At 54.7% G+C, this 113,704-nt stretch carries 110 protein-coding genes, 1 tRNA gene and 1 pseudogene (2 of these 112 running past the window's edge); 59 read left to right on the forward strand and 53 right to left on the reverse strand.

Going from position 1 to position 113,704, the window contains the following annotated elements; all coding sequences use genetic code 11:
* The 5 genes in view from fimI to sfmF are tightly spaced (at most 34 nt apart) and all read left to right on the forward strand, a layout consistent with a single transcriptional unit that may run on beyond the window.
* A protein-coding gene (fimI, locus tag ACJ9Y9_RS05750; protein ID WP_028018407.1) for a type 1 fimbrial protein subunit FimI crosses the window boundary here: on the forward strand, positions 1–442 show its 3' portion. The gene continues 104 nt to the left of window position 1, outside the view; 442 of the gene's 546 nt are visible here — the last part of the coding sequence; its start codon lies beyond the left edge, outside the window; its stop codon occupies positions 440–442.
* 34 nt (positions 443–476) lie between these two features.
* Positions 477–1,169 (forward strand): type 1 fimbria chaperone FimC, encoded by a 693-nt coding sequence (fimC, locus tag ACJ9Y9_RS05755; protein ID WP_028018408.1) that lies wholly within the window; start codon positions 477–479, stop codon positions 1,167–1,169.
* Between the two features lie 14 nt (positions 1,170–1,183).
* The gene (locus ACJ9Y9_RS05760) at positions 1,184–3,745 is read left to right on the forward strand and encodes a fimbrial biogenesis usher protein (protein ID WP_028018409.1); all 2,562 of its coding nucleotides are present in this window, start codon (positions 1,184–1,186) and stop codon (positions 3,743–3,745) included.
* Positions 3,738–4,745 carry a type 1 fimbria D-mannose specific adhesin FimH gene (fimH, locus tag ACJ9Y9_RS05765; protein ID WP_032666906.1) on the forward strand — a complete coding sequence of 336 codons (1,008 nt, stop codon included), beginning with the start codon at positions 3,738–3,740 and terminating at the stop codon, positions 4,743–4,745. The genes ACJ9Y9_RS05760 and fimH overlap by 8 nt, the downstream gene beginning before the upstream one ends.
* Before the next feature lie 9 nt (positions 4,746–4,754).
* A complete protein-coding gene (gene sfmF / locus ACJ9Y9_RS05770) occupies positions 4,755–5,276 on the forward strand; it encodes a fimbria assembly protein (protein WP_028018411.1) in 522 nt (173 codons plus the stop codon).
* Between the two features lie 51 nt (positions 5,277–5,327).
* Here sfmF and fimZ read toward each other — a convergent pair whose 3' ends face one another.
* From fimZ to ACJ9Y9_RS05785, 3 genes are all read right to left on the reverse strand, one after another.
* Positions 5,328–5,960 (reverse strand): fimbria biosynthesis transcriptional regulator FimZ, encoded by a 633-nt coding sequence (gene fimZ / locus ACJ9Y9_RS05775; RefSeq protein ID WP_028018412.1) that lies wholly within the window; start codon positions 5,958–5,960, stop codon positions 5,328–5,330.
* An 800-nt stretch (positions 5,961–6,760) separates the two neighbouring features.
* A complete protein-coding gene (locus ACJ9Y9_RS05780; protein ID WP_028018414.1) occupies positions 6,761–7,489 on the reverse strand; it encodes a response regulator transcription factor in 729 nt (242 codons plus the stop codon).
* A gap of 24 nt (positions 7,490–7,513) precedes the next feature.
* Entirely contained in the window at positions 7,514–8,212 is a 699-nt protein-coding gene (locus ACJ9Y9_RS05785; protein ID WP_028018415.1) for an EAL domain-containing protein, read from the reverse strand.
* 278 nt (positions 8,213–8,490) lie between these two features.
* Here ACJ9Y9_RS05785 and ACJ9Y9_RS05790 point away from each other — a divergent pair.
* The 8 genes from ACJ9Y9_RS05790 to pheP all read left to right on the forward strand — a co-directional run bounded on the left by ACJ9Y9_RS05790 (position 8,491) and on the right by pheP (position 15,798).
* Positions 8,491–8,567, forward strand: a tRNA-Arg gene (locus ACJ9Y9_RS05790).
* A 99-nt stretch (positions 8,568–8,666) separates the two neighbouring features.
* Positions 8,667–9,491 carry a hypothetical protein gene (locus ACJ9Y9_RS05795; protein WP_407226073.1) on the forward strand — a complete coding sequence of 275 codons (825 nt, stop codon included), beginning with the start codon at positions 8,667–8,669 and terminating at the stop codon, positions 9,489–9,491.
* 10 nt (positions 9,492–9,501) lie between these two features.
* On the forward strand, positions 9,502–9,888 hold the full coding sequence (locus tag ACJ9Y9_RS05800) for a cytochrome P450 (protein WP_229255544.1): 387 nt from the start codon (positions 9,502–9,504) through the stop codon (positions 9,886–9,888).
* A 330-nt stretch (positions 9,889–10,218) separates the two neighbouring features.
* Positions 10,219–11,235, forward strand: a complete 1,017-nt coding sequence (locus ACJ9Y9_RS05805) for an iron ABC transporter substrate-binding protein (protein WP_028018455.1) — start codon at positions 10,219–10,221, stop codon at positions 11,233–11,235.
* Positions 11,236–11,259: 24 nt separating this feature from the next.
* The gene (locus tag ACJ9Y9_RS05810; protein ID WP_028018454.1) at positions 11,260–12,834 is read left to right on the forward strand and encodes an iron ABC transporter permease; all 1,575 of its coding nucleotides are present in this window, start codon (positions 11,260–11,262) and stop codon (positions 12,832–12,834) included.
* 1 nt (position 12,835) lies between these two features.
* Positions 12,836–13,867: an ABC transporter ATP-binding protein gene (locus ACJ9Y9_RS05815; protein ID WP_028018453.1), complete on the forward strand. Its 1,032-nt coding sequence runs from the start codon at positions 12,836–12,838 to the stop codon at positions 13,865–13,867.
* Positions 13,868–14,016: 149 nt separating this feature from the next.
* Entirely contained in the window at positions 14,017–14,292 is a 276-nt protein-coding gene (gene yahO, locus ACJ9Y9_RS05820) for a DUF1471 family periplasmic protein YahO (protein ID WP_028018452.1), read from the forward strand.
* A gap of 117 nt (positions 14,293–14,409) precedes the next feature.
* Complete coding sequence (pheP, locus tag ACJ9Y9_RS05825) at positions 14,410–15,798, forward strand: phenylalanine transporter (protein WP_028018451.1); 1,389 nt, start codon at positions 14,410–14,412, stop codon at positions 15,796–15,798.
* A gap of 44 nt (positions 15,799–15,842) precedes the next feature.
* On the opposite strand, the gene ACJ9Y9_RS05830 is transcribed toward pheP, so the two are convergent.
* Complete coding sequence (locus ACJ9Y9_RS05830) at positions 15,843–17,087, reverse strand: mechanosensitive ion channel family protein (RefSeq protein ID WP_028018450.1); 1,245 nt, start codon at positions 17,085–17,087, stop codon at positions 15,843–15,845.
* Between the two features lie 66 nt (positions 17,088–17,153).
* Positions 17,154–18,590, reverse strand: coding sequence for an MFS transporter (locus tag ACJ9Y9_RS05835; protein WP_028018449.1), 1,437 nt, complete (start codon positions 18,588–18,590; stop codon positions 17,154–17,156).
* 107 nt (positions 18,591–18,697) lie between these two features.
* Here ACJ9Y9_RS05835 and ACJ9Y9_RS05840 point away from each other — a divergent pair, with 107 nt between their 5' ends.
* The gene (locus tag ACJ9Y9_RS05840; protein ID WP_028018448.1) at positions 18,698–19,567 is read left to right on the forward strand and encodes a helix-turn-helix transcriptional regulator; all 870 of its coding nucleotides are present in this window, start codon (positions 18,698–18,700) and stop codon (positions 19,565–19,567) included.
* The gene (locus tag ACJ9Y9_RS05845) at positions 19,564–20,592 is read left to right on the forward strand and encodes a hypothetical protein (protein ID WP_028018447.1); all 1,029 of its coding nucleotides are present in this window, start codon (positions 19,564–19,566) and stop codon (positions 20,590–20,592) included. Before ACJ9Y9_RS05840 ends, ACJ9Y9_RS05845 begins: the two co-directional genes overlap by 4 nt.
* A 34-nt stretch (positions 20,593–20,626) precedes the next feature.
* Here the strand turns inward: ACJ9Y9_RS05845 and nfsB are convergent, their stop codons facing one another.
* From nfsB to ACJ9Y9_RS05860, 3 genes are all read right to left on the reverse strand, one after another.
* Positions 20,627–21,280 (reverse strand): oxygen-insensitive NAD(P)H nitroreductase, encoded by a 654-nt coding sequence (nfsB, locus tag ACJ9Y9_RS05850; protein WP_028018446.1) that lies wholly within the window; start codon positions 21,278–21,280, stop codon positions 20,627–20,629.
* Positions 21,281–21,400: 120 nt separating this feature from the next.
* The gene (locus ACJ9Y9_RS05855; protein ID WP_028018445.1) at positions 21,401–21,769 is read right to left on the reverse strand and encodes an MmcQ/YjbR family DNA-binding protein; all 369 of its coding nucleotides are present in this window, start codon (positions 21,767–21,769) and stop codon (positions 21,401–21,403) included.
* Entirely contained in the window at positions 21,759–22,349 is a 591-nt protein-coding gene (locus ACJ9Y9_RS05860) for a TetR/AcrR family transcriptional regulator (RefSeq protein ID WP_407226074.1), read from the reverse strand. Before ACJ9Y9_RS05860 ends, ACJ9Y9_RS05855 begins: the two co-directional genes overlap by 11 nt.
* A 190-nt stretch (positions 22,350–22,539) precedes the next feature.
* Between ACJ9Y9_RS05860 and ACJ9Y9_RS05865 the strand changes: the two genes are divergently transcribed.
* Both ACJ9Y9_RS05865 and ACJ9Y9_RS05870 read left to right on the forward strand, forming a co-directional pair.
* Positions 22,540–23,643, forward strand: a complete 1,104-nt coding sequence (locus ACJ9Y9_RS05865; protein ID WP_028018443.1) for an MBL fold metallo-hydrolase — start codon at positions 22,540–22,542, stop codon at positions 23,641–23,643.
* Between the two features lie 32 nt (positions 23,644–23,675).
* Entirely contained in the window at positions 23,676–24,017 is a 342-nt protein-coding gene (locus ACJ9Y9_RS05870) for a RamA family antibiotic efflux transcriptional regulator (protein ID WP_028018442.1), read from the forward strand.
* A 55-nt stretch (positions 24,018–24,072) separates the two neighbouring features.
* Here the strand turns inward: ACJ9Y9_RS05870 and ACJ9Y9_RS05875 are convergent, their stop codons facing one another.
* The gene (locus ACJ9Y9_RS05875; RefSeq protein WP_028018441.1) at positions 24,073–24,321 is read right to left on the reverse strand and encodes a DUF1158 domain-containing protein; all 249 of its coding nucleotides are present in this window, start codon (positions 24,319–24,321) and stop codon (positions 24,073–24,075) included.
* Positions 24,322–24,809: 488 nt separating this feature from the next.
* On the opposite strand from ACJ9Y9_RS05875, the gene ACJ9Y9_RS05880 reads away from it, so the two are divergent.
* The gene (locus tag ACJ9Y9_RS05880; protein ID WP_028021397.1) at positions 24,810–27,518 is read left to right on the forward strand and encodes a cation-transporting P-type ATPase; all 2,709 of its coding nucleotides are present in this window, start codon (positions 24,810–24,812) and stop codon (positions 27,516–27,518) included.
* A 31-nt stretch (positions 27,519–27,549) separates the two neighbouring features.
* On the opposite strand, the gene ACJ9Y9_RS05885 is transcribed toward ACJ9Y9_RS05880, so the two are convergent.
* Positions 27,550–28,671, reverse strand: a complete 1,122-nt coding sequence (locus ACJ9Y9_RS05885) for a YbdK family carboxylate-amine ligase (RefSeq protein WP_028018439.1) — start codon at positions 28,669–28,671, stop codon at positions 27,550–27,552.
* A 105-nt stretch (positions 28,672–28,776) separates the two neighbouring features.
* Here ACJ9Y9_RS05885 and ACJ9Y9_RS05890 point away from each other — a divergent pair, with 105 nt between their 5' ends.
* Complete coding sequence (locus ACJ9Y9_RS05890; RefSeq protein WP_028018438.1) at positions 28,777–29,667, forward strand: oxidoreductase; 891 nt, start codon at positions 28,777–28,779, stop codon at positions 29,665–29,667.
* 98 nt (positions 29,668–29,765) lie between these two features.
* On the opposite strand, the gene catA is transcribed toward ACJ9Y9_RS05890, so the two are convergent.
* Together catA and ACJ9Y9_RS05900 are read right to left on the reverse strand one after the other, a co-directional pair.
* Positions 29,766–30,425: a type A chloramphenicol O-acetyltransferase gene (gene catA, locus ACJ9Y9_RS05895; protein WP_028018437.1), complete on the reverse strand. Its 660-nt coding sequence runs from the start codon at positions 30,423–30,425 to the stop codon at positions 29,766–29,768.
* 117 nt (positions 30,426–30,542) lie between these two features.
* Positions 30,543–30,842, reverse strand: a pseudogene (locus tag ACJ9Y9_RS05900) (hypothetical protein); the annotation flags it as partial.
* A 202-nt stretch (positions 30,843–31,044) separates the two neighbouring features.
* Here ACJ9Y9_RS05900 and ACJ9Y9_RS05905 point away from each other — a divergent pair.
* The 4 genes from ACJ9Y9_RS05905 to ACJ9Y9_RS05920 all read left to right on the forward strand — a co-directional run bounded on the left by ACJ9Y9_RS05905 (position 31,045) and on the right by ACJ9Y9_RS05920 (position 37,038).
* Positions 31,045–31,482 carry a DcrB-related protein gene (locus ACJ9Y9_RS05905; RefSeq protein ID WP_028018436.1) on the forward strand — a complete coding sequence of 146 codons (438 nt, stop codon included), beginning with the start codon at positions 31,045–31,047 and terminating at the stop codon, positions 31,480–31,482.
* Between the two features lie 17 nt (positions 31,483–31,499).
* Positions 31,500–35,738 (forward strand): RHS repeat-associated core domain-containing protein, encoded by a 4,239-nt coding sequence (locus tag ACJ9Y9_RS05910; RefSeq protein ID WP_407226075.1) that lies wholly within the window; start codon positions 31,500–31,502, stop codon positions 35,736–35,738.
* Positions 35,732–36,298: a hypothetical protein gene (locus ACJ9Y9_RS05915; RefSeq protein ID WP_032666918.1), complete on the forward strand. Its 567-nt coding sequence runs from the start codon at positions 35,732–35,734 to the stop codon at positions 36,296–36,298. Before ACJ9Y9_RS05910 ends, ACJ9Y9_RS05915 begins: the two co-directional genes overlap by 7 nt.
* A gap of 155 nt (positions 36,299–36,453) precedes the next feature.
* Positions 36,454–37,038, forward strand: coding sequence for a hypothetical protein (locus tag ACJ9Y9_RS05920; RefSeq protein ID WP_050482930.1), 585 nt, complete (start codon positions 36,454–36,456; stop codon positions 37,036–37,038).
* A gap of 455 nt (positions 37,039–37,493) precedes the next feature.
* Here ACJ9Y9_RS05920 and ACJ9Y9_RS05925 read toward each other — a convergent pair whose 3' ends face one another.
* Positions 37,494–37,754 (reverse strand): hypothetical protein, encoded by a 261-nt coding sequence (locus ACJ9Y9_RS05925; RefSeq protein WP_028018433.1) that lies wholly within the window; start codon positions 37,752–37,754, stop codon positions 37,494–37,496.
* 326 nt (positions 37,755–38,080) lie between these two features.
* Between ACJ9Y9_RS05925 and ACJ9Y9_RS05930 the strand changes: the two genes are divergently transcribed.
* Positions 38,081–38,824, forward strand: a complete 744-nt coding sequence (locus tag ACJ9Y9_RS05930) for an SDR family oxidoreductase (RefSeq protein ID WP_028021396.1) — start codon at positions 38,081–38,083, stop codon at positions 38,822–38,824.
* 212 nt (positions 38,825–39,036) lie between these two features.
* Here ACJ9Y9_RS05930 and ACJ9Y9_RS05935 read toward each other — a convergent pair whose 3' ends face one another.
* From ACJ9Y9_RS05935 to ACJ9Y9_RS05945, 3 genes are all read right to left on the reverse strand, one after another.
* A complete protein-coding gene (locus ACJ9Y9_RS05935) occupies positions 39,037–39,396 on the reverse strand; it encodes a hypothetical protein (RefSeq protein WP_028019542.1) in 360 nt (119 codons plus the stop codon).
* A 505-nt stretch (positions 39,397–39,901) separates the two neighbouring features.
* Positions 39,902–40,357, reverse strand: a complete 456-nt coding sequence (locus ACJ9Y9_RS05940; RefSeq protein WP_028019541.1) for a hypothetical protein — start codon at positions 40,355–40,357, stop codon at positions 39,902–39,904.
* Positions 40,358–40,652: 295 nt separating this feature from the next.
* Complete coding sequence (locus ACJ9Y9_RS05945; protein WP_028019540.1) at positions 40,653–41,537, reverse strand: LysR family transcriptional regulator; 885 nt, start codon at positions 41,535–41,537, stop codon at positions 40,653–40,655.
* Between the two features lie 119 nt (positions 41,538–41,656).
* Between ACJ9Y9_RS05945 and gstA the strand changes: the two genes are divergently transcribed.
* The gene (gene gstA, locus ACJ9Y9_RS05950) at positions 41,657–42,262 is read left to right on the forward strand and encodes a glutathione transferase GstA (protein WP_028019539.1); all 606 of its coding nucleotides are present in this window, start codon (positions 41,657–41,659) and stop codon (positions 42,260–42,262) included.
* A gap of 81 nt (positions 42,263–42,343) precedes the next feature.
* Here gstA and ACJ9Y9_RS05955 read toward each other — a convergent pair whose 3' ends face one another.
* Both ACJ9Y9_RS05955 and ACJ9Y9_RS05960 read right to left on the reverse strand, forming a co-directional pair.
* The gene (locus ACJ9Y9_RS05955; RefSeq protein WP_072032745.1) at positions 42,344–42,619 is read right to left on the reverse strand and encodes a hypothetical protein; all 276 of its coding nucleotides are present in this window, start codon (positions 42,617–42,619) and stop codon (positions 42,344–42,346) included.
* Between the two features lie 38 nt (positions 42,620–42,657).
* Positions 42,658–43,248 (reverse strand): hypothetical protein, encoded by a 591-nt coding sequence (locus ACJ9Y9_RS05960; protein ID WP_028019538.1) that lies wholly within the window; start codon positions 43,246–43,248, stop codon positions 42,658–42,660.
* A 205-nt stretch (positions 43,249–43,453) separates the two neighbouring features.
* Between ACJ9Y9_RS05960 and ACJ9Y9_RS05965 the strand changes: the two genes are divergently transcribed.
* Positions 43,454–44,272, forward strand: a complete 819-nt coding sequence (locus tag ACJ9Y9_RS05965; RefSeq protein ID WP_028019537.1) for an AraC family transcriptional regulator — start codon at positions 43,454–43,456, stop codon at positions 44,270–44,272.
* Positions 44,273–44,347: 75 nt separating this feature from the next.
* Positions 44,348–44,710 carry a cupin domain-containing protein gene (locus ACJ9Y9_RS05970; RefSeq protein WP_028019536.1) on the forward strand — a complete coding sequence of 121 codons (363 nt, stop codon included), beginning with the start codon at positions 44,348–44,350 and terminating at the stop codon, positions 44,708–44,710.
* A 72-nt stretch (positions 44,711–44,782) separates the two neighbouring features.
* On the opposite strand, the gene ACJ9Y9_RS05975 is transcribed toward ACJ9Y9_RS05970, so the two are convergent.
* Positions 44,783–45,664 (reverse strand): LysR family transcriptional regulator, encoded by an 882-nt coding sequence (locus tag ACJ9Y9_RS05975; protein WP_028019535.1) that lies wholly within the window; start codon positions 45,662–45,664, stop codon positions 44,783–44,785.
* Positions 45,665–45,769: 105 nt separating this feature from the next.
* On the opposite strand from ACJ9Y9_RS05975, the gene budA reads away from it, so the two are divergent.
* The 5 genes from budA (at position 45,770) to ACJ9Y9_RS06000 (ending at position 50,445) form a co-directional block, all read left to right on the forward strand.
* Positions 45,770–46,549, forward strand: a complete 780-nt coding sequence (gene budA / locus ACJ9Y9_RS05980; protein ID WP_028019534.1) for an acetolactate decarboxylase — start codon at positions 45,770–45,772, stop codon at positions 46,547–46,549.
* Positions 46,521–48,242 (forward strand): acetolactate synthase AlsS, encoded by a 1,722-nt coding sequence (gene alsS / locus ACJ9Y9_RS05985; RefSeq protein WP_255659618.1) that lies wholly within the window; start codon positions 46,521–46,523, stop codon positions 48,240–48,242. Before budA ends, alsS begins: the two co-directional genes overlap by 29 nt.
* 20 nt (positions 48,243–48,262) lie before the next feature.
* The gene (locus ACJ9Y9_RS05990) at positions 48,263–49,033 is read left to right on the forward strand and encodes a (S)-acetoin forming diacetyl reductase (RefSeq protein ID WP_028019532.1); all 771 of its coding nucleotides are present in this window, start codon (positions 48,263–48,265) and stop codon (positions 49,031–49,033) included.
* A 131-nt stretch (positions 49,034–49,164) separates the two neighbouring features.
* Positions 49,165–49,638, forward strand: coding sequence for a cold-shock protein (locus ACJ9Y9_RS05995; RefSeq protein WP_028019531.1), 474 nt, complete (start codon positions 49,165–49,167; stop codon positions 49,636–49,638).
* A gap of 108 nt (positions 49,639–49,746) precedes the next feature.
* The gene (locus tag ACJ9Y9_RS06000; protein WP_028019530.1) at positions 49,747–50,445 is read left to right on the forward strand and encodes a GNAT family N-acetyltransferase; all 699 of its coding nucleotides are present in this window, start codon (positions 49,747–49,749) and stop codon (positions 50,443–50,445) included.
* Positions 50,446–50,478: 33 nt separating this feature from the next.
* Here the strand turns inward: ACJ9Y9_RS06000 and ACJ9Y9_RS06005 are convergent, their stop codons facing one another.
* The 5 genes from ACJ9Y9_RS06005 to betI form a co-directional block, all read right to left on the reverse strand.
* Positions 50,479–52,173, reverse strand: coding sequence for a thiamine pyrophosphate-binding protein (locus ACJ9Y9_RS06005; protein ID WP_028019529.1), 1,695 nt, complete (start codon positions 52,171–52,173; stop codon positions 50,479–50,481).
* A gap of 33 nt (positions 52,174–52,206) precedes the next feature.
* A complete protein-coding gene (locus ACJ9Y9_RS06010; protein ID WP_028019528.1) occupies positions 52,207–52,947 on the reverse strand; it encodes an SDR family oxidoreductase in 741 nt (246 codons plus the stop codon).
* Between the two features lie 273 nt (positions 52,948–53,220).
* Positions 53,221–54,900 (reverse strand): choline dehydrogenase, encoded by a 1,680-nt coding sequence (gene betA, locus ACJ9Y9_RS06015; RefSeq protein WP_028019527.1) that lies wholly within the window; start codon positions 54,898–54,900, stop codon positions 53,221–53,223.
* A gap of 13 nt (positions 54,901–54,913) precedes the next feature.
* Entirely contained in the window at positions 54,914–56,386 is a 1,473-nt protein-coding gene (gene betB, locus ACJ9Y9_RS06020; protein ID WP_028019526.1) for a betaine-aldehyde dehydrogenase, read from the reverse strand.
* A gap of 13 nt (positions 56,387–56,399) precedes the next feature.
* On the reverse strand, positions 56,400–56,987 hold the full coding sequence (betI, locus tag ACJ9Y9_RS06025; protein WP_028019525.1) for a transcriptional regulator BetI: 588 nt from the start codon (positions 56,985–56,987) through the stop codon (positions 56,400–56,402).
* A 128-nt stretch (positions 56,988–57,115) separates the two neighbouring features.
* Here betI and betT point away from each other — a divergent pair, with 128 nt between their 5' ends.
* Entirely contained in the window at positions 57,116–59,149 is a 2,034-nt protein-coding gene (gene betT / locus ACJ9Y9_RS06030) for a choline BCCT transporter BetT (RefSeq protein WP_028019524.1), read from the forward strand.
* Positions 59,150–59,263: 114 nt separating this feature from the next.
* Here the strand turns inward: betT and entD are convergent, their stop codons facing one another.
* Together entD and ACJ9Y9_RS06040 are read right to left on the reverse strand one after the other, a co-directional pair.
* Positions 59,264–59,920, reverse strand: a complete 657-nt coding sequence (entD, locus tag ACJ9Y9_RS06035) for an enterobactin synthase subunit EntD (protein WP_028019523.1) — start codon at positions 59,918–59,920, stop codon at positions 59,264–59,266.
* 85 nt (positions 59,921–60,005) lie between these two features.
* A complete protein-coding gene (locus tag ACJ9Y9_RS06040; protein ID WP_028019522.1) occupies positions 60,006–62,255 on the reverse strand; it encodes a TonB-dependent siderophore receptor in 2,250 nt (749 codons plus the stop codon).
* A gap of 27 nt (positions 62,256–62,282) precedes the next feature.
* Here ACJ9Y9_RS06040 and ACJ9Y9_RS06045 point away from each other — a divergent pair, with 27 nt between their 5' ends.
* Positions 62,283–62,549 (forward strand): hypothetical protein, encoded by a 267-nt coding sequence (locus tag ACJ9Y9_RS06045; RefSeq protein ID WP_407226076.1) that lies wholly within the window; start codon positions 62,283–62,285, stop codon positions 62,547–62,549.
* Between the two features lie 181 nt (positions 62,550–62,730).
* On the opposite strand, the gene ACJ9Y9_RS06050 is transcribed toward ACJ9Y9_RS06045, so the two are convergent.
* Positions 62,731–63,735 (reverse strand): IS110-like element IS5075 family transposase, encoded by a 1,005-nt coding sequence (locus ACJ9Y9_RS06050; RefSeq protein WP_000427614.1) that lies wholly within the window; start codon positions 63,733–63,735, stop codon positions 62,731–62,733.
* Positions 63,736–63,798: 63 nt separating this feature from the next.
* On the opposite strand from ACJ9Y9_RS06050, the gene fes reads away from it, so the two are divergent.
* The 3 genes from fes to entF are packed head-to-tail and all read left to right on the forward strand — an operon-like array spanning position 63,799 to position 69,003.
* Positions 63,799–64,926: an enterochelin esterase gene (fes, locus tag ACJ9Y9_RS06055; RefSeq protein ID WP_407226229.1), complete on the forward strand. Its 1,128-nt coding sequence runs from the start codon at positions 63,799–63,801 to the stop codon at positions 64,924–64,926.
* A gap of 10 nt (positions 64,927–64,936) precedes the next feature.
* Positions 64,937–65,149: an MbtH family protein gene (locus ACJ9Y9_RS06060; RefSeq protein ID WP_028019520.1), complete on the forward strand. Its 213-nt coding sequence runs from the start codon at positions 64,937–64,939 to the stop codon at positions 65,147–65,149.
* Positions 65,146–69,003 (forward strand): enterobactin non-ribosomal peptide synthetase EntF, encoded by a 3,858-nt coding sequence (gene entF / locus ACJ9Y9_RS06065; RefSeq protein WP_028019519.1) that lies wholly within the window; start codon positions 65,146–65,148, stop codon positions 69,001–69,003. Before ACJ9Y9_RS06060 ends, entF begins: the two co-directional genes overlap by 4 nt.
* An 89-nt stretch (positions 69,004–69,092) precedes the next feature.
* Here the strand turns inward: entF and fepC are convergent, their stop codons facing one another.
* From fepC to fepD, 3 genes are read right to left on the reverse strand one after another with little or no spacing between them, the layout of a single operon-like run.
* Entirely contained in the window at positions 69,093–69,893 is an 801-nt protein-coding gene (gene fepC, locus ACJ9Y9_RS06070) for an iron-enterobactin ABC transporter ATP-binding protein (protein WP_028019518.1), read from the reverse strand.
* Positions 69,890–70,879: an iron-enterobactin ABC transporter permease gene (fepG, locus tag ACJ9Y9_RS06075; RefSeq protein ID WP_375294209.1), complete on the reverse strand. Its 990-nt coding sequence runs from the start codon at positions 70,877–70,879 to the stop codon at positions 69,890–69,892. Before fepG ends, fepC begins: the two co-directional genes overlap by 4 nt.
* Complete coding sequence (fepD, locus tag ACJ9Y9_RS06080; RefSeq protein ID WP_032667028.1) at positions 70,879–71,883, reverse strand: Fe(3+)-siderophore ABC transporter permease; 1,005 nt, start codon at positions 71,881–71,883, stop codon at positions 70,879–70,881. The genes fepG and fepD overlap by 1 nt, the downstream gene beginning before the upstream one ends.
* A gap of 108 nt (positions 71,884–71,991) precedes the next feature.
* Between fepD and entS the strand changes: the two genes are divergently transcribed.
* Positions 71,992–73,239, forward strand: coding sequence for an enterobactin transporter EntS (gene entS / locus ACJ9Y9_RS06085; RefSeq protein WP_028019515.1), 1,248 nt, complete (start codon positions 71,992–71,994; stop codon positions 73,237–73,239).
* A gap of 46 nt (positions 73,240–73,285) precedes the next feature.
* On the opposite strand, the gene fepB is transcribed toward entS, so the two are convergent.
* Positions 73,286–74,245 carry a Fe2+-enterobactin ABC transporter substrate-binding protein gene (gene fepB / locus ACJ9Y9_RS06090; RefSeq protein ID WP_028019514.1) on the reverse strand — a complete coding sequence of 320 codons (960 nt, stop codon included), beginning with the start codon at positions 74,243–74,245 and terminating at the stop codon, positions 73,286–73,288.
* Between the two features lie 186 nt (positions 74,246–74,431).
* Between fepB and entC the strand changes: the two genes are divergently transcribed.
* The 7 genes from entC (at position 74,432) to ACJ9Y9_RS06125 (ending at position 81,773) form a co-directional block, all read left to right on the forward strand.
* Complete coding sequence (gene entC / locus ACJ9Y9_RS06095) at positions 74,432–75,607, forward strand: isochorismate synthase EntC (RefSeq protein ID WP_028019513.1); 1,176 nt, start codon at positions 74,432–74,434, stop codon at positions 75,605–75,607.
* A 12-nt stretch (positions 75,608–75,619) separates the two neighbouring features.
* Entirely contained in the window at positions 75,620–77,227 is a 1,608-nt protein-coding gene (entE, locus tag ACJ9Y9_RS06100; RefSeq protein WP_028019512.1) for a (2,3-dihydroxybenzoyl)adenylate synthase EntE, read from the forward strand.
* 10 nt (positions 77,228–77,237) lie between these two features.
* On the forward strand, positions 77,238–78,092 hold the full coding sequence (locus tag ACJ9Y9_RS06105; protein ID WP_028019511.1) for an isochorismatase: 855 nt from the start codon (positions 77,238–77,240) through the stop codon (positions 78,090–78,092).
* Positions 78,092–78,847 (forward strand): 2,3-dihydro-2,3-dihydroxybenzoate dehydrogenase EntA, encoded by a 756-nt coding sequence (entA, locus tag ACJ9Y9_RS06110; RefSeq protein ID WP_028019510.1) that lies wholly within the window; start codon positions 78,092–78,094, stop codon positions 78,845–78,847. Before ACJ9Y9_RS06105 ends, entA begins: the two co-directional genes overlap by 1 nt.
* Positions 78,847–79,260 (forward strand): proofreading thioesterase EntH, encoded by a 414-nt coding sequence (gene entH / locus ACJ9Y9_RS06115; protein WP_028019509.1) that lies wholly within the window; start codon positions 78,847–78,849, stop codon positions 79,258–79,260. Before entA ends, entH begins: the two co-directional genes overlap by 1 nt.
* 149 nt (positions 79,261–79,409) lie before the next feature.
* Positions 79,410–81,515 carry a pyruvate/proton symporter CstA gene (gene cstA, locus ACJ9Y9_RS06120; RefSeq protein WP_028019508.1) on the forward strand — a complete coding sequence of 702 codons (2,106 nt, stop codon included), beginning with the start codon at positions 79,410–79,412 and terminating at the stop codon, positions 81,513–81,515.
* Between the two features lie 60 nt (positions 81,516–81,575).
* Positions 81,576–81,773 carry a YbdD/YjiX family protein gene (locus tag ACJ9Y9_RS06125; protein WP_006177086.1) on the forward strand — a complete coding sequence of 66 codons (198 nt, stop codon included), beginning with the start codon at positions 81,576–81,578 and terminating at the stop codon, positions 81,771–81,773.
* Here ACJ9Y9_RS06125 and ACJ9Y9_RS06130 read toward each other — a convergent pair.
* The 4 genes from ACJ9Y9_RS06130 to ACJ9Y9_RS06145 all read right to left on the reverse strand — a co-directional run bounded on the left by ACJ9Y9_RS06130 (position 81,770) and on the right by ACJ9Y9_RS06145 (position 84,524).
* Entirely contained in the window at positions 81,770–82,174 is a 405-nt protein-coding gene (locus ACJ9Y9_RS06130; RefSeq protein WP_028019507.1) for a helix-turn-helix transcriptional regulator, read from the reverse strand. The genes ACJ9Y9_RS06125 and ACJ9Y9_RS06130 overlap by 4 nt on opposite strands.
* Positions 82,149–82,451 carry a type II toxin-antitoxin system RelE/ParE family toxin gene (locus tag ACJ9Y9_RS06135; protein WP_028019506.1) on the reverse strand — a complete coding sequence of 101 codons (303 nt, stop codon included), beginning with the start codon at positions 82,449–82,451 and terminating at the stop codon, positions 82,149–82,151. Before ACJ9Y9_RS06135 ends, ACJ9Y9_RS06130 begins: the two co-directional genes overlap by 26 nt.
* A 183-nt stretch (positions 82,452–82,634) precedes the next feature.
* Complete coding sequence (locus ACJ9Y9_RS06140) at positions 82,635–83,378, reverse strand: SDR family NAD(P)-dependent oxidoreductase (RefSeq protein ID WP_028019505.1); 744 nt, start codon at positions 83,376–83,378, stop codon at positions 82,635–82,637.
* A 57-nt stretch (positions 83,379–83,435) separates the two neighbouring features.
* Positions 83,436–84,524, reverse strand: coding sequence for an oxidoreductase (locus tag ACJ9Y9_RS06145; protein WP_028019504.1), 1,089 nt, complete (start codon positions 84,522–84,524; stop codon positions 83,436–83,438).
* A 162-nt stretch (positions 84,525–84,686) separates the two neighbouring features.
* On the opposite strand from ACJ9Y9_RS06145, the gene ACJ9Y9_RS06150 reads away from it, so the two are divergent.
* The 4 genes from ACJ9Y9_RS06150 (at position 84,687) to ACJ9Y9_RS06165 (ending at position 89,607) form a co-directional block, all read left to right on the forward strand.
* Complete coding sequence (locus ACJ9Y9_RS06150) at positions 84,687–86,189, forward strand: sugar ABC transporter ATP-binding protein (protein ID WP_028019503.1); 1,503 nt, start codon at positions 84,687–84,689, stop codon at positions 86,187–86,189.
* Entirely contained in the window at positions 86,186–87,181 is a 996-nt protein-coding gene (locus ACJ9Y9_RS06155; RefSeq protein ID WP_028019502.1) for an ABC transporter permease, read from the forward strand. The genes ACJ9Y9_RS06150 and ACJ9Y9_RS06155 overlap by 4 nt, the downstream gene beginning before the upstream one ends.
* 30 nt (positions 87,182–87,211) lie before the next feature.
* Entirely contained in the window at positions 87,212–88,276 is a 1,065-nt protein-coding gene (locus tag ACJ9Y9_RS06160) for a sugar ABC transporter substrate-binding protein (RefSeq protein ID WP_028019501.1), read from the forward strand.
* 89 nt (positions 88,277–88,365) lie between these two features.
* On the forward strand, positions 88,366–89,607 hold the full coding sequence (locus ACJ9Y9_RS06165; protein ID WP_028019500.1) for an LVIVD repeat-containing protein: 1,242 nt from the start codon (positions 88,366–88,368) through the stop codon (positions 89,605–89,607).
* Between the two features lie 34 nt (positions 89,608–89,641).
* Here ACJ9Y9_RS06165 and mtnK read toward each other — a convergent pair whose 3' ends face one another.
* On the reverse strand, positions 89,642–90,841 hold the full coding sequence (mtnK, locus tag ACJ9Y9_RS06170) for an S-methyl-5-thioribose kinase (RefSeq protein ID WP_028019499.1): 1,200 nt from the start codon (positions 90,839–90,841) through the stop codon (positions 89,642–89,644).
* Between the two features lie 103 nt (positions 90,842–90,944).
* On the opposite strand from mtnK, the gene mtnA reads away from it, so the two are divergent.
* Together mtnA and ACJ9Y9_RS06180 are read left to right on the forward strand one after the other, a co-directional pair.
* The gene (gene mtnA / locus ACJ9Y9_RS06175; protein WP_028019498.1) at positions 90,945–91,961 is read left to right on the forward strand and encodes an S-methyl-5-thioribose-1-phosphate isomerase; all 1,017 of its coding nucleotides are present in this window, start codon (positions 90,945–90,947) and stop codon (positions 91,959–91,961) included.
* Positions 91,962–92,003: 42 nt separating this feature from the next.
* On the forward strand, positions 92,004–92,474 hold the full coding sequence (locus ACJ9Y9_RS06180) for an SRPBCC family protein (RefSeq protein WP_028019497.1): 471 nt from the start codon (positions 92,004–92,006) through the stop codon (positions 92,472–92,474).
* A gap of 59 nt (positions 92,475–92,533) precedes the next feature.
* Here ACJ9Y9_RS06180 and ACJ9Y9_RS06185 read toward each other — a convergent pair whose 3' ends face one another.
* From ACJ9Y9_RS06185 to ACJ9Y9_RS06195, 3 genes are read right to left on the reverse strand one after another with little or no spacing between them, the layout of a single operon-like run.
* Positions 92,534–93,076: an acireductone dioxygenase gene (locus tag ACJ9Y9_RS06185; RefSeq protein ID WP_028019496.1), complete on the reverse strand. Its 543-nt coding sequence runs from the start codon at positions 93,074–93,076 to the stop codon at positions 92,534–92,536.
* On the reverse strand, positions 93,073–93,762 hold the full coding sequence (gene mtnC, locus ACJ9Y9_RS06190; protein ID WP_028019495.1) for an acireductone synthase: 690 nt from the start codon (positions 93,760–93,762) through the stop codon (positions 93,073–93,075). The genes ACJ9Y9_RS06185 and mtnC overlap by 4 nt, the downstream gene beginning before the upstream one ends.
* Positions 93,759–94,373 carry a methylthioribulose 1-phosphate dehydratase gene (locus ACJ9Y9_RS06195; RefSeq protein WP_028021395.1) on the reverse strand — a complete coding sequence of 205 codons (615 nt, stop codon included), beginning with the start codon at positions 94,371–94,373 and terminating at the stop codon, positions 93,759–93,761. The genes mtnC and ACJ9Y9_RS06195 overlap by 4 nt, the downstream gene beginning before the upstream one ends.
* A 123-nt stretch (positions 94,374–94,496) precedes the next feature.
* Here ACJ9Y9_RS06195 and ACJ9Y9_RS06200 point away from each other — a divergent pair, with 123 nt between their 5' ends.
* On the forward strand, positions 94,497–95,657 hold the full coding sequence (locus ACJ9Y9_RS06200) for a pyridoxal phosphate-dependent aminotransferase (protein WP_028019493.1): 1,161 nt from the start codon (positions 94,497–94,499) through the stop codon (positions 95,655–95,657).
* Here the strand turns inward: ACJ9Y9_RS06200 and ACJ9Y9_RS06205 are convergent, their stop codons facing one another.
* The 3 genes from ACJ9Y9_RS06205 to citR form a co-directional block, all read right to left on the reverse strand.
* Positions 95,658–96,284: a ParB/RepB/Spo0J family partition protein gene (locus ACJ9Y9_RS06205; protein ID WP_028019492.1), complete on the reverse strand. Its 627-nt coding sequence runs from the start codon at positions 96,282–96,284 to the stop codon at positions 95,658–95,660.
* Positions 96,269–97,492, reverse strand: a complete 1,224-nt coding sequence (locus ACJ9Y9_RS06210; protein WP_028019491.1) for a phosphoadenosine phosphosulfate reductase — start codon at positions 97,490–97,492, stop codon at positions 96,269–96,271. Before ACJ9Y9_RS06210 ends, ACJ9Y9_RS06205 begins: the two co-directional genes overlap by 16 nt.
* Positions 97,493–97,666: 174 nt before the next feature.
* On the reverse strand, positions 97,667–98,566 hold the full coding sequence (gene citR / locus ACJ9Y9_RS06215; RefSeq protein ID WP_028019490.1) for a DNA-binding transcriptional repressor CitR: 900 nt from the start codon (positions 98,564–98,566) through the stop codon (positions 97,667–97,669).
* 623 nt (positions 98,567–99,189) lie between these two features.
* Here citR and ahpC point away from each other — a divergent pair.
* Together ahpC and ahpF are read left to right on the forward strand one after the other, a co-directional pair.
* On the forward strand, positions 99,190–99,753 hold the full coding sequence (gene ahpC / locus ACJ9Y9_RS06220) for an alkyl hydroperoxide reductase subunit C (RefSeq protein WP_008501015.1): 564 nt from the start codon (positions 99,190–99,192) through the stop codon (positions 99,751–99,753).
* A 120-nt stretch (positions 99,754–99,873) separates the two neighbouring features.
* Positions 99,874–101,439: an alkyl hydroperoxide reductase subunit F gene (gene ahpF / locus ACJ9Y9_RS06225; RefSeq protein WP_028019489.1), complete on the forward strand. Its 1,566-nt coding sequence runs from the start codon at positions 99,874–99,876 to the stop codon at positions 101,437–101,439.
* A 60-nt stretch (positions 101,440–101,499) separates the two neighbouring features.
* On the opposite strand, the gene uspG is transcribed toward ahpF, so the two are convergent.
* The 3 genes from uspG to rnk all read right to left on the reverse strand — a co-directional run bounded on the left by uspG (position 101,500) and on the right by rnk (position 102,694).
* Positions 101,500–101,928, reverse strand: a complete 429-nt coding sequence (uspG, locus tag ACJ9Y9_RS06230; protein ID WP_028019488.1) for a universal stress protein UspG — start codon at positions 101,926–101,928, stop codon at positions 101,500–101,502.
* Positions 101,929–102,055: 127 nt separating this feature from the next.
* On the reverse strand, positions 102,056–102,145 hold the full coding sequence (gene yldA / locus ACJ9Y9_RS06235) for a small membrane protein YldA (protein ID WP_272910382.1): 90 nt from the start codon (positions 102,143–102,145) through the stop codon (positions 102,056–102,058).
* Between the two features lie 138 nt (positions 102,146–102,283).
* The gene (gene rnk, locus ACJ9Y9_RS06240) at positions 102,284–102,694 is read right to left on the reverse strand and encodes a nucleoside diphosphate kinase regulator (protein WP_028019487.1); all 411 of its coding nucleotides are present in this window, start codon (positions 102,692–102,694) and stop codon (positions 102,284–102,286) included.
* A 246-nt stretch (positions 102,695–102,940) separates the two neighbouring features.
* Between rnk and ACJ9Y9_RS06245 the strand changes: the two genes are divergently transcribed.
* Positions 102,941–103,558 (forward strand): flavin reductase family protein, encoded by a 618-nt coding sequence (locus ACJ9Y9_RS06245; RefSeq protein ID WP_028019486.1) that lies wholly within the window; start codon positions 102,941–102,943, stop codon positions 103,556–103,558.
* Here the strand turns inward: ACJ9Y9_RS06245 and rna are convergent.
* Both rna and dcuC read right to left on the reverse strand, forming a co-directional pair.
* Positions 103,552–104,325, reverse strand: a complete 774-nt coding sequence (gene rna, locus ACJ9Y9_RS06250; RefSeq protein ID WP_407226230.1) for a ribonuclease I — start codon at positions 104,323–104,325, stop codon at positions 103,552–103,554. The two genes, ACJ9Y9_RS06245 and rna, sit on opposite strands and share 7 nt — an antisense overlap.
* Positions 104,326–104,455: 130 nt before the next feature.
* Complete coding sequence (gene dcuC, locus ACJ9Y9_RS06255; RefSeq protein ID WP_028019484.1) at positions 104,456–105,823, reverse strand: anaerobic C4-dicarboxylate transporter DcuC; 1,368 nt, start codon at positions 105,821–105,823, stop codon at positions 104,456–104,458.
* 391 nt (positions 105,824–106,214) lie between these two features.
* Between dcuC and pagP the strand changes: the two genes are divergently transcribed.
* A complete protein-coding gene (gene pagP, locus ACJ9Y9_RS06260) occupies positions 106,215–106,832 on the forward strand; it encodes a lipid IV(A) palmitoyltransferase PagP (RefSeq protein WP_255659631.1) in 618 nt (205 codons plus the stop codon).
* Positions 106,833–107,022: 190 nt separating this feature from the next.
* Positions 107,023–107,232 carry a transcription antiterminator/RNA stability regulator CspE gene (cspE, locus tag ACJ9Y9_RS06265; RefSeq protein ID WP_002439184.1) on the forward strand — a complete coding sequence of 70 codons (210 nt, stop codon included), beginning with the start codon at positions 107,023–107,025 and terminating at the stop codon, positions 107,230–107,232.
* Between the two features lie 219 nt (positions 107,233–107,451).
* Here the strand turns inward: cspE and crcB are convergent, their stop codons facing one another.
* Positions 107,452–107,835 (reverse strand): fluoride efflux transporter CrcB, encoded by a 384-nt coding sequence (crcB, locus tag ACJ9Y9_RS06270; protein WP_028019482.1) that lies wholly within the window; start codon positions 107,833–107,835, stop codon positions 107,452–107,454.
* A gap of 67 nt (positions 107,836–107,902) precedes the next feature.
* Between crcB and ACJ9Y9_RS06275 the strand changes: the two genes are divergently transcribed.
* Together ACJ9Y9_RS06275 and tatE are read left to right on the forward strand one after the other, a co-directional pair.
* Positions 107,903–108,691: a deaminated glutathione amidase gene (locus ACJ9Y9_RS06275; RefSeq protein ID WP_028019481.1), complete on the forward strand. Its 789-nt coding sequence runs from the start codon at positions 107,903–107,905 to the stop codon at positions 108,689–108,691.
* Positions 108,692–108,816: 125 nt separating this feature from the next.
* Positions 108,817–109,020: a twin-arginine translocase subunit TatE gene (tatE, locus tag ACJ9Y9_RS06280; RefSeq protein WP_023310742.1), complete on the forward strand. Its 204-nt coding sequence runs from the start codon at positions 108,817–108,819 to the stop codon at positions 109,018–109,020.
* Between the two features lie 81 nt (positions 109,021–109,101).
* Here the strand turns inward: tatE and lipA are convergent, their stop codons facing one another.
* The 5 genes from lipA to dacA form a co-directional block, all read right to left on the reverse strand.
* On the reverse strand, positions 109,102–110,067 hold the full coding sequence (gene lipA / locus ACJ9Y9_RS06285) for a lipoyl synthase (RefSeq protein WP_028019480.1): 966 nt from the start codon (positions 110,065–110,067) through the stop codon (positions 109,102–109,104).
* A 207-nt stretch (positions 110,068–110,274) separates the two neighbouring features.
* Positions 110,275–111,228 (reverse strand): YbeF family transcriptional regulator, encoded by a 954-nt coding sequence (locus tag ACJ9Y9_RS06290; protein ID WP_032667026.1) that lies wholly within the window; start codon positions 111,226–111,228, stop codon positions 110,275–110,277.
* A 291-nt stretch (positions 111,229–111,519) separates the two neighbouring features.
* The gene (gene lipB, locus ACJ9Y9_RS06295) at positions 111,520–112,161 is read right to left on the reverse strand and encodes a lipoyl(octanoyl) transferase LipB (protein ID WP_028019478.1); all 642 of its coding nucleotides are present in this window, start codon (positions 112,159–112,161) and stop codon (positions 111,520–111,522) included.
* A 94-nt stretch (positions 112,162–112,255) separates the two neighbouring features.
* The gene (gene ybeD / locus ACJ9Y9_RS06300) at positions 112,256–112,519 is read right to left on the reverse strand and encodes a DUF493 family protein YbeD (protein WP_003858718.1); all 264 of its coding nucleotides are present in this window, start codon (positions 112,517–112,519) and stop codon (positions 112,256–112,258) included.
* Between the two features lie 105 nt (positions 112,520–112,624).
* Positions 112,625–113,704, reverse strand: the 3' portion of a protein-coding gene (dacA, locus tag ACJ9Y9_RS06305; protein WP_028019477.1) for a D-alanyl-D-alanine carboxypeptidase DacA. It continues 132 nt past the right edge of the window; only the last 1,080 of its 1,212 coding nucleotides appear in the window; the start codon falls outside the window, past its right edge; the stop codon is at positions 112,625–112,627.

Below are 113,704 nucleotides of genomic sequence, written 5' to 3' on the forward strand. Positions count from 1 at the left end.
GCTGGTGAACGGCGGCTGCGCCGTGGCGCCCGACAGCCAGAATATGCGCATCGACATGGGACAGTATCGAACCAATTCATTTGCCGGGGTGGGCAGTTTTTCCACGGTGAATGTGCCCTTCACCGTGCGGCTACTGGATTGCAGAGTTGATGTCTCGCGCACCGTGGGGATCCAGTTTCAGGGCGTCACACCCGCAGAAGATCCGCAGGTTTTTCTGGCGACATCGCGGCCAGGTGAAACACCTGTCAGCAGCGGTGTGGGGCTGGCGCTCTTTGACGAACAACAACGTCAGATTATCCCAAATGCCACTGCCGTCAGCTGGTTGCCGGTAAATACCAGTGAACTCGCGTTTCATTTTAGCGCCCGCTATCGGGCTATTTCCGAACATCTCATGCCAGGCAATATTCAGTCGGATGTCTGGTTTACGTTGATTTATCCATAACACCTGCGAACACATTATTAAAGGTACGGTTGTGATGAATACCCGAATTAAACCAGGACTTTTTTTATCGTTTATTTTGATGATGGTTTCTGCTTGCGCGAATGCTTCCGGCGGTATTGCGCTGGGGGCCACGCGCGTTATTTATCCGGCAGATGCGAAGCAAACGTCGCTGGCGATCACTAACAGCAACAAACAAGAACGCTATTTAATCAACGCGTGGATCGAAAATGCGAACGGGCAAAAAGAAAAAACCTTTGCCGTCACACCGCCCCTGTTTGTGAGTGAGCCAAACAGCGAAAACACGCTGCGTATTATTTACGCCGGACCGACGCTGCCCGCCGACCGCGAATCGCTCTTTTACATGAACGTGAAAGCGATCCCGTCAGTGAACAAGGAGAAAACGGAAAACAATAACGTGCTGCAGCTGGCGATCCTTTCGCGTATCAAACTGTTTGTACGCCCGAACAATCTGGCGATGCAGCCGGAAGAGGCGCTCTCCCAGCTGCGTTTTGAGCGTACTGGCAACCACCTCAAAGTCAGCAACGCGTCTCCGTATTACATCACCCTGGTCAACATGAAGCTGGGTGGTAAGACGCTGGATAACCTGATGGTTGCGCCTAAAAACTCGGCACAGCAGGTACTGCCAGCCGGTGCGAGCGGCACGCTCTCTTGGCAGAGCGTGAATGACTACGGTGCCATTACACCGGCGCGTAGCGTCAACCTGTGAGCAGAGTCAGGGCGATGAAAAATCATCTGGGACGTTACTGCCCGGTTGCACTGGCGCTGATGGCCGCGCTCTGGCCGCAGGCTGGCTGGAGCGAAAGCTACTTCAACCCGGCCTTCTTGTCCGACGATACCGCCAGCGTGGCGGATTTGTCGCGTTTTGAACAAGGTCACCAGCAGGCACCCGGCGTTTATCGTGTGGATATCTGGCGTAACGATGAGTTTATCGGCACCCAGGACGTGCGTTTTGAGCAAGCCGAAAACACCCCGCCAGTGGCGGGCGGTTTATCGCCGTGCATAACGCGCGCGATGCTCGATCGCTTTGGTGTCAATGTTGCGGCATTTCCTGAACTGGCAAATGTACAGGGCGATACCTGCGTTCCGCTGACCACGGCCATTCCTGGTAGTGAGACGACATTTAACTTTGCCTCTCAGCGTCTGAACGTCAGCCTGCCGCAGGTGGCGTTGCAGAACAGCGCCCGTGGCTACATTCCGCCTGAACAATGGGATGAAGGCATTCCCGCCGCACTGTTGAACTACAGTTTCACCGGTAACCGGGGCAGCGAAGACGACAGTTATTACCTGAACCTGCAGAGCGGGTTGAACTATGGTGCCTGGCGTTTACGTAACAATGGCGCATGGCGTTACACGCAGAATAACGGGCAGCGACACAGCGAGTGGCAGAATATCGGTACCTGGGCGCAACGCACCGTTATTCCGCTTAAAAGTGAACTGGTGCTGGGTGACAGTAATACCGGTAATGATGTCTTCGACAGCGTCGGTTTTCGCGGCGGACGGCTCTTTTCATCTGACAGCATGTACCCTGACAGCCTGCAGGGCTATGCCCCAACCGTACGCGGAATTGCCAGGACGCCAGCTAAAGTTGTGGTGCGTCAGAACGGCTATGTCATTTATCAAAGCTATGTCCAGCCCGGCGCGTTCGCCATTACCGATCTCAACCCGACCTCCTCAAGCGGTGACCTGGAAGTGACGGTCGAAGAGAAAGACGGTACCCAGCAGCGCTATACCGTGCCGTACTCCACCGTACCGCTCCTGCAGCGTGAAGGGCGCTGGAAGTACGATCTTGTTGCCGGGGATTACCGCAGCGGTAACAGCGATCAGGATACGCCATTCTTTACTCAGGGAACCCTGATTACCGGTCTTGCCAATGGTTATACGCTGTACGGTGGTACTCAGCTGGCATCTCGTTATACCGCGGTGGCTATCGGGGCCGGAAAAAACCTCGGTGACTGGGGCGCGGTCTCGCTCGATATTACCCACGCCCGCAGCCAGCTCGCGGACGACAGCAAACATGAAGGACAGTCTCTGCGCTTCCTCTATGCGAAATCACTCAACGGCTTCGGCACCAACTTCCAACTGCTGGGTTACCGCTACTCCACAAAAGGGTTTTACACCCTGGACGATGTGGCCTGGCGCTCAATGGAAGGTTATCAGTATGCGGATAACCAGGATGATAACAGTGTCCCGGACGTGCAGAGTTATCACAACCTGACGTGGAATAAAAAAGGGCGCTTCCAGCTCAATGTGTCTCAGTCGCTGGGGGATTATGGATCGGTATATATCTCCGGCAGCGAGCAGAGCTACTGGGGAACCGACGAGACAAACCTCTGGTATCAACTGGGGTATGCGGGGGGCGTGAAGGGGATCAACTACTCCGTTTCCTGGTCGTGGAACAAATCCGTCGGGATAGAAGGTACCGACCGGATCGCGTCGTTTAACGTCTCCGTGCCGTTTAGCCTCTTTACCCGTCAGGGATATCGCCGTGACAGCGCGATTGACCGCGCCTATGCCACGGCATCCGCCAGCCGAAACAGCGATGGCGATACGAGCTGGCAAACCGGCGTCAGCGGTACGCTGCTGGAGGATCGCAACCTGAACTACAGCGTGACCCAGGGACACACCAGCAATAATGGCTCAAGCGGTAGCGCCAGTGCCAACTGGCAGGCGACTTACGGCACGTTGGCCGCGGGTTATAACTACTCACGCGATCAGCACGATCTCAACTGGCAGCTCTCCGGGGGCGTTGTCGGTCATGCCGACGGGGTGACCTTCAGTCAGCCACTGGGCGACACCAACGTACTGATCAAAGCGCCGGGAGCATCGGGCGTCAGTGTGGAAAACCAGACCGGCGTGAAAACCGACTGGCGAGGCTATGCGGTTATGCCGTATGCCACCGTCTATCGCTACAACCGCGTGGCGCTGGATACCAACACCATGAGCAACAACACCGATATCGAAAACAACGTGAGCAGCGTGGTGCCAACCAAAGGCGCGCTGGTTCGCGCCAGCTTTGATACGCGTATTGGTGTGCGAGCCCTGCTGACGGTGACACGCGGTAACCAGCCCGTGCCGTTCGGTGCCGTGGTGCGCGAAACCCAGAGTGGCGTCACCAGCATGGTGGGGGATGACGGGCAGATATACCTGAGTGGGTTGCCGCTGGAAGGGGAACTGCTTATCCAGTGGGGCAACGGGGCGCAGTCCCAGTGCCGTGCACCTTACAGCTTGCCTGAACAGAGCCTGCAACAAGCGATCACACTTAAGGGGATCAGCTGTGATTAAAACCCAAATCTTTGCCCTGTCGCTTCTGGCGTTACTGCCCGCGACAAACGCATTAGCGACCGTGTGCGTCAATGAAAAAGGTGTACCGACGGAAGTGCATTACGACCTGACGGATAAATTTAATAGTTCGAATAACCAGATCGGGCAGGTCGTGACGCTCAGCGAGAAATCGCAGTGGGTAGGGGTGAATGCCGTCTGCCCAAAGGGCACAACCGGTAATACCACCAAACGCAGCTATGTGACAGATTACCCGATCACCGGGACCAGCGATGGTTACCAGTATCTGAAGCTTAATGACTATCTTGACGGGGCGATGAAAATCACGGACAGCTTTGCTGGCGCGTTTTATCCACCCAAAAACTATATCCAGATGGGGAGTCATCCGAACGTTTCAAAAAACAAACCGTTTGGTGTGCAGGATTCCAGCCTTATTTTCCGCCTTAAAGTGACGCGACGCTTTATCAATATGGTGGTGATCCCACGTGCCACCATGTTCCGTGTTTACGTCACCACCACGTCCTCCGATCCGTTAACCACGCCGGTCTACACCATCAGCTACAGCGGAACTATTCAGGTGCCGCAGAGCTGCGCCATCAATGCCGGTAATGTGGTTGAGTTTGATTTCGGCGACATTGGCGCCTCTTTGTTCAGCAAAACGGGCGTGGGTAACAAGCCGGAGGGCGTCTCATCGCAAAGCAAAACCATCGCGATTAAATGCACCAACGTGGAGGCGAACGCCATGCTGACGATGCGAGTCGAGGCTGAAAAGGTCTCCGATAATGTACTGGTGTCCGATAACCCGGATGTAGGCTTCATCATTGCCAACGAGAGCGGTACGCCGCTCACGCCCAACAACCTGACGAGTAAAATTCCGTTCCGTCTCGACGACAGTGCGCAGGCGCAGGTGGGGATCCGGGTCTGGCCGGTGAGCGTGACGGGCAACAAGCCAGCGGAAGGGCGCTTTACCTCGCGCGGATATTTGCGTGTGGATTACGACTAAGGAGCCGATATGCGAAACGGGATCCGTTTTATCACCGTGGCGCTCTTTGCGCTTTGCACACAAGCTCGGGCGGAAACCGCGTTGGGCGAAATTAACATTCGACTCTACGGCAATATTGTCGATTTCACCTGTGTAGCAGAGGGGAGCGATAGCGACAAAACCGTCACGTTAGGCACCTGGCCGACTAAACAGCTGAGCTCCACCGGGAGCCGCACGCAGCCCATGCCGTTTACGCTGAAGCTGACTGGCTGTCCGCCGGGCGCTGCGTCGATCACGTTTTCAGGCAAAGCTGACGGAAGTAATAACGGGTTGCTGGCGTTGAATGACGCCAGTACAGCAAGTCATGTCGCCGTTGAGATCAGGGATGCGGATAAAACGCGCCTGCCGCTTCAACAGGCCAGCCAGCCAGTCACGGTTGATGCGCAGGGGAATGCAATTCTGTCGTTTTATGCCAATTATATTGCCACTGCCGATAACCCTCAGCCCGGACAGGCTGACGCTGATGCCACTTTCATGATTAACTATAATTAGCACTGACCGCACTCCCTGCAGCTCAGATAAGCTGCAGGGAGTGAATTCAGGTTATAGCAGTTCGTGCGCTTTGGCGTAATCAATTAATTCCACGATACTTTGCACGCCCAGCTTGGAATAAATGTTGGATTTGTGCGCACTAATGGTTTTGTTACTCAATAGTAGCTGTTCAGCTATTTCCTTATTGGATAATCCATTCGCCAGATAACGTAATACCGTGACTTCACGATTCGATAATGGCATATCCACTGCGATCCCTTTCCCTGAACCCTGGTGATTTATAAAATTCAGCGTTTCCGACGGGAAAAAAGAATAGCCCATCAGGATCATCTCTACGGCATTGTAGATCTCACCCAGGTCTTTTCGTTTACTGACAAAGCCATTTGCCCCGGCTCGAATGGCACGGCCTGAGTAAAACAACTCTGATTTCGACGAGAGGAACAGAATCTTAATGTTTTTATTTAAGTTTCTGATTCTCTTTAGTAAAGCGAAAGCATCTGTACTGGTGAGTTCGATGTCAAGGATCACCATATCAATAGGGTGATTACGGATACAGTCAAGGACTTCATGGCTGTCGCCAGACTTGAGCTTGACGGTGATGTTTTTATTTTTCTGTAGCAGGACTTCTATCGACATTCTGACAATAGGGTGTTCGTCCATAATGATAACGGATGCCGGTTTCATTTTTAATGCCTCAGATTGTTAAAAGCGTTATGTAGAGTTTTGTAAAACTCACGAAATGCCGGAAGGATATAATGTGCAGATCCCTATACCGAAGTATTTCCCTGGAAAGAGCGAAAGCATCCTTGTTTACGTAATGAAAAGAACTATGCCTCAGCGCGGTCATCTCATTTGGCTGGTGTTGGCAAAAAGGTTTTTCTTATTCAGATTTGGTACGCATCTTATTATACAGGGTAAGTTTTTTCCGAAAACCCTGTAAATTAATATCCGCGTGTTGGTTTGTATTATCTTCTGGATCTGAATAGCTAATTTTTTAAAATTAGCGGAAATGTCCTGGTATCTCATTTACCGCATATTTTCGTCTTTATGTAATAACAAAAAATAACAGATATCTCTGTATGTTGATTAATTGTTAACAAAATTACGCCTTTTTTAAAGGGGCGAACCCGCTGTGGAGAGGTTAAAAATTACCCTCACAGGCCGTCAGACCTTCATCTGAAAGTTCTTACGTTGACCTGGATAACGGTGTCTGCTGTACAGGAGAACATGCTGACCGCTTCGCTTTTTACTCCTGGAAGGTGTCACCAAGCTGCTTGTTTTTACATCATTATCATCTTATTAACGCCTTCTGCATTCACTTAACGGATGGAGGAAAGTTCTGCTGTTTCGTCAATTTGTGGTATTTCACAAGGTTCACGCCCATAAATTAGGAATAGTTATAATTTCGATTTTATTGTTAAGAATTAACATTTTTGCAACGTAAGTGGTAAGTAAATTCCTAAACCGCTTTAGGAAATAAGGGGTTAGGATGTGAGTGAAAACGTGCAGTCTGAGAGGTTATTAAGAAGATGCAGCAATTCCTGGCGATGGCTTAGCCCGAGTTTCAGCAGGATGCAGCTAAGACGATAGATAATGCGGCTATAGGGACGATTCTGCATATGGGCAATCTGACGTAATGTCTTGCCCCGGGAAAGCTCCTGCAGGATGGGCCATTCATTGCGCGAGAACCAGTCTTTCCCGGTACCCTGCGGGGGGCGGGTATCCAGCAGGCTGTGATGGAGCGCAGCGGCGTTCAGCTGACGTTCGAGCACATGAAAGGGACCTGCCGCTTTGCAGAAGAGGCGGGTGTCGTAATTATCGGCCCGGACCAACAGCCAGGGCGTAAGGAAAGGAGGAAACAGGCTATGCCGTCTCAACTGATCCAGTTTCTCCAGAAGCCCCGTGGAGCGGCTTTCAATATCCACGACCAGACGGGCTGATGGCCACTGCGTCTGAGCGACAAGGGCGTCGTCCAGCGTGGCGTAGTCGCAGCAACTGCTCAGGGGAAACTGCCCGTTGAGAAAACCGGTGCGCAGGAAGTGATCCTCCGTCACCAGAAGGATAAACGGGGCGTCTGTTTTGCGGGGCTGGCTGATGGACTGGCTCAAAAATTCGAGTCGGTCGAAAAAGGGGGGAGCAAAAGGCGAGTGCGTAAATCCCAATGCATCACTTCCTGTACGCCGCCGCCTGTAACGGCGCACTGTCATTCGCATGGTCTCCCTCCTGGAAATGGCTTTTTAATCCTCCGGCCATGTCCAGGACGGCCAGTAATACCCCTGGCCGAGATCTGCGCCCGCCTGCAGTGCCCAGGTGTGATCGCGCTCAGTTTCAATCCCTTCGATAAGAACTTTCCCGGCAAGCTGAAAGCAAAGTGAAACCAGTTGCCTCAGCGCAGGGGTGGCGCGTAAGCGCCAGAAAGCTTCTTTATCAATCTTGATGCCGCTTAACGGTAGGCGACAGGATATAAACGACGATATTAATACTTCATCAATATCATCCAGCCAGATGCTGTGCCCCTGCCTTCTGAGTTGCTGCAGGTTCTGAATGACGCTCTGTTTCTGTGCAACAGACAGCGCCAAAAAAGCCGCGAGATCGACGATCTCAATATTCAGCGGAGCCCCACTCAGCCGGATAAGTCGCTGAAAAGATTCTGACTCTGTCAGGACGGTTATCGGCAGATTAATAAAAAGGTTATGACAGTGCGGTGTATTTTTTAACGCGACAAGCTGCGCTTCAAGCAGGGTTATCGACTCTTCTGCGGACTGACGGTGGAAAAACGCCTCACTGTGCCGCGTTTCGGACATGATGCTAAGCACCTCAGCGCCAATCTGACGCAAAGAGGTGAGGGCGACAATGGGCTCAAGTTTAATGCCGACGATGTCCTGAGAAAGGGTCTGTAGCTGGGGGGGCGTATAGATCAGGTTTTGCGCTGTCACTCCATTGTCCTGTTGTCTGTCAGCTTCCGGGCGGCCGGGATACCTCTTACTAGTGTGACGAGGTGACGTTCAGGAAAACAGCAGGCGTTACTTAAATGCCACTAAGCCTTTTCGCAGCGCATAATTTTACGGTGAATTTGATGATAATGTTGAAAAAACAGCCGTATTTACAACCGACTAGTCGTTATTGGGCCTGAAAACGGAAAAGGCATTGACTCACCTGACATTGACCGTATAATTCTTCGCGTTTCACCACCGCGAAGTTCACTCTTCTCAGTGCGCCCTTAGCTCAGTTGGATAGAGCAACGGCCTTCTAAGCCGTAGGTCGTAGGTTCGAATCCTACAGGGCGTGCCATTTGATCCCCTTAATCCCCCAGACTCCATCGCCATACTTGAACTGAAACATATCCCTGCTTAACTCAATGGTGATTAATCCTGTGATGAGGACTCACCCATGGCATATGTCGACAAAGCGCTTCGGTTTAATCCTGCCTCTCCTGTCTTTCAGGAGAATCTTCACGACGTCTATCACCATATGCGAAACCATCAGCCGGTGACGCGAATCGGGAAAACATGGGTGCTTACCCGTTATCAGGACGTGTATCAGGCAATGAAGGAACGTGCATTCGTCTCTTCAGGTATCCCTGAAGACGTGCATGCTGTACTGGAAAAAGAGTGTTTTAACCTTCCGCCCCGGCTGCGGGATCTTCTCTACGGCATTGTCCTTTTTGAGGAGGGAAGTGTTCATCGCGCTCACCGTCAGGCTCTGCAGGCTCTGTTTACCGGCGAATCCTGGAGGGCATTAACCCATCTCATCTCACACGAATCACATTCAGTGGTAGCCGCTTTACCCACAGCTCGCCCGTTTGACGGAGTTCGGCAGATTGCAGCGCCGCTATTGGGGAAGCTTTTCACCGTATGGTTTAACCTGCCGCAGGCGCAACAGGAGGTGGTGGAGCAAGAGAAAAGTGCCATCAGGCTATTGCTGGATCCCAGCGCCATTGACCGTGAGGGGCTTCAGAGGCTGATAAAAGCGCTCTCCCGTCTGGATGATAGCTTTCTCCAGCTCGCACAGTCGCACAGAGAAGGTTATGACTCGCTGTTTTATCGCAGCCTGCTGAAAGGATATGGCGGAGATGGGAATGCGCTTTATGAGCGGTTTAGCACTGACTGCATCACGATGCTTATTGGCGGCAGTGAAACCAGCGAAGCGCTAACCGGAAACCTGCTCTATATGCTGGCATTGCATCCGGAATTGCAGGAGGGGGGTCAGAAATAACACGCTGCGGATGAAAGAGATAGTAAGCGAAACGATGCGCTTTGAATCCCCGCTTCAGATGGGCAGGCGGAAGGTTGCGGCTCCTGTGTATTTTCTGGGGTGTGAACTGAAGGCTGGCGATAACGTGTTACTGTGCCTTGGCTCCGCTAACCGGGATGAACGCGTTTTTGAAGAGGCGTCGCGCTTTATTCCGGGCAGAAAGAATGCACAGCGACAGCTAGGGTTTGGAGCAGGTGTGCACCAGTGCATCGGGCAGTTGCTGGCGCAGTTTCAGGCTGAAAATCTGGCGACGGCCCTGAGCAAGCGAGGGATTACCGCTTTGGACGGTGAGGCGAAATGGTCGAATCGAAGTCTGATCCTGAGAACGCTGGAGACACTTCCGCTTAAGATCGACTAATGCGATAACAGGACAATGACATGAAGGGAGTCATTTTTTTCTAATGCCCTGTGGTCGAATTTTTATTCTTTTCTTTTCGGTTAAATAACGGCTTAATAAATAGAGTGCTAATTATCTTTTATTAGGGCAGTCCTTAAGGATTTCTTAATCTTTATTTTTCTCCATTCTTAAATCTGGATTTTTATCACTTTAAACACCTCTATAATGAAATTTTACACTTTTACGCTAAAACTGGATTGATACTAATTATCATTAGCGTTTTTGTATGCTTTAATCCTGTCCCACAAAGCTATGCGTTGTTAATCACGTTGGTCAATTAAGGATATGTTCATGAATTCTCGTCTGCTGTCATGTTTCTCCCTTGCCTTGTTGTCTTCATCACTTTTACTTTCTACACAATCAGTTGCGGCCGATAACAACGAGGGTATCGTTGTCTACAACGCGCAGCACGAAAACCTGGTTAAGTCGTGGGTTGACGGTTTTACTAAAGAAACCGGTATTAAAGTGACTCTGCGTAACGGTGATGACAGCGAGCTGGGTAACCAACTGGTTCAGGAAGGCAGCGCATCGCCAGCAGACGTATTCCTGACGGAAAACTCGCCGTCCATGGTTCTGGTGGATAATGCCAACCTGTTCGCGCCGCTGAATGCAGATACCCTGAAGCAGGTACCAGCAGAATATCGTCCGGCACACGGTCGCTGGATCGGGATTGCTGCCCGCAGCACGGTGTTCGTGTATAACCCGGAAAAACTGACCGAACAGCAGCTGCCAAAATCGCTGATGGATCTGGCGAAACCTGAGTGGAAAGGCCGTTGGGCGGCATCACCGTCAGGCGCAGATTTCCAGGCCATCGTGAGCGCAATGCTGGCCCTGAAAGGCGAGAAGGCGACTCTGGAATGGCTTAAAGCGATGAAAACCAACTTTGTTGCCTACAAAGGTAACAGCACCGTCATGAAGGCCGTCAATGCCGGTCAGATTGATGGCGGCGTGATTTATCACTACTACCGTTTTGTCGACCAGTCCAAAACGGGTGAAAACAGCAAAAACACCCAGCTCTACTACTTCAAACACCAGGATCCGGGCGCGTTTGTGAGCCTCTCCGGCGGTGGTGTACTGGCATCCAGCAAACACAAAGAGCAAGCACAGGCGTTCATCAAATACATCACGGGTAAAGAAGGCCAGGAAAGCCTGCGTACCAACAATGCCTTTGAATATGCTGTGGGTGTAAATGCTGCCTCTAACCCGAAACTCGTTCCGCTGAAAGATCTCGATGCGCCGAAAGTTGAACCTTCAACGCTCAACAGTAAAAAAGTTATCGAGCTGATGACACAAGCCGGTCTGCTGTGATCCTGAGAGTAAAGTGAACGTCTTATGTCTGGTCTAAGTCTCGACATCGGCAAAAACAGAGTGCAGGAGCCTGCTCGCAGGCGTCCTGCACTGCCGATGGTTGCGTTAGCTGTCCTGTTTTCATTAATGGCGCTTCTGCCTTTAGGTTTTATCATTGCCATTGGCATTGAGACGGGCTGGGAGACGATTAAGGCGCTGGTGTTCCGCCCGCGTGTTGCTGAGTTGCTCAGCAACACGCTGTGGCTGACGGCGTTAGCGGTTCCGCTTTGTATTGTGACAGGTGTAGCAATCGCCTGGCTCACAGAGCGCACGCAGCTTGCCGGACGAGGGATCTGGTCTGCGCTGGCGGTGGCTCCGCTGGCTATCCCCGCGTTTGTACAAAGTTATGCGTGGGTAAGTGTTGTTCCGTCGATGCATGGACTTTCTGCAGGCGTGTTCCTCTCCGTGCTTGCCTACTATCCCTTTATCTATATGCCGGTAGCGGCGGTGCTGCGCCGCCTTGACCCGACGCTGGAAGATGTGGCCGCTTCGCTCGGCACGCCGCCGTGGCGGGTCTTTTTCCGCGTGGTGCTGCCACAACTCAAGCTGGCTATCTGCGGCGGCGCGCTGCTGGTGGCTCTGCACCTGCTGGCGGAATATGGCCTGTACGTGATGATCCGTTTTGATACCTTCACCACGGCGATTTATGACCAGTTTCAGTCTACCTTCAGCGGTCCTGCCGCAAACATGCTGGCGGGTGTACTGGCCTTGTGCTGTCTGGCTATCTTAGTGCTGGAAGGCGTGACGCGCGGAAAAGCACGCTACGCGCGCATTGGTGCTGGTGCCGCACGTGAACAGAAGCGCTGGCCGCTGAAACCCGCTGCGGCTGCGCTGGGTCAGCTGTTTTTCATCGTGCTGATTGTTCTGGCACTGGGCGTGCCATTAATTGTTCTGTGTCGCTGGATTTGGCTCGGCGGTGTGCAAAACTGGATGAGCGCCGATCTCTGGCACTCACTGCGCCAGACGCTGATGCTTGGTGTGGGTGGTGCTCTGTTGACGACAGCGTGTGTGATCCCCATCGCCTGGCTCGGAATTCGCTACCCCCACCGCGTTTTTCGTATGCTGGAAGGCTGCATCTACATCACCAGTTCGCTGCCGGGGATTGTCACCGCGCTTGCGCTGGTCACTGTCACCATTCATTACGCCCGTCCCATTTACCAGACGGAAATTACCCTGTTCCTTGCCTATCTGCTGATGTTTATGCCCCGCGCGCTCATTAACCTGCGTGCCGGGATAGCACAGGCACCGGTGGAACTGGAAAACGTGGCGCGCAGTCTTGGCAGTACGCCGGCGAAGGCACTATGGAGCGTCACGATGCGGCTGGCTGCGCCAGGTGCGGCAGCGGGGGCGGCACTTGTTTTCCTTGGTGTCAGCAACGAGCTGACTGCGACTCTGCTGCTCTCTCCGCTGGGCACGCGCACGCTCTCCACCGGGTTCTGGGCGCTGACCAGTGAAATTGACTATGTGGCCGCAGCGCCTTACGCAATGCTGATGATCCTGATTTCACTCCCGCTGACCGCCATTCTCTATATGCAGTCGAAAAAAATTGCAGGGCTTTGACATGCTTGAATTAACCTCCATTTCTAAAACATTCTCTGATGTGCAGGTGCTCGACAGCTTAAACCTGAGCGTTGCCCCCGGGAGCCGGACGGCAATTGTCGGGCCATCCGGATCAGGTAAAACCACGCTGCTGCGAATTCTTGCCGGGTTTGAAACACCGGACACCGGGCGTATTGTCATGCAGGGGCGAACGCTGTTCGATGAGAACAGTTTTGTCCCCGCCCACCTGCGCGGGATCGGTTTTGTTCCTCAGGAGGGCGCATTGTTCCCGCATCTTAATGTGGCAGATAACATTGCCTGGGGGCTGAACGGTACACGTCATGAGAAGCGTCAGCGTATTGAAGCGCTGATGGATATGGTTTCGCTGGACAGGCAGCTAGCGACACACTGGCCGCATGAGATTTCCGGTGGGCAGCAGCAGCGCGTGGCGCTGGCCCGTGCGCTGGCCCAACGTCCTTCATTGATGCTGCTGGATGAACCTTTCTCGGCTCTGGATACGGGCCTGCGCGCGATGACGCGCAAAGCAACGGCCGATCTGCTGGCCGAAGCAGGCGTTGCCTCCATTCTGGTCACCCACGATCAGAACGAAGCGTTGTCGTTTGCCACCCAGGTTGCCGTCATGCGTGCCGGACGTTTTACCCAGGTTGGTACGCCTTATGAAGTCTACACGCAGCCTGTTGACGAAGAAACGGCGCTGTTTCTTGGAGATGCGGTGATCCTGCCAGCTCAGCTCAATGCCGGGAGTGCCCTGTGCGCGCTGGGTGAGGTGCCGACGGACAACGCGCATGCGACAGGAGAGGGCAGGGTAATGATGCGCCCCGAACAGCTGCGCGTAACGGCATGTGCAGCGCATGAAAGCCCGATCTCGATTCTTGATGTGGATTTCACCGGTCAGCTGTCGACGCTCACCCTGGGATTAGCCGGGCAACAGCAGCCTGTGATTCTGAAGACGGTAAGCCAGCCTGGGTGGAACCCTGGGACGTCTGTACGCATTGATATTGCTGGCACGGCGCGTGTTTTTGAATATTCTTAATAGTCGTTAGTAATTTCATGCAACGGGTTGTTATAAAAGAATTTTCCAGGACGTATGGCATTTCCTGAGATTCTCTACCATGCTCATAAAACCTCACCATAATGTGTGAGGTTTTTCGTAGTTGCTGATTAATCTCAAGGAAAAAGGTTATGAAAAAGACAACGGTTATTTTGTTGGGAACTGCGTTACTGTTTACGACCAATGCGTTTGCTGCCCAACTGCTGACAAAAAATGAGTTCAAGAAAGTTGCGTCTCAGTATCAAAAAATCGGTACGGTAAGCACCTCGAATGAAGTATCTGTGGATGACGCAAAAAAAGAGCTGATTGAAAAAGCGGATAAGAAAGGCGCGGATGTGCTGGTGCTCACTTCAGGTAACACCAACAATAAAATTCACGGTACGGCTAATATTTACAAGAAAAAATAATGACACCACAGCCACTCCGGTATCGGGGTGGCTGCCCGAGGTTCCACCCAATCCCTTGCTACCTCCAGCATGAAGTGTTAAAACGTGCCCCTTCTAAAAAAGAGACAGGGGTAGGACGTGAAAGACGCGTCATCCGCTTCAGGCAACGGTAGTGCTGAAGCTTCGTCGGAACAGAATCCGACGCTGCAACGTGGTTTGCAAAATCGACATATTCAGTTAATTGCCCTCGGCGGCGCAATTGGTACCGGGTTGTTTCTCGGTATCGGCCCTGCGATTCAGATGGCTGGCCCGGCGGTTCTGCTGGGTTACGGTATCGCCGGGGTTATCGCCTTCCTGATCATGCGCCAACTCGGTGAGATGGTCGTTGAAGAGCCGGTTTCAGGCTCCTTCGCACACTTTGCTTATAAATACTGGGGCCCTTTTGCAGGCTTCCTGTCCGGCTGGAACTACTGGGTGATGTTCGTGCTGGTGGGGATGGCTGAGCTGACGGCGGCTGGCATCTATATGCAGTACTGGCTGCCGGACGTTCCGACGTGGATTTGGGCGGCGGCCTTCTTCATTATCATTAACGCCGTTAACCTCGTGAATGTGCGCCTGTATGGTGAAACCGAGTTCTGGTTCGCGCTGATTAAAGTGCTGGCGATTATCGGTATGATCGGCTTTGGCCTCTGGCTGCTGTTCTCAGGTCACGGTGGCGAGCGTGCCACTATCGACAACCTGTGGCAACACGGCGGTTTCCTGGCAACGGGCTGGAAGGGGCTTATTCTCTCTCTTGCCGTGATTATGTTCTCCTTTGGCGGCCTGGAGTTGATTGGCATCACCGCTGCTGAAGCGCGCGATCCGCATAAAAGCATTCCTAAAGCGGTCAACCAGGTGGTGTACCGTATTCTGTTGTTCTATATCGGTTCGCTGGTGGTGCTGCTTGCGCTCTACCCGTGGGTTGAGGTGAAGTCAGACAGCAGTCCGTTTGTGATGATTTTCCACGATTTGAACAGCAACGTGGTGGCCTCTGCGCTGAACTTCGTCATTCTGGTGGCATCACTTTCGGTCTATAACAGCGGTGTCTACTCCAACAGCCGCATGCTGTTTGGCCTCTCTGTGCAGGGCAACGCGCCGAGGTTTCTTACCCGCGTCAGCCGTCGTGGCGTGCCGGTGAATTCGCTGTTGCTTTCTGGCGCTATCACGTCGCTGGTGGTGTTGATTAACTATCTGTTGCCGAAAGAGGCCTTTGGCCTGCTGATGGCGTTGGTGGTTGCCACGTTGCTCCTGAACTGGATCATGATCTGCCTGGCGCACCTGCGTTTTCGCGCGGCAATGCGCCGCAAGGGGCGTGAAACACAGTTTAAGGCGCTGCTCTATCCGGCAGGTAACTATCTCTGTATCGCTTTCCTGGGGCTGATTCTGGTGCTGATGTGCACGATGGATGAGATGCGCCTGTCGGCGATGCTGCTGCCGGTGTGGGTGATTTTCCTGTTTGCGGCGTTTAAGCTTTCCCGCAAGAAATAGTGCGGTTTTCGCCCGGTAGCGTTGCGCTTACCGGGCTTAAATGCTTATTTCGCGATAACACCTGCCAGAGATCGAATGTCGTTTCCGGTGGGGGACTGGTGAATACGCAGCCCAAATTCATCCACCACCGCGAAAATATGGTCGAAGATGTCGGCCTGAATCTCCTCATATTCTGCCCAGACCACCGTGTTGGTGAAGGCATATATTTCAATCGGCAGACCATTCGCGTCAGGCGCTAACTGGCGCACCATCAGCGTCATATCTTTGCGAATACGCGGGTGATTGCGCAGATATTCATTCAGGTAGGCGCGGAAGGTGCCAATATTGGTCATCTTACGCAGGTTTAATACCGACTCCCCTTCACCGTTCTCCTGATTCCAGAGTGAAATTTCCTCGTGCCGCGCGGCCATATAGGGCTTAAGCAGCTTCGCCTGAATCAGGTGCTGCTGTTCCTGCTCGTTGAGAAAATGAATGCTGGTGGTATCAATATTCAGACTGCGCTTAATACGTCGCCCACCTGAAGCCGACATTCCGCTCCAGTTGATAAAGGCATCGGACACCAGCGCCCATGTTGGGATCGTTGTGATGGTGTTATCGAAGTTTCTCACTTTCACGGTGGTCAGGCCAATATCCGTCACCGTGCCGTTCGCGCCGAATTTTGGCATTTCCAGCCAGTCGCCCAGCTTGAGCATATCGTTGGCGGACAGCTGTATTCCGGCGACCAGCCCCAGAATCGGATCTTTAAATACCAGCATGAGGACTGCGGCCATCGCACCCAGCCCGCTAATCAGAATGGCGGGGGATTGTCCAATCAGCAGGGAGATAATTAAGATCCCAACCAGAATCGCACTCACCAGCTTGATTCCCTGGAATATCCCCTTCAGCGGCAGCTGTGACGCGGTGGCCATTTTCTGCGACAGATTGAATATCACATCCAGCAGGGAGAAGAAGGAGAGAAGCGCATAGACCATTACCCACAGCTTCGCGCAGGTGGTGAGTATTTCAGCCGCTTCGCTGCCTTTTTGCAGCCACAAAACCGCCTGAACGTTAACGATTATCCCCTGAAGGGTAAAGGCCAGACGGTGAAATAACTTATTCTGGGTAATGATCTGTAACCACAAATGGCTACTGGCCTGCGCGCGTTTCTCAAAAACGCGCAGTACCCCTTTGTGCAGAATAAAATGAACGATAAGGGCAGTAAGAAAAATAATACCAAAGATAATCACTAAAGAAGTGGTGTGATTAATTTCAATGCCTAACTCTTCAACCTGAGCAATTAATTCCTGCATAACGTCTCCTGTATTGATGCAGCCCCATAATGGCGGCTGCAAACCTGTTATGCAAATCTGCCTGGCTTATTTAGTGACGTGGCAGGTCTTCACCACGGGCAGACACAGACGATGACGCATACGTAATGTTGCCAGCGCAAGAATAAGCATCAAACCTGTTTCGACGGCCAGGAAGAGGTTTATCGCCTGAGTAAAATCCCCGTGATGATTCCTCAGCCCGTGCAGCAAAATTGCGCCGAAAATGGCCGGACCAAGACCGAGTGCCGCCTGCTGAAGCGTACTCAGGATCGCACTCGCGGCACCGGCATCATCAGGCTGGATGTCGCGCATCCCGATGCGGTAGAAGCTGTTGACGATCAGCGCCTGTCCATAGCCAACCAGGCCGGTCGCCGGAACCAGGGTCAGCGTTGTGTTGTTCATGCCCCAGAGGCGGAATGTGGCGATCAACGCCAGCAGGCCGATAATCTGGATCGCCAGCCCGGTCAGCAGGATCGTGCTGGTGCTGTAGCGGGCGATCATACGCGGGGCAAACCATGCTGAAATAAAGTAGGTCACGCCCAGGGCGATAAAACTGTTCCCCGACTGCCACGGCGCCATCCCGAGACCGGTTTGCATGGTCAGCGCCATACAGAACATAAACCCGGACCAGACGCTGAAAAAGAGCATCGCAATCAGCACGCCAAAGCGAATGCTGCGAAGCTGTATCAGACGCGGTGGGATCAGCGGATGGGCATCCTCACGCTCTTTTTTACGGGCATTCAATACCATCAGATATCCCAGCGGGATAATCGCAATCAGCGCGGCCTTCAGCGGCCATGACCAGTGCCACTGCGGGCCGAGGGCCATCGGGAACAGCAGACAGCAGAGGATCACTGCCAGCAACACGGTTCCCGCCCAGTCAATGCGCGACGGCGTTTCGCGACGGGTTTCCGGCACATAGCGACGGCTTAACGCCAGAACCACCAGACAGATTGGCACGTTGATAAAGAACGCGTTACGCCAGCCCAGCCCGGCGATATCCGCCGATACCAGCCAGCCGCCACCCATCTGCCCGACGATAAACGCGATCCCGCCGATCCCGCCAAACAGGCTTATCGCTTTGGCGTGGGCCGTACCTTTTAAGGTGACATGCAGCGTGGCGAGAATTTGCGGCATGATCAACGCCGCGCCAGCACCCTGCACAATGCGCGCGGCAAGCAGTTGTTCGATATTCCCCGAAATCCCGCACAGCAGCGAGGCCAGGCCAAAGATTGCCACTCCCCACATAAACAGACGACGACGGCCAAGGTTGTCCCCCAGCTTGCTGCCGAGTGCGAGACAGACGGCGAAGGCCACGCCGTATAGGGCGACAATCAGCTCCAGCTCGGTGGCGGTGGCATGCAGAGAATGGGTGATGGCGTCCAGCGCCACGTTGGTGATTGAGGTATCAATCATGGGCAGCATCTGGCCGGTTAACAGCAATATCAGGCCTGCGCGACCCGGTGAAACAACTGACGTATTCATGGTAACTCCATTGCGTCATTCATCAGATGGTCGTAGCATCAACTATCTGATAAACGGGTACCAGTTCTTGCTTATACTGGTACTGGCACTACCATGCAGGGGGATTTATGGCGCTGATGTCTGAACCTGTCGTCTCACTTCAGGATGACACCCGAAAACAGCTGGGGGCATTTCTGCGTGCCCGTCGCGAAAGCCTTGATCCGCAGCGTCTAGGCCTTCCGCGCAGTGGTCGTCGACGCACGCCAGGGTTGCGCCGGGAAGAGGTCGCTCTGTTGGCTGACGTGGGTGTGACCTGGTACACCTGGCTTGAGCAGGGCCGGGATGTTAATCCTTCCAGCGCGGTCATGGCCGCCGTCGCAAAAGCACTGCAATGTACCCCGACTGAAGCACGGCACCTGTTTGTGTTGGCCGGATTACCGCCGGGTGAAGCACCGCAGGCGACCTGCTGCGAGGGGATCAGCGAAGGTACGCGCCGCCTGCTGGATACGCTGATGCCAAAACCGGCCAGTATTCAGAAACCGAATTTCGACATCGTGGCGTGGAACGACAGCTTTGGTCATCTGATGGGGGTCGATTTCAATGCTATCCCACCGGAAGATCGCAACTGTATTTATCTGTTCCTCACGCATCCTGCGTGGCGTGCCCGGCTTGGCCGGCGCGACGATGTACTGCCGATATTTGTCTCCTATTTCCGGGCGGCGATGGCCGAGCACCGGGGTGACCCGCTGTGGGAAGCTAAACTGGCACGCTTCTTCGCGGTATCTGACGAGTTTAAAACCCTGTGGCACCAGCGCAACGACGTGCGCGGCGTGGAAAACCAGCTCAAGCTATTCACCCATCCTGAACTTGGGGAGTTTACCCTGCAACAAATGTACTGGTACTCTGCTCCTCGCAACGGTTCGCGACTGCTGGTTTATCTGCCAGTGGATGACGCGGGGGAGAAAGCAATGGAATGGCTGGCGGAGCAGGCTAAATGAAGGTGACCCGAAAACAGGAGCGGCTTTTACGTCGCGCACTCGATGAGTGGCAACAGGACGGTATGTTAACCCACGACGAACACCAACGGCTGACCGGGACCCTGAAACGCGTCTCCATGGACTGGCAGCGCCTTAGCCGCTACGCCTTCTGGACGGCGCTCGCCTGTGTGATCATCGCCATTGGCAGCCTGTTCTCCGACAGTGAGTTGATGGCGCGTATTATCGAATTCTTCGCTTTCTCTTCTTTCGCCCGCATCGGGTTACCGGCGGTGATTGCGGTGCTGTTTTACCTGTGGGGATTCAGCCGACAGCGGCGGGAAACCCAGTGGCACTACAGTACTGAGGCGATCCTGTTCCTTGGGGTCTTCTTTACCGCCATCGCGCTCTGGCAGCTTGGCGAACGGCTCGATAACGGCAGCGGCCACGTGGCACCGTTGTTCCTGGCAGGTTGCGTGATTTACGGGCTGGTGGGCTTTTTTGGTCGCTCGGGGCTGGTGTGGCTGTTTTTCCTGCTCTCACTTGGCAACTGGTTTGGTGCTGAGACGGGCTATGTATCCGGCTGGGGCGCGTACTGGCTGGGGATGAACTACCCGGTACGGTTTATCTTCTTTGGCGGCGGGCTGCTGGCGTTGTGCTGGGTTCTGCGGGCGTTATTGCAGGCGCGACAGCTCTACACGACCAGCAAAGCGATGGGGTTAACGTACCTGTTTGTTGCCCTGTGGATCATGTCGATATTTGGCAATTACGATATTGATAACTGGTACAGCGTGACGCAGGCATCGCTTCTGCCGTGGGCGCTGCTGTTTGCGGTGGCTGCGGTAATCTGTATTTATATCAGCCTGAAAACCGACGACGGTATGCTACGCGGCTTTGGTCTGACGTTTCTTGCCATCAACCTTTATACCCGCTATTTCGAGTACTTCTGGGACGGCATGAATAAGGTGGTGTTCTTCCTGATTCTGGCGGCGTCGCTGGCGGTGATAGGACGATATGCGGAGCGGATTTGGCATGCTGGCGGCCGGTAAAACGTAACGGGCCGCACTGAGCGGCCCGTTTTGTTTAGCACTCGGTCACAACCGTGCTCAGCGGCAGGCGAGATTTCGGCAGCGTGGCATTGAAATCTTCCACGCTGTGGTGGCCAACAGGCACCACCACCAGGCTGGTAAAGCCTTTCTCTTTCAGACCAAATTCTTCGTCGAGGATCGCGGCGTCGAAACCTTCAATCGGTACCGCATCCAGACCCATCGCCCCCACACCCAGCAGGAAGTTACCGACGTTCAGATAAACCTGTTTCGCCATCCACTGGTCGTCATCTTTCAGATCCACGCGGTGCATGTCAGCAAAATAGGTGCGGCCTTTGTGGTTCGCGGCTTTCGCTTCTGGTGTCGCAAAGCGGCCATCAGCTTCTTCCTGATCCACGACGCGTTCCAGCCAGGCATCATCCATCGCCGTTTTCGCGCAGAACACTACCACGTGAGAAGCATCCAGCATTTTGCGTTCGTTGAAGACATAGGTGCCCGCAGCAGACTTCGCCACGCGTGCTTTACCTTCCTCGGTGCTGGCAACAATAAAGTGCCACGGCTGGGAGTTGGTGCTGGACGGGCTGTACTGCAGCAGGGTTTTGATTTTTTCCGCTTCTTCAGCGGTCAGTTTTTTGCTTGCGTCGAACGCCTTGGTGGAGTGGCGTTTCAGGGCGACAGAAATGATATCCATAACAACTCCTGGTGATGAAATTCGCCCGTGCGCGGGCGCGAAAGGTGAGCAGATTACAGCGCGACGCGGAAAAAGATAAGTGCAATTCGAGCGCTTATTCTGTTCGTCTCAGACGAACAATCAAGCCGGACGGATCCACTTCTGGTCTTTTTTCGGTAGCTTATCCACCACCAGATGCCAGGAATCATTGATGAGGTCGGTAACCAGTTCCGGTGTCACATCGTCAGTGCCGTAAAGGGAAATCCAGTGCTTTTTACTCAGATGGTAGCCCGGCTCTATCCCGCGATAGATCTGCTGATTAAGCAGGGATTTCTCCGGGTCTGATTTCAGGCTAACGTGCGGGCGCCTGTGGGCAACCGCCACAATCATGAAAATTTTTCCGCCTACTTTAAACACGTCAAACTCCGGCCCAAACGGCCAGCAGTGTTCGGTGAACGGCAGCTCCAGCGCCACGCGTTTTGCGTGCTCCTGCAATGCCTTACTCTCCATCGCTCTCCTCCTGGGCAAGCCCGCGCCACATCACCTCAAAGCCGAGCGCTTTAAAATCAACGGCGCGGGAAGGATCGCGGGTGGCAAATTCCATCGTCGCTTCGGCCAGCGATAAAAACAGCGCATCGCCGAACGTTTTAAATTCATCAGACATAAATACATGACGCACCGAGCGGCGGCAGAGTTCATGCAGCTCGGGGAACATTTCTTTCACAGCCTGCTCAGTTTCAGCGTTGATCTTTTCACTCACGCCAAGCTGGCGAATCGCGGCGTGGGCGAGAGGGTTTTTGATCCCCCAGTCAACGTAGCTATTCCAGATGTTTCGCGTGTGCTCTTTTGGCGTGGTAAGGCTGCGATCCAGGTTGGACAGCATTGCCTGACAGAGATCCTGCTTCAGGTGCAGATAGAGGGCATTCAGCAGATCGTCTTTGGTAGCAAAGTAGCGAAACAGAGTCCCTTCGGCGACGCCCTCGTTTCGGGCGATGAGTGCCGTTGAGGCGGCAATACCTGACTGTGCAAACGCCACCGTTGCGGCTTCCAGCAAGGCCTGTTTTTTATCTTCACTCTTCGGACGTGCCACTAAATTTTTCCCCCTGTCAATTATAAAAACCCTGATTGAAACACGTGCTTTGACACGCTGCAACGCGGAATGTCAAAGATCGAAAACGTCTTGACGACTTTATCATCACATCTATAATGAGTGCTTACTCACTCATAATCAAGTTTACCCCGCGCAAACCATCGGATGGGGCGCGTTTTCGGGTCAGGATATGAAAAAGCCTCAATTCATCTGCGTGGTGTTTGTCATGATTATTGCTTCAGCTGCAAGTTTACCGTTTGTCCTGAATGCCGGATTTGGCCAGTCCCCGCAGGGGGCTCAGCTCACGGAAGTCGAGGCTTCCCCACAGCATCGTGACGGGAAATTCCATAATACGTTGCCGACACCGGGTTATAACGGTGACAAAAATATGCTGGTGGCGATGTGGGAGTTTCTGACCCAAAAAACGGAAAACGCACGCCCGGCTCAGCCGCTGCCGATGGTGAAAACCGATCTTGCGAGCCTGCCGCTGGAGCAGGACACCCTGGTGTGGCTTGGTCACTCTTCCTGGTATCTCCAGCTGGCGGGCAAACGCATTCTGATCGATCCGGTGCTGGGTAACTATGCCGCGCCGTTCTCGTTCCTGAATAAAGCATTTGCCGGCGAGTACCCGTGGCGCGCTGAGAGCATGCCGGAAATCGACCTGCTGATTATCTCGCACGATCACTACGATCATCTGGATTACGCCACCATCAGGGCATTACTGCCGAAAGTGAAGCGTGTGGTGACACCGCTGGGTGTCGGATCTCACCTGCGTTACTGGGGGATGAAACCAGAGATTATCGACGAGCGAGACTGGAACCAGTCGGTGCACATCAGTGATGAATTGACGGTGCATGTACTGCCGGCGCGTCACTTCTCCGGACGCGGTATCAAACGCGATCAAACCTTGTGGGGCAGTTTTATGTTCGTTACGCCAGAGCAGAAGGTTTACTACAGCGGTGACTCCGGGTACGGCCCGCACTTCAGGGCTATCGGCGAACAGTTTGGCGAGGTGGATTTAGCCATTATGGAAAACGGCCAGTACGACCAGGACTGGAAGTACATCCACATGCTGCCGGATGAAACGGCGCAGGCTTCAGCCGATCTTAATGCAAAAGCCGTCGTGCCCGGGCATAACGGGCGCTTCGTACTGGCGAAACACACATGGAACGACCCGCTGATCCAGCTGGCAAAAGCCAGCAAGGACAAAAACTATCGGCTGCTGACACCGGAGCTGGGTGAGCCTGTTCGGGTGAGCGATACCACGCAAACATTTCGTGAATGGTGGGAATAATGTTTAAACGAGAAGCAGAAGGGGAGAGCAGTATGACCATTTCCGCTCAAGTCATTGATACCATCGTCGAGTGGATCGACGACAACCTGCATCAGCCATTACGTATTGACGAGATTGCTCGCCACGCGGGTTACTCGAAATGGCACCTGCAGAGACTCTTTATGCAGTACAAAGGGGAGAGTCTGGGACGTTATATCCGTGAACGCAAGCTGCTGCTGGCGGCGCGCGATTTGCGTGAATCGGACGAACGCGTCTATGAAATCTGCCTGCGCTACGGGTATGACTCGCAGCAGACGTTTACGCGTATTTTTACCCGCACCTTTAATCAGCCGCCTGGAGCATACCGCAAAGAGAATCATAGCCGGGCGCATTGAACGTATCGAAATTCAGGCCGGGTAAGGCGTAGCCATCACCCGGCTTTTTTATGGCTTACGACGCCAGTGAAAACCAGCGACGCCAGACGAAACGCAACACGAAGAATTCGATAACCCCAAGCAGTAAAAACCACAGGCAGAACAAAATGGTGTAAAGCTGGTTAAGATCGACCATATGGAAGGTGGTAACCAGTTTCTCCGCCAGCACTAGCCCAGGCGAGGGCGCAGGAAGCAGCAGGCACGAAAGCAGGGCCAGCAATAAAATGCCTCCCGCGGTGAGCAGCGATTCTAACGGGTGTTTCATCTTAATGTTAATCGTCAGTTAAAAATGTCATTGTCCGGCATCCCGGAACGTAAAGCAATATAAACCCGCCTACTCGATTTCAAGAAAATAATCGCCGTAATCTGTGTGTCAATCACAGGAATAAAATATTATCCGGCAGACAATTAAATTAATATCGCGTTATGTCAATAAATGTCTGCGTTACGAAAATAATTTTACAAATGTATAGGTGCTATAACCAATTAACGTGGCAATAACAATGGCTGCGATAATGTATAACGCCAGGCGGCGCCCGCGATAAATACCAAACATGGTTCCTCCTCGTTTAGATTTGGTTTAGAAACATTTTGTAAAAATTAGCTCATCGAAATAGTTTTAAGCAGTTTTGAATAACCGAGACGCAATTATATTGCGGTAGATCAATTTTACCCGCAAGACTTTAAAATGAATTTATTTAAGCCAGAAAGGAATTCAGGCTTCTCTTCACCGGATATTGAAGGAAAAATACGATGACTGAAAAAAAATTGTCCCCAAACGTGCCGCCTTCCGGCGGGCTGGCATATCAGCAGACCGTCGAGCAGGTGCTTACCCACACGCAGAGTCAGGCCAGCGGTCTGGACCGTGCAGAGGCGCAGGCGCGTCTGCAAAAATCAGGTCCGAACGCGCTGCCGGAGAAAAAAGGTAAACCCGCCTGGCTGCGTTTTTTGGCCCATTTTAATGATGTGCTGATTTATGTCCTGCTGGCCGCCGCCGTATTAACGGCAGTAATGGGCCACTGGGTTGATACGCTGGTTATTTTGGGTGTCGCAGTCATTAATGCGTTAATTGGCCATGTTCAGGAAAGTAATGCGGAAAAATCCCTGAAGAGTATTCGTAATATGCTCTCCAGCGAGGCGCGCGTTATTCGCAACGGCAATCATGAAACTATACCGACAACTGAAATAGTCCCGGGCGATATTATCGTATTACGTGCGGGAGATCGTATTCCGGCGGATATGCGTCTCATCGAAGCGCATAATTTACGGGTAGAAGAAGCGATTTTGACGGGTGAATCCACGGTTGTGGATAAACACATTTATCCGCTGAACGGTGAATTACCGTTGGGCGATCGTACCAACATGGTCTTCTCCGGAACGACCGTAAGTGCGGGCGGCGGCGTTGGCGTGGTCACCGCGACCGGTAAGGATACGGAACTCGGCCACATCAACCAGATGATGGCGGGCATCGAAAAGCACCGCACGCCGCTGCTGGTACAAATGGACAAGCTGGGTAAAGCGATCTTCGTCATTATTCTGGCAATGATGGCTGCGCTGTTTGTTTTCAGCCTGGTATTTCGTGAGATCCCGATGGGCGAGTTACTGCTCTCCCTGATTAGCCTGGCGGTAGCATCCGTACCGGAAGGCCTGCCGGCGATTATCTCCATCATCCTTTCTCTGGGCGTGCAGGCGATGGCGCGTAAGCGGGCCATTATCCGCAAACTGCCGACGGTGGAAACTCTGGGAGCAATGACCGTGGTCTGCTCGGACAAAACCGGCACCCTGACCATGAACGAGATGACGGTAAAGGCCATCATCACCGCTGACAGCTGCTATCGTGTAGATGGTAACAGCTACGAGCCGGTGGGCAATATTTACCTGGAGGGGAGCGACGAGCCCATACAAATCCAGCCTGGCACCGTGCTGGAGCAGTACCTGCGGACGATTGACCTGTGTAATGACAGCCAACTGATTCAGGACGAGCGCGGTCTGTGGGGGATTACCGGCGGGCCGACCGAAGGCGCGCTAAAGGTACTGGCAGCGAAAGCTCATCTTGAGCCGGTCATGACCACGCTGGTTAACAAGATCCCGTTTGACTCGCAGTATAAGTACATGAGCACCCACTACCAGATCGGCAGTGAGGAGCAGATTTTAATTACCGGCGCGCCAGATGTGATTTTCGCCCTGTGCGCGCAGCAGCAGAGCCGTAACGGTACACAAGATTTCGACCGCGCGTACTGGGAAACCGAGATGGAGCGCTATGCGCGCCAGGGGCTGCGTATGGTGGCAGCAGCGTTCAAACCGACGAGCGGCGAGCAGGCGTTAACCCACGATGCGCTGAAGCACGGTCTAATCTTCCTCGGTATTGCCGGGATGATGGACCCACCGCGTCCGGAAGCCATTGCGGCGATAAACGCCTGTCAGCAGGCGGGGATCCGCGTGAAGATGATCACCGGCGATCACCCGCAAACGGCAATGAGCATCGGCCAGATGTTGGGGATCAGTAACAGCGAGCAGGCCGTAACGGGTTATGAGCTGGAGAAAATGGACGACGCCGGGCTGGCTGAAGCCGCGGTGAAGTATGACATCTTCGCCCGTACCAGCCCGGAGCATAAGCTGCGCCTGGTGAAAGCGTTGCAGGATAAAGGTGAAATCGTCGGCATGACCGGTGACGGTGTTAATGATGCCCCGGCGCTGCGTCAGGCGGATGTGGGCATCGCGATGGGCATCAAAGGCACGGAAGTGACCAAAGAGGCTGCGGACATGGTCCTGACGGACGATAACTTCGCCACCATCGCCAGCGCGGTGAAAGAGGGGCGTCGCGTTTACGACAACCTGAAGAAGACCATCCTCTTCATTATGCCGACCAACCTCGCGCAGGGGCTGCTGATTGTCATTGCGCTGCTGGCAGGAAATATCATTCCGCTGACCCCGGTGCTGATTTTGTGGATGAACATGGCCACTTCCGCCACGCTCTCCTTCGGCCTGGCCTTTGAGGCCGCCGAACGCAACATCATGCGTCGTCCACCACGTAAGACCGGACAGCACGTGATGGATGCCTACGCCGTGTGGCGCGTGGCCTTCGTCGGCACCATGATTGCCATTGCGGCCTTTGCACTTGAAGCCTGGCTGGCCCCGCGCGGCCACAGCGCGGAGTTCATCCGCACCGTGCTGCTACAGATGCTGGTCTGTGCCCAGTGGGTCTACATGATTAACTGCCGCAACACGGAATCATTCTCCCTGAACCGCGGCCTGCTGGCGAACAAAGGGATCTGGCTGGTGACGGGTGTGCTGTTCCTGCTTCAGGCGGCGATTATCTACCTGCCATTTATGCAGATGCTGTTTGGTACGGAAGCCTTACCGCTGCGTTACTGGTTCGTGACCCTGGCGGTCGCTGGTGTGATGTTCTTCGTCGTCGAAATCGAGAAGCGACTGACCCGCAGGTTCCGTAAGGCTGTATAACGTAAACACCTCTCCCCAGGTGGGGAGAGGGTTACGGAGCGGTTGCCCATAGTTCACAATGTTTTTGCACCAGGGAGATAAGCGATCCACCGTCTGCAATAAAGTCCCGCATGCGTTGCGCCTCGCTCTTGCCCTGCTTTAACAGCAGGGCAATTTCCGTTATCGCACTTGTCGCGCCGAGTTTCTCGGCCGACGGTGCAACCTGCTCCAGCAGCCAGTCGATCTCTTCTGCAACAGTCTTCTGCTCGCCGGTGTAAACGTCCGTCAGAATGCCCTCTAACCCGTAACGGCATGCCTGAAAACGGTTAAAACGATACAGCAGAAAATCCCGCTCCTGATGCTTATAGGGCCGCGCGGTCAATAGCCAGTGTGACGTAGCCTGAATTAACCCGGCAATATTGATCGCGTGGCCGAGCGTCAGCGGGGTATCCATCACCCGCACCTCCACGGTGCCAAAATGTGGGCTGGGACGAATATCCCAGTGCAGATCTTTAATGCTGTCGACCATGCTGGTGGCACTCAAACGGCGGAACAGCCCTTCAAACTCCTGCCAGTTGTTAACCCACGGCATTTGGCCGTTATCCGGGAATCCGGAAAAGATATTAAGCCGCGACGAGGCAAACTTCGTGTCTGTGCCCTGCATGTACGGCGATGCTGCCGCCAGGGCAATGAAGTGCGGCACAAAACGTGACAGGCCGTGCAGCAGATAAATGGCGTCATCCCCGGTCCGGCAACCGATATGCACATGCTGGCCGAACACCGTCGCCTGCAAGATCAAGTAGCCAAAGCGCTCCAGCGTGATGTTATAGCGCTCGTCGTCGCACACTTCCTGACGCTGCCATTTCTGGAACGGATGCGTTCCGCCGCCGCAAATCTGAATATGCTGTTCCGCTGCCGCACGCAGAATACTCTGCTGCATTACCGAGAGCTGTGCTGCCGCCTGGTCGATGTTCTGACACACCCCGGTAGCGATTTCGAGCATGCTTTCGGTGATGTCGTGTTTGACTTCACCGCCTTTGATGTCGTTTTTAACGGCGGCGATAAGGGCTGAGGAGTCCTGGCTGAGATCGTATCCAGGCGGGTTCACCACCTGCAGTTCGAGTTCGATGCCAAGAGTGAAAGGTTCGGAGGAATGGAAATCGGGTAAAGGCATGGCGCACTCCGTTGTCTGTTATGTGTTGAGTATAGACAACGAGGGTGGCGCGCTCGTCTCAGGGTGGTATAACTGTTAGCAGGCTTAGCAAAAGGGGAGTGACTCATGTCTGACTATCCAACCATTGCGCTGATTGGACCCGGTGCGATTGGGACCACCATTGCCGCAGTACTGCATGACGCTGGCCGCACGCCGTTGTTGTGCGGACGCACCGCGCACCCGGAATTGCGTTTGCGTCACGATGAGGGAGAAACGGTGGTGCCCGGTCCGGTATTAACGGATCCGAGTATCATCACGCGCCCCGTTGATCTCGTTTTTGTGGCGGTAAAAACGACGCAAAATGCCGACAGCGCCGGATGGCTGCGCGTGCTGTGTGACGAAAACACCGTGGTCTGCGCCCTGCAAAATGGCGTTGAGCAAAAAGCCCAGCTTGCGCCGTGGGTCAACGGCGCAACGGTACTGCCGTCGGTGGTCTGGTTCCCAGCGCAGCGTGAGCCGGATGCCTCAGTATGGCTGCGCGCCAAACCGCGTCTGACATTGCCGGATGTCCCGCAGGCACAACGAGTGGTCGATGCCCTGCGTGGCACACGCTGTGCGGTTGAACTGTCGGCAGATTTCTCCAGTGTGGCATGGCGCAAACTGCTGCAAAATGCGGTGGCTGGCCTGATGGTGCTGGCCAATCGTCGCGCCGGGATGTTCTCTCGCGAGGATATTAGCGAGCTGGCGCTTGCGTATTTGCGTGAAGGGCTGGCCGTCGCTCGTGCCGAGGGAGCAAACCTGGACGATGAGGTGGCACAAGAGATCCTGACAAACTTCCAGCGTGCACCTGCCGATTTAGGCACATCGATCCTCGCAGATCGTCAGGCCAACCGGCCGCTGGAGTGGGATATTCGTAACGGTGTTATTCAACGTTATGGTCGCGCGCACGGTATCCCGGTTCCCATTAGCGACGTGGTAGTGCCACTGCTGGCGGCAGGGAGTGAAGGCCCGGGATAAAGGATAAAGCGGTCTTCGAGAAAGGGGAGCACTGGCATCCATTGCGGGACATTCAGAATCGATCGTTGATGTCTGATTAATATGCCCCCTATTTCCTTCTATTGATGTGGCAAGTCATTACAGAGTTCTTGTAATTCATTGAACAGTCTTGCCACATGGAAACCGTCGCACACGGAATGGTGTACCTGAACGGCGAGAGGTAACAGTACTTTCCCATCTTGTTCGTAATATTTTGCGAGAGTGAACATCGGAGCAAAAAAGTTCTGCATATTAGCAACGTTGACATTAAAACTGGTAAAACTCACCCAGGGAATAGCCGAGACGAAAAATATATTTTCCCGAGACTCTTCCTTAGGCCAATATGCAAGGTTATTACCATAACGTGCAACGTCTTCTGAATAAGTATTCTGGAAGTGTTGAATATTGCCATCGTAATGGCTCCACATTGATGAAAAGGTCTCTGTTTCATTATGGAAAATAGTATAGTTGGGATGAATCTCATTCCAAATGACAAGCTCGTTGTTCTTTATGGCCATACGAAACTCCGTATGCCTGTTGACAATTTTAGCAAGGAGGAAAATCATCGTAGGGTAGAATTTCCAGCCAACCTCTTTTATATGTTTCAGCAGCGCGGTAATGTCTATCAGAACCGTTTGGTTAAATGTACTTTGAGCAAACCCCTGAAATACCTCAAAATGCTCTTTTCTTGCCCAACGCGATAAATCAACGGGTGTATATTCTGGAATTATTTTTTTCATTTTTTATCCTTTTGCTGGCAAGCCGACAGGTTCCGAACCGTGCTGGTCGAGAACGCACTGGTGAGAGTAGCGCATCCTTATACGGGAAGAAAGGAGATGTCAGAGCATATCCGCTCTGCTGCCCGGCGAAACTGGCGCCTGATATGCACTGGCATCCGGCACGTTTTCCAAACCGAAATCTGCCCGCCAGAATTGTCCTCTTAAGCCATAGCAGAGCTCTGATGCCGAGCTTTTCAACAGGGTAAAGCTGTGCAAGCCAAAATCACCGGCTGCCTGAGCCTGCTGATTGCGCAGGATTTTTAGTGGAATTTTCCTTAATGCCATTAAGCGCCGAATCACGGCATCTTGCTGGATATCAAAACTGGCAATTAACGGCAGAATAGCGTCAGGGCGGGTAACGAATCCTGGATTCAGCATCTCTTTTCCTTGTCATCCCGTGAGCACAGCCAGAGTAACAGATGGCTTACCTCAGGTAATTACCAGGAAAATAGAGTTGTATTTGCGGTGAAGCCAGAAATGACCTTCGGTCAGCAGAGAGATCGCCGGACCAGCATCTTTTCAGCCTTAAACACATATGCGAAACTTACCGCTTCTGAAAAAATGTGGTGGGACCCGCTCAATGTCAGAACCATCTTCGCAGTGCCTTTTCAGTGAAGGACTGATCAACTTTCCTGATGGCTATCAGGATCGTACCGTAAACGTATTTGCGCCGCCCGCGGCGGATGCACCAGCGTTCAATATCTCCCGCGATGCCCTCAACCCCGGCGAAACGCTTGCCGCGTATATCGATCGCCAGCTCGCCCTGATGGAAAAACACATCAAAGGCTGGAAGCAGGGTGAGCGCAGCGCCGCGACGCTTGGCGACAGCCTTTTACAGGGTGAAATTGTCCATGCCAGCTACCTGCGCGACGGGAAACGCGTCTGGCAGCAGCAGGCCGTGTTTACTGTCGACAGCCATAAAATTCTGGTGTTCACCATGACCTGCACGCGCGCGCTGGGCGATGCCGACAGCGCGCAGTTTGGCGAACTTCTCAGGAGCTTCCGCTTCCACCAGTAACTTCAGGGATCGTTGTTATGTTTGAAGCAGCACGCGTTGGTGATGATATCGGCCACTCTGGTGCGCTGGCCGGGATGATTGCCGGAACGATTGTCGGTGGCCTGATTGCCGCCGCCGGGGGGATTCTGGCGGGGGCCATGTTTATTGCCGGACTTGGCGCATCCTGTCTTGGTGTGGGCGTTCTGCTCGTCGGCGCCAGCCTGGCCGTGGGGTATTACACCGGGGAGCTGGCGATCGCCGCCCGGGACAGCATCGCAGACGCCGGGGCATCCAGTATGACGAAGAAAGGCGTCATCACCTCCGGCTCGCCCAATGTGTTTATCAACGGTAAACCTGCCGCCATGGCCACGGACAGCGCGGTGAAGTGCTCTGACGACGGCTCGCAGCAGATGGCCGAAGGCTCCTCGCGGGTCTCTATTAACGGCCTGCCTGCGGCCCGCATCGGGGATCGAACCACCTGCGACGCGAAGGTGATGACCGGTTCGGACAACGTCATCATCGGCGGCGATCCGCAGCAAACCCTTCCTATTCAGTCTGAAGTCCCGGAGTGGCTCTACAAAGTCTCCGATCTTACCCTGCTGTTCGCCGGGCTTATCGGCGGCTGGGGCGGTGCGGCCGGCAAAGTCGGGGCGCTGTCTAAGCTGCTGGGCAAAATCCCTGGCATTAATAAGCTGGCCCGTATCGCCTGCCGCGCCGGCACGCTGATGACCGGCGTGGCGGCGGCGGGGATCATTGCCCGCCCGGTGGATATTGTCAGCGGACAGAAGTTTCTCAGCGGGGATGATGAGCTGGATTTCGTCCTGCCTTCCCGTCTGCCGGTGCGCTGGCAGCGCTACTGGCGCAGCGGCAACCCCGGTGACAGCGTACTGGGCCGCGGCTGGAGCCTGTTCTGGGAAAGCCGCCTGGAGCCGTATCAGGACGGCCTGGTGTGGCGCGCACCGTCCGGCGATTACGTCACCTTCCCGAAGGTCCCGAAAGGGCTGCGCACCTACTGCGAAAGCGAAAAAAGCTGGCTTGAACATCACTCTGACGACAGCTGGTCGGTGTATGACGTCAGCGGCGAGCGTTGGCATTATGCACCGCTGCAGGATGATGCTCCGTCAATGCTCCAGCGCCTCTCTGAACCCTGCGGCAACGATATTCTCTTCGAGTGGAATGCGGATCATACCCTGCATGCCCTGACCGACAGCGCGGGTCAGCGCGTGGTCTGCCGCTACGACCGTGACAGACTCGCCAGCGCCTGGCTGGATGACGAGATCTGCCTGGTCAGTTACGCTTATGATGAACAGCGCCGGCTGGTCTGTGTGACCGGCCGGGGCGGTAGCGTGCGCCGACGCTTCCGCTGGCAGGACGGGCTGATGAGCGCCCACGAGGACGCCAACGGCCTGCTGAGTGAATACCGCTGGCGCGAGATTGACGGCCTGCCTCGCGTGGTCGGCTTCCGCCATAGCGGCGGCGAACAGCTGACGTTCGAATATGATTTTGATAACGGCATCCGTCGGGCCATCCGCGATGACGGCGCGCAGGCGCACTGGCTGGTGGATGACGACGACAACGTCGCGCGCTTCACAGATTACGATGGTCGCCAGACGACGTTTGTCTACCGCGACGGCGAGCTCTGCGACGTCATTCTGCCCGGCGGTGCGATGCGCCGCAGCACGTGGGACAAATATGGCCGTATGACCAGCGAGACGGACCCGGCTGGCCGCCACACGGAGTATCACTGGCATCGTCTGACTGATCGCATCACCCGCACGGTGTACCCGGACGGCACGTCATCGCAGGCCATGTACGACCTTCGCGGTCGCCTGCTGTCGGAAACGGATCCGGCCGGTAGCACCACCGCGTATCGCTATCCCGACGATGAAGAAAACCTGCCGGAGAGCATCACCGACGCCATCGGCGGCGTGGTGCGCCTTGTCTGGAATCACCAGGGGCTGCTGACGCAGCGCACCGACTGCTCCGGCAGTGTGACCCGCTTCACCTACGACCGCTTCGGGCAGCTGATTGCCAGCGAGGATGCAGAAGGGAATACCACGCGGCGGGAGTGGAGCCGTGCCGGGCTGCTGAGCGCCGTGATCCATCCGGACGGCAGCCGCGAGTCGCTGGTGTGGAACGAACGCGGCCAGCTCACGGGCTGGCGCGACCCGCTGGAAAGCGAGGTGAGCTGGGCCTATAACGCGCTCGGCCTCCCGGTCAGCCTCACCGACCGTATTGGCCGCGTGCGCCAGTGGCGCTATGACCCGCGCGGTAACCTGCTGCGACTCGAGAATGGCAACGGGGGGGAATACCGCTTCACCTACGACGCCGTGGGCCGACCGCTCAGCGAAACGCGCCCGGACGAGACCGTGCGCCATATGGAATGGGATGCGCGAGGGTTCCTCTGCGCGCTCGAAGAAAACGGACGGCCTGCCGCCGATGGCGGTATCGCCCGTCGCGTCCAGCAGTTCAGCTATGACGACAGCGGGCTGCTGATCGGACGCACTCAGCGTCACGCGGAGTACCGCTACTTCCGCGACCTGAGCGGTCAAATTACCCGCATCCGCCGTACGCCGACAGCTGAGGGCGTTGCTCTGGGTATCGAAAGCGATGAGATCGTTTACCGCCACGATACCGCCGGGCGCGTGCTGAGCGAATCCGGCATTAACGGCGCGGTCGGTTACGAATGGGATGCCCTGAGCAACCTGACCGGCCTGACGCTGCCCGGCGAGCAAAAGCTGGCCTGGCTGCACTACGGCTCTGGCCACGTCAGCGCTATCCGCTTCGGACAGCAGCTGGTGACCGAGTTCACCCGCGACCGCCTGCACCGTGAAGTTCGCCGCACTCAGGGCGCGCGCGAGCAGCTCCGCCAGTATGACAGCCTCGGCAGACGCACCCTGCAGCGCAGTGAACTGAGCACGAACGTGACCCTGCCGGAGCAGGCGCTACTGGAACGCCTGTATCGCTACACCGCGCGCGGTGAGCTTTCCGGCGTCAGCGACACACTGCGCGGTGAAGTGGATTACGGCTACGACGCCGAAGGGCGTCTGCTGAAGCACTACGAGGCCCGCCAGGGGCACAGCCGCGCGCAGTTCAGCTATGATGCCGCGGATAACCTCGCTGCCAGTGACGACGCGGTACCGGTGACGGATAACCGCCTGCAGCACTGGCAGGCGCTGTTTATGAAATACGACCACTGGGGCAACCTGGTCAGCCGCCGCAACGGGCTGTATGAGCAGCATTATGTCTATGACGCCGAGAACCGTCTGGTGTCCGCCCGCGGAACCGGGCCAGAAGGGCGGTTTGAGGCGCGCTATCACTATGACGCGCTGGGTCGCCGCACGCGCAAAATCGTCACCACCGCGCATGGCACCACCGACACCCGCTTCCTGTGGCAGGGCTACCGTCTGCTGCAGGAGCAGCAGAACGCCGGGCTGTGCAGCACCTATATTTACGACCCGAATGAAGCCTGGAGCCCGCTGGCGCGGGTGGATCACCTTCGTGACCAGAGCAGCGGTGAGATTTACTGGTTCAACACCGACCTGAACGGCGCGCCGCTGGAAGTGACCGACGAGCATGGCGCGGTGCGCTGGAGCGGCCAGTACGGCAGCTTTGGCGAGGTGCGTCATCAGAGCGAAGGGTTCTCACGGGTTGTGAATCGCACGGCGATGGCTCACCAGCCGCTTCGCTATGCCGGGCAGTACGCTGATGGTGAGACGGGGCTGCACTATAACCTGTTCCGCTACTACGACCCGCAGCTCGGGCGGTTTATTGTGCAGGACCCGATTGGGTTGAATGGCGGGTGGAACCTTTATCAGTATGCGCCGAATCCGTTGGGGTGGATTGATCCGCTGGGTTTAATAAACGAATTTGGAATCGCAGGCTATGGAAGTCCCGTCCATGCAAAAGACGGTTTAACTGCACATGAGTTATTACAAAATGCTTGGCTAAGAAATAATGGCATAATAAAAGGTAGAATGTCTGGTATTGCAACTACCAACCCAGCGATAGCTTTGCAAGAAAACGCTATGCATAAAACCATATCCAAATTACAGGCCAAATATGGATTGCATAATCCTAATGTACTAAAAAACCAGTCCGCATTGCAGAATATCAACAGGAATACTGCAATTACTCGAAGAGGTATTTACGAAGACTTGGTGAATAACAGAGGTTGGGAACGTCAAAACGCTAAGAAATTTGCCACTGAAACGGCAATGAAACTTAGAGAAGAGTCTATTGGGTTTGCCAGAAAAAATGGGTTGACAAAATGTTAAAATCTAATCTTATCGCTAAAATAAGTACCCTGCCTGATGCTAATGTCATTGGGCGGATTGGTGGAAATATCCCTGAATTCTTTTTAGATAAACTAGGTGATATTCAGGGGCATAAATTTTATTTGACAGTTCAGAATCCTGATGATGGACATGAGTATATTACGATACTTATTCCTGAAGAATATGATGATATGATTGATAACAATATCTACCCAAATTGTTCAGTAAAAGTTTTTACGCATACGTTTTCTGATGAAAGCAATAATGATGCATTTACGATAAAACACATTAATAAGGCAGTTATTGTTGGGTATGATAAGGTTGAAAGTGAAGAGTTTGACTTTATCACTAAAACCGAAGATGCAAGGTTAATACAATCGGAAGATTATTATTTTGATGCTTTGCAAAAAGATGGTTATGCATTTTTCATGCAGATAGATGAAGATTATTATCCAGATGCATTGCTTGATGGTGATTACATCTTTGGTTACGGTACTTTGTATTTGTATAAAAACATATCTGGCGGGAATATCGTAGCTGGTTTTTGGCAGTACTCGTAAAGATAAGTGATTAATAAAAGCCGGATTAATATTAATTATTTCGGCTTATATAATACAGATGATGTTTTTATTCGGAATGCATTTACTTCCTTATTTTTTAATTGCTTTTATAAAATCTTTTCTAATTTAATTAGTGATTACTGAGGGCTATATTTATGGATGCGTCTGATACTATTGTGAATGAGATTGAAAAAGCATTAAAACAACTTATTGTCATTTGCAATAAATACTCGCTGTCAGGGAGTTTCAGCACCGTCAATGATCTGGACAATGCCTTCCCGTCCAATTTACCTCGTTCGACAGAGGTGGAATTTTTATATAAAAATTATAATCCTGAAAAGTTAAAAATTGAAACAGGCTTCACGCCAATTAAAATTCACTCTGTCAGTGAGCTCTCGAAGGCTCAAAATGGTTGTGAGTACTTACTAAAAAATTACCTTGTTTTTGGTGATGATTTAGGTGGAGGTAAACCTATAATTGCGGCTATCGATGAAGGGAATACCTCTGTCTATGCTAGTTATGATGTAATTGAACCATTTAAAATAGCTGGCAGTCTCTCTGGATTTATATTTTCATTAGCTGAGCTTATTGATTTGGTATATGGTCAATACGATATCTTTGATATAGCAGATGATAATGACGAAGTGAAAGATGACTTTATTGATGAGTTGCGGAAAAGAATTGTGCCTCTTATCGGTAATGAAGGTTTTAATGCATTCTATGATTATTTTTATGGCTAGGGTACATGTTTTTTGATGGAAAAACATGAGGTAATGATTATACGGATCGTCTAGTAGATGATCCGCATGAATATTTCTAACTACACTAGATGAGTTAGCTCTTCTGCCCGCGGGCTATGGGAGTCATGCTCAATCAGATACTCCACCAACCCCAGAGCATCCTCGTAATCTTGATGCGACGTGCTTGAGCCTAAGGAAGGGAGCTCGCTTGTCAGATCGTTTGCCACTTTGATGGTTGCTGCATAATTCATTCTCCAGGTTGGAAACATTATATATGGTGGTTGGCGGGTTGAGAATGTGGCAACTGTCATGGACCGCAGTTTGCATATGCTCGTGATAACGGCGCTCATTTAATGAGTGCGAACATAATAAGAGGTGATTGTGTAAGATACGTCTGCTTTGTGCCAAGAGCGGACGTTGCTGATAGCGAAATCTGATTTGACTGTGTTCATCAGTCAGGGCTGTACTTGCTCTATTTGCTTCAGCAAGCGCTCAAAAGTATCAATAGATCCCCATAACTGATATTTCATATCGAAATCCCAATCAGGACAACCAGCAAGCTCTGATTTGAACAGTTTCAAACCGAAGTGGATTGCGGCGATTTCATCACGGCCGCAATTTAGGGCGATCTTGGCAAGTTGAACATCACTCAAAGGTCCATGCGGCGTATCCTTCCAAGCAGTGTGAAAATGTCGGTAAATCGTTTTTAGTGCCATTGTTTTGTATACGCAGTAAATGCAAGATTGCTTTGATTATCGCCCTAGCTAATAGAAAGTCCACTGTTTGGACCATGTTAATTTACAATCGGGATTGCCAGTACAGACGCAGAATAAGTGAAAACTTCCGCTCTTCGCTCACAACAGACCTTCAGCCTAGCCATCTTGTCCGCTTTGTGCCAGGAGCGGACTGACACGCTATTAAAAAGATTGCAGTACAACTTATCCAACCCGTCGTCTAAAAATGGCACTAACTGAAAGACGCCAATCCCTCTCCTCATGTATATCTACATCCATACATAGTCATTAAGAAAGGATGAAAGAAGATGCTAAAAGGTAAGAGGGCTGTGATTACCGGTGGTGGCGCGGGATTTGGTCAGGCGGTGAGCGTGTGGTTGGCACGAGAAGGCGTCGAGGTAGATTTTTGCGCGAGGCGTGCCAATGATATTCAAAAAACTTGCAGTATCATCTCGGCTGAAGGCGGAATTGCGAAAGGATATATCTGTGATTTAACCCAGCCTGAATCCCTTTCTCAGTTCTCTTCAAAGTTGTTAACTTCAGACAAGCCCATAGACATTTTAATCCTCAATGCTGCTCAGTGGTTATCTGGAACGTTAGACGATCAACCAGACACAGAAATTATCAATACTGTCAGCTCAGGACTAACAGGTTCGATTCTACTGACTCAGGCATTGCTACCCAGTTTAAGACGTTCAGAAAGTGCGGATATAGTCTCAATTATATCTTCATGTGGGATTCCAAATTTTACAGATTCAATTGCGCATCCCGCATTTTTTGCTAGTAAACACGGCCTTAGCGGGTTTACAACTAAACTCTCACACCAGTTATCCGAAGAAAATATACGTGTGACTGGGTTATATCCCCCAGATTTCGAAGTGACAGGATTAGATACGTTTGTCGATGACCAATTCAAAATGGGGGAGCGTTTAATGAATGGGCGCTCGATCTGGGAAACAATTCGCTTTGTGTTGGCTCAACCGCGTAGTTGCCACATTAGTAGCATCTATTTTGATGGTCCTACTCGCGAAAAACTGGGTAATAAAGGCTGAATTTGGGGACGTTGAACAGAGTAGCCAACTTCCGCTTCTCGCTCACTGCGGACCTTCATCTCAACAAGTTCGTCTGCCCTGTGCCAGAAGTAGAAGTTGCTAACAATACCGCATCTTCATCAACATAGGGCTGACTGGTCATTGCCAGCCCAAACCAGTGCCATTCCTTCACTTGCTGTGACGAACGTTTTAAAACCGAATGTTGCTGTAAATCAATCTAAATCGGCAGATAATATTTGTATCAAGACAATGAGTTTACGGGCCTCTTCTGGCGTAATTAACCAGTAATCCGTCATTGGAAATCCAAACAGGCTTAAATTTAACTGAATCATCAGGAGAGGACTGTTCTCATACTCCTCATACCCAAGAGTTTTTGGTGGCTTGCTAATATACCGAAACTGTTTTGTAGCAGAAGCACTGGTTGCAACTTGTCTCTTCGATTTATCGCTATTATTAAACTTAACCTCTTCACTTTGCATCTGAGGTTGGTCGAGTGCTGACCATGCAATAAAGTCACTGAAAAGGCTGATAATTTCCGGTGTGTTTTGCTTTGTCACCTCAAATACGTTCATATAGCCTGAGTCTGCTGACAAAGAACTGAATGACAATGTGTAACTTTTATTATTGTATGTCGTTGAATATATTGTGTCTGCAAGGAATACGCAGGTGCCATTTCTCGATTTGTACACAATATTATCTTGATTGTAATAGCATAAATTGTGGCTCAAGCCTTTGTAATGGTCTTTATTTAAAGAACACCCGGACAGTAATATTACTGATAAGAACGTAACGGTAATTTTAAGATATCGCATCATTCATCCAATGAAGTTTAAAAAGTGACAAATACTATTTGGAAATATCTTTGTTCCTGTTCAGATTTATGACTGAACAGAAGTTGTCAGTATTAACGGCAGGATGAAGTAAACCTTTAATGTGGGAATCCGAATGACATGAAATACGCTGTTTTCGCCGGAGTTCAGCTCAAGCCGCACCGCTCCGTCGTGCCGGGATTTAACCCGCTATCGCACAACATCCAGTTTTTTTACCAAGCAGAACCCCGGCCTCCCATTACCCACCTCAGCGCGCCGTTATATAAGGCTCCTTCACAAACTCCGCCAACAGCCAGACCATATCATGCAGTAGCCCGATGAGTTCTTTCACCACGCTCGCAGGCAGTGTCCCGCCCATCACCGCCAGCGTTAACGCCACAGCATAATCCACCTGCAACGCCGTCTCCTGCCAGCAGTCCGGCACGCAGGAAACGATCTTCTCACCCGCGATGAGCCGTTCAACCAGATGCGGGGGAAGTTCCGTATCGCAACGTTCACGGAGGTGTTTAAGCAGCTCCAGCAAGCGCTCGCAAAGTATAGAAAAGGTCACGGGATCGTCAGTTTCAACCAGCACGCTCACACAGGCGGCGCAGGTGTCAGCCAGTTCGAAGAGATCTGCGGAATCGCAAAGCTGAAGATTGATGAGGTGATGAACAGCGCTTTCTTCAGAGAGCGCATAAGAAAAGTTAGGTGTAGTAGCCATTTAGCATCCTCGTTGTGCAAAAAAATGTCATGTTATGCTAACGGGTTCCTACGCCCGGTTACGAATGTGCCGCAACGCAGGCACTTTACGACCGTGAAGACGGGATGAAAAGGGATGCCCCTGAATTACATAAGGTTGCTTGCAGGTTTGCGAGGCGGCTTCCAGAAGGGAATTGCCGGGTGGCGGTTACGCCTTACCTGGCCTACAAAAGCAAACACCAAACCTCCCCGCGACACGAACCGTAGGCCCGCGCAAGCGCAGCGCCGCCGGGCACAGTTTGCACCGCCGTAACTCCTTACGTAGACCTTTTCATTTTGAGCAACACTTCCAATAACGTCTGAGTTGCTCGGGAGGATTTGCTCGCCGCCGAACAAACCACCCCAAACTCACGGTACAGCGAAGGCGTCACGGGCACGACGCACAAACCGCGTAATTCATCCGGCAGAGCGGATTCAGGTATCAGCGCAACGCCCATGCCTTCGCGCACCAGCAGGCAGGCGCTGATCCAGTCCCGGACGGTCACCCGCACGTCAGACAGCTGCAAGCCAGCCTGTTCCATCAGGCTTTTTCCATTGACGGCACAACCGCCTGTAGCGAGTACAAAAGGCTGGTCTGCCAGTTCCTCAAGCGTAATGCCGCGCGCGCGTGCATAACGAGCCTGGTGGTGACTGGCCGGTAGCACCCCGACCCACGCATCTTGTCCCAGGATTGCATCCGCGCGTCCGGGAGTAGGGTTCATTACCACCCCCAGATCAACCGTATCTGCCGCAATCCACTCCTCGACTTCCCGGTCCGTCCCTTCCAGTACAACCACCTCGATTTCAGGATGCAGGCGCTTAAAGTCCCGCAGCAGTCCTGGCAAAAATGTGGATGTCACCGATGGAAAACTGGCAAGACGAATGCGTCCGCCAGTCAGCCCCCGGCTCTCATCCGCCAGTAGGCGGATGGCGTCCAGCCGCGCCAGCATACTTCTTGCTTCTTTAACAACCCGCTCACCCAGGGCAGTTACGCCGATGTGCCGACGCTCACGCGTGAATACTGCAAATCCTAATGAGGCCTCTAGCTGGGCGATCGCCTGGCTGGCACCAGACTGCGTCATGCCAACCTCTTCAGCGGCACGAGAAATATTACTGGCATCGGCCACTGCAACCAGTAAGCGCCAGTGTAAAAGATTCATCATGGGTATCAGTAGCTCAGCTAATGGCTAATTTATGAATCATTAATTTTACAGCGAGCTCGGTTTTAAGCACAGTGATGCAAACCGAATCTTCATCACACAGCCGCTTTAACGGAGAGATTATGAAACTCTATTACGCCCCGGACACCTGTTCACTCTCACCCCATATCGTGCTTCGCGAACTGGCGATTGAGTTTGAACTGATTAAAGTGGACAACAGGAGCAAGCTTACCGCTGACGGGCGCGACTTCCTGACCATCAACCCCAAAGGTTATGTCGCAGCGCTTGAGCTGGATGACGGGAAAATCCTGACCGAGGGGCCAGCCATTTTGCAGTACCTGGCAGACCTCAAGCCAGAAAGTGGGCTGGCACCGCGAGCAGACAGCTGGGAGCGAGTGCGGCTTCAGGAATGGCTAAACTTTATCACCAGCGAAATACACGCTGGTTTGGCACCTCTCTTCAACAATATGTTGCCGGAAGAGGCCAAATCGATTTTTCGTGAGAAGCTGTTCAGGCGGTTCAGTTTTCTTCAGGAAACGCTCTCAACAAACGCTTATCTGACAGGCTCGTCGTTCAGCGTGGCGGATGCCTATCTTTTCACCGTTCTGGGCTGGTGCAAATTCTTCGCCATTGAACTGAATAACTGGCCCGCACTACTGGCGTACCGGGAAAAAATCAGTGCCCGTCCTGCTGTGCGGGCCGCATTACGTGCGGAGGAGAAAGTCTAGGTCTGCGTATTCCGCCGCAGGTATTAATGCCTGAAGCAGGAGGCAAGTGAGGATGTGGAGTCAGGATGGGTTAGCATACTGTCACTCTGCATCTGATTGCATGGCGCTTTTCACGGCATCCTGCTTCCCGGGATTGCATTGCTGTTTTGTTCCTGGAAGATAAAATTTTCCCGACGCGTCCGGATCTGTTCCGCCCGGACAACCCGCACGGCCCGGAGCTGAGACAGTGCCATCCGAACCGTTTCCTCCATCCGAACCATTTCCTCCATCCCCACCATCCCCACCATTACCGCCATCAGCTGCATTTACAGCAAATGCGCCGAGTATGAGCAAAAATGTAATAACTCGTATAGTCATCAAAACCTCCAGTGCTCAGGGCATTTCACAGAAATCCCTCACTTCTGATTTTCAACATGCAACCTGACAGCCTCCAGCGTCCTTCTACGGATCCAGCCGCTCCCTGCCCGTATTGCCAGCCAGTAGGCCGCCATTTTGAGTTGAGTACGTTTGTCCGGACAATAGACGAAGGTCTCAGTACAGAGTTCATGTTGACCTGGCGCCAGTTCCGCTACCTGGTAGCGCAGCAACAGTTTTGCGCTGCCCGGCCCGGCGGGTGCCTGAAAAGCAATCGCATCGGGCGCGTTTTCCAGACCGAAATCTGTCCGCCAGAATTGCCCTCTTAAGCCAAAGCAGAGCTCGGATGCTGAGCTGTGCAACAGCGTAAAACTGTGCAGCCCAAAGTTGCCCGTCGAGTTAGTCTGCTGATTGTGCAGAAATTTCTGCGGTAATTGCCGCAAAGACATCAGCCGCCGAATGACGGGGTCTTGCTGGACGTCAAAGCTTGCAATCAACGGCAGAATATTTTCAGGGTTGGAAGTATGAATGACCGCTCGATGTTTCTCATGGAACTGAAACTGGGGTAAAAAAGCAGGGACATCCCGCCAGAGAGCAAGCGCTTTGCGGGTAACGAATCCGGGGTTCAGCATTTCACGTCCTTGTCATCCTTTGCACTTTGTCAGAGTAACAGATGGCATGCGGCAAACAATTACCAGGAAAACGTAGTTCCGGAGCGTATATCAATAAAACAGCAAAGTCCTGGATCCGACCCCGCGTTGCCTGCAACAACTTTCCAAACTGCACCCGATGCGTTTATGGTGTTGTTTCACCCTCACAGGGCATCAGGTGTCATATATGTCGAATGCAAAAGCTAACAAAGACTGGGTCAGACTGGCGCAACAACCCGGAAAAATAGAGCGCATAGAGGCGTATTTCAGCGGGCATGGCTATGAGCCGCATCGTCACGACACTTATGCCATAGGCCGGACCTTATCCGGGGTGCAGAGTTTTCACTATCGGGGAAGTAAACAACATAGCCTGCCGGGCGGGACAATGGTCCTGCACCCTGACGAAATGCATGACGGAGAGGCGGGAACGAACGACGGATTCCAGTATCGGATGTTGTATATCGATCCGGCGTTAATTCAAAAAATCCTGGGCGGAAAGCCTTTGCCGTTTATTTCCGGCGGAATTTCATCCGATCCCCGGCTTTTTGCAGCGACCGAACCGCTGTTAAAAGCGCCGGAAGAATCTTTCGATACGCTGGAAGAAGACGATGCGCTCTACGATCTCGCCCACACGCTCGCCGTCGTGGGAGGACAACGTTTTCGCCGGAATCGGGTGGATTATCAATCCGCAGAACGCGCGCGCGAATATATACACACTGAATTCATTCACAATATTACGCTGGATACTTTATCCGCCGTCAGTGGCAGAGATCGCTGGAGCCTCAGCCGGGATTTTCGTGCGCTTTATGGAACGAGTCCTTATCGCTATGTGACCATGCGTCGACTTGTATACTGTCGACGCCTGATTCAGGCGGGCCTGTCGCTTGCTGAGGCTGCCGCTGCAGCGGGGTTTTCAGATCAAAGTCACATGACTCGTCAGTTCATCAAAACGTTGGGTATGTCGCCGGGGCGCTGGCAAAAATTCATTAAAGGTCATCCTGCCTGATTTGCACGATCGTTCAAGACCGGCACGCCGGCCTTATTCTATCCTGGATGCTTCTCAACCATAGGAAGTGTCGCAATGTATAGTCCTGTTAATTTAGACAATAAATTCTCTCTCTTCGACGCGCACTGGCAGCCGAAAGTCATCGCTCAGATGAATGACTATCAGTTTAAAATCGTCAAAATATCGGGTGATTTTATATGGCACGCGCACCCTGAAACCGATGAGGCATTCATCGTGGTCGAGGGCGTGTTACGTATTGATTTTCTTGACGGACATGTGCTCGTCAATCCAGGGGAAATGTACGTTGTGCCAAAAGGCGTTGAACATAAAACGTCTGCTGAAACGACGGTAAAAATGATGATGATAGAACCGTGTGGGGTCCTGAATACCGGACACGAAGGTGGGGAGCGCACCGCAGAGAACGACGTCTGGATTTGACGACGGAGGCTATGTTGCCGGGTGGCGGCTGCGCCTTACCCGGCCTACAAAAGCCACCAACCAAACCGGCTGCTACCCCTCGCTCATCATCGCCAGAAACCGCTTCACCGTCCGCGAGCGTTCAAAACGCCGCCAGCAGAGCGCGATATCGGTGTAAAGCGCCGGTGAGCTCAGTGCGTGGTAGGTAACATTCGGCGGAGAAATGGCCGCCATGGATTTCGGTACCAGCGCGAAGCCGCCGCCGGCGGAAACCATGCTCAGAGATGACGAAAGCTGTGATGACTGCAGCGCGTGCTGCACGTCAATCCCGGCTCGTTCGCAGCAGCCGTAAACCCGGTCGTACAGGCCGGGCGCGACCTCCTGCGGGAACAGCACCACTGGCGTATCCCGGAGTTGATCCAGCGCCAGATCGCCGCACGCCGCCAGCGAATGGTCGCGATGCAGCGCCACCATCATCGGCTCCCGGTCGAGGATTGTTAACTCGAATGCCTTGCTGCTCTCGCACGGCAGACGCACGAAGGCGATATCCAGCTCACCCTCAGCCAGCATCGTCGTCAGCGAAGACATATTAGCTTCCACCTGGTGAACCTGTACCGCCATGTTCTGCACCTGATACTGGCGAATCAGCGCGAAAATTTTGGGATGAAAAGCGTCGGAGCTGGTGATGCCAATCGACAGATTACCGTTCAGCCCGCGCGCGATTCCGCGGGCCTTTTCCAGCGCGGCGTCGCTCAGCGCCAGGATCTTGCAGGCATCCTCATAGAACGCTTCCCCCGCTTCGGTCAGCTCCACGCCCCTCGTCAGGCGTCTGAACAGCGGCGTGCCCACTTCCTCTTCGAGCCGTTTGATCTGCTGACTCAGAGGAGGCTGAGAAATACCCAGCGCTTTGGCCGCTTTGGTGAAGTGTCGCTCGCGAGCAACCGCGACGAAATACCGCAGATAACGAAGTTCCATATCTAAAACGTCTCAAACCAGCATGGATTCTATATTGGAACTCTCTGCTGAATCGGGTCAACATTTATTTAACCTTTCTAAATAAAGTTGAAGAGGACGAGCATGATGATGCATTCATCTGCCTGCGACTGTGAGGCCAGCTTGTGCGAGACCCTGCGAGGGTTCTCCGCTCAGCATCCTGACAGTGTGATCTATCAGACATCGCTAATGAGCGCCCTGCTAAGCGGCGTGTACGAGGGGAACACCACCATCGCCGATCTGCTGGCACACGGTGATTTTGGCCTGGGCACTTTCAACGAGCTGGATGGTGAAATGATTGCCTTCAGTAGCCAGGTGTACCAGCTGCGCGCCGACGGCAGCGCCCGCGCCGCGAAGCCAGAGCAGAAAACGCCGTTCGCAGTGATGACCTGGTTCCAGCCGCAGTATCGTAAAACCTTTGATGGGCCGGTCAGTCGCCAGCAGATCCACGATGTGATCGACCAGCAAATCCCCTCCGATAACCTGTTCTGCGCGCTGCGTATCGACGGTAACTTCCGCCATGCCCATACCCGCACGGTACCACGTCAGAAGCCGCCGTACCGGGCGATGACCGACGTGCTGGACGACCAGCCGGTGTTCCGCTTCAACCAGCGGAAAGGTGTACTGGTCGGGTTCCGCACGCCGCAGCATATGCAGGGTATTAACGTGGCGGGCTACCACGAACATTTCATCACCGACGACCGTCAGGGCGGGGGCCATCTGCTCGACTACCAGCTGGAGAGCGGCGTGCTGACCTTCGGTGAAATTCACAAGCTGATGATTGACCTGCCCGCCGACAGCGCGTTTTTACAGGCCAACCTGCACCCCAGCGATCTTGATGCAGCGATCCGTTCCGTCGAAAACTAACAGGAGAACTACCGTGAACAGTGAGAAACAGTCACGTCAGTGGGCGCATGGCGCCGATATGGTTGTCGGCCAGCTGGAAGCGCAGGGCGTGAAGCAGGTGTTCGGTATTCCGGGGGCGAAAATCGACAAAGTCTTTGATTCCCTGCTGGACTCCTCCATTGAGATCATTCCCGTGCGCCACGAAGCGAATGCGGCGTTTATGGCGGCGGCGGTAGGGCGCCTGACCGGCAAGGCCGGGGTGGCGCTGGTCACCTCCGGGCCGGGTTGTTCCAACCTGATCACCGGCATTGCCACCGCCAACAGCGAAGGCGACCCGGTGGTAGCGCTGGGCGGGGCGGTCAAGCGAGCGGATAAAGCCAAACTGGTGCACCAGAGCATGGACACGGTCGCCATGTTCAGCCCTGTCACCAAATACGCGGTGGAAGTCAGCTCTCCGGATGCGATTGCCGAAGTGGTATCGAATGCATTCCGTGCCGCCGAGCACGGCAGACCGGGGGGCGCGTTCGTCAGCCTGCCGCAGGATATTGTCGACCAGCCCGCGACGGGCGCAATTTTACCCGCCAGCGGCGCGGCACGAATGGGCCCGGCACCGGAGTCAGCGGTTAACGACGTGGCAAAGCTAATTGAAAAAGCCAAAAACCCGGTCATCCTGCTTGGCCTGATGGCCAGCCAGCCCGCTAACAGTGACGCGCTGCGTAAGCTGCTGGAGAAAAGTCGCATTCCGGTCACCAGCACCTATCAGGCTGCCGGGGCGGTGAACCAGGAGCACTTCACCCGCTTTGCCGGACGCGTCGGTCTGTTCAATAACCAGGCGGGCGACAGGCTGCTCCATCTGGCGGATCTGATCATCTGCATCGGCTACAGCCCGGTGGAGTACGAACCGTCTATGTGGAACAGCGGGGATGCCACGCTGGTGCACATTGATGTGCTGCCAGCCTATGAAGAACGTAACTATGTGCCGGATCTTGAGCTGGTGGGAGACATCGCCGAAACGCTCAATCTGCTCTCCAGCCGGATCGATCATAAGCTGGAGCTGAGTCCACGCGCCTCTGAAATCCTGGTCGATCGCCAGCATCAGCGCGATCTGCTCGATCGTCGTGGCGCATCGCTTAACCAGTTTGCCCTGCATCCGCTGCGCATCGTGCGTGCCATGCAGGACATCGTAAACAGCGACGTCACGCTCACCGTCGACATGGGCAGCTTCCACATCTGGATCGCCCGTTATCTCTACAGCTTCCGGGCACGTCAGGTGATGATTTCCAACGGTCAGCAGACCATGGGCGTCGCGCTGCCGTGGGCCATTGGCGCATGGCTGGTGAACCCGGGTCGCAAGGTGGTTTCGGTCTCCGGTGACGGCGGTTTCCTGCAGTCGAGCATGGAGCTGGAAACCGCTGTACGTCTCAACGCCAACGTGCTGCACATCATCTGGGTGGATAACGGCTACAACATGGTCGCCATTCAGGAAGAGAAAAAATACCAGCGTCTTTCCGGCGTGGAGTTTGGCCCGGTCGATTTCAAAGTGTATGCCGACGCCTTTGGTGCGAAAGGTTTTGCCGTGGAGAGCGCCGATGCGCTTGAACCGACGCTGCGTGCAGCAATGGATGTCGATGGCCCCGCCGTGGTGGCCATTCCCGTCGACTATAGCGATAACCCGCTGCTGATGGGCCAGCTCCATCTCAGCCAGATTTTGTGACTCAATATAAGGACAGAGAAATGCAAAAAGTTGCTCTCGTAACAGGCTCAGGCCAGGGGATTGGTAAAGCGATTGCGCTGCGCCTGGTAAAAGATGGCTTCGCCGTCGCCATTGCGGATTACAACGAGGAAACGGCGAAAGCGGTTGCCGATGAAATTACCCGTAACGGCGGTCGTGCTGTCGCCGTGAAGGTGGATGTTTCGAACCGCGATCAGGTATTTGCGGCGGTGGAGAAAGCGCGTACCGCACTGGGCGGTTTCAATGTGATCGTGAATAACGCCGGGATCGCGCCTTCCACGCCAATCGAGTCGATTACACCGGAGATTGTCGACAAGGTTTACAACATTAACGTGAAAGGGGTGATCTGGGGCATCCAGGCTGCGATCGATGCTTTCCGTAAAGAGGGGCACGGCGGCAAGATCATCAACGCCTGCTCTCAGGCGGGCCATACCGGCAACCCGGAACTGGCGGTGTACAGTTCCAGCAAGTTCGCGGTGCGCGGCTTAACCCAGACGGCAGCACGGGATCTTGCTCCTCTGGGGATCACCGTTAACGCCTATTGCCCGGGGATCGTTAAAACGCCAATGTGGGCGGAGATCGACCGTCAGGTGTCTGAGGCGGCAGGTAAACCGCTCGGCTACGGGACTGAAACCTTTGCCAAACGCATTACGCTTGGCCGTTTGTCTGAACCAGAAGACGTCGCTGCCTGCGTTTCATACCTCGCCGGGCCAGATTCCGACTATATGACCGGCCAGTCGCTCTTAATTGATGGTGGGATGGTGTTTAACTAAATACTAATAAGCTCTGACATGAGTTTTCCCCTGCACCCGTGCAGGGGCTTTTTTTTGTCTCCTCCGCCATTGTGCATTACACTGCGCGCTGCAAAACTTTAGTCATTACGATCTGACAGGCGGTAACAGCGATGAACGGTACAATCACAACGTGGTTTAAAGATAAAGGCTTTGGATTTATCAAAGATGAAAACGGCGACAACCGCTATTTTCATGTGATTAAGGTCGCGAACCCTGATCTGATTAAGAAAGATGCGGCGGTGACCTTCGAGCCAACCACCAACAACAAAGGCCTTTCCGCCTATGCGGTGAAGGTGATCCCGGAAAGTAAACACCTCTATATTGCCGGCGAGCGCGTGAAGCTGACCTCGATCAAATCCTTCGTGGTGTTTAACGAAGAAGAACCGGTTGATACTAAAATCGACAAAGAGAACGCGGTGCTGTCGGTGGGGCTGCTGATGAACAGCATTAAGCCGAAGTCCGAGAAAAAGCCGGGCGAAATGCGCACGGTGAAGAAGCTGGCGATCACCACCTTCCAGAACACGACGCTGATCTTCACCGAAGACGAGATCGACATTGATGCCACGGTGAAGCTGCTGAAGTGATTTTTTTGCCGGGTGGCGGTTCCGCTCTACCCGGCCTGCTAATCCTCTCTTTTCGCCCGCTTTTTAACCTGCTATAACAAACTCCTTACCTTTCAGGGAGTCACCGTCGTGCCCGAAATCAATCAACATGGTCAAACCGTTAACGATATCGTTCCTGGCTGGAAAGGCGCGCGCGTATTAACCCGCACGCCGCTGTTTGGCCAGTATTGCCGTCTTGAGCCGCTGGATGTCGATCGCCATGCAGCCGATCTCTATGACGCCTACGCGCTGGGCGACGACAGCGACTGGACATGGCTTGCCAGCACGCAGCCTGAAAGCGTGGAAGCCACCGCACACTGGGTGCTGGGAAAGGTGCTGGATGACGAGCTGGTGCCGTTTGCCGTCATTGATTTACGCACTGAACGTGCGGTGGGGCTGGTGAGCTATATGGCTAACGAGCGGCTGCTGGGGTCGGTTGAAATCGGTCATGTGACCTGGTCGCGCAAAATGAAAGGCTCCCGCATCGGTACTGAAGCGGTGTGGCTGCTGCTGAAAAATGCGTTTGAGCACGGCTACCGCCGTCTGGAGTGGAAGTGCGATTCAATGAACATTGCCTCACGCAGGGCGGCGGAGCGGCTGGGGTTTGTCTGGGAAGGGCGCCTGCGCCAGAAGCTGGTGCGCAAAGGGCGCAACCGCGACAGCGATATGCTTTCTATTATTGACGGCGAATGGCCGCAAAGAAACGCCGAACTGCGCGCCTGGCTGGCGGCGGAGAATTTTGACGGGGAAGGGCGGCAGATTAAGCGGCTTGAGGCGTTTCGGTTATAAGTTTTTTATGTAGGGTACAGCGTAAACACGCGGCTAATCCGCGGAAATGGCAATTTCAATCAAATTGGTTTTTCCGGACTGTAGTCCGCGGGTTACCGCTTCGGCTATATCTGCCGCCTCGGTCACCCGGCAGCAGTGGACGCCCATGGCAGTGGCCAGCGACTGAAAATCGATATGCGGGTTCACGAGGTCCATCCCGATAAAACGCCCCAGCTGCGTTGAGCTGTAGTCAGCCTGGCTCTTCATAAAGTTTTTCAGGATGTTGTACTCCCTGTTATTCATGACGATAAAGGTGACCGGCAGATTTTCATGTGCCGCCGTCCAGAGCGCCTGCGGCGAGTACAGGGAGGCTCCATCACCTATCAGGCATATCACCGGTTCCCGCCCGCGTCCCAGCGAATGCCCTACTGAGGCGGGCATCCCCCAGCCCAGACCGCCGCCGCGCATAAAGTAGTACCGCTGATGCTGCTGGTCAGAGATGAACCGGCGGACATGTCTGGCGGTCGCTATCGCCTCATCAACGATGGTGGTACCCGCCGGAATGGACCGGATGACCTCATATGCTGCGACCATCGGCGAAAGGGTCGGGCGCAACCGCTCGGCTGCCAGACGTTCTTCCTGCAGTTGCCACTCTTTTTCACATTCAGCGCGTGCCGCTTTGAGCAGCCGCTGATGCGTCAATTTGCTTGCCACCCGGTGCTGCTCAAGCTTCGGCAACAGTTCGTGCAGGGACAGTTTGATATCCCCCATTACCGAAAGGCGAGTGGCATACGTGCGGCCAAGTTCGTTCATATCCGCCGAGAGCTGATACACCGCGCAGGTTTCCGGAATGGCCTCGCCCTCGCTATATAAAATGGTAATCAGGCTTCTGCCGCCGATGATAAAGACGGCATCGTAGGCGTTGATGATGCTGGCGATTTCACTGGCGGTGGTGGGCATATTGCCCCGCCAGAGTGCGTGCTGGGTGGGAAAAGGCAAATTCAGCGGCCAGGAGGAGCCGTAGACGTGGGCGCTGAGCGCTTCCGCCAGCTGGACAATCTCCTGCGTCGAGCCACTGGAGTGCACCTCATCGCCCGCCACAATCATTATCCTGCCTGGAGCGATCTCGCTGAGTGCCTCTGCCAGTTCGTCCAGCGAGCCTGCGACGGTGTGGTAGTTCACTCTGGACGCCGTCTGTATTCCGGCGTCGCTCAGCTCTTCCATCACGTTCATCGGGAGGGAGAGCAGAACCGGGCCGGCCGGAGGGTAGCTGGCCGCGTGAAACGCGCGGCGCACCAGCACCGGGAGCTGGTCGGCGCTGGTAACCTCCTGTGCCCATTTCATGACCGGGGAGCCAATGGAAACAATATCATCATACAGAAGCGGATCGCGGACGTAGTGTCGCGTATCCTGCTGTCCAACGGTGACCACCAGCGGGGTTTTCATGATTCGCGAATTAATGAGATTCCCCATGCCGTGCCCCAGGCCGCTGGCAGTATGCAAATTGATAAAGCCCGTTTTGCCGGAGGCTTTCGCATAGCCGTCGGCAATCGCCACCACGGTGCTCTCCTGAAGCGCCAGAATATAGTGAATATTTTCATGGCGAAGCAGGGCATCAATGAGCGGAAGTTCGGTGGTACCCGGATTACCAAAAATATATTCCACGCCTTCACTCTCCAGCACCTCAAGGAGAATATCGGCGCCTGACCGCATATTTAAATCTGATAAGGACGTTAATGATTTAATCATAATTAAACCTCATTCAGCGTTATTTAATTCATGCTAAAATTCTTCCTGCGTCGGGCGAACAACAATTTCATTAATATCAACGTCGCCTGGCTGTTCGATGGCAAATAAAACGGAGCGGGCAATCGCGTCAGCCGAAATAGCCTGCTTATAAAACTCATGGAGAAATTTTTTACTCTCTTCGTCTGAGCTGCCGAACTGCAGCTCGCTTTCGACCGCGCCGGGAGAGATAAGCGTGGTGCGTATCGTTTTACCTGCTTCCTGACGCAGACCCTCGCTCAGCGCGCGAACGGCGAATTTTGTCGCGCTGTACACCACGCCGCCGGGGGCAAGGACCTTGATGCCCGCCACCGAGGCAACGTTAATAAAGTGACCACTTCCCTGACGCTGAAACACCGGTAATGCGGCCGCGATGCCGTACAGTACCCCTTTCAGATTGGTATCAATCATCTTGTCCCATTCTTCAGTTTTCAGCTCGCTAAGGGGGGCGATAGCCATAAAGCCAGCGTTGTTGATCAGCACGTCCACGCGCTGGTATGCGGCGATGGCGGCCTCAATGGCGCGCTGGACCTCTTCCTGACGGGTAACATCGGCCTTGACGGCGATGGCCTTACCGCCTTGCTGGATTATCCTGTCCACGAGGGCATTAATTTTTTCCTGACGGCGCGCCACCAATACCAGCGAAAACGCGTTATTCGCTAAATGGAGGGCAATGGCTTCACCAATCCCGCTGCTGGCACCGGTGATAACGACAACCTTGTTTGCACTATTATTCATGATCTTATCTCACTGTAGTGTGAATCAGAAAATAAAAGGCAGGGAAGAATTAAAGAATAATGACAAACCCTTTCATTCTGGATTTGAATATATTGTATATGTTGGGATAAATAATCTTCGATTAAAACTTAATGGAGTTTAGGAGAGAGTGTCAACACTGTTTTAAATAATAAAACGTATTACAGGGTAATAGTTAATTCTTATAGGTTACAGCAACGGTTTACCCGCGCTTTAATAGTGAAAACCCTCTCCTTTACGGAGAGGGCGTGACAATTATGCCTTCTGCGTTACCTGACGAACCGGCGCCCCGTTCGCCACATAATACGCCGCCGTGCTCTTCGCCAGCGGCTCGCGACCGCGAATGGCGTCGGCAACCTTCTCGCCAATCATAATGGTGGTGGCGTTCAGGTTGCCGGTGATGATCTGCGGCATAATCGACGCATCTACCACGCGTAACCCTTCCAGGCCGTGAACGCGGCCTTCACCGTCGACCACCGCCATCTCGTCATAGCCCATCTTGCAGGTGCCGCACGGATGGAAGGCAGTTTCGGCGTGGTTGCGCACGAACTCGTCCAGCTGTTCATCGGTCTGGCATTCGATACCCGGGCTGATTTCACGCCCCCGGTATTTGTCCAGTGCCGGCTGGTGCATGATCTCGCGGGTGATGCGGATCGCGTCGCGGAACTCCTGCCAGTCCTGCTCGTGGGACATATAGTTGAACAGGATCGCCGGATGCTGGTGCGGATCACGTGACTTAATCCTCACGTGCCCACGGCTCGGCGAGCGCATGGAGCCCACGTGGCACTGGAAACCGTGCTCTTTCACCGCGTTCGAACCGTTGTAGTTAATCGCCACCGGCAGGAAGTGGTACTGAATGTTCGGCCACTCAAACTCTTCGCGGCTGCGGATAAACCCGCCCGCCTCGAAGTGGTTGCTCGCGCCCACGCCGGTGCCGTTAAACAGCCACTCGGCACCAATCTTCGGCTGGTTCCACCACTGCAGGGCAGGGTAGAGGGAAACGGGCTCTTTGCATTCGTACTGGAGGTACATCTCCAGGTGATCCTGCAGATTTTCACCCACGCCGGGTAAATCATGCACCAGCGGGATATCGAACTGTTTCAGCAGCTCCGCGTTGCCCACGCCGGAGCGCTGGAGGATTTGCGGAGAAGCAATGGCTCCGGCGCACAGCAGCACTTCTCTGTTAGCGGTGGCTTTCGACGGTATGGTGCTTTCCCCCTCCAGCCATTCGACGCCCACCGCGCGCTTGCCGTCAAACAGTATGCGATCGGTCATGGCGTGGGTGCGGATGGTCAGGTTCGGGCGCGGTTTCGCCTGATCCAGATAGCCGCGCGCGGTGCTGGCGCGTCGGCCCTGCGGCGTCACCGTGCGGTCCATTGGGCCGAAGCCCTCCTGCTGATAGCCGTTGAGATCGTCCGTGCGCGGGTAGCCCGCCTGCACGCCCGCTTCCACCATCGCCTCAAACAGCGGGTTCACGCCAGGTTTCGAGGTGGTGACGCTCACCGGGCCGTCGCCGCCGTGGTAGTCGTTCGGGCCCACGTCGCGCGTCTCTGCCTTGCGGTAGTAGGGCAGGCAGTTGAGGTAGCTCCAGTGCTCCAGGCCCGGCTCTTTAGCCCAGTTGTCCAGATCCATCGCGTTACCGCGGATGTAGCACATGCCGTTGATCAGCGACGAGCCGCCCAGCCCTTTGCCGCGCCCGCACTCCATGCGGCGGTTGTTCATGAAGGGTTCTGGCTCGGTTTCGTACGCCCAGTTGTAGCGCTTGCCCTGCAGCGGAAACGCCAGCGCGGCGGGCATCTGGGTGCGGAAGTCAAAGCGGTAGTCCGGCCCGCCTGCCTCAAGCAGCAGCACAGTGGTGTTGGGATCTTCGGTCAGTCGCGTTGCCAGTACGTTACCGGCAGAGCCGGCCCCGATAATGATGTAGTCAAATTGCAAATAAACCTCCCGGTTAAAATATGGACTGGAATTTACCCATCTCAACCTGGATGGACTTCACCTGGGTGTAGCTCTGCAGCGTCATCACGCCGTTCTCACGGCCAATGCCGGAGTGTTTGTAGCCGCCGACCGGCATCTCTGCGGCGGATTCACCCCAGGTGTTGATCCAGCAGATGCCCGCTTCGAGCTGATGAATGGCGCCGTGCGCGCGGTTCAGGTCGGCCGTGACGATACCCGCCGCCAGTCCGTAGTCGGTATCGTTGGCGCGGCGGATCGCTTCTTCTTCGCTTTCATAGGTGAGGATGGACATCACCGGGCCGAAGATCTCTTCGCGCACGATGGTCATCTCGTCGGTGCAGTTGGTGAACACGGTCGGGGCAACCCACGCGCCGTTATCGAAGCCTTCACCCTTCAGCACGTCGCCGCCGCACAGCACGCGCGCGCCTTCCTCTTTGCCTTTGGCGATGTAGCGCAGCACGCTGTCGCGGTGCGGAAAGCTGACCATCGGGCCAAAGTTGGTGCGTTCATCGAACAGATCGCCCGCGCGGATACGGCCCACGCGTTCAACGATTTTCTGCTCAAACGCGGCTTTAAACTTCGCAGGCACGAACACGCGGGTGCCGTTGGTACATACCTGGCCGGAGCTGAAGAAGTTGGCCATCATGGCGATGTCTGCCGCGAGATCGAGATCCGCGTCGTCAAAAATAATCAGCGGGGATTTGCCGCCCAGCTCCATCGTCACCTCTTTCAGGGACGAGGCCGCCGAGTTGGCCATCACTTTTTTGCCGCTGGCGACGCCCCCGGTAAAGGAGACTTTCGCGATGCCCGGATGCTCGGTCAGGTACTGACCGGTCTCCGCGCCCACGCCCGGCAGGACGTTAAACACGCCGTCCGGCAGGCCCGCTTCGGTGTAGATCTCGGCGAGCTTGAGCGCGGTAAGCGGCGTCACTTCGCTCGGCTTGAAGATCATCGCATTGCCTGCCGCCAGCGCCGGAGCAGATTTCCACAGGGCGATCTGGATCGGGTAGTTCCACGCGCCGATGCCCGCCACTACGCCCAGCGGCTCGCGGCGGGTGTAGACGAACGAGGTCTCACGCAGCGGGATCTGGCTGCCTTCCAGTGCCGGGATCAGCCCCGCGTAGTACTCCAGTACGTCCGCGCCGGTGACGATATCGACGGTTGAGGTTTCGGAATACGCTTTACCGGTGTCGAGGGTTTCCAGCTTCGCCAGTTCGTCATTACGTTCGCGGAGGATGTCGACAGCTCGGCGCAGAATGCGCGAGCGCGCCATTGCGGTCATCGCTGCCCAGATTTTTTGCCCGCGTTTTGCGCTTTCCACGGCGCGGTCGACATCTTCACGCCCGGCCGCCTGAACGCTTGCCAGGACTTCACCGTTGGCCGGGTTGATGGTCTCGAAGGTGCGACCGCTGGTGGCGGATGTATAACCACCATTGATATAAAGCTGCTGTTCTGCCATTCGGGACATAAATTCTCCTCGGTTATTCGGTCGGTAAATGCTGGCTGATAAAGTGGCTGGTGAGCGATTGCGCCAGGGTCTTATCCAGAGGCTTGCCGCTCAGCGCGGCGCGCAGCCACAGCCCGTCGATCAGCGCCGCCAGGCCATAGCCCGCCTCCTGGGCCTGCTCGCGCGGCAGTTCGCGGCGGAACTCGTACACCAGGTTCGAAAGCAGACGGCGGATGCTCACCTGCTGCAGGCGGTAGAGCATCGGCTGATGCATGCTGCTCGCCCAGAAGGCCAGCCAGGCCTTCATTGCCGCGCTGCTGGTCTGGGTTTCATCAAAATTGCCGCCGACAATGGCCTGCAGGCGCTGCTCCGCGCTGCCGTCCGGCAGAGCGCGTAAACGGCTTAAAACCGCGTCGCGAAGCTGGCCGGTGATGTCGCGCATGGTCGCTTCCAGCAGACCATTTTTATCTTTGAAATAGTGACTGATGATCCCCGTGGACACGCCCGCCCGACGGGCGATCTGCGCGATGGTCGCGTCATGCATTCCCACTTCATTTATTGCTTCCAGCGTGGCGTCGATAAGCTGCCTGCGCCGGATCGGCTGCATCCCCACTTTGGGCATTTTTGCCACTCCATTCATCAGCGTTGGTTATACATTAAAGCGGTTTTTGATTGGACGTTCAATATAAAATGTGTCTTAATTGTTGCGGATTTGGATTTTAATAGTTACAAAAACAGTGAGGATACTGGATGACAGACCTTTCACAAGACAGAGAAAAAGACAAAATCAACCCGGTCGTTTTTTATACTTCCGCCGGGCTGATTTTGTTGTTTTCCCTGATGACGATCTTCTTTAGCGGTTTTTCTGCCGAGTGGATTGGACGCACCCTTAACTGGGTGTCGAAGACCTTCGGCTGGTACTACTTACTGGCGGCGACGCTCTATATTGTCTTTGTCGTCTGTATTGCCTGCTCGCGCTTCGGTTCGGTGAAGCTTGGGCCAGAGCAGTCAAAACCCGAGTTCAGCCTGCTGAGTTGGGCCGCGATGCTGTTTGCCGCGGGCATTGGCATCGACCTGATGTTCTTCTCCGTGGCGGAACCGGTCACGCAATATATGCAGCCGCCGGAAGGGGCTGGGCAGACGATGGAGGCCGCGCGTCAGGCGATGGTCTGGACGCTGTTCCACTACGGCTTAACCGGCTGGTCGATGTACGCCCTGATGGGGATGGCGCTCGGATACTTTAGCTATCGTTATAATTTACCCCTCACCATCCGCTCTGCGCTGTACCCAATTTTCGGGAAAAAGATAAACGGGCCGATTGGTCACAGCGTCGACATTGCGGCGGTGATCGGTACCATCTTTGGTATCGCGACGACGCTCGGCATCGGTGTGGTGCAACTCAACTACGGCCTGAGCGTGCTGTTTGATATTCCGGATTCGATGGCTGCCAAGGCGGCGTTGATTGCGCTGTCGGTGATTATCGCCACCATTTCGGTGACGTCGGGGGTAGATAAAGGCATTCGCGTGCTCTCCGAGCTGAACGTGGCCCTGGCGCTTGGCCTAATTCTGTTCGTGCTGTTTATGGGGGACACTTCATTCCTGCTCAATGCGTTAGTGCTTAACGTCGGCGACTACGTGAACCGTTTTATGGGGATGACTCTGAACAGTTTCGCCTTTGATCGCCCGGTCGAATGGATGAACAACTGGACGCTGTTCTTCTGGGCGTGGTGGGTGGCGTGGTCGCCGTTTGTTGGCCTGTTCCTGGCACGTATTTCACGTGGCCGCACCATCCGCCAGTTTGTGATGGGCACGCTGATTATCCCGTTCACCTTTACTCTGTTGTGGCTGTCGATTTTCGGCAACAGCGCGCTGCATGAGATTATTCATGGCAACGCGACCTTCGCGCAGGAAGCGATGGCGCACCCGGAGCGCGGCTTCTACAGCCTGCTGGCGCAGTACCCTGCGTTCACCTTTAGCGCCTCCGTGGCAACCATTACCGGCCTGCTATTCTACGTTACCTCTGCGGATTCCGGTGCGCTTGTGCTGGGCAACTTCACTTCGAAGCTGAAAGATATCAACAGCGATGCGCCGAACTGGCTGCGCATCTTCTGGTCCGTCGCCATCGGCCTGCTGACGCTCGGCATGTTGATGACCAACGGCATCTCGGCGCTGCAGAACACCACGGTGATCATGGGGCTGCCGTTCAGCTTCGTTATCTTCTTCGTGATGGCCGGGCTCTATAAGTCCCTCAAGGTGGAAGATTACCGCCGCGAAAGCGCCAGCCGTGACACCGCGCCGCGCCCGATGGGCGCGCAAGACAGGCTGAGCTGGAAGAAACGCCTGTCGCGCCTGATGAACTACCCGGGCACGCGCTACACCAAACAGATGATGGAGACGGTCTGCTTCCCGGCGATGGAAGAGGTGGCGCAGGAACTGAAGCTGCGTGGTGCCTACGTGGAGCTGAAAAACCTGCCGCCGGAGGAGGGAGAGACGTTAGGGCATCTGAATCTGCTGGTGCATATGGGCGACGAGCAGAACTTTGTCTACCAGATCTGGCCGCAGCAGTATTCGGTACCCGGCTTTACCTACCGGGCGCGCAGCGGGAAATCGACCTACTACCGGCTGGAAACCTTCTTACTGGAGGGTAGCCAGGGGAATGATTTGATGGATTACAGCAAGGAGCAGGTGATCACGGACATTCTGGACCAGTATGAACGGCACCTGAACTTTATCCATTTGCACCGGGAAGCGCCGGGGAATAGCGTGATGTTCCCGGATGTTTAAGCCTTGATCTGAATAACGTACAAAGACATCGCCGCTTCCCTCATGCCGGGTGGCGGCGATGCCTTACCCGGCCAACAACGCCGCTTTACCGTTGGCCTGATAAGCGTCGCGCCATCAGGCTTTTAGCAGCGTACACACGCTCGTATTATTATTCTGCCAGATGAGAGTAAAGCGTTTACCCTCAGGATATTCTCCAACCGGGTGCGAAAGCGCCAGCGTGATTGTTTTTTCGGTTAACTCTGTGACTCTCGCCCACTCAAACCCCATGTAAGTATTTGCCTTCGGGAAGAGAGCCTTAAATAAACTTTCCTTGGCGCTAAATGCGAGCGTTAGCGCCAACGCAAAAGGGTAACCCGAACGCGTCAGGCACATCGCTTCCTGTACATCAATGATGCCGTCCTGGATTTCGCGGGCTTCACGGTCTGGAAGAATGGCTTCGCAATCAATACCGATCAGGGCATCTGGATGACGGACAACAACCGCCATCGCCTGCGTGCCGCTGTGGGTGATACTGCCCGACACAGCTTCCGGCCAGAGCGGTTCGCCGTTGGGGCCAATGCCAGGAATCGCGCGTTCATTTATCGCACCGAGCGCATACGCGGCGGCGATGCGCCCGGCCAGATGCTCGGCTTTGCGTTTGCGCCCGGCGTTTGAAAGCTCGGCGTGGTGGGGGAGCCAGAGGAGATCGGCGTCGGCGAAGGTGGCTGGGTCGAAGGTGATGTGGTGGACGGTGTGGCCGGCGAGAATGAACGTGCTGTGGGTGGTGTGCATGTATTTCCTCTATCAGCAAATAGTGCGGCCTGATGCCCTCACCCCAGCCCTCTCCCACGGGGAGAGGGGGGAGTTACTGCCTGTATCAGAATCGCGTATTCACGCTCATATACCAGGTGCGACCCGGTTCATTATACGTATACGCACCCGCACCGTACATATACGCACCGGTGGTGGCGTTGCCCGTGGTCTGGGCATTACCCGCGCGCCACTGGCGTTTGTCGAAGACGTTGTCCACGCCGCCGGTCAGGCTGACGTTTTTGGTCATGTCCCAGGTCGCGCTCAGGCCAACGATGCTATAAGGGCTCACTTCGTCTTTCTCAGACCCGGTCACAGGCTGACCTTTGTAGTTGTACTTCTTCGGCTGCTGCTTGCCGTACCAGGTGAAGGTCGACTGGAGCGATACATCCTGGTGGACCTGCCAGCTCAGAGTGGAGTTCAGCGTGTACTCCGGGATGATCGACAGACGGTCACCGGTCTCTTTGTTCTTGCTTTGTAGCATGTAAGTTATGTTATTGGTCCAGTTGATCGTGTCGCTAACCGGCACGTTCAGGGAACCTTCCAGACCCTCAACCACTGCTTTCGGCACGTTTTCCCACTGGTAGATATCCGTCTGCACTTTACCGGAAGAGGTGTGACCCATCGGCGCGTAACCCGCTTCAATCTTGTCGCGATAGTCGTTACGGAACCAGGTCACGCCAGCCAGCCAGCCGTCGCGTTTCCACTCAAGACCAATCTCTTTGTTGATGCTGGTTTCCGCTTTCAGGTCATCGTTACCCATCATGTAACACCCGACGCCATCAGAGCTGGCATAGCAGCCCTGGCCTTTGCTGTACAGCAGGTAGTTTGGGTTGGTTTGGTACAGGCTTGGTGCTTTGTAGGCGCGCGCAATCCCCATCTTCAGCGTGAAGTCATTTCCCAGGCCTTGCGACAGGTTCAGGGATGGGCTCCAGTTGTTGCCCACAATCGTGTGGTGATCGAAGCGCAGCGCCGGTGTCAGCATGGTACTGTCGGTCAGCTCCATGTTGTTCTCGGCGAACAGAGAGAAGATCTCTGCTGAAGAGTACGGGCTACGATCGTCGCTCATGCCAGGGATCTTACCGCCTTGCTGAGTCTGCGTATTGGAGGTGGAGTCCTTCATACGCTGCTGGTTCCACTCGGTGCCCAGCGTCAGGTTCTGGTTAACGAGGAAATCAATCGGCAGGTTGATTTCGCTGTGCAGCATCACGTCGGCCAGGTCGGTGTCGGTGAATTTATTGCTGTTGAACAGGCCTTCCAGCCCCCCCGCCAGCCCTTCGCCCAGGCGCGAGTTGCGGGTGTGTTCGTACTGTGCCCAGTTGCTGGTGGTAATGCCGTTATCCCAGCCACCGTTCCATGTCACCGCAAAGTTCTGACGATAAATACGGTTGGTCTCTTTGCCGTAGTTTTTCTTCACCAGGCCGCTGGAACTGTTGTCATTGTTGGTGTTCTGGGTATCGCCTGCGTAGAGGTTGTTCTGGCGGCTGTAGCCTGCTTCAAACTCCAGAGACTGCATCGGCGCGAAGTCCCAGCGTACCACGCCGTTGATATCTTTGTTCTCCACACCTTCACGGCCTGCCGGCAGCGTGTCGGCGTAGGCACCGGTACGGTCAGACTGGTGACCCTGGTTGATGTCCCATGCGTCGGCCTGGGTTTTGTCCAGATTGCCGTACATGCGGAAGCTGAAGTCACCGCCCAGCGGGCCGCTCAGGCTGAAGTTGGTGCGTTTGGTGGACCCTTCATCCTTGTGTTCAGGCGCATTCAGATAGGTGTTCCAGGAGCCGTGCCACTGGTCGTCGAATTTTTTGGTGATGATGTTCACCACACCACCTGCCGCGCCGTTGCCGTAGCGCGCGGCGGCCGGGCCACGGATGACTTCGATGCGTTCGATCATCTCCGGTGGCACCCAGCCGGTATCACCGCGCGTATCACGCTCGCCGCGCCAGCCCAGACGGATGGAGTTACGGCTGGTCACCGGTTTGCCGTCAATCAGGATCAGGGTGTTTTCCGGCCCCATGCCACGGATGTCGATCTGACGATTATTACCGCGCTGGCCGCTGGTGGAGTTCCCGGTCAGGTTAACGCCCGGCATGGTACGGATGATTTCAGCCACGTCGCGTGCGGGTGGATTTTTACGAATTTCATCGGCGGTAATGGTCGATACACCCGGCGCCTGCAGATTCTGCTCGGCGGCGGTGATCACCATCGTGTCTTCGTGCTGCGCGGAGGCGGTATTGTCGTCTGCCAGAGCGGGTAGCGCGACGCCGTAAATCCCTAAATTGGCCAGTAAGGCCAGAGAGTGAATCTTCTTATTCATTGTACGTCCTGCTTTTATGGTTGTTTTATGAGCGCTTCCCACAGCGCGGGCACTACGCTATTGCAAATGCAAATAGTTATCAATAATATTATCAACAAAATTTGCTCTGAAACAAAAAAGACTGGTAAACATGAGGTTATAAGGGTGACGGCGTTAACAACGGGAAGTGAAGCGTGGTGGCAGTCGAAAAAGGGGCCTGAATGGAAGCCGGAAAAGGGAATCTATGGTCACTCCCGTTTTTGCAACACCGATTTTGACGATAAGTTGGCTTGCTTGAATCTATCCGGCGTCTGAATGGGATTTTATTCCCGCGCCTCGATGAGTTCCGCGCCTGATGAACCTCCAGAAAATATACGGCTTCAGCGAGCCTTTCCGTTTTACAGGTTCCTCAACAGGCCGGTGGGCCGTTTGTATCATCAATATCAGTATTCGCAAAACCAGATGAATGATTGTTTAAACTGGTGTATTTCTGCCTTTATGCTTCGTAAGTTTGCTGTCGCGCCGTCAGTGCCCAGGCTATTCTGGCCAGCTTGTTTGCCAGAGCACAGGTGACGACAAAGTTGCTTTTCCGACACAACAACTCCCTGACCCAGTCGGCCAACTTGCCAGACTGGTGTTCCAGTTTTTGTATGAATACCCTGGCACACTGAACCAACAAAGTTCGGATCTTTTTGTTGCCCCGCTTGCTAATCCCTAACAATGTCGTCCGACCTCCCGTGCTGTACTGTCGGGGTACCAGCCCTGTTGCCGCCGCAAAGTCACGGCTGCTGGCGTACTGCTTCCCGTCGCCAATCTCAGTTGAAATAGTACTGGCAGTCAGCGTTCCAACGCAGGGAATACTCAGCAAGCGCTGTCCAACCTCATCTTCGTCCAACTTTCGTTTCAACTGAGATTCCAGATCTTTAATCTGCTCAACAAGATAGTGATAATGCTGTTGTAATTTCAGCAGTAACTGGCTGAGATAAAGAGGCAAACTACTGTCCTCAAGAAGGGTACTCAGTCGACTAATAACGGCAGCACCTCGCGGAACGCTGATACCAAATTCCAGCAGAAAAGCATGCATCTGATTAGTTGTTTTCACCTTATCCTGAACCAGGGATTCACGGACACGATGCAGAGCTCGCATTGCCTGCTGAGATTCGGTTCTGGGCTGCACGAAACGCATAGATGGACGTGATGCTGCTTCACAGATAGCTTCAGCATCAACGAAGTCATTTTTGTTGCTTTTAACGAATGGGCGGACAAATTGCGGTGATATCAGCTTTGGAAAATGCCCTAACTCTGCCAGCTTGCGTGCCATAAAGTGAGAACCGCCACAGGCTTCCATCGCGATGGTTGTTGCTGGGCATGTCGCCAGAAATTCGATTAGCTTTGGTCGGGTGAATTTTTTACGGTAAACGGCCTTCCCACGATGATCCTGACAATGAATATGGAAAGAGTTCTTACCCAGATCGATACCAATAAGCGCAATGTTTTCCATGATGGTTCTCCGAATGAAAGCCTGTCCTCAGCATAGTACTGGGAAGGAGGGAGTGACCATCTCATTAAATATCGCGTCACGTTCTGGTGGCGTGACCCGGCAGGAACGCAAAGAACGTCACCGATCAAACGCGTCTGGCTTTACGTCACTGGCGTAACAGACCACCATCAAAATGCCCGACCGCAGTCCCTCGAACGCATTCCCGATACCGATGTCTGGCAGTGGCAGGGTGAGTTCAGCCCCGAATGGCGGGGGAGCTACTGTTTTATCCCCTCCGATAACGAAAACGATTTTGCCGATACCGTGTTTGAAGGCGAGCAGCCGGAGCGTATGGCGCTGCGTGAAGGCTGGCGCAGGCTGCTGCCGCACGCGGTTTCCGACCCGCTGAATCCGCAGAGCTGGCGCGGCGGGCGCGGTCATGCCGTCTCGGCGCTGGAGATGCCGGACGCGCCCGTTCAGCCCGGCTGGGATCGTCCCGATACGCCGTATCAGCCGCCAGTCTGCATTGAGTGGAACAGCACGCGTCTGAACAACCGCCGCCGCGTGTGGATTTTTACCACCGGGGATGACAGCCCCGAGCGCCCGCTGGCGGTGCTGCTCGACGGGCAGTTCTGGGCCGAAAGCATGCCCGTCTGGCCCGCGCTGGCGTCGCTCACCACCGAGCGCAAACTGCCGCCTGCGGTCTACGTATTGATCGATGTGATCGACATGGAACATCGCAGCCGCGAACTGCCCTGCAACCCCGATTTCTGGCTGGCGGTGCAGGAAGAGCTTCTCCCTCTTGTAAAAAAACGTGCGCCATTTAGCGATCGCGCCGACCGTACCGTGCTGGCGGGACAGAGCTTTGGCGGACTCTCTTCACTTTATGCCGGACTCAACTGGCCGCAGCGCTTTGGCTGCGTGCTGAGCCAGTCCGGCTCGTACTGGTGGCCGCACCGCGGCGGGCAGCAGGACGGGTGCCTCATTGAACAGCTCAGAGCGGGTGAGCTAACCGCGAGAGGGCTGCGTATCGTCCTTGAGGCCGGGCGCAACGAGCCGCTGATTTTCAATGCCAATCAGGCGATTTACGCCGAACTACACGCGCAGCAGCCGATTTTCTGGCGTCAGGTTGACGGCGGGCACGATGCGCTTTGCTGGCGCGGTGGGCTGACGCAGGGGCTGATGACCCTCTGGCAGCCGCTCATTCAATAACGGAGTCTGTATGGAATTCAGCAATCCTTTCGATAATCCGCAGGGACAGTTCGCCATTTTGCGTAACGACCAGGGGCAGTACAGCCTGTGGCCGCAGCAGTGCGAACTGCCGGCGGGGTGGCGCGTGGTATGTGAAGCACAGTCGCAGGAAGCGTGCCAGCAGTGGCTGACCGGGCACTGGCAAACGTTAGAACCGTCTCATTATGCGGGGGAGAGTGCATGAACCGTCTTCCTCTTGTCGCCGCCCAGCCGGGGATCTGGATGGCGGAACAGCTGTCCACGTTGCCCAACGCCTGGAGCGTGGCGCACTACACCGAACTGAAAGGCGATATTGACGCGCCGCTGCTGGCCAAAGCCATTCTTGAAGGCATGATGCAGGCAGATACCCTGCGCATGCGTTTCGCAGAAGATAACGGTGAAGTGTGGCAGTGGTTGGATGAGTCCATGATGTTGCCGGAACCCACCGTCATTCGCGTCGGCTCACACGATGACGCTGTGGCGCTGATGACAGCCGATCTCAACCAGAACCTGCGTGTAGACAGCGGCCAGCCGCTGGCGTTTCACCAGCTGATTCAGGTTGCTGAAAGCCACTGGTACTGGTATCAGCGTTATCACCACCTGGTGGTGGATGGCTTCAGCTTCCCGGCGATTACCCGGCAGATCGCCGCAATTTATCGCGCATGGAAAAAGGGGGAGCCCACACCAGATTCTCCTTTCACGCCGTTCGTGGAGGTGGTGGAAGAGTACCAGCGCTATCGCGACAGCGAGGCGTATCAACGTGATGGCGCTTTCTGGGCTGAACAGCGGAAAGCGCTTCCTTCCCCCGTTTCGCTCTCTTCCACGCCGCTACCCGGGCGTGCAGCAACCACCGACATTCTGCGTCTGAACCTGACCGCTGACAGCCGTGCCTTTAGCCAACTGGCACAGGCGGGAGGGCAGGTGCAGCGTACCGATCTGGCGCTTGCGCTGGTGGCGCTGTGGCTCGGGCGCCTCACCGGACGGCTGGACTACGCCGCCGGGTTTATCTTTATGCGCCGCATGGGTTCCGCCGCGCTGACCGCCACCGGACCGGTACTCAACGTCCTGCCGCTGGCGGTAAATATCCATCCGCAGGAGAGCCTTCCAGAGCTGGCATTGCGCCTGGCGAACCAGTTGAAAAAAATGCGCCGCCACCAGCGCTACGACGCCGAGCAGATCGTGCGCGACAGCGGGCGCTCCGCAGGCGACGAAGCGCTGTTTGGCCCGGTGCTGAACATTAAGATGTTCGATTATCAGCTGGATATCGACGGCGTAGAGGCCACCACCCACACGCTGGCAACCGGCCCGGTGAACGATCTGGAGCTGGCATTGTTCCCGGACGAGCAGGGTGGGTTGAGCATTGAGATCCTCGCCAATAAACAGCGCTACGATGAAGCAACGCTCGCCCGCCACGTTTCGCGCCTGAACGCGATGCTCATGCAGTTTGCCGCCAACCCGGACCTGCGCTGTGGCGAAGCGGAAACCGTTTCGGAGCAGGAATATCAGCAACTGGCCCGCATCAACGATACCGGGCTGGCGCTGCCGTCCACCACGCTGGCGGATCTGGTTGCGAATCAGGCAAGCAAAACGCCGGACGCCCCTGCGCTGGCGGACGCGCATATTGAACTGAACTATCGCCAGATGCGCGAGCAGGTTGTCGCCCTGGCAACGTTACTGCGCGAACGCGGCGTGAAGCCGGGCGACAGCGTGGCGGTGGCCTTACCGCGTTCGGTGTTTTTGACGCTGGCTCTGCACGGCATTGTGGAAGCGGGCGCTGCCTGGCTGCCGCTGGATACCGGTTACCCGGATGACCGTCTGCGGATGATGCTGGAGGATGCGAAACCGTCGCTACTGATCACCACCGACGAGCAGCTCCCGCGCTTTAGCGATCTCCCGATCACGGCGTTTAGTTACAACACACTGTTACCTGCTGCGGATGCGGAACCGCTGCGCCTGGCGAAGCCGGAGCAGACTGCGTACATCATTTTTACCTCTGGCTCTACTGGCCGCCCGAAAGGGGTGATGGTTGGACATACTGCCATCGTAAACCGCCTGAAGTGGATGCAGGATCACTACCCGCTGGACGCCAGTGACGTGGTAGCGCAGAAAACGCCGTGCAGCTTTGATGTCTCGGTGTGGGAGTTCTGGTGGCCGTTTATTGCCGGGGCGAAGCTGGTAATGGCCGAGCCGGAAGCTCACCGCGATCCGCAGGCGATGCAGACCTTCTTCGCGCAACACGGTGTGACCACCACCCACTTTGTACCGTCGATGCTGGCGGCATTTGTCGCCTCGCTGACGCCGGAGAACGTCGACTGTTGTCAGTCGCTTAAGCAGGTCTTCTGCAGCGGTGAAGCTCTGCCGACGGCGCTTTGCCGGGAATGGGAGCAACTGACCCATGCGCCGCTACATAACCTCTATGGCCCGACGGAAGCGGCAGTGGACGTCAGCTGGTATCCGGCGTATGGCCCTGAACTGGCGGCGGTGGAGGGCAACAGCGTGCCAATTGGCTTCCCGGTGTGGAACACGGGGCTGCGCATTCTGGATGCGATGATGCGCCCGGTGCCGTTTGGCGTAGCGGGCGATCTCTATCTTACCGGTATTCAGCTGGCGCAAGGGTATCTGGGACGTCCTGATCTGACCGCCAGCCGGTTTATCGCTGACCCGTTCGCGCCGGGTGAACGTATGTACCGCACCGGTGACGTCGCCCGCTGGCTGGATAACGGCGCGGTGGAGTATTTAGGCCGCAGTGACGATCAGCTGAAAATCCGCGGTCAGCGCATCGAACTGGGTGAAATCGACCGGGCGATGCTGTCCCTGCCGGACGTCGCGCAGGCCGTGGCGCATGCCTGCGTGTTCAACCAGGCGGCGGCAACGGGTGGGGATGCCCGCCAGCTGGTGGGGTACGTTGTCTCCGAATCCGGTTTGCCGCTGGATCGTGATACCTTGCTGGAATCGCTTAAAGCGCGGCTTCCGCCGCATATGGTGCCGGTGGTGCTTTTGCAAATCAGTGCGCTGCCGTTAAGCGCGAACGGTAAGCTTGACCGCAAGGCGCTGCCGCTGCCGGAGCTCACCCGTCAAACTTCCGGCCGCGCGCCGGAGACGGGCACCGAAGTTGCCGTCGCGCAGGCGTTTTCTGCGCTACTAGGCTGTGAGGTGAATGATATCGAAGCCGATTTCTTCGCCCTCGGAGGACACTCTCTGCTGGCGATGCGCCTGGCGGCACAGCTCAGCTGCGCGTTTGCCCGCAAGGTCACACCGGGGCAAATTATGGTCGCCTCGACGGTGAGCAAGCTTAGCGTGCTGTTAGATTCACAGATGAGCGACGAGCAGGCGCAGCGTCTGGGGTATGAAACCCTTCTGCCGCTACGTGAAAGCGATGGCCCGACGCTGTTCTGCTTCCACCCCGCGTCCGGCTTTGCCTGGCAGTTTAGCGTGCTGGCGCGTTATCTTAGCCCGCGCTGGTCGATAACGGGCATTCAGTCGCCGCGCCCGGACGGGCCGATGCAGCAGTGCGCCGATCTGGATGGTGTGATCGAACATCATCTGGCAACGCTGAGAGCCCAGCAGCCGCAGGGGCCGTATTACCTGTTCGGCTATTCCCTCGGCGGTACGCTGGCTCAGGGCATTGCGGCCCGACTGCGCGAGCAGGGTGAAGAGGTGGCATTCCTCGGCCTGCTGGATACCTGGCCGCCGGAAACCCAGAACTGGGCGGAGAAAGAGGCCAACGGCCTCGACCCGGAAGTGTTGGCGGAAATTGAGCGCGAGCGTCAGGCGTTTATCGCCGCGCAGCAGGGACAAGGCTCCAGCGAGCTATTCAGTGCCATTGAAGGCAACTACGCCGATGCGGTGCGGCTACTGACCACGGCGCACAGCGCGCGCTTTGAGGGGAAAGCGACGCTGTTTGTTGCCGAACGCACGCGAACGATGGACCCGCAGCAGGCCTGGTCGCCGTGGGTGGCGGAGCTTGAGGTGTATAGTCAGGATTGCGCCCACGTGGATATCATTTCACCGCAGGCGTTTGAGAAGATAGGACCAGTGTTGAGGGAGATTTTGGGGTAACGTTTAAAGCCCCTCACCCTAACCCTCTCCCACAGGGAGAGGGGATGGTTTGTTCCATCTCCCTGTGGGAGAGGGCCGGGGTGAGGGCATCAGACCGCACGCTTGCCTAACGGCACTACCAGCGGCGTGCCTGCCACCGGATCGTCAATAATCATGCAGCGCATCCCATAGATCCGCTCGATCAGCTCCGGTGTCACAATCTCTCCCGGTGCGCCCTGCGCCACAATTTCGCCATCGCGCAGCGCAATCAGGTGCGTGGCGTAGCGGCAGGCCTGATTCAAATCGTGCAGTACCGCCGCCAGGGTATACCCCTGAGTGCGGTTGAGATCGCTCAGCAATTCGAGCAAATCAATCTGATGGCTGATGTCCAGCCATGTCGTCGGCTCGTCCAGCAGCATGATGGACGTCTCCTGCGCCAGCACCATCGCGATCCACGCGCGCTGGCGCTGCCCGCCAGAGAGGGTATCCACGCTTTGCCGGGCGAGATCGGTAATGCCCGTCGCCTGCATCGCGCGGGTCACCGCATTGTCATCCTCTTTACGCCAGCGGGTAAACAGCGGCTGATGCGGATAGCGTCCGCGAGAGACCAGCTCCTGCACCGTGATATCGCCCGGCGTAGTGGCGTTTTGCGCCAGCAGCCCAATGCGCCTGGCCACTTCTTTGCTGGCGAAGTGCTGGATGTGCTCGCCGTCGAGGTACACGCTGCCTTCAACTGGCGTCATCAAACGGCTGAGGGTGCGCAGCAGGGTCGATTTTCCGCAGCCGTTCGGGCCGATAATCGCCGTAAAGTGGCCGTCCGGAATAGCAACGGTTAAGTCACGGGCAATGATTTTTTTGCCGTAACCCAGGGTTAAGTTGTCGCCGCGCAAGCGGGAAGCTAAGTCAGTCATTTCTTGCGTGACTCCTGAACTAACAAGACGATGAGGTAAATCCCGCCGAGGCTGACGGTCACGACGCCCACCGGAAGTTGATAAGGCATAAACAGCTGTCGGGCGCAGAGATCGGCGGCCAGCAATAACAATGCGCCACACAGCGCCGCCTGGGTTAAGCCCCAGCGCGCAGTGCCGCTAAGACGCCGGGCAATATGCGGTGCCACCAGGGCGATAAACGAGATTGGCCCGGCAATCGCCGTCGCCGCTGCGGTCAGTAAGACGGCGACCAGCATCAGCATCAGGCGCGAACGTTCAACACTCACACCCAGGGCGCAGGCACTGTCATCACCCATCTCCAGCAGACGCATACGGCGCACCAGCAGCAGGGCACCGATAAACATCAGAACAATCAATGGTGCCGCGGGCCAGGTTTTGCCCCATGTCAGGCCATTCAGGGAACCGGCGTACCACAGTCCCGCAGACAGCGCGGTTTCCAGTGACGCCTGCAACAAAAGCCAGGTATTAAACGCCATCAGCATTGCACGCACGCCGATGCCGATGATGATCAGACGAAAGGTGTCGATACCGTTACGCCAGGCAAGCGCCCAGATAATCAGCGAGGTCAGAATGCCCCCGGCCATTGCGGTAAAGGTAATGGCCGTCAGGTGCTGACCAAACAGCACCATTGCCACTAATACGCCGCTCCAGGCGCCGGTATTGAGGCCCATCACGTCCGGGCTGCCGAGCGGATTGCGCATTAGCGACTGGAAAATTGCGCCGCTCACCCCGAGCGCCGCGCCCACCAGTATCGCCATCGCCACGCGCGGCAGTCGCCACTCCGTCACCACCAGGGTTATATTGCGCGGCGCGCTGCCGAGCAGGGCGTTAAACACCTGGGTGAAATCGAGCATCACCGCGCCGCTGCGCAGGCTCCAGGTTGCCAGCAGCAGAATGGTGATAATCAGCAGGGAGACACAGGCGACTAAACGTCGGGATGGGGCGATCATGCGCCACCTCCGCGTCGGCGGCGTACCAGGAAAATCAGCACCGGCGCACCGATAAAGGCGCTGACCACCGAGACGCGCAGCTCGCCGGGGACCAGCAAACGTCCCAGGATATCGGCAAACAGCAGCAGGGCAGGCGTTGCAAGAAGCGTGACCGGCAGTGACCAGCGGTGATCTGCCCCCACCAGCCAGCGCGCCACGTGCGGCATCATCAGGCCGATAAAGGCGATTGGGCCGACGACCGCCGTTGCACTGCCGCACAGGACGGTAATGGCAAGAAGACCAATGAGTTGGGTACGTGCAACCCGATTACCAAGCGCAGTGGCGGTATCGCTGCCCAGGCTCAGGCTATTCAGCGCCCGGCTTAAAAACAGCGCGACGGCGGCAGCGATGATCACCGGGAGCACCACTACCTTTAAGGTTTCCAGCGTACGGATATCCAGCGAGCCGGCCTGCCAGAAGCGCAGCTGGTCGTAAACGTCCGGGTTGAGCAGGGCGATGCCGTTGGATAACCCTTCCAGAACTGCCGCGAGCGCGACACCCGCGAGGGTCAGGCGTACCGGGCTAAGCTGGCCGCCGCCCTGGCTGCCGGTAAACGCCACCACCAGCGAGGCAGCCAGCGCGCCGCAAAAGGCCATCACCAGCTGTTCAGACGCTGACGTTAACCCGAACATGGCCGCGCCGAGCACAATGGCAAAACTGGCGCCGCTGTTAACGCCCAGAATACCAGGGTCGGCCAGCGGGTTGCGGGTGAGGGTTTGCATCAGAGCACCCGCAAGGCCCAGCGCGCCACCGGCCAGCAGTCCGGCAAGCGTGCGGGGCAGTCGGGCGTCGAGCACGATGATGCAGTCGGCGCTCTGGCAGGTGCCGGTGAGCGCATCAACGATAACGGACGCGGGCAGCGGCTTAGCGCCGACCAGCAGGCTGAGTGCAATCGCAAGGATCAACAGCAGCAATAAAACGGGCACGGCAATGGCGCGCACCGAAGAAGAGGAAAACGACATAGCAACATCCATGATTTGATAATGATAGTGATTATCGTTATCTATCTTATTTGGCTATGTTAGCATGTGCGCCCATGGAATGGGTAGAATTACACTCAAGGCTTTGTCATGAATCAAAAATCCTGGCTGCTCAACCTCAGCCTGCTTAAAACGCACCCGGCATACCGGGCAGTTTTTATCGCCCGCTTTATCTCCATTTTATCTCTCGGCCTGCTCGGCGTTGCCGTGCCGGTACAGATCCAGACCATAACGCACTCCAGCTGGCTGGTGGGGTTATCGGTTACCTTTACGGGCGGGGCGATGTTTATCGGACTGATGGTCGGCGGCGTGCTGGCGGACCGCTACGAGCGTAAAAAGCTGATCCTGCTGGCGCGCGGCACCTGCGGCGTGGGGTTTATCGGGCTGTGTCTGAACGCCATGCTGCCCGAACCCTCGCTTGTGGCGATTTACGCCCTCGGGTTGTGGGACGGCTTTTTTGCCTCGCTAGGGGTAACGGCACTGCTGGCTGCCACCCCCGCGCTGGTCGGGCGCGAGAACCTGATGCAGGCGGGAGCCATTACCATGCTTACCGTGCGTCTGGGCTCGGTGATTTCGCCGATGCTCGGCGGTTTGCTGCTGGCGACCGGTAACGTGGCGTGGAACTATGGACTGGCGGCGGCGGGCACCTTCATCACCACGCTGACGCTGTTGCGCCTGCCGCTGCTGCCGCCACCGCCGCAGCCACGCGAGCATCCGCTGAAATCTCTGATGGCCGCTATTCGTTTCCTGTTCAGCAACCCGCTGATTGGCGGGATTGCGCTGCTCGGTGGCCTGCTGACGATGGCCAGCGCCGTGCGCGTGCTGTACCCGGCGCTGGCGGGAGAGTGGCAGATGAGCGCCTCGGAGATTGGCATTCTCTACGCCGCCATTCCGCTTGGCGCGGCGTGCGGGGCGCTGACCAGCGGTAATCTGGCGCAGAGTGTACGCCCGGGGCTGATTATGCTGCTTGCCACGCTGGCCTCGTTTATCGCCATTGGTTTCTTCAGCCTGATGCCGGTGTGGGCGCTGGGCGTGATTTGCCTGGTGATCTTCGGCTGGCTGAGTGCTATCAGTTCGCTGCTGCAATATACCCTGATTCAGACCCGGACACCGGAAGGAATGCTGGGGCGAATTAATGGCCTGTGGACGGCACAAAACGTAACGGGCGATGCGATTGGTGCGGCGATCCTCGGTGGGCTGGGGGCAATGATGACTCCGGTGGCGTCGGCGAGCAGCAGCGGGTTTGCGTTAGCGATTGTGGGTGTGATTCTGTTAATGGTGCTGGTGGAGTTGCGGCGGTTCAGGCAGGAGGTTGTTCTGAACGACGGTGCGGCGTGATGCCCTCACCCCAGCCCTCTCCCACAGGGAGAGGGAGGGTTAATGCCTACTTAAACATTGTATTCAGTCTGTCTAAAACCAACATCGCGCTGTAATAATCCAGGCGGAACGTCTCTGTGCCCAGTGCCCAGACGCGTTTGTTCTCCACCGCAGGCAGATGCGCCAGCAGCGGATTGGCGTAAATCGCGTCGACATCTTTCTGGTCACCGGCAAACACAAACAACCCTTCACCGTTCAGCCCCGTTGCCAGGTTTTCGCCGCCCAACTGGATGATGTCGTGGCGTTTACCCTGGCTTTTTGATGTGTGTAATCCGGCGGGCAATTCCGCCAGCGTAAAGCCTAGCTGGTGCAGCAGCTTGCCCTGAGCCGATTCACTCGTCCATAGGTTGGCGCTGTGCGCGGCGGCGGTGTAGACGATGGCGTTTACCGGTTGCGGCGGCAGCTTCATCTGCTGTTTCACCTGCGCGAGCTGTTTATCGAACGCCGCGATGCGCTCTGCGGCCTGCTTTTCCTGCCCGGTGATGGTGCCCAACTGCGTCAGCAGTTCCTGCCAGCTTTTATCGTCGTAATTGATCACCAGCGTCGGGGCAATGGCGGAGAGCTGGTCGTAGAGCGCCAGCGCAGAATCCCCGCCGGTGGCGCCGATCAAAATCAGATCCGGCATTTGCGCGGCGACCGCTTCGGCGCTGGGTTCCCCAATATAAAGACGCGCAACGTTGCGCTGTTTCGCGATATCCCCCCACTGACGTAAAAAGCCCTGTGCATCTGCCACGCGGTTGTTGGGCGTGGTGGCGCCGCTGGCAACCACCGGGGCATCAATCGCCAGCAGGGAACCCGTTAACGTCACGCTGGTTGAGACAATACGCGCCGGTTTGCTCTCCAGGGTATGCACGCCACGGCTGTCGGTGACCTGGCGCGGCCAGTCTGCGGCGGTGGCTGAGGTTAGTCCTAAAACAAAAAGTCCTGTTAAAAAAAGGGCATTGCGGCAAACGGCAGGGAATTTCACTGAGCGGCATCCTGTTTTTGTTGAAGATAATGCTTCTCATTTTCATGGTTGTAAGAAAGGGATGCAAGCGTTTGTCGCACAAGTATTTACCCGATGGTTGACAGCGGAGCGCTGTGGGATTAGGTTAGCCGACGAAAACATAAATGATAATCATTATTGCTTCTTTTATCATTTCAGGAGGATGATATGGATACGTCCCTGGCTGAGGAAGTTCAGCACACCGCGACCACGCTGCAATCAGACAGCTTTTTCTTTATGTCGCCTTACCGCAGCTTTACCACGTCCGGCTGTTTTGCCCGTTTCTCTGAACCTGCCGTCGGTGGCGATGATCTGACTGGCCACTTCCAGCAAAAATTAGCGCAGGCCTTCCAGGATGCAAAAGCCAGCGGTATCGCGCATCCGGTGATGGTGGGGGCTATTCCGTTCGATACCCGCAAACGGTCGTCACTGTTTATTCCACAACGCTGGCAGACCTTTTCCCGTCCTGCACGTCAGCAATCCGCTCGCTATTTTTCCGGCTCGCAGGCGCTGAAGGTGGAGCAACGCACCGAAATTCCCCCGCAGCCTGTTTTTGAAGAGATGGTCGCCTGCGCTGCCGCACTTACCGCCACACCTCAGGTGAACAAAGTGGTGCTCTCGCGCCTGATTGATATCGTGACCGATAACAACATTGATAGCGGTGCGCTGATGGAGCGTCTTATCGCCCAGAACCCGGCGAGCTTTAACTTCCATGTGCCGCTGGAAGAGGGGGGCGTGCTGCTGGGAGCAAGTCCGGAACTGCTGTTGCGAAAAGAGGGGGCGCATTTTAGCTCGCTCCCGCTGGCAGGCTCTGCGCGTCGTCAGCCCGACGATGTGCTTGACCGCGAGGCGGGCAATAAACTGCTCGCCTCTGAGAAGGATCGCCACGAACACGACCTGGTCACTCAGGCGATGAAATCTACTCTGGCGCCGCGCAGCCACCATCTCAGCATGCCTGATTCTCCGCAGTTGATCACGACACCCACGCTGTGGCATCTGGCGACGCCAGTGGAAGGTAACGCGCGAGAAAACGAAAACGCCCTGAGCCTGGCCTGCCTGTTGCACCCGACCCCGGCACTGAGCGGGTTCCCGCATCAGGCGGCAAAAGAACTGATTGCCGAACTGGAGCCGTTCGATCGTGAACTGTTCGGCGGCATCGTCGGTTGGTGCGATAGCGAAGGTAACGGTGAGTGGGTGGTGACCATCCGCTGCGCGCGTCTGCATGAGAAATCTGTTCGTCTGTTTGCCGGGGCGGGCATTGTGCCAGCCTCCTCCCCGGTGGGTGAGTGGCGCGAAACCGGTGTGAAGCTCTCCACCATGCTCAACGTTTTTGGTTTGCATTAAGGAATACTCATGATCATCCCCTTTACCCGATGGCCCGAGGAATTTGCCCGGCGCTACCGAGAAAAAGGCTACTGGCAGGATTTGCCCCTGACCCACATCCTGACGGATCGTGCGGATAGCGACGCGGTGGCGATTATCGACGGCGATCGTCGCATTACCTACCGCGCGTTTAATCAGGCAGTGAACAATCTTGCGTCGGCTTTACAGGCGCAGGGACTGCATCGCGGTGAAACGGCACTGGTTCAACTCGGTAACGTGGCCGAATTCTACATCACCTTTTTCGCGCTGCTGCAAATCGGCGTGGCTCCGGTTAACGCGCTCTTTAGCCATCAGCGCAGCGAGTTGAATGCCTATGCCACGCAAATTAAACCCGCCGTATTGATCGCCGATCGCGACCATGCGCTTTTTACTGACGATGCGTTTCTCAATACCTTTACTGATGAACATCGCTCGGTCCGCGTCGTACTGCTGCGCGGCGAAAAAGGGGAACATGCGCTGGAAACGGCGATTGCGCGTCCGGCTGACAACTTCATCCCGAACCCGACGCCCGCCGACGAAGTTGCCTTCTTCCAGCTCTCCGGCGGCAGCACCGGCACGCCGAAGCTAATCCCGCGCACGCACAACGATTACGACTACAGCATCCGTCGTAGCAACGAGATCTGCGGCATTACCGCTGAAACCCGTTACCTGAACGCGCTGCCTGCGGCGCATAACTACGCCATGAGCTCGCCGGGATCGCTTGGCGTCTTCACGGCGGGTGGTTGTGTGGTGCTGGCGAACGATCCGAGCGCCACGCTGTGCTTCCCGCTGATTGAACAGCATCAGATTACTGTCACCTCGCTGGTGCCACCGGCGGTCAGTCTCTGGCTACAGGCGATTGCCGAAGGAACCGGAAACACTCAACTGAAATCACTCACGCTGTTGCAGGTGGGGGGCGCACGGTTATCCGCCACGCTCGCCGCGCGTATTCCGGCTGAAATCGGTTGCCAGCTTCAGCAGGTGTTCGGCATGGCGGAAGGGCTGGTGAACTACACCGCCCTCGACGATTCCCCGGAACGCATCATCAACACGCAGGGACGTCCGATGTGTCCGGACGACGAAGTGTGGGTGGCTGATGAGCACGGTCATCCGCTGCCGCGCGGCGAAGTCGGGCGGCTGATGACCCGCGGGCCGTACACTTTCCGCGGCTATTTCAACAGCCCGGAACACAACGCCAGCGCCTTCGACGCCGACGGCTTTTACTGCTCCGGCGATCTGATCGCCATTGACGAACAGGGCTACATCACCGTGCAGGGGCGTGAGAAAGATCAGATCAACCGCGGTGGCGAGAAGATCGCCGCCGAAGAGATCGAAAACCTGCTGCTGCGCCACGAGGCGGTGATCCACGCTGCGCTGGTAAGCATGGAGGACAGCCTGCTTGGCGAAAAGAGCTGTGCGTATCTGGTGGTGAAACAGCCGCTGCGCGCGGTCGAAGTGCGCCGCTTCCTGCGCGAGCAGGGCGTCGCCGAATTCAAACTGCCGGACCGCGTGGAGAGCGTTGATGCGCTCCCGCTAACGCCTGTCGGTAAAGTCGATAAGAAACAGTTGCGCCTGTGGCTTGCTGAACGCGCCCGGGGCTAAGGAACAGAGTATGGCTATCCCAAAATTAACCGCCTATGCGCTACCAACCGCCGCAGAGTTGCCGACCAGTAAAGTGAACTGGGCGTTTGAGCCAGATCGTGCCGCGCTGTTGATCCACGATATGCAGGAGTACTTCCTGAACTTCTGGGGCGAAAACAGCACGATGATGCAACAAGTGGTAGCGAATATCGCGAAACTTCGCGCGTACTGCAAAGAACATAACATCCCGGTGTATTACACCGCTCAGCCAAAAGAGCAGAGCGATGAAGACCGCGCCCTGTTGAACGACATGTGGGGACCGGGTCTGACCCGTTCGCCTGAGCAGCAGCGTATTGTGGCTGAGCTGGCGCCGGACGAAGCCGACACAGTGCTGGTGAAATGGCGTTACAGCGCCTTTCACCGTTCACCGCTGGAGCAGATGCTGAAAGAAACCGGCCGCAACCAGCTGCTGATTACCGGCGTGTATGCCCACATCGGCTGCATGACCACCGCTACCGATGCCTTTATGCGCGACATCAAGCCGTTTTTTATTGCCGACGCGCTGGCGGATTTCACCCGCGACGAGCACCTGATGTCGCTCAACTATGTGGCGGGCCGCTCCGGGCGCGTGGTGATGACTGACGAATTACTGCCGTCGCTCCCGGCATCGAAAGCCGCGCTGCGTGACGTTATTCTGCCGCTGCTGGACGAATCCGATGAACCAATGGGTGACGAAAACCTGATCGACTACGGCCTGGATTCGGTGTGCATGATGGCGCTGGCTGCCCGCTGGCGTAAAGTGCATGGCGATATCGACTTCGTGATGCTGGCAAAAAATCCAACCATCGATGCCTGGTGGACGCTGCTTTCTCGCGAGGTGAAGTAATGGCGGGGTTCGATTTTAGCGGTAAAAGCGTATGGGTGACGGGCGCAGGTAAGGGTATCGGTTATGCAACGGCACTGGCGTTTGTGGATGCCGGGGCTAAGGTCACGGGTTTCGACCTGGCCTTTCCACAGGACGACTATCCATTCGCCACTGAAACGCTGGATGTGGCTGACGCCGAACAGGTGGCTGATGTTTGCGGACGCATGTTTGCAACCCTCGACCGCCTTGACGTGCTGGTGAATGCCGCCGGTATTCTGCGCATGGGGGCAACGGATCGGCTCTCACAGGAGGAGTGGCAGCAGACCTTTGCGGTTAACGTCGGCGGGGCGTTTAACCTGTTTCAGCAGACGATGGGACAGTTCCGTCGCCAGCAGGGCGGGGCAATTGTCACCGTTGCCTCTGATGCGGCGCACACGCCGCGCATCGGGATGAGTGCCTATGGTGCCTCGAAAGCCGCACTGAAAAGCCTGGCTCTGACCGTCGGGCTGGAACTGGCGGGTAGCGGCGTGCGCTGCAACCTGGTGTCGCCGGGCTCAACGGATACCGATATGCAGCGCACGCTGTGGAAAAGCGACGATGCAGAGCAACAGCGCATTCGCGGCTTCGGCGAGCAATTTAAGCTTGGCATCCCGCTGGGTAAAATCGCCCGTCCGCAGGAGATTGCCAACACCATTCTGTTCCTGGCATCTGACTACGCCAGCCATATTACCTTGCAGGATATTGTGGTGGACGGCGGTTCCACGCTGGGGGCGTAATGATCTGGAAACGTCATTTATCGCTTGAGGCATTGAATGCCACCAGTCTGAACACCCTGGTGGCGCATCTGGGGATCGTTTATACCCGCCTCGGTGACGACACGCTGGAAGCCGAAATGCCGGTGGATGTGCGCACGCATCAGCCATTTGGCCTGCTTCACGGCGGTGCCTCAGCGGCGCTGGCCGAAACGCTGGGCTCAATGGCCGGTTTTCTGATGACCCGCGACGGGCAGAACGTGGTGGGAACCGAGTTGAATGCCACGCATCATCGCGCGGTGTCTCAGGGTAAGGTGCGTGGCGTGTGTCAGCCGCTGCATCTGGGGCGCTCCAGCCAGAGCTGGGAGATTGTAGTGTTCGACGAGCAGGGAAGGCGCTGTTGTACCTGCCGGTTGAGTACGATGGTATTGGGCTAAGCCATTCAACTGATAGTGATCGGCTTAACACTGTGATGTAAATGTCTGGTTTGACCACACATAATTGCGTTTCAAAGTTGTTAAATTTTTGCCGTTGTTCTAGAAACAAAATGTAACATCTCACTGTTTCACAACAACGGACAACAACTATGAACAACTCAGGGAAATACCTTATATGGGCAGGGCTCTCCGTTGTGGGAGCTTTTGCCCTGGGCTATATCGCCCTCAATCGGGGGGAACAGATCAATGCGCTCTGGATAGTCGTCGCCTCCGTCTGCATTTATCTGATCGCGTATCGTTTTTATGGCCGCTATATCGCTAAGAACGTCTTAGGCGTTGACGCTACGCGCATGACGCCTGCCGTCCGCCATAACGACGGGCTGGACTATGTGCCGACCGACAAAAAAGTGCTGTTCGGACACCATTTTGCGGCGATTGCCGGGGCGGGCCCGCTGGTGGGACCGGTGCTGGCGGCACAGATGGGCTATCTGCCGGGGATGATCTGGATCCTCGCTGGCGTGGTGCTGGCAGGGGCGGTGCAGGACTTTATGGTGCTGTTTGTTTCCACCCGTCGCGACGGGCGTTCACTGGGTGAACTGGTGAAAGAGGAGATGGGTGCAACCGCTGGGGTGATTGCGCTGGTGGCGACCTTTATGATCATGGTGATCATTCTGGCGGTGCTGGCGATGATCGTGGTGAAAGCGTTAACCCACAGCCCGTGGGGGACGTACACCGTCGCCTTCACCATTCCACTGGCCATTTTCATGGGGATCTACATTCGTTACCTGCGTCCGGGACGTATTGGTGAAGTGTCGGTGATTGGTCTGGTGCTGCTGGTGTTCGCAATTATTTCCGGCGGCTGGGTGGCGGAAAGCCCAACCTGGGCACCGTTCTTTGATTTTACCGGCGTACAGCTCACCTGGATGCTGGTGGGTTACGGCTTTGTGGCGGCGGTGCTGCCGGTGTGGCTGCTGCTGGCCCCACGTGATTACCTCTCTACATTCCTGAAAATTGGCACCATCGTTGGGCTGGCTATCGGCATTCTGATTATGCGCCCGACGCTGACCATGCCTGCGCTGACCAAATTTATTGACGGTACTGGTCCGGTCTGGACCGGCAATCTGTTCCCGTTTCTGTTTATTACCATCGCCTGTGGTGCGGTGTCTGGCTTCCACGCCCTGATTGCCTCCGGGACCACGCCGAAAATGCTTGCCAATGAAAATCAGGCCTGCCTGATTGGGTACGGCGGGATGCTGATGGAATCCTTCGTGGCGATCATGGCGCTGGTGTCTGCCTGTATTATCGATCCAGGCGTGTACTTTGCGATGAACAGCCCAATGGCGGTACTGGCACCAGCCGGAACCGTTGACGTGGTCGCCTCTGCGGCTCAGGTGGTGAGCGGCTGGGGCTTTGCCATTACGCCGGATACACTGACCAGTATTGCTAATGAAGTCGGCGAACAGTCGATTATTTCGCGTGCGGGCGGTGCACCAACGCTGGCAGTGGGTATGGCCTACATTCTGCACGGCGCACTGGGCGGGTTGATGGACGTGTCGTTCTGGTATCATTTCGCCATTCTGTTTGAAGCGCTGTTTATTCTTACCGCAGTAGATGCCGGTACCCGTGCAGCACGCTTTATGTTGCAGGACCTGCTGGGCGTTATCTCCCCGAACCTGAAACGGACTGATTCGTTACCGGCCAACCTGCTGGCAACGGCGCTGTGCGTGCTGGCGTGGGGCTATTTCCTGCATCAGGGCGTGGTGGATCCGCTGGGCGGGATTAACACCCTGTGGCCGCTGTTCGGTATCGCCAACCAGATGCTGGCAGGCATGGCGCTGATGCTCTGCGCGGTGGTACTGTTCAAGATGAAGCGCCAGCGTTACGCGTGGGTGGCGTTGCTGCCAACGGCGTGGCTGCTGATTTGTACCCTGACGGCGGGCTGGCAGAAAGCCTTCAGCCCGGATAACAAAGTGGGCTTCCTGGCCATTGCCAACAAGTTCCAGGCGATGATCGACAGCGGTAAGATCCCGGCGCAGTATACGGAGTCTCAGCTGTCGCAACTGGTGTTTAACAACCGTCTGGATGCCGGGTTGACCATCTTCTTTATGGTGGTGGTCGTGGTGCTGGCGTTGTATTCTCTCAAAACCGCGCTGGCAGCGCTGAAAGAAGACAAGCCGACGGCGAAAGAGACGCCGTATGAGCCAATGCCTGAAAACCTGGAAGAGATTGTTACCCAGGCGAAAGGGGCGCATTAACCTGTGTGCCGGGTGGCGGTTTCGCCTTACCCGGCCTACTTTTCCTGTGAGATCTGAATTATGTTCGACACCCTTTCCAAAGCAGGTAAGTACCTGGGACAAGCCGCCAAAATGATGATTGGCGTGCCGGACTACGACAACTACGTCGAGCATATGCGCGTCACCCATCCCGACCAGACGCCGATGACCTACGAAGAATTTTTCCGCGATCGCCAGGATGCCCGCTACGGCGGCAAGGGCGGCGCGAAGTGCTGTTAACCCTCTTTCGGTAAATAGAGGCTGATTTGCTCCTGCTTGCAGCCATAAATTGCCGCGAGTTTTTCGCGAGTGCGTTTTTGCGGACGGGAGTCCAGGGCTTCCAGCTGTGACACGGCGGACTGGGTGATGCCGAGTTTTTCCGCCACCTCTTGCTGGGATAACCCGCGCAGGATACGCCACGCGGCCTGCAGGCTGACGTTCTCGTTATGCATGACGTCGCACACTTCTCCCGGTAAACCTACGTTATCGTAGATATCTGATTCATAGGGGATGTCTTCCCAGTCGTTTTCATCCTCGTCGTCATACTCAAGTGTGGCTAAGCGCATGCGAAAATATTCACTATAAGGAATGACAACATACTGTTTTTTTCCTTCTTCATCCTTTATGAACTGAACAGTCATATTCCGTATGCTCCTCATGAAGGTAGGTGGTGGTTGTCCGGCGTTTTACCGCGACTACGTAGCAGATATCACCCGGCGGATCCCCGAAGGTGTAAATGACCCTGTAATCACCGAATCGCAACCTGTAGTGGTTTTCGGGAGAAGATAATTTTTTGATATCCGCGACAGGTAATGTTTTATCATCCATCTTCTCCAGCCTGAATTTAATGCGGTTCTGATATCGCGTATCGATTTTAGAAAATTGCTTCTCTGCACTCTTTGACCAGACAATTTTCATCCGTACCTCCACTGTACTCCCACACAAAATATAAGGAAATAATAAGACTATTAGATAAATTCCGAATTTCTTATGGGGTACTGTAGAGCGGAGAAATAACGGGAGAAAGCGGCAAAACGCGAATCGTCGAAGCTGCTCGAAAAGGCCTCTGCCGGACGACAGAGGCTTGCATCATGTGTGCGATCAGGCGTTCAAACCGCCGTCAACATCCAGCCCTGTGCCGGAGATCTGTCCGGCTGCCGGGCTCGCCAGGAAGGTCACGGCGGCGGCAATGTCCTCAGGTTGACCGTAATGACCAATGGCAATCATCTGGCGCTGGGCTTCAGCCTGTTCACCGTCCTCGGGGTTCATATCGCTGTTTGTCGGGCCTGGATGGACAAGATTAACGGTAATCCCTCGTGGTCCCAGATCGCGGGCCAGTCCTCGGGTGAAAGAGTTGAGGGCGGATTTGGTCATGGCGTAAACGGCGATACCGGGCATCGCCACCCGGTTAGCGAGACAACTGCCGATATTGATAATGCGCCCGCCGTCGGACATATGCACCAGCGCTTCCTGAGTCGTGAGCACCACGCCACGAATATTGACGTTAATCATCGCGTCAATATCCGCAATCGTCAGGGCTTCCAGCGGGCCACCGCGCGCAATCCCGGCGTTGTTCACAAGGATATCCAGGCCTCCGAGGGTACGCGCCGCGTGAGCCACGGCCTCCTGAATGGCCTCGGCGCTGGCGCTGTCGGCCTGAACCGCCTCACAGCGCCGCCCAAGCGCTTGTATCTCACTGGCGACGGCATGGGCTTTATCATAGGATTTTTCATACGTAATAACTACATCGGCACCGGCGCGTGCCAGTGACAGCGCAATCGCACGACCCAATCCACGGCTGGCGCCGGTAACCAGCGCCCTCTTACCTGTTAAATCGATCTGCATGATGACCTCGTTGCGAAAGTGGTGAGAATCATCATTAGGTATAGACGGTTCGGGAGATTAACGGCTGAAGGATTCCACCTTCTCAAACGCAGTGCGCAGAACTTCAGGCGTGAGCGTAACCGGCAAATAGTGAATCGACTCCACCGGACGCAGGGTATGAGCAATCACCTTGTCCAGCTCTTCACGGTTGTGGATATCCACTTCCAGCTCACGCAGTGTCGTCGGTAAATTAAAGCGCTGGTACGCCGCCACCAGTTGCGCCAGCACATCGTCCTGACCGAGAAGGGCACTTTGCACCAGAATGCCGTACGCCACTTTGGTGCCATGCAGATATTTTTCGGTTTGCGGTAACACGGTTAACCCGTTATGTACGGCATGCGCAGCCGCTACACGGGTATAGCGTTCGCCCAGACCGCCGACCATCCCACCACCGGCGATAATCGCGTCCACTACGTCCCGGAACGCCTGCGTTTCTTCGCCGCGCTGCTGGTCAGCCAGCGCCTCTTCGCTGCGTTCCAGCAGTACGTCACGAATAGCCAGTGCGCCGTTGATCCCAAGACGCACGGTCAGCGGCAGGTTTTCAGGCTGTGGTGCCAGCACGACCGCTTCATACCATTTCGCCAGCGTATCGCCGATGCCCGCCAGCAGGTATTCCGCCGGGGCATTCAGGATGATTTTCGGCTCCACCAGCACCAGGAAATTGGCGTCATCGAAGATTTCGAACTGCAGTGCCTGACCCGCATCGTTATACCAGACGGAAAGCGGCGTCCATGCGGCACAGGTGGCCGCGATGGTTGGAATGGCAACCACTGGCACGCCCAGACGGCGCGCCACGGCTTTGGCGGTATCGAGCAACGCCCCGCCGCCAACGCCAATCACTACGCTGCGGTCATCGCCTGATTCATTCACCAGATGGGTAACATCCCGCTCGCTACAGTGGCCCTTAAACAACAGATGTTTTGCGCCCGCGGCGTTAAAACTCTCTGGCAGGAAAGGACGGGCTCCCTCAATGGCGCGTTCGCCGTAAATCCACACCGCGCGGGAAAGCTGCTCTGGGGTAAAGAAATCATTCAGATGCGCAAGGCTGCCGGGGTGTGAGAAGTAGTTCGCCGGGCCTGGAACGACGCGGATATCGGTATTGCTCATGGTGTTGTCCTTAATTTTAGGAAGCGCTAACCTGATGTTATGTCTGGACATCCAGATGGCTAATAATATTTTGCTTTATCTTATGCCTTTTCCGTCGTTGTCAGTCAACCGGAGCTGTGAAAAATTCAATAAATCAAAATATTAATGAAGGATTTAACGCGGATGGTTTCCAGTCGCCTTGAGATGCGCGGTATCAGCCTGGCCTTTTCTGGCTTTCAGGCGCTGTCGCGCGTGGATTTCACGCTGATCGGCGGAACCGTACACGCGCTGACCGGTGCTAATGGTGCAGGAAAATCGACGCTGATGGCGGTGTTGTGTGGGACGCACGATCATTATGAAGGCGAGATCTGCATAAACAACCAGCCGGTGACAATCCGCGAGCCGCTTGACGCCAAACGGCTGGGCATTCACCTGGTGCAGCAGGAAGTGGACGTGGCGCTGATCCCGGGATTAAGTATTGCCGAGAACATCATGCTCGACCAGCTTGCGCAGCCGGGACACCGCTACAACTGGCGGGATATCCGCCAGCAGGCAAAACAGGCGCTGGCGCAGCTGGATGTGGTGCTGGATGTGCGCCGCTCTATCGACAGCTGCACCCTTGCCGAAAAACAGCAAATTTTGCTGGCGCGCGCGCTGTCGCACCACTGCCGTTTTTTGATCCTCGACGAGCCAACCGCCCCGCTGGATACCCATGAAAGCGAGCGTCTGTTCACGGTGGTGAAACGCCTGCAGCAGCAGGGCATCGGCGTGGTGTTTATCTCCCATCGCATTCATGAACTGAAAGCTATCTGCGACACCTTAACGGTGCTGCGGGACGGCAAGCTGATTGAGTCAGGTCCGATGGCGGAGCTCAGCGGCGAAGCGATCGTCGAGAAAATGCTCGGTCACGTGCTGAGCGATATCTACCCGCCTGCGCGGCCTCCACACAGTGAAGAAACGCTGCTGCGGGTTGAGGGGTTGCACGATGAAGCGCTGTTGAAAGATATCTCCCTGCACCTGCGTAAAGGCGAAATTCTCGGCATTGCCGGGCTGGCGGGCGCAGGCAAGACCGAACTCTGCAAGGCGCTGTTTGGCGCCAGCAAAAGCCGCGTGGCGCGCGGTGAGCTGAATCATGAATCCTGGCAGCCGCGAGACCCGGCAGATTCGGTACTGCGCGGTCTGGCGCTGGTGCCGGAAGAACGACGCAAAGAGGGCATCTTTATTGATGAGCCGGTAAGCATGAATCTGTCGGTGACGGCGGATAACTCTTTTTCGCGCTGGAGCCTGTTTGGCCATCGCCAGGCGTGGCGCTGGGCGGAAGAGGTGATTGCCCGCGTAGGTGTACGAGCGCGCGGGCCGGGGCAGATGTTGCGCCGCTTGTCCGGTGGGAACCAGCAGAAGGTCGCCATCGGCAAGTGGCTGCGCAATGACGCCAGCGTGCTGATATTCGACGAGCCGACCAAAGGCGTGGATGTGAAAGCCAAAACCGATCTGTTCCAGCTCATTGACGGCCTGGCCCGCGAGGGCAAAGGAGTCATTTATGCCTCCGGTGAATTTGCCGAGCTGGTGGGCTTGTGTGACCGCATCTGCGTGCTGTGGGACGGACGCATCGTGGCAGAAATCACCGGGGCCGAGGCCCGCGAAGAGACACTACTTTATTATTCAACCGGAGGAACGGCGTCGTGAGCAAGGCCCTTTCAGTTAACGCGGCGGCGTCTGGCCGTCAGCAGATTTTCGATTTTCTCTACAAGTGGGGCATGCTGTTGACCGTTGTCGCGCTGGTGGCCGTCTTTGGCCTGGCGTCGGACAGCTTCCTCGATCCGAACAACATCATCAACATTCTGCGCTCGATTGCCATCGTGACGGTGATTGCCATTGGCGTGTCGATTTCGCTGACCATCGGCGGGTTTGATCTCTCCGTTGGGTCAACTGCGTCGCTGGCGAACGCACTGGTGATTTCGCTTTTCGTCTGGCACGGCTTCGGCACCACCGAGTCGATTCTGATCACCCTTGCGCTCTGTACGCTGGTGGGGCTGTTCAATGCCTTTCTGATCGTCATCCTGCGAATTCCGGACATGCTGGCTACGCTTGCCAGCCTGTTTGTGATTCAGGGGGTAGCGATGACCTACAGCTATGGCGGGTCGATCACTGAAAATATGGTGCTGCCGAGCGGCGACATGGCGGAAGGAACCATTCCGGCGTCGTTCAGCCTGCTGGGGCAGGTGCCAACCATCGTGATCATTATGCTGGTGGTGACCATTGTGGCCCAGCTTGGCCTTTCGCTGACCACCCACGGTCGACGCATGTATGCCATTGGGGGTAACCCTGAAGCGGCGCGTCTCTCTGGTATTCGCACCACGCGCTACAAGGTGGCGGCCTACGTGATTGCCTCTTTGCTGGCTGGACTCGGCGGCATTTTGCTGGCGTCACGCATTGGCTCGTCGCAGGTAAATGCGGGCGGCGGCTATCTGATGGATGCGGTGGCGGCCGCGTGGATTGGATTCTCGCTGGCAGGCTCCGGCAAACCGAACGCGCTCGGGACGCTGGTTGGGGCGGTGATCCTCGGCGTGCTGTCGAACGGCCTGGTGATGCTGTCGGTACCGTATTACGCCATGGACATTATAAAAGGGCTGGTGCTCGCCGTGGCGCTGGCGATTACCTACATACAAAAACGCTAACGATTTATAACAACACAACGGGATAACAGAATGAAAAAAATCGCACTCTCTTTGGTGGCATTGGGTTTATTGACTGCACTGCCTGGCTATGCGGCGACGCCGACGCCGGTTCCGGCAGCCATTGCGAACCACGAAGGCCCGATCCGCATTGCCGTGATCCGCAACCTCGGCTCAGACGACAACACTACCCAGTTTGTCGCCGGTGCCATTCAGGAAGGGAAAAAGCTTGGCTTTAAGGTCAGCACCTTTTTAAGTAACGGTGATGACGCCAAATTCCAGGACTTCGTGAACCAGGCCATCAGCCAGAAATATGACGGGATTATTCTTTCTCAGGGCCGCGATCCGTACGCGACTGCGCTGGTGAAGAAAGCGGTGGATGCCGGGATTAAGGTTTCGGTGTTTGATACCGCCGTTAATGGCGAGATCCCGGGCGTGACCGTCACCCAGCAGGATGATGCCTCCCTGACCAATCTCTCCTTCGGCCAGCTGGCGAAAGATTTCAACGGCAAGGCCAACATCGTCAAGCTGTGGGTTGCCGGCTTCCCGCCGATGGAGCGCCGTCAGGCCGCGTATAAAGAACTGCAAAAGCAGTACCCGGATATCAAAGAGCTGGAGTCCATCGGCGCAGTGTCTTCTGACGTGCAGGGCGACACGGCCAACAAAGTGGGTGCGATTCTGGCGAAATACCCGAAAGGCAAAATCGACGCCATCTGGGGAACCTGGGATGCGTTCAGCCAGGGCGCATATAAGGCCCTGAAAGAGAATGGCCGCACCGAAATCAAACTCTACAGCATCGACATTTCTAACCAGGATCTCCAGCTGATGCGTGAGCCGGGCAGTCCGTGGAAAGTGAGCGTGGCAGTCGATCCAAAGCTGATTGGCGCCACCAACGTGCGTCTGGTGGCGAACAAGATTGCCGGTGAAACCACGCCTGCGACGTACGATTTCAAAGCAGCGGCGATCCCGCAGGCGCTGTTGACCGCCCAGCCGGGTGCAGTGAACGTGGCGTCTCTGGGCAAAATTATTCCGGGCTGGGGCCAGACCGAAGACTTTATCGCGCCGTGGTTTGCGACGCTGGAAGCGAAAAGTAAATAAACCCCTGCCCGGTGGCGCTGCGCTTACCGGGCCTACGGATTTGTAGGCCGGGTAAGGCGCAGCCGCCACCCGGCAAAAAGGAGCCAGAAGTGACCCAATTACCGCCTCCAGAGTACAGCCGCAATATGCGGCTGATTGGCCATAGCGACCAGGGCGGTCGCCCGGACGGCGTGCAGCTGATGGTGCATCGTGGTTTTGCCTATATTGGCCATATGGTGTCGCAAGGGTTTTCGATTGTGGATGTGCGCGACCCGAAAAATCCAAAAGCCGCAGGCTACGTGCCTGCGCCGCCGGGCACCTGGAACGTTCATTTGCAGGCACATGACGACCTGCTGCTGGTGATTAACGCCCGCGATCTGTTTGCCGATGCCCGTTTCGCCGACGAGAAGGTCTACTACACCCGTCAGGTGGGGGAGACCGTCAGCGATGTTCGGGATAAAGGCTGGAGCGCCGGGCTGCGGGTATTTGATATCTCCACGCCGGACACGCCGCGCGAAATCGGTTTTCTGTCACTGAACGGTATCGGTATTCATCGCATCTGGTACGTCGGCGGGCGCTGGGCTTACGTCTCGGCGCTGATCGACGGTTTTACCGATTACATCTTCCTGACCATCGATCTGGCCGAACCACGCAAGCCCGAGGTGGCGGGGCGCTGGTGGCTGCCGGGGATGAACCAGGCCGAAGGCGAACAGCCTGAGTGGCCGGAAGGTAAACGCTACGCGCTGCACCACGCGATTATCGCCGGGGACACGGCTTACGGCAGCTGGCGTGATGGCGGGCTGACGTTGCTGGACGTGAAAGACCGAACCCAGCCGAAGCTGATTAGCCACCGTAACTGGAGCCCGCCGTTTGGTGGCGGCACCCACACTGCGCTGCCGTTGCCGGACCGCGATCTGCTGGTGGTGCTCGACGAAGCGGTGTTGGATAACCAGGAAGATGGTGAGAAGCTGATCTGGTTGTTTGATATTCGCGAGCCAGCGAACCCAGTGAGTATTTCGACCTTCCCGCAGCCGGATGAGATTGATTACGTGGCGAAAGGGGCGCACTTCGGCCCGCATAATCTGCATGAAAACCGACCGGGGAGCTTTGTCAGTTCAACGCTGATTTTTGCCACGTACCAGAATGCGGGCGTGCGCGCGTATGATATTTCCAATCCGTACCGTCCGGTGGAAACCGGGGCTCTGGTGCCAGCGGCACCGGAGAGGATGATGGATACGCGGCCGAATCGCCCGCAGGTGATCCAGTCCTGCGATGTGTTTGTGGACGCGCAGGGAATTATCTACAGCACGGATTACAACGGCGGGTTGTCGGTGATTGAGTATCTGGGGTAGGTTTTGCCCCTCTCCCACGGGGAGAGGGAGTAACTTAGCTGTACTGACGCACCCTTGCCACCAGCTCTTCCGCATTGTCGATGCGCTCGGCAAGCACAATCAACGCTCTGCCGAGCGTAATGGCGTGGCGCAGGCATTCGTGGCGCATGGCGTCGTCCTGAATGGTGTCGATATCCGCCACGTGGGAAAGCCCGACGCTGCGGCGAATCAGCTCGGTGCCGCAGAACCCGATGGCGTCATGCCAGACCTTTTTCAGGAACGCGGAGGCGTAGCCCGGTGTGCTGAGCGCGGTGTCGCGGGCTTTCTCGTTTGCCAGCGCCTGGAAGCGTTCAGCGAAGGTCGACCACAGCTCCTGAATATCCGTCAGACGCTGCTCGCGGGCGGCAGCGGCATCGCGAATACCCAGATGCCCAGGCAGGCCGCAGAAGTTCAGCAGCAGGTTGCCGATGGCGGTGCCGACATCAAAGCCAATCGGACCGAAGTAACCGAACTCGGCATCGATGGCCTTCAGGCTACCGTCTGCCACGAAAATCGAGCCGCTGTGAATATCGCCGTGCAGCAGCGCTTCAGCGTGGGAGAAGAAACGGTGCTTGAGTGAGGCCACCGCGATTTTTAGCTGAGCATCTTCACGCAGAGCAGCAGCGTCGTTTTCCAGCTCGGCAGGGTAGTTGTTGCGCTCGTGGATCTGGTACGGATCGTTGAAGAACAGATCTTCAGTGATTTCGCACATCTCCGGGTTAATGAACTTCGCCACCTGTGCTTTTTTATCGTGCGGGTGCAGATAGAAATCGCTGGTGTGGAACAGCGTGTGCGCGAGATATTCCCCCAGTTGGCGCGCGGCCTGCGGGTAGTAGCGGTTATTAATCAACTCGCCGCGCCAGATGTTATGGCTGGAGAGATCTTCCATCACCATCACCGCCAGTGCCGGGTCGAAGTGGTGGATTTTCACGGTGTGCTGCGGGCTATGCTGGTAATGCTCGACGAGGGTTTGCGCTTCAAGACGGGCGCGATCCAGCGTCAGCGGCCAGGACTCGCCAACACAGCGGACGTAAGGCAGGGCCTGTTTCACGATGATGCGGCTCTCGCCCTGGGTATCGAAAATTTTGAACACCAGATTGAGGTTGCCGTCGCCCACTTCCTGCGCTTCGACCAGTGAGGAGGGATCGTCAAGGCCGCCAAACTGCTTTGCATACTCCACGGCGTCCTGGGCGGTAAAGGTACGGTATTGCGACATTGCTGCTCCTCACGGGTTTGCTAATAAAGACATGTAGACGTCTACACTTCTGGATTTCATCCTGACACAATGTGCTACATCAACGCAACAGAGAATTAACGACATGCAGACATTACAGACGACCAGCCTGCGGGTGGCGGAAAATCAGCTATTTATTCTCGATCAGCAGGCGCTTCCGCAGGAGAAACGCTGGCTGGACGCCTCTACGGTAGAGTTGCTGGTGGGGCATATTCACGCCCTGCGGGTGCGCGGCGCGCCGCTGATTGGTCTCTCTGCAAGCCTGCTGCTGGCGCTGCTGGCGGAAAACGGCAAAAGTCGAGACGAACTGGCACTGGCACTGGAGACACTGCGCGCCTCCCGCCCGACTGCAGTCAACCTGATGAACAACCTCGACCGCATGAAGCTGGCGCTATGGCAGGAAGATTTTGTTTCGGCGCTGGTGGCGGAAGCGCTGCGTCTGATCGACGAAGATAAACAGCTTTGCGAGGCCATTGCGAAAGCCGGTAGTGCGTTGGTAAAACCCGGCAGCCGCCTGCTGACCCACTGCAACACCGGCGGGCTGGCGACGGCAGGCGTTGGTACGGCGCTTGGGGTGATTGCCCGTGCTCATCAGGAAGGTAAGATCAGCAACGTCTGGGTGGATGAAACTCGCCCGCTGTTGCAAGGCGGAAGGTTGACCGCATGGGAGCTGGGTGAGCTGGGGGTACCGTATCAGCTGATTACCGATTCCATGGCCGCGAGCCTGATGGCAAAAGGTCTGGTAGACGCCGTATGGGTAGGTGCAGACCGCATTGCCGCTAACGGTGACGTGGCGAACAAAATCGGCACTTACTCGCTGGCGGTGCTGGCGAAATTCCACGGCATTCCGTTCTACGTGGCCGCTCCGCAAACCACGCTCGACCCGGATTGCCCAAACGGCGAAGCTATCCCAATAGAACAGCGAGCCGCCAGCGAAGTGACGGGCGTGGCGGGAAGTTTTGGCGCGGTGCAGTGGGCACCGGAAAACGCACGGGTTTATAACCCGGCGTTTGACGTTACGCCTGCATCGCTTATTAGTGGATGGGTGCTGGATACCGGCGTAGTGATGCCAGAGGACGTGGCAAAGGGGAAATTTGCCTGAGCCTGGCTATCCTTTAAGGGTTTCCCCTTAGAGGACAGAATCGTGAAGCTTGATCCCAACACAGACCTAAAACTGGAACGCGTGGTGGATGCACCACGCGACCTGCTGTGGCTCTGCTGGACCACACCGGAACACATCAAAAATTTCTTTATCCCTGTCCCTCATAAAGTGACCGAATGCGACCTCGACCTGCGCGTGGGCGGACGGTTTAACACCGTTTTTGAGGTAGATGGACAACGGATGGACAACAAGGGTGTCTTTCTGGAGATCGACCCGGGCAGGAAACTGGTCTTCACCGATGGCTACACCGAGGACTGGAAACCGGCAGAAAAACCCTTTATGACAGCAATCCTGCTGCTGGAAGATGCGGGAGAGGGCAAAACCCGTTACACCGCGATTGCCCGCCATCCCACGGCGGAAATCCGTGAACAGCACGAGCAGATGGGCTTCCACGAAGGGTGGGGGATTGTGCTGGATCAACTGGTGGCGTATGTGAAGGGGCTCAACACATAGTGCGCGCTGATGCCCTCACCCCGGCCCTCTCCCCGTGGGAGAGGGAGTAAACTGCTGCGTCATGCGAGTTTCGGATACGCATCTGCAATGGCATCACCAGTAAACTGCGCAATCCATCCCTCCGGGTTATCGAAAATACGGATCGCAGTAAAGTTCGGCTCTGAACCCATATCAAACCAGTGGGGCGTGCCAGCGGGTACGGAAATCAGGTCGTTTTTCTCGCACAGCACCTGATACACCTCCTCGCCAATGTGCAGGCAGAACAGCCCTGCGCCTTCCACGAAGAAACGCACTTCATCTTCGCCGTGTGTATGTTCATTCAGGAACTTCGCGCGCAGCGCCTCTTTCTGCGGGTTGTCGGCGCGCAGGCTGATCACGTCCCAGCTCTGATAGCCTTTCTCCGCCACCAGCTTGTCGATGGCATGCTGATACGCCTCGATCACGGCTTCAGGTGCAGGGTCGCGGCCTAAATCACGATCCGCAGCCCAGCGTTCAAACCGCACGCCTTTGGCGTTGAGCTGTTGGGCGATCTCGTCTGCGTTGGTGCTGTGCCACTGGTGTTGACTGGCGTCTTTATCGGAATAAATGGTTAATGCGCTCATGAAGGGATCTGCTCCGGATTAATCTCGTCGAACTGGTGTACCTGATGGTGATGGCTTGCGCCGTCATCATCACCACGAATCAGTTGCAGGGTGCGAAAGCCTGCCTGTTCAGCGGCGTCCAGTTCCTGATGAATATCCGACAGGAACAGGATCTGCGACGGGGCAATACCCGTTTGCGTCGCAATGTTCTGATAAGACTGCACGTCGCGCTTGGCACCAATGTGGGTATCAAAATAACCGCTGAACAGATGAGTAATATCACCTTCGTCGCTGTAGCCAAATAACAGTTTCTGCGCAGCAACGGAGCCAGAGGAATAAACATAGAGATCAATGCCTTGCGCTTTCCATTTTTCCAGCGCAGGCAGCACGTCCGGGTAGAGATGGCCGGTAAAGTCACCGTTCACATAGCCGTCGTGCCAGATGATGCCCTGCAGGGCCTTCAGCGCAGTGGATTTGCGATCTTCATCCATAAAGGCAAACAGGGCCTCGATAAGCTCGCTGGTACTGGCATGCGGGTTGCTGATTTCATCACGCAGATTGTCCAGAATGGAGTTGACCGGCTCGGCGTACTGCTGGGCAGTCACGAAGGCCGCCAGCCGTTCACGCGCGTAGGGGAACAAAACATCGTGGACAAAACGGATATCGCTGGTGGTGCCTTCAATATCCGTCACAATTGCGCGAATCATACTCTCTCCAGTTGTCGTAAACGCATTTCGCATTCAAATAAGAATTCTAGCCCTTCCAGATGACGGCGGGCTTCTGCCACGTCACGTCCCCAGCAGGTTAAGCCATGGCCGCGCAGAAGAAAACCATAATTAAGCGGGCGTTCCTGAGCGTAATGGGCGATTCGTGAGGCGAGGGCGTCAATATCCTGGTCATTGTCAAATACCGGGATAGCGACTGTATCCAGATGCGAGGTCTGTCCGATAAGGGATTTTTGCATCTCGAAACCGCTGATTTTCAGCTCGGCTTCTTTGACCAGGCGGGATAACACCGTGGCGTTGACGGTGTGGACATGCAGCACCGCGTTGGCCTCCGGGAACAGGCGGTAAATCAGCGTATGGAGGCCGGTTTCTGCTGACGGCTTACGGTCCGACGGTGCGCGATTGGTGGCAATTTCCACCTGCAAAAAATCGTCTGTGGTGAGGCTGCCTTTATCTTTGCCGGACTCACTGAGCCAGCAAAGCTGCGCATCCTGACGCACCGACATATTACCGCCGGTAGCAGGCGCCCAGCCTTTGGCGCCAATCCAGCGGCAGGCATCGACCAGGTGTGTGAGTTGCAGGTTGTCTGTCATTTTCCTTTTGCCCTCCCGGACAGGAATATGGATATGGTTTAGACGTCTAAGCGTCTTGATTGCCAAAGACTAACATCGTGTTATAGTGGCAGCAACATAAGTATTACAAGCAGGCACACTACAATGAGCAACAACGCATTGATTCCGCAGAGTAAACTTCCCAATCTTGGCACCACCATCTTCACGCAGATGAGTGCGCTGGCGCAGCAACATAACGCCATTAATCTTTCGCAAGGGTTCCCGGATTTTGACGGCCCGGCTTTTCTGCAGGAACGTCTGGCGTACCATGTTGCACAGGGGGCGAATCAGTATGCGCCGATGACGGGCGTACAGGCGCTGCGGGACGCCATTGCGGACAAGACGGCCGAGTTATATGGCTATAAGCCCGATGCGGCCAGCGACATTACGGTAACCGCCGGGGCGACCGAAGCGCTGTATGCGGCTATTACTGCGCTGGTGCGTACGGGCGATGAGGTTATCTGCTTTGACCCGAGCTACGACAGCTATGCGCCTGCGGTTGAACTTTCCGGCGGCGTGGTGAAACGTGTTGCGCTCCAGCCACCGCATTTCCGCCCAGACTGGCAGGCATTTGAGGGGCTGCTGAGCGAAAAAACTCGCCTGGTGATTCTGAATACACCGCATAACCCGTCTGCGACGGTGTGGCAGAAAGCTGATTTCGCGGCGCTGTGGCAGGCCATTGGTGACCGTGAAATTTACGTGCTGAGCGATGAAGTCTACGAGCACATCTGCTTTGCCGAAGAAGGGCACGCCAGCGTGCTGGCCCATCCGCAGCTTCGCGAGCGGGCGATCGCCGTCTCGTCATTCGGTAAAACTTACCATATGACCGGCTGGAAAGTGGGCTACTGCGTGGCCCCGGCAGCCATCAGTGCTGAGTTACGTAAAGTGCACCAGTACCTGACGTTTGCGGTGAACACGCCAGCTCAACTGGCACTGGCGGATATGCTGCGAGCAGAACCAGAGCATTATCGCGATCTGCCCGATTTCTATCGTGAACGTCGGGATCTGTTTGTGAATGCGCTGAGTAAAAGCCGTCTGGAAATTTTACCGTCTGAAGGTACGTACTTCCTGCTGGCAGATTACAGTGCTATTTCGGATCTGGATGATGTGAGTTTCTGCCAGTGGTTGACAAAAGAAGTGGGTGTGGCAGCCATTCCTCTGTCGGTTTTCTGCGCCGATCCCTTCCCGCATAAACTTATCCGCCTTTGCTTCGCAAAGCAGGAATCGACGCTACTGGCGGCTGCAGAGTGCCTGAACACACTCTGATTATTTTACCGTCCAGGCTTCTGAGTAACGACGGTCTGCAAACAGTTCCAGCAGACCGTTGATTTGCTTGAGACGCAGGACCTCGTCGCTGTCCATACCGAGCTCTTTGCTAATTTTCTCATCATTCCAGCCAAGCTGTGCCAGTTCACGGACGATGTCTGACATGGCATTGATCTGGTGTCGACCACGCGCCCGGTTGTGACGAATGGTTGCGGCCATACGGTTATTTTTATCCTGTCGGTCCTGGCGCAGGCAGGTGACGGGTAGGTATCCCTTGAGCTGATGCTTTAGTGCCGCCCGATGGGTGCCGATTTCATGCCGATGAAAACCATCCACGATTTCGTAGTGCTGCGGCTCACTTTCTGTTACCACGATAGGTTGGGTGAATCCATCAAGTTCCAGCGATTGACTGAGCAGCCGCTTTTCAGGAGGTGCAACATTATTGGGGTTGTAATCGTTGGCGGTAATCGCGTCCTGCCTGATCCAGAGGACACAGTCTATAGGTTGCTCGCGAAAAGGGCTGTTTCGATGTATTGCTTCACGAAATGCATTTATGGCATTAATTCGCTCCTCTTCGGGAAGTGACTGAAGATACGTTTCCATCTCGGTAATTATTCTTTGTCGCATAAAATGCCCCACTCCTTGCGTTTAGCCTTCATTCTGTCGCTGTAGCGTTGATAATATTTGGGCTTATTAGGGCTGAATGACAACGCCCTGCACCAGTAATCGTTATTGAGTAAAACCTTGCAGATACGGCGCCATGAAGGGATATCTCTGGAGCCGATATCACCGTCCTGCGTATCGGGAATATCGGCCATACCCCTCTTCTGATACCAGTGCAGGTAAATGGCGATTTTATTGCGGTAATGTTCTGCTGTATTTTGCGGCATGCTGTCGAGGAGCAGCATGGCATATTCGCGCCAGCAAAGGTGTTCGGGTTTGAGGATTTTCCTGTGACCATAAAAATGGTTATCGTGACCGGCATAGATCCCTCCGCTGCGCACGCCGCTCACCCGTTCACACATGGCCGCCCAGCGTTCAGGCTCAACAACATGGTAGAGCCACAACCCCTGGCGTTGCTCCGGGCCAAAGGGTTCACAGATGCGCATATAGCGAGGCGGCACCCCAGCCTGGAACATCAGGTCATAGAGCGGGTTATAACAACATCCCGATTCGGCGAACCAGGTCCAGATATCGGCGGTTTTCCAGTCGTAGAGAGGGTAGATATACCAGGCGTGTCCACCCGGTGCGACGCTCGTCCAGGGTTTATCATCTGCAAACCGCTGCTTACGTGCCGAAGCGATAGCCAGAAAACGGTTGTAAGACTCATCGGCGCGAATACCAATCAGCACGGCGGCCGGGCGATTGCATGAGTACCAGTCGGAGAAACAGCGGACAAAGGTCTCAAACGTCATTCCTGGCTGGTAGAAAGGAAAATAGTTGGGATCGGTTATCGCATCTTCTGGTGGCTGGCGAACCCAACGGGTACCGGGTTCCCAGCATTGCCATTCCGGCTGGAATTGTGACAGCGAATTTTGCGTTGTCAGGGGAAGCGCCACCCACCAGAAATGGTCAATAACATCGCTGTACAGTTCGCGCATATGTTCAACATGGGTGATGGTATGGGAAAATTGTGCTTCCCAGTCGATAAAGAGCACATCTATTTTGGTTTTCATCAGACGTGCCTGCCGGGCAACAAGATGAAGCATGACGGTGGAGTCTTTACCCCCCGAAAAAGAGACGCAGGTCCTGGGTAAATGCTCGAGAGTCCATTTTATTCGCTCCCGTGCGGCAGTGAGAACATCCTGATTCAGAGGGGACTTATAAATTGACATGGTTATTCTCATCCTGAGTAATAAATACCAGACGTTAGTATCAAGACTGGAGAAAGGATTGTATCAGTCAAAAAAATAAATGAATGTAAAAAATAATGCGTTTATTTATATAACGACGGTGTATGTTTTTGAAAGCTTGTGGCTCCGAATTTTGTACCGGGGCCACGAAAAAACTCATGGTAAGGTTATTTCCTCAATGAAACTTGCGAATGCTGAGCTGTTTAACGCAGAGCGATTATACATCATGTAAATATCAATACCTGGGAATTTGATGTCGGTTTCGATTTTACGTAATTTCAGTGCGGAACCATATTGTTCAAAGGCCGCAACTGGCGCTATTCCAATGAGGTCGGATGAACTGATCATCGTCAGAAGCGAAATAAAAGAGTCACTACGAAAGACAATATTTCTTTCCGTTAAAAAGTGGTCGACCTGTTCCTGATAGGCTTTAACGCTGCTCGCATCGCTCAGGTAGGCGGTGAAGTTTTCATTGAGAATCTCTTCGCACGTCGGGTTTTCGCTGATGCGCGGATGATCCTCCCGACAAACCAGAACAAAAGGAAGTTGAGAAAACCGACTGCAGGTGATGGAGCGGCTGTTTAAGGGCGTAAACGAAAAAACCAGGTCCGCTTTTCGGTAGGCCAGCAGGTCTTCTGCTGAATCCGGCGCAAGAAAAACATCATGCAATTCAACTTCATAATTATACTTATCGATGAGCAGTCTCATCGGGCCAAGCATGATTTTTGTGCTCAAAACCTGCGGGCAGTAGATCACAAAACTCTTCTTTAGCCCACTGCTGTGCATCATGTTAATGGTCTGCTCGAGCTGGTTAAGATTTTGCTCCAGATGTTGATGCAGATTGACGCCGACGGTGGTCGGGGTGATCCCTTTACCAGAACGGATAAACAGCGGGTCGTTAAGTTGACCTCGCAGACGTTGCAGTGATTGGCTTACCGCGGACGGCGTGATATAGAGCGTCTCGGCTGCTTTACTGATACTCAGATGTTGATAAATGCACTCAAAAATAACTAACAGGTTAAGGTCGAATTTTTTAAGGTCGTAGAGGTTTGCCATGTTTCGTCCTGAGAATGCTGTGTTTGCTAGGGTTATCACATCACTGATAACTATAGTTTGAAGTTAACCATTTACAATCCTTGTGGCTAACGCTCTTAATTTTAATTTAAACGCATCTTAATATATCACGGCGTCAGATTATTGAAATAGTACTTCAAAGGTGATTAAGGTAATTTTATCTTGGAAGTTCAGGTGGTCGTTTTAAATAACAACTGTCATTTATAAATGACGATATTTTTATCACGAAAATAAATGTATAACGCGCCGGAATGATGTTAGGCGTAACCTATTGCAGCCATAGACAGGAATGTCGCTCTTATGGATTGCCCAATACCTGTACGGGTGGTGTAATCAAACCGCTGTTACTGCCTTGATATAAAGGGTTGTAGAGCGCAACGCAACGCCAGTTTCGGCTGGCACTGAATGTACCCGCGGGGAATTCAGGTATCAGGGCCGCCCGTTGAGGCGGCCTTTTTACTTTTGGCGTTTCCTTTAAAAGGTTCACCTTATTGTCTTGTTGGTGTTGTTAGGTATCGCTGATTGATTTGATAACGCAAACGCATTAGCCCCGATGAGCAAAGTTGGTTACCTTACTTCTCAACGAAAACACGGAGGAAGTACAGATGTCTTTGATTAATACCAAAATTAAACCTTTCAAAAACCAGGCGTTCAAAAACGGTGAATTCATTGAAGTCACTGAGAAAGATACCGAAGGTCGCTGGAGCGTGTTCTTCTTCTATCCGGCTGACTTTACTTTTGTTTGCCCGACCGAACTGGGTGACGTTGCAGACCATTACGACGAACTGCAGAAGCTGGGCGTAGACGTTTACTCTGTGTCCACCGACACTCACTTCACTCATAAAGCATGGCACAGCAGCTCTGAAACCATCGCGAAAATCAAATACGCGATGATCGGCGACCCGACTGGCGCCCTGACCCGTAACTTCGACAACATGCGTGAAGATGAAGGCCTGGCTGATCGTGCGACCTTTGTCGTTGACCCGCAGGGCATTATTCAGGCTATCGAAGTTACCGCTGAAGGTATCGGCCGTGATGCTTCTGACCTGCTGCGTAAAGTGAAAGCTGCTCAGTACGTAGCGTCTCACCCAGGCGAAGTGTGCCCGGCAAAATGGAAAGAAGGCGAAGCGACTCTGGCTCCATCCCTGGACCTGGTCGGTAAAATCTAAGTCTTGTCCACCCAATGGGCGCATCCGCGCCCATTTCATTCCAGCACCATGATGCAAGTTGCGTTCAGGCCGCCTGTATAAGGCAGCTTGCATGATGACGTTTTAAGAGAGGGAAGAAGAATGCTCGACACTAACATGAAAACCCAGCTCAAGGCCTATCTTGAGAAACTGACTAAACCTGTTGAGCTGATTGCCACGCTGGATGACAGCGCGAAATCGGCAGAGATCAAGGAACTGCTGACAGAGATCGCTGAACTGTCACCGAAAGTGACCTTCAAAGAAGATAATGCGCGTGCCGTCCGCAAGCCGTCTTTCCTGATTACCAACCCGGGATCTGACCAGGGGCCGCGCTTTGCCGGTTCTCCGCTGGGGCATGAATTTACGTCGCTGGTGCTGGCACTGCTGTGGACTGGCGGTCATCCGTCAAAAGAAGCGCAGACGCTGTTGGAACAGATCCGTGATATCGACGGTGATTTTGAGTTTGAAACCTATTATTCACTCTCCTGCCACAACTGCCCGGATGTGGTGCAGGCGCTGAACCTGATGTCGGTTCTGAACCCACGCATCAAACACACGGCGATCGACGGTGGTACGTTCCAGAACGAAATTACCGATCGCAACGTGATGGGGGTTCCGGCTGTATACATGAACGGTAAAGAATTTGGCCAGGGCCGCATGACGCTCACCGAAATCGTTGCCAAAGTGGACACTGGCGCTGAAAAACGTGCGGCGGAAGAGCTGAACAAACGCGATGCTTACGACGTGCTGATCGTCGGTTCCGGTCCGGCGGGCGCGGCAGCGGCGGTTTACTCTGCCCGTAAAGGGATTCGTACCGGTCTGATGGGCGAGCGCTTTGGCGGCCAGGTACTGGATACTGTGGACATCGAAAACTACATCTCCGTACCGAAAACCGAAGGCCAGAAGCTGGCCGGAGCTCTGAAGGCGCACGTTAGCGATTATGAGGTTGACGTTATCGACAGCCAGAGCGCCAGCAAACTGGTGCCGTCTGCAATAGAAGGCGGTTTACACCAGATTGAAACGGCCTCCGGCGCGGTATTGAAGGCACGCAGCATCATCATTGCCACCGGTGCAAAATGGCGCAATATGAACGTCCCGGGAGAAGATCAGTATCGCACCAAAGGCGTGACCTATTGTCCTCACTGCGACGGCCCACTGTTCAAAGGTAAACGCGTGGCGGTGATCGGCGGCGGGAACTCGGGTGTGGAAGCGGCTATTGACCTGGCCGGTATTGTTGAACATGTGACTCTGCTTGAGTTCGCGCCAGAAATGAAAGCGGATCAGGTGCTGCAGGACAAAGTGCGCAGCCTGAAAAACGTCGACATCGTACTGAATGCGCAGACCACGGAAGTGAAGGGTGACGGCAGCAAAGTGACCGGACTGGAATACCGTGACCGCGTGAGTGGCGATGTGCATAACGTTCAGCTTTCCGGGATCTTCGTACAGATTGGTCTGCTGCCGAACACCACCTGGCTGGAAGGTGCAATTGAGCGCAACCGCATGGGTGAAATCATCATTGATGCGAAGTGTGAAACCAGCGTAAAAGGCGTGTTTGCGGCGGGTGACTGTACGACTGTGCCGTACAAACAGATCATCATCGCCACTGGCGAAGGGGCTAAGGCGTCGCTGAGCGCGTTTGACTATCTGATCCGCACCAAAACCGCATAACAAAAGAAAGTAAGACTACACCTGCAAAATCAAGAGGCCACCCAAAGGTGGCCTCTTTTTTTATCTCACCACCATCACCGGAATATGCGTGTGACGGATCACGCTGGAGGCGTTTGAACCCAGCAGATGTGTGGTGATGGAAGGGTTGCGCGAACCAATGACCACCACGTCTGCTTTCAGTTCGCTTGCCAGTTCGTTAACGGCATCGCGCACGCTACCGAACCTGACATGGGTTTTGATGCGTGAAGGATCGATACTGAAATGGCTGGCCATGGTTTGCAGGCGATTTTCAGCTTCGTGCTGCAGATGTTCTTCGAAGCGACGCACATCAGCAGCAAAGCGGTGCAGGCTCAGGCTGGCGGAACCGGGCAATACGTGCAAAAGATGGATAACACCGTCCTTCTGCGCCAGAAACTCCGCATGGCGTACCGCTTTGTCGCTCAACTCCATCTCAAAAACATCAACCGGCATAATGATTCTCTGATACATACCCGTTTCTCCTTGTTTATAAACGCTAAAAACATTCAAGCATAAAATGATTCAGGTTTCTGATAGCTGTCTGGCACTTTTTCAAGCCATGGAATATTTTACGTTTGAGAAGCAGGAGAAAAACGCGTTACCAGTAGCGCTCAAGATAGAGCACTGCCGTGACGATGATCGCCACAAAAATCAGAAAAATAAGTGTGATAGCCAGTATCTCACTCATAGCCGTCCCCACGGCACCAAAACAGATTAAGCGTGGATTAAGGCCTTTTCGCGCGATATAAGCATTTCGGGTGAATTTGCGGAAAGAGGATGCGGCTGCATCCTCTGTGCAAAGCGGTGGGCGCTTGTTCAGAAGGGGTTAACGCAGGTAATCGCCTGCGGCTTCTGGCTGGTAGATCAGTGCCAGCACTTCCAGGTGGGTAGAGGTACCTCCCGGTAACTCCCAGTGGATGGTATCCCCTGTGCGCAGCCCCAACAGTGCGGCCCCCACTGGTGCCAGAACGGAAAGCTGTGTGCTGCTGTCTGTCATCTGTGCAGGGTAAACCAGCGTGCGGGTCAACTCTTCACCGGTAGTCAGATTGCGGAATTTTACCTGGCTGTTCATGGTGACGACGTCATGCGGCATCGACTCTGGCGTGCACATCTGTGCCCGGTCGAGCTCCTCGTTCAGGGCGTCAGCCACCGGAAGTGAGGCGAATTCTGCTTTTTCCAGCAGTCTGTCGATACGTTCTGCGTCGAGTTCATTGATGATAATTGTAGGTCTGGACATTTTTTACTCCATGTCGTTAATACTGCGTGTAACGCAGAAACCAATCCAAAAGAAAACCCTCGCCGTCTGGCAGCGAGGGTTTAACTCTCCCGATAATACTGGCTGAGCGTGCAAGTTTGAAGTGATGAAAGTCACATTCATGGTCCATATGAATTTTCGCTGAAATTTATTCAGTCTTCATTCCTGGCAGAATACGTTACGCTGAGAGTTCTGAATCCGGGCGTTGCCCTCCAGGGAGAGAAAACGATGTACTTCTACCAACCGTCTCAGGGACACGGCCTGCCGCATGACCCGCTGAACGCCATTATTGGCCCACGTCCGATTGGCTGGATCTCATCCTGCGACCATGCAGGTCAACTGAACCTCGCACCGTATAGCTTCTTTAACTGCTTTAACTATCGCCCGCCGATCATCGGTTTTTCCAGCAATGGCTGGAAGGACAGCGTGCGTAATATTACCGAAACAAAAGAGTTCGTCTGGAACCTGGCGACGCGCGATTTAGCCGAAGCAATGAATGAAACCTCCGCCACACTTCCTCACGGGAAAGATGAATTTACCTTTGCCGGGTTGACGCCTGCGACCAGCCAGTTGGTGCGCGCGCCACGTGTGGCAGAAAGCCCGGTGAACTTTGAGTGTCGCCTGTCGCAGTGCATTCAGTTGACCGGGGCCGATGGTACGCCGGTAGACACCTGGCTGGTATTGGGAGAGGTGGTCGGTATTCACATTGCCGAAACGCTGCTGGAAGAGGGGATATACCAGACGGCGAAAGCGCAGCCCATCCTGCGTGCGGGTGGGCCGACGGCTTACTATGGCATCAGTGATGAAAACCGGTTTGATATGGTACGACCGGTAGTAAGTCAGTAACCCGCCTTATCAATGACGAATTGTGTTCCGCAGTTACCAGGATGTGGCTGCGGTGCAAATGATGTCGCAGAAAGTGGATTATTAATGGTGTCAGCCTTCAGCGAAACCTGCATTTCGGTCAGATAAGCCGGATTACCATTGCAGGTCAGCTTGAACGCTTTGATATTCTCCTTGCTCCAGCTTTTGGCAACGGCATTGTCAAAATCGCTGCGAGTAACGGTTTTACCGTAGTTATCCGCCAGGAATTTACCGACCTCGCTGTTTTTTATTTCCTGATTCATTCGCACCATCGTGCCGAAATAGGCATCGGGATCAAAACCAAAGCAGACGCCATGTTTGGCATATTCGTAACGTTCCAGACAGGAGTTACCACCTGCGCCGGGCATCACGCTATTCAGCTTCGCGGCACCGGAAAGCGACAGTCCGGTTTCGGCGGCAGCGCATTTTCGGCTGGCTTTCGCTTCTGGCATATTTGGAATGGGGCGCGTGGCGCAGCCGAAGCGCATCCAGCGACGTTCATCCACGCCACGTGCGGCAATAGATTTCGGCAAACCAGGCCATAACCCGTGGACAGTCAGAAAATCAGCTTTATTTTCACGCTCTTTTTGCAGTCGGCATTCGTCAGGCTCATTGCGGTTACGTTCGACCATGCTCTGACAAAACCCGGTTTGCCAGGACAGCGCCAGCACATAGAGATCGAAATCGCCATACTGCGTTGCCTTTAGCGGATCGGCCTGTGTGGAGAAGACACAAAGTGCCAGCGCCATTGCGCCAGACGGGATTACGATATCCTTCCTGAACATGTGATTTCCTGATCGAATAAACATGATTAATTTCTGGAAATTATTAAAGCACAAAAAGCGCCCGCAGGCGCTTTCTGGATATCAGTAATTTAACTTAAGCGGCACCGGGAACCAGCACCTCCGTGGCAATAATCACGATAATCAGGCCAACAATAACCGGTACGGAGGTACGTTTTACCACTTCGAATGGCGAAATTTTTGCCATCCCGGCAACGGCGACGACGACGCCGGATACAGGGGAAATGGTACGACCCAGGTTGGACGCCTGCAGCATCGGAATGGAAAGATACGCTGGATTAATCCCGGAAGAGTGAGCCAGTTTCGGGATCATCTCAACGAAGGCATAGAAAGGCGCGTTACCGGAACCCGTTGTCATGGCCGCCAGCATGGTGAGCACCACCAGCACCAGCATCAGGATAATACTGGCGGAGCCGAATGAGGTCGCGATGGAGATCAGGCTCTGAATAAAACCGATAGTGCTCAGCCCCTGGGCAAAGACACCCGCGGCAACCAACAGCATAACAACGCCAGCAAACGCATCTGCCATACCGCGATACGCAACTTCCAGGCCAGAGAAGACTTTTTGTGTATTAAAGCCGCGTACAAATTCCAGCACTGCGGCCAGCAGCATACAGATGACCAGAATGGTAATGATATGTAGCTGAGGGCCCCATTTACCGTCAAAAATCAGCACACCTATAATCGGCGTGAACGGCAGAATGGCGTAAAACGCTGGCGCTGTCGTGGTGATTTCACTTACATCCATCATTTCATGGCTGATGTTTTCTTTCTTATCGAGATAGCGTTGCCAGAAGAAATGCGCGATACCCATTCCCACAATTGAAACTATCGAGATCGGTAGCGTGGTTTTAAAGGCGAAGTCGATAAGCGACATTTCCGCTGCTTTTGCCGCCAGCACGACGTCGCCAGAGGTAGGGGAGAGAATAATAGCTGCCGGAGACGCGCAAATTGCCGCCGCCGCACCACGGCTAATACCGACATTCACCATCACCGGGAACAGCGTAGCCATTAGCAGGACGCCAAGTCCGGTTGCCGACGAAACGGCCAGTGACATCAGGCAGGCGAGGAAATAGGCTGCGACCATCAGCAGATACGGAGAGTTAATATATTGCAGGGGTTTAGAGGCAAGCTTAACGACCATGTCGTTGGCGCCGATATGGGTCATGTAGGCCGCAAACCCGCACAGCATCATGATCATCATACCCAGGTCGCCGCCGCGGCTCATGAGTAATATTTTAATGTATTCAACAATATCGGTAGCAGTGTAACCCGTGCTGCTTGCGCTGGCCGGTAACACCTGATGACCCATTATGGCGCTGATAATCAGCAGTGTTAAACCACCGACAAATAATACGCCTGTTGCCGAGTATCCCTTAATGATGTAGCGAGCTACACCGACAATGACGACGACCCCAATAAGGAGTTCGATTAACGTAAGCATGATTTCCCCTGTATCTCTGCTGCCCTTGAGCACAAATAATCAAAAAAAAGAAGGATGAAAATGTGCCGAATTAATGGCCTGTTCTTGCTGATTAAAATCAATAAATAGATGACTAAAGAGCAGTCAGACAGTGTTTTTGCCACGGCTTATACATTTATATCATGAGGGGCTTGACCAGTAGTAACACCGCAATTTGTCTTTACAATGATAATGAAATGTTAATTTTTTGTAAGTTGCTGAGTGTTTGTATTACCAGGGAATAAATTCGCTAATGACACACTCTTAGTGTGATTATTCGCGCTTGCTGGTGGACTATTTTAAGAATATTCCCTCAGGAGTGCGAATAATTAGGAATAATACTGATGCTGTTAAGCGTTGATTAAACTAATTTATGGTAGACTTTGCCTCGAATACTAAGAATGGTAATTGCATTGTGATCGTACGTAATACATTTTTCTCTATTTTGTTGTTTATTTTTGGGCAGTTAACGTTCTCCTCCGTTGCACAGGCAGAGGACAACGCAAAGGATAAAGGCTGGTTCTCTACCTTCACGGATAATGTTTCTCAGACCTGGACCGCGCCTGAACATTATGATCTCTATGTTCCGGCAATAACGTGGCATGCACGTTTTGCTTATGACAAAGAGAAGACAGATAAATACAACGAGCGCCCGTGGGGGGCTGGTTTTGGTCAGTCGCGCTGGGATGAAAAGGGCAACTGGCATGGCATCTATCTGATGGCCTTTAAAGATTCGTTTAATAAATGGGAACCGATAGGGGGTTATGGCTGGGAGAAAACCTGGCGTCCGTTAGCGGACGAGAACTTCCACGTCGGTTTAGGTTATACCGCCGGCGTCACTGCACGTGACAACTGGAATTATATCCCGATCCCGGTGCTGCTTCCGCTTGCCTCTATTGGCTATGGCCCCGCAACGTTCCAGATGACCTACATCCCGGGGACTTACAACAACGGAAACGTTTACTTCGCCTGGATGCGTTTTCAGTTTTAACTGACAAAACGTTACATGGTGGTGAAAAAACGCGCAGACGTTGATTCATAAACGATAAAAATCTGTCAGTGAAAATTAACGCGACTTTAGTCACTTTTTATCAAAGATCCGCTGGACAAAAGGTCTCACAATTGATGTACTGGTAACCGACACAGCATTTGTGTCGTTTTTTAATGTAAAGGTAATTTTGATGTCTAAGATTAAAGGTAACGTTAAGTGGTTTAATGAGTCCAAAGGATTCGGTTTCATTACTCCTGAAGATGGCAGCAAAGACGTGTTCGTACACTTCTCTGCAATCCAGTCTAATGGTTTCAAAACTCTGGCTGAAGGTCAGCGTGTAGAGTTCGAAATCACTAACGGTGCCAAAGGCCCTTCTGCTGCTAACGTAATCGCTCTGTAATTCAGACGCGTCAGCAAGAATTTCAAAACCCGCTCACAGAGCGGGTTTTTTTCGTTTTGAATCAGCCAAGCAGATACATTTTCAGGAAGCTGGCAACGATCAGCACGCTTAACAACACCATTCCTGCGCTCATCAGACTCTGTTTCATTCTGTCACCCTCGTTCAGCACTGGAGCCAGAGTGACAGAGAAAAATTAAGGCAACATTAACGGTTCGACAGTTAATGCGTACTTGCGGAGGAAAATAGCCAGAATGCGATCCCCGTCATCGCAAAGGAGCCGAGCATGTTAATCGCGATATTCGTCAGCGCCCAGCCGATACGGCCTTCCTGAAAGAGAAACACCACTTCTGCAGAGAACGTCGAGAAGGTGGTTAACCCGCCGCAGAAACCTGTCGTAATCAGGACTTTCCACATCGGGTCGATGTGTGTCATTCGGTTAAACCAGGCCAGCCCCATACCAATAATGAAAGCACCAATCAGGTTTGCGGCAAGTGTTCCCATGGGTATAGCCTGATGAAGGGGGTTAAACCGCATACTCAGAAACCATCGCGCAACGCTACCCGTTCCCCCACCAATAAAAACGGCTAAAAGTAGTTGTAACACGCTAAATACCTGCTATTTGATGTGTAAGAGTAGCGAGTTTAACGCTGTTTATGATGAGGGGACAAATATGTATGTTGCAGTTGGACAGTTTGCGGTCACGCCAGACTGGCACAAAAATGCGCTCACGTGCGTCAACCTGATGAAGCAGGCCTGGCAGAAAGGCGCGTTGTTGCTGGTTCTCCCTGAGGCGCTGCTGGCCAGGGATGATAATGACCCGGATTTATCCGTGAAGTCCGCGCAGTTGCTGGACGGCGAATTTTTACAGCAATTGCTCGCTCAGAGCGCGGGTAATACGATGACGACGATATTAACGATCCATGTTCCCTCAACGCCGGGTCGAGCAGTCAATACGCTTGTGGCTATCCGTGGCGGGGCCATTGTCGCACGTTACGCCAAACTTCATCTCTATGATGCGTTCAGCATTCAGGAGTCACGGCTTGTTGATCCCGGTGACTGTGTTCCGCCGCTACTGGATATTGACGGGTTTAAGGTTGGGTTGATGACGTGCTACGATTTACGTTTTCCGGAGCTGGCGCTCAATTTGGCGCTACAAGGGGCGGACATTCTGGTATTGCCTGCGGCTTGGGTGAAAGGGCCGTTAAAAGAGCATCATTGGGGAACATTGCTTGCGGCGCGTGCACTTGATACCACTTGTTATGTCGTTGCCGCAGGGGAGTGCGGTAATAAAAACATCGGGCAAAGCAGGGTGGTCGATCCGCTGGGGGTGACGATTGCTGCTGCAGCGGAAACCCCTGTGTTGCTGGTCGCGGAGATTAATTTAGAACGGATTGCGCTTGCACGTCAGCAATTACCTGTTCTTCATAACCGTCGGTTTGCGCCACCGCAATTATTGTGATGTTTTTTTCAACAATGCTTGATTCACCTTGTTACAGATTGCTATTGTGTGCACGCGTCAAATGACCGTTAATACAATCAGGTTTTGGCGCTGAATGCAGCCTGTTTTAAGTAAAGAAGGTATCTATGGGTGAGATTAGTATTACCAAACTGCTGGTGGTTGCCGCACTGGTCGTCCTGCTGTTTGGTACCAAGAAGTTACGCACGCTGGGTGGTGACCTGGGGGCTGCCATCAAAGGCTTTAAGAAAGCAATGAACGACGATGATGCGGCAGCTAAGAAAAGCGCTGAGGATGACGTCCCGGCAGACAAGCTTTCTCACAAAGAGTGATAGCAATGCCTGAGGGCTTGCGAAAAAAAACCGGCTCATGAGGCCGGTTTTTTCGTATTACTGTAAATGAATATTACAGAATTATTTAACTTCTTCGCCTTTCGCCTGCATATCGGCATGGTATGAGGAGCGAACAAATGGGCCGCATGCTGCGTGGGTAAAGCCCATCGCCATCGCTTCGGCTTTCATCTCATCAAACTCGTCCGGGCTTACGTAGCGCTGTACCGGAAGGTGGTGGCGGCTTGGTTGCAGATATTGTCCCAACGTCAGCATAGTGACGCCGTGGCGACGCAGATCGCGCATTACCTCAATGATTTCATCATTGGTTTCACCCAGGCCAACCATCAGGCCAGACTTGGTTGGAATATGCGGATGCGCCTCTTTGAAGCGCTCCAGCAGCTTCAGGGACCAGTTATAATCTGCACCTGGACGTACCTGGCGGTAGATACGTGGTACGTTCTCCAGATTGTGGTTAAACACATCTGGCGGCGTCGCGGTCAGGATGTCCAGCGCACGGTCCATACGGCCGCGGAAGTCAGGAACCAGCGTCTCGATTTTGATGTTCGGGCTTTTCTCACGAATGGCAGTAATACAGTCAGCAAAGTGCTGAGCACCCCCATCACGCAGGTCGTCACGGTCAACAGATGTGATGACGACATAACGCAGCGCCATGTCGGCGATGGTCTGTGCCAGTTTTTGAGGCTCGTTAGCGTCGGGCGCTACCGGACGGCCATGAGCAACATCGCAGAACGGGCAGCGGCGGGTACAGATGGCACCCAGAATCATAAACGTCGCGGTGCCGTGATTGAAACATTCAGCAAGGTTCGGACAAGAGGCTTCTTCACAGACGGAGTGAAGGCCATTCTTGCGCATCGCCGCTTTGATCCCCTGGATACGCGAAGAGTCGGCCGGAAGTTTGATTTTCATCCATTCCGGTTTTCTTAACAGCGCCTCGCGCTCTGTAGCCACGTTTTTAACCGGGATAAGGGCCATTTTATCGGCATCGCGGTATTTAACACCGCGTTCCATCACAATGGGTTTACTCATAGCGTGCGTGTTCCAGTTGCGAATATCGAAGGAAAGCGTTTCAATTCAAGGGAATGTTGTATTTATCAACTATTTTTGAACGAACGACAGGAAGTATATCATTGAAACGGTCGTTAAAGCAGCCTGCCAGGTCGCCAATTTGTAAAATAGTTGTTGTTTTGTGCCTTTTGCCCTGCCTCTGGCAGGGACTTGTGCTGGCTAAATCTGTCAGAAGGCCTGACGGATAATGCGGATGACGTTTTCCAGTACCGGATCGCGCAAACTCAGTTTGTTGTAATGCAGAGAAATCTCGATAGATTCCGCATTAAGTTGACTGAGGGGAATGCTTTCCAGCGGCCAGCATTTTCGCAGCAGGCTGTACAGGCGTGAAGGCATGATACAGAGCATGTCACTGCTGCCAATCAGGGATGCGGTGGTAAACATATTGTAACTGCTGAAACTTATCTGACGTTCCGGGAAGATTTCATCAATCCGCTGGCGCAGGGCATGATTAGACTGCCCATCGGTCATGAATGATGAATGATCATAGTTGCGCAAGTTTTCGATGGCCAATGGCTCGCTAAGAGCAGGATGATGTTGGCGGCAAACCAGAACCAGGTTATCTGCATAAAGCACATTTTGCCCGAGTGCTCTGGCGCTAAAGCTGCCGCTATCAATAATCAGGTCTGTCTGAAACTGAGCAAGCTGAATATCAGGTTCATTGAGAGGCACATTGCGAAGCAGGAGCTGCGGCACTTGCTCTTTCACGGCCTGGAAGATCGCAGGCATCACCAGTACACCCACAGAAGGGGAGCAGCCGATGGTGATGGTTCTCTGCTTATCGTAGCTCCCGGTTAAATCCAGTGCGCCCAGGATCGACTCCAGCCCCTGGCTGATGTACTCGTGGAGATGTGTGGCGTAAGCCGTTGGCGTCACCCCCTGACCCTTACGGATAAATAACGGGTCGGGAAATATAGCGCGTAGCTTTTGGATTGACTGACTTATTGCTGATGGCGTGAGATTAAGAATTTTCGCAGCATTAACGATACCCTTATGGACATATACTGCCTCAAAAATAGTCAGTAAATTGAGATCAATATTACGTAAAGTCCGAAAAATTTGCGGCTTGTCTTCGCCACCAGGTTCATTCAGGCGTTTAGCTGGTAAATTAGTAGACTCCACGCTTTTACTCCGTATACATTCACATTATGAATGATAGTTGAATTTATTTATTATGCCTGTAGAGATTCGTAAAGTGTTGGTTTTGTTTTACTTGTCTATCAAAAACAAACAGTTGTGTGATTATCACTCAAGTTACTTAGATCCTGCGTATCGCGCTTGCTGGAGGCTAAATAATATGTAACGGTAATATTCGGGCGCTTCGAAAATATAGAATCTGTGGTTTATTGTAAAGCGTAAAAGCGGTAAATAAACACTGGCCCGTCAAATTATCGAGCCATGTTGTATAATATATTAAGCAGGGATATATTCGTGTGGGGGATTGTTAAGTAGCGCTAACATGTGCTTCAAAAGGACAGGACGAATATTTTCTGGCGCAGCCGTGTCGACCCACTGGCACATTTGTGTCATTTCCATGCCGGCGTAGCCACAGGGGTTTATGCGCTGGAAAGGCGTAAGATCCATATTAATATTCAACGCCAGACCGTGAAATGAACAACCTTTTCGAATACGCAGTCCCAGAGAGCAGATCTTCATTTCGCCGACGTAGACACCAGGTGCATCGGCACGCGGGTGAGCGTCAATGCCGTATTCCGCCAGCGTATTGACGACAGTGTGTTCCAGTAAGGTAACCAGTTCACGCACACCCAGTTTTCTGCGCTTCAGATTAAGCAGGACGTACATCACCTGCTGCCCCGGCCCGTGATACGTTACCTGTCCGCCGCGGTCGCTCTGAATAACCGGGATATCACCCGTCATTAATAAGTGTTCCGCTTTTCCCGCCTGGCCCTGTGTAAATACCGGCAGGTGTTCGACCAGCCAGATTTCATCAGGGGTGCTGTCATCGCGTGAATCGGTAAAGTCATGCATAGCCTGGGAGACAGGCTCATAAGGTTGCAGCCCGAGGTGACGGACCAGAATTTTATCCTGATACAAAACTGCGTCTCCGAAGACGAAGGACATAAGATGAGAGGGAGTATATCACAGCGGGAAGAGGGGTTACCCGGCAAAGCGGGTAACCTCTAAGGGACTACAGCACCATACGAACAATTTCGATATTGCCGAGTTCTTCGTACAGCGTCTCAACCTGCTCAATGTGAGTCGCAGTGATGGTAATAGAAACCGAGTGGTAGTTGCCCTTGCTGCTTGGTTTTACTGACGGAGAGTAGTCACCCGGCGCATGGCGCTGTACCACTTCAACCACCTGATCAACCAGCTCAGGTTTCGCCAGACCCATTACTTTGTAGGTAAACGGGGTAGGGAATTCAAGCAGTTCGTTAAGTTTGGTTTTCATGTCAGCTCCGGCGTAACGTCAAAAAGAATAACTCCCACGTCAGGTGGGAGTTATCAGGATACTTAGTATATGGGGATCAAAATCACACTTTCAAGTGTTCGATTTTTAACCAAACCAGTGATGGAACATCAATTTAATGTAATCAATGATTTTGCCGAAGAAATTGCCTTCAGGAATTTCTTGTAGGACAACCAGTGGACGCTGATCGATAGTCTTGCCATCCAGCTGGAAGTTGATCGTGCCCACCACCTGGTTTTTCTGCAGTGGCGCATGCAGTTCGGTGCTGTTCAGTACATAGCTGGCTTTCAGATCTTTCATTCGACCGCGTGGAATGGTCAGGTACAGGTCTTTATCAACGCCGAGGGAGGCACGGTCGTTATCGCCGAACCAGACAGGTTCAGAAGCAAACTCTTTACCTGCTTTCAGTGGGTTTACGGTTTCGAAGAAACGGAAGCCCCAGGTCAGCAGTTTTTTGCTTTCTGTTTCACGGCCTTTAAAGGTGCGACCGCCCATCACGGCGGAGATCAGGCGCATCTGGCCTTCTGTCGCAGAGGCCACCAGGTTGTAACCGGCTTTGTCGGTGTGACCGGTTTTGATGCCGTCAACGTTCAGGCTGTTATCCCACAGCAAGCCGTTACGGTTGGTCTGACGAATACCGTTGAAGGTGAACTCTTTCTCTTTATAGATAGAGTACTCATTAGGTACGTCGCGGATCAGTGCCTGACCAATCAGCGCCATATCACGTGCGGAGCTGTACTGGCCATCGGCGTCCAGGCCATGCACGGTCTGGAAATGGCTGTTTTTCAGACCCAGCGCGGTAACATAGCTGTTCATCAGACCTACGAAGGCATCCTGACTACCGGCGGCGAAATCGGCCATGGCTACGCAGGCATCGTTACCCGACTGCAGGTTGATACCACGGATCAACTGAGAAACAGGAACCTGCATACCTGGTTTCAGGAACATCAGCGAGGAACCTTTGAAAACAGGATTCCCGGTTGCCCACGCATCGTTACCGATGGTGACCAGATCTGATTCTTTGAATTTACCCGCTTTCATCGCCTGGCCGATAACGTAGCTGGTCATCATTTTGGTCAGGCTAGCCGGGTCACGGCGAGCATCGGCGTTCTGTTCCGCCAGCACTTTGCCAGAGTTGTAGTCGATCAGGATGTAGGATTCAGCATC

This window comes from Enterobacter sp. CPE_E1241 (genome assembly GCF_045618265.1).
GTDB lineage: Bacteria > Pseudomonadota > Gammaproteobacteria > Enterobacterales > Enterobacteriaceae > Enterobacter > Enterobacter adelaidei.

Bases quoted from the DNA above. Each gene is read 5' to 3' on its own strand.
- ACJ9Y9_RS05795 (WP_407226073.1), top strand. From the start codon at position 8,667: ATGGCATATGTCGACAAAGCGCTTCGGTTTAATCCTGCCTCTCCTGTC.
- ACJ9Y9_RS06050 (WP_000427614.1), bottom strand. From the start codon at position 63,735: ATGGAAAACATTGCGCTTATTGGTATCGATCTGGGTAAGAACTCTTTC.
- entA (WP_028019510.1), top strand. From the start codon at position 78,092: ATGGCGGGGTTCGATTTTAGCGGTAAAAGCGTATGGGTGACGGGCGCA.
- ACJ9Y9_RS06105 (WP_028019511.1), top strand. From the start codon at position 77,238: ATGGCTATCCCAAAATTAACCGCCTATGCGCTACCAACCGCCGCAGAG.
- ACJ9Y9_RS05855 (WP_028018445.1), bottom strand. From the start codon at position 21,769: ATGGAGAGTAAGGCATTGCAGGAGCACGCAAAACGCGTGGCGCTGGAG.
- ybeD (WP_003858718.1), bottom strand. From the start codon at position 112,519: ATGAAAACCAAACTTAACGAACTGCTTGAATTCCCTACCCCGTTTACC.
- ACJ9Y9_RS05880 (WP_028021397.1), top strand. From the start codon at position 24,810: ATGACTGAAAAAAAATTGTCCCCAAACGTGCCGCCTTCCGGCGGGCTG.
- ACJ9Y9_RS06010 (WP_028019528.1), bottom strand. From the start codon at position 52,947: ATGAATAATAGTGCAAACAAGGTTGTCGTTATCACCGGTGCCAGCAGC.
- ACJ9Y9_RS05910 (WP_407226075.1), top strand. From the start codon at position 31,500: ATGTTTGAAGCAGCACGCGTTGGTGATGATATCGGCCACTCTGGTGCG.
- ACJ9Y9_RS05990 (WP_028019532.1), top strand. From the start codon at position 48,263: ATGCAAAAAGTTGCTCTCGTAACAGGCTCAGGCCAGGGGATTGGTAAA.
- ACJ9Y9_RS05965 (WP_028019537.1), top strand. From the start codon at position 43,454: ATGTCGAATGCAAAAGCTAACAAAGACTGGGTCAGACTGGCGCAACAA.
- ACJ9Y9_RS05870 (WP_028018442.1), top strand. From the start codon at position 23,676: ATGACCATTTCCGCTCAAGTCATTGATACCATCGTCGAGTGGATCGAC.
- ACJ9Y9_RS05875 (WP_028018441.1), bottom strand. From the start codon at position 24,321: ATGAAACACCCGTTAGAATCGCTGCTCACCGCGGGAGGCATTTTATTG.
- rna (WP_407226230.1), bottom strand. From the start codon at position 104,325: ATGGCGCTGGCACTTTGTGTCTTCTCCACACAGGCCGATCCGCTAAAG.
- mtnK (WP_028019499.1), bottom strand. From the start codon at position 90,841: ATGTCGCAATACCGTACCTTTACCGCCCAGGACGCCGTGGAGTATGCA.
- ACJ9Y9_RS05830 (WP_028018450.1), bottom strand. From the start codon at position 17,087: ATGCAGGAATTAATTGCTCAGGTTGAAGAGTTAGGCATTGAAATTAAT.
- ACJ9Y9_RS06145 (WP_028019504.1), bottom strand. From the start codon at position 84,524: ATGAGCAATACCGATATCCGCGTCGTTCCAGGCCCGGCGAACTACTTC.
- alsS (WP_255659618.1), top strand. From the start codon at position 46,521: ATGCAGCGATCCGTTCCGTCGAAAACTAACAGGAGAACTACCGTGAAC.
- yahO (WP_028018452.1), top strand. From the start codon at position 14,017: ATGAAAAAGACAACGGTTATTTTGTTGGGAACTGCGTTACTGTTTACG.
- budA (WP_028019534.1), top strand. From the start codon at position 45,770: ATGATGCATTCATCTGCCTGCGACTGTGAGGCCAGCTTGTGCGAGACC.
- citR (WP_028019490.1), bottom strand. From the start codon at position 98,566: ATGGCAAACCTCTACGACCTTAAAAAATTCGACCTTAACCTGTTAGTT.
- ACJ9Y9_RS05840 (WP_028018448.1), top strand. From the start codon at position 18,698: ATGGCGCTGATGTCTGAACCTGTCGTCTCACTTCAGGATGACACCCGA.
- ACJ9Y9_RS05970 (WP_028019536.1), top strand. From the start codon at position 44,348: ATGTATAGTCCTGTTAATTTAGACAATAAATTCTCTCTCTTCGACGCG.
- ACJ9Y9_RS06205 (WP_028019492.1), bottom strand. From the start codon at position 96,284: ATGCGACAAAGAATAATTACCGAGATGGAAACGTATCTTCAGTCACTT.
- ACJ9Y9_RS06275 (WP_028019481.1), top strand. From the start codon at position 107,903: ATGTATGTTGCAGTTGGACAGTTTGCGGTCACGCCAGACTGGCACAAA.
- cspE (WP_002439184.1), top strand. From the start codon at position 107,023: ATGTCTAAGATTAAAGGTAACGTTAAGTGGTTTAATGAGTCCAAAGGA.
- fimC (WP_028018408.1), top strand. From the start codon at position 477: ATGAATACCCGAATTAAACCAGGACTTTTTTTATCGTTTATTTTGATG.
- ACJ9Y9_RS06185 (WP_028019496.1), bottom strand. From the start codon at position 93,076: ATGAGCGCATTAACCATTTATTCCGATAAAGACGCCAGTCAACACCAG.
- yldA (WP_272910382.1), bottom strand. From the start codon at position 102,145: ATGAGTGAGATACTGGCTATCACACTTATTTTTCTGATTTTTGTGGCG.
- ACJ9Y9_RS06200 (WP_028019493.1), top strand. From the start codon at position 94,497: ATGAGCAACAACGCATTGATTCCGCAGAGTAAACTTCCCAATCTTGGC.
- cstA (WP_028019508.1), top strand. From the start codon at position 79,410: ATGAACAACTCAGGGAAATACCTTATATGGGCAGGGCTCTCCGTTGTG.
- ACJ9Y9_RS06045 (WP_407226076.1), top strand. From the start codon at position 62,283: ATGAGCGCTTCCCACAGCGCGGGCACTACGCTATTGCAAATGCAAATA.
- ACJ9Y9_RS06140 (WP_028019505.1), bottom strand. From the start codon at position 83,378: ATGCAGATCGATTTAACAGGTAAGAGGGCGCTGGTTACCGGCGCCAGC.
- sfmF (WP_028018411.1), top strand. From the start codon at position 4,755: ATGCGAAACGGGATCCGTTTTATCACCGTGGCGCTCTTTGCGCTTTGC.
- ACJ9Y9_RS05800 (WP_229255544.1), top strand. From the start codon at position 9,502: ATGAAAGAGATAGTAAGCGAAACGATGCGCTTTGAATCCCCGCTTCAG.
- nfsB (WP_028018446.1), bottom strand. From the start codon at position 21,280: ATGGATATCATTTCTGTCGCCCTGAAACGCCACTCCACCAAGGCGTTC.
- gstA (WP_028019539.1), top strand. From the start codon at position 41,657: ATGAAACTCTATTACGCCCCGGACACCTGTTCACTCTCACCCCATATC.
- tatE (WP_023310742.1), top strand. From the start codon at position 108,817: ATGGGTGAGATTAGTATTACCAAACTGCTGGTGGTTGCCGCACTGGTC.
- ACJ9Y9_RS05865 (WP_028018443.1), top strand. From the start codon at position 22,540: ATGAAAAAGCCTCAATTCATCTGCGTGGTGTTTGTCATGATTATTGCT.
- catA (WP_028018437.1), bottom strand. From the start codon at position 30,425: ATGAAAAAAATAATTCCAGAATATACACCCGTTGATTTATCGCGTTGG.
- ACJ9Y9_RS05815 (WP_028018453.1), top strand. From the start codon at position 12,836: ATGCTTGAATTAACCTCCATTTCTAAAACATTCTCTGATGTGCAGGTG.
- fimZ (WP_028018412.1), bottom strand. From the start codon at position 5,960: ATGAAACCGGCATCCGTTATCATTATGGACGAACACCCTATTGTCAGA.
- entS (WP_028019515.1), top strand. From the start codon at position 71,992: ATGAATCAAAAATCCTGGCTGCTCAACCTCAGCCTGCTTAAAACGCAC.
- ACJ9Y9_RS06210 (WP_028019491.1), bottom strand. From the start codon at position 97,492: ATGTCAATTTATAAGTCCCCTCTGAATCAGGATGTTCTCACTGCCGCA.
- betT (WP_028019524.1), top strand. From the start codon at position 57,116: ATGACAGACCTTTCACAAGACAGAGAAAAAGACAAAATCAACCCGGTC.
- ACJ9Y9_RS05940 (WP_028019541.1), bottom strand. From the start codon at position 40,357: ATGGCTACTACACCTAACTTTTCTTATGCGCTCTCTGAAGAAAGCGCT.
- ACJ9Y9_RS05805 (WP_028018455.1), top strand. From the start codon at position 10,219: ATGAATTCTCGTCTGCTGTCATGTTTCTCCCTTGCCTTGTTGTCTTCA.
- ACJ9Y9_RS05955 (WP_072032745.1), bottom strand. From the start codon at position 42,619: ATGACTATACGAGTTATTACATTTTTGCTCATACTCGGCGCATTTGCT.
- ACJ9Y9_RS06130 (WP_028019507.1), bottom strand. From the start codon at position 82,174: ATGACTGTTCAGTTCATAAAGGATGAAGAAGGAAAAAAACAGTATGTT.
- ACJ9Y9_RS05760 (WP_028018409.1), top strand. From the start codon at position 1,184: ATGAAAAATCATCTGGGACGTTACTGCCCGGTTGCACTGGCGCTGATG.
- ACJ9Y9_RS05845 (WP_028018447.1), top strand. From the start codon at position 19,564: ATGAAGGTGACCCGAAAACAGGAGCGGCTTTTACGTCGCGCACTCGAT.
- ACJ9Y9_RS05810 (WP_028018454.1), top strand. From the start codon at position 11,260: ATGTCTGGTCTAAGTCTCGACATCGGCAAAAACAGAGTGCAGGAGCCT.
- mtnA (WP_028019498.1), top strand. From the start codon at position 90,945: ATGCAGACATTACAGACGACCAGCCTGCGGGTGGCGGAAAATCAGCTA.
- pagP (WP_255659631.1), top strand. From the start codon at position 106,215: ATGGTAGACTTTGCCTCGAATACTAAGAATGGTAATTGCATTGTGATC.
- ACJ9Y9_RS05975 (WP_028019535.1), bottom strand. From the start codon at position 45,664: ATGGAACTTCGTTATCTGCGGTATTTCGTCGCGGTTGCTCGCGAGCGA.
- ACJ9Y9_RS05920 (WP_050482930.1), top strand. From the start codon at position 36,454: ATGGATGCGTCTGATACTATTGTGAATGAGATTGAAAAAGCATTAAAA.
- ACJ9Y9_RS05905 (WP_028018436.1), top strand. From the start codon at position 31,045: ATGTCAGAACCATCTTCGCAGTGCCTTTTCAGTGAAGGACTGATCAAC.
- ACJ9Y9_RS06060 (WP_028019520.1), top strand. From the start codon at position 64,937: ATGGAATTCAGCAATCCTTTCGATAATCCGCAGGGACAGTTCGCCATT.
- ACJ9Y9_RS05925 (WP_028018433.1), bottom strand. From the start codon at position 37,754: ATGGCACTAAAAACGATTTACCGACATTTTCACACTGCTTGGAAGGAT.
- entD (WP_028019523.1), bottom strand. From the start codon at position 59,920: ATGCACACCACCCACAGCACGTTCATTCTCGCCGGCCACACCGTCCAC.
- entC (WP_028019513.1), top strand. From the start codon at position 74,432: ATGGATACGTCCCTGGCTGAGGAAGTTCAGCACACCGCGACCACGCTG.
- ACJ9Y9_RS06125 (WP_006177086.1), top strand. From the start codon at position 81,576: ATGTTCGACACCCTTTCCAAAGCAGGTAAGTACCTGGGACAAGCCGCC.
- ahpF (WP_028019489.1), top strand. From the start codon at position 99,874: ATGCTCGACACTAACATGAAAACCCAGCTCAAGGCCTATCTTGAGAAA.
- lipA (WP_028019480.1), bottom strand. From the start codon at position 110,067: ATGAGTAAACCCATTGTGATGGAACGCGGTGTTAAATACCGCGATGCC.
- ACJ9Y9_RS05945 (WP_028019540.1), bottom strand. From the start codon at position 41,537: ATGATGAATCTTTTACACTGGCGCTTACTGGTTGCAGTGGCCGATGCC.
- ACJ9Y9_RS05935 (WP_028019542.1), bottom strand. From the start codon at position 39,396: ATGAACGTATTTGAGGTGACAAAGCAAAACACACCGGAAATTATCAGC.
- entF (WP_028019519.1), top strand. From the start codon at position 65,146: ATGAACCGTCTTCCTCTTGTCGCCGCCCAGCCGGGGATCTGGATGGCG.
- ACJ9Y9_RS06005 (WP_028019529.1), bottom strand. From the start codon at position 52,173: ATGATTAAATCATTAACGTCCTTATCAGATTTAAATATGCGGTCAGGC.
- ACJ9Y9_RS05995 (WP_028019531.1), top strand. From the start codon at position 49,165: ATGAACGGTACAATCACAACGTGGTTTAAAGATAAAGGCTTTGGATTT.
- ACJ9Y9_RS05780 (WP_028018414.1), bottom strand. From the start codon at position 7,489: ATGCGAATGACAGTGCGCCGTTACAGGCGGCGGCGTACAGGAAGTGAT.
- ahpC (WP_008501015.1), top strand. From the start codon at position 99,190: ATGTCTTTGATTAATACCAAAATTAAACCTTTCAAAAACCAGGCGTTC.
- ACJ9Y9_RS06150 (WP_028019503.1), top strand. From the start codon at position 84,687: ATGGTTTCCAGTCGCCTTGAGATGCGCGGTATCAGCCTGGCCTTTTCT.
- mtnC (WP_028019495.1), bottom strand. From the start codon at position 93,762: ATGATTCGCGCAATTGTGACGGATATTGAAGGCACCACCAGCGATATC.
- uspG (WP_028019488.1), bottom strand. From the start codon at position 101,928: ATGTATCAGAGAATCATTATGCCGGTTGATGTTTTTGAGATGGAGTTG.
- ACJ9Y9_RS05930 (WP_028021396.1), top strand. From the start codon at position 38,081: ATGCTAAAAGGTAAGAGGGCTGTGATTACCGGTGGTGGCGCGGGATTT.
- ACJ9Y9_RS05960 (WP_028019538.1), bottom strand. From the start codon at position 43,248: ATGCTGAACCCCGGATTCGTTACCCGCAAAGCGCTTGCTCTCTGGCGG.
- fepD (WP_032667028.1), bottom strand. From the start codon at position 71,883: ATGTCGTTTTCCTCTTCTTCGGTGCGCGCCATTGCCGTGCCCGTTTTA.
- ACJ9Y9_RS05890 (WP_028018438.1), top strand. From the start codon at position 28,777: ATGTCTGACTATCCAACCATTGCGCTGATTGGACCCGGTGCGATTGGG.
- fepC (WP_028019518.1), bottom strand. From the start codon at position 69,893: ATGACTGACTTAGCTTCCCGCTTGCGCGGCGACAACTTAACCCTGGGT.
- entH (WP_028019509.1), top strand. From the start codon at position 78,847: ATGATCTGGAAACGTCATTTATCGCTTGAGGCATTGAATGCCACCAGT.
- dcuC (WP_028019484.1), bottom strand. From the start codon at position 105,823: ATGCTTACGTTAATCGAACTCCTTATTGGGGTCGTCGTCATTGTCGGT.
- betB (WP_028019526.1), bottom strand. From the start codon at position 56,386: ATGTCCCGAATGGCAGAACAGCAGCTTTATATCAATGGTGGTTATACA.
- ACJ9Y9_RS06245 (WP_028019486.1), top strand. From the start codon at position 102,941: ATGTACTTCTACCAACCGTCTCAGGGACACGGCCTGCCGCATGACCCG.
- ACJ9Y9_RS06040 (WP_028019522.1), bottom strand. From the start codon at position 62,255: ATGAATAAGAAGATTCACTCTCTGGCCTTACTGGCCAATTTAGGGATT.
- ACJ9Y9_RS05835 (WP_028018449.1), bottom strand. From the start codon at position 18,590: ATGAATACGTCAGTTGTTTCACCGGGTCGCGCAGGCCTGATATTGCTG.
- ACJ9Y9_RS06135 (WP_028019506.1), bottom strand. From the start codon at position 82,451: ATGAAAATTGTCTGGTCAAAGAGTGCAGAGAAGCAATTTTCTAAAATC.
- ACJ9Y9_RS06195 (WP_028021395.1), bottom strand. From the start codon at position 94,373: ATGACAGACAACCTGCAACTCACACACCTGGTCGATGCCTGCCGCTGG.
- ACJ9Y9_RS06160 (WP_028019501.1), top strand. From the start codon at position 87,212: ATGAAAAAAATCGCACTCTCTTTGGTGGCATTGGGTTTATTGACTGCA.
- betI (WP_028019525.1), bottom strand. From the start codon at position 56,987: ATGCCCAAAGTGGGGATGCAGCCGATCCGGCGCAGGCAGCTTATCGAC.
- ACJ9Y9_RS05885 (WP_028018439.1), bottom strand. From the start codon at position 28,671: ATGCCTTTACCCGATTTCCATTCCTCCGAACCTTTCACTCTTGGCATC.
- ACJ9Y9_RS05915 (WP_032666918.1), top strand. From the start codon at position 35,732: ATGTTAAAATCTAATCTTATCGCTAAAATAAGTACCCTGCCTGATGCT.
- rnk (WP_028019487.1), bottom strand. From the start codon at position 102,694: ATGTCCAGACCTACAATTATCATCAATGAACTCGACGCAGAACGTATC.